The sequence below is a fragment of the Methylobacterium sp. JK268 genome, assembly GCF_054052225.1.
Genome location: NZ_JBSVZN010000026.1, coordinates 1 through 112455, shown reverse-complemented (window position 1 = coordinate 112455; position 112455 = coordinate 1). Strand labels below are relative to the sequence as shown.

At 71.6% G+C, this 112455-nt stretch carries 104 protein-coding genes; 60 read left to right on the top strand and 44 right to left on the bottom strand.

The window, feature by feature from the left end; translation table 11 throughout:
• Positions 1 to 772: 772 nt before the first annotated feature.
• Entirely contained in the window at positions 773 to 2869 is a 2097-nt protein-coding gene (locus ACW9J6_RS24250) for a hypothetical protein (protein ID WP_457119007.1), read from the top strand.
• Between the two features lie 237 nt (positions 2870 to 3106).
• Here the strand turns inward: ACW9J6_RS24250 and ACW9J6_RS24245 are convergent, their stop codons facing one another.
• Together ACW9J6_RS24245 and ACW9J6_RS24240 are read right to left on the bottom strand one after the other, a co-directional pair.
• The gene (locus ACW9J6_RS24245; RefSeq protein ID WP_457119006.1) at positions 3107 to 4060 is read right to left on the bottom strand and encodes a DUF1775 domain-containing protein; all 954 of its coding nucleotides are present in this window, start codon (positions 4058 to 4060) and stop codon (positions 3107 to 3109) included.
• Positions 4061 to 4118: 58 nt separating this feature from the next.
• Positions 4119 to 4475: a hypothetical protein gene (locus tag ACW9J6_RS24240; protein WP_457119005.1), complete on the bottom strand. Its 357-nt coding sequence runs from the start codon at positions 4473 to 4475 to the stop codon at positions 4119 to 4121.
• 243 nt (positions 4476 to 4718) lie between these two features.
• On the opposite strand from ACW9J6_RS24240, the gene ACW9J6_RS24235 reads away from it, so the two are divergent.
• The 9 genes from ACW9J6_RS24235 (at position 4719) to ACW9J6_RS24195 (ending at position 15016) form a co-directional block, all read left to right on the top strand.
• The gene (locus ACW9J6_RS24235; protein WP_457119004.1) at positions 4719 to 6002 is read left to right on the top strand and encodes a L,D-transpeptidase family protein; all 1284 of its coding nucleotides are present in this window, start codon (positions 4719 to 4721) and stop codon (positions 6000 to 6002) included.
• Positions 6003 to 7309: 1307 nt separating this feature from the next.
• Positions 7310 to 8044: a class I SAM-dependent methyltransferase gene (locus ACW9J6_RS24230; protein WP_457119003.1), complete on the top strand. Its 735-nt coding sequence runs from the start codon at positions 7310 to 7312 to the stop codon at positions 8042 to 8044.
• Positions 8045 to 8120: 76 nt separating this feature from the next.
• Complete coding sequence (locus ACW9J6_RS24225) at positions 8121 to 9257, top strand: FAD-dependent oxidoreductase (RefSeq protein WP_457119002.1); 1137 nt, start codon at positions 8121 to 8123, stop codon at positions 9255 to 9257.
• Positions 9258 to 9287: 30 nt separating this feature from the next.
• Positions 9288 to 10571 (top strand): hypothetical protein, encoded by a 1284-nt coding sequence (locus ACW9J6_RS24220; protein WP_457119001.1) that lies wholly within the window; start codon positions 9288 to 9290, stop codon positions 10569 to 10571.
• Positions 10572 to 10746: 175 nt separating this feature from the next.
• Positions 10747 to 10956, top strand: a complete 210-nt coding sequence (locus ACW9J6_RS24215; RefSeq protein WP_457119000.1) for a SlyX family protein — start codon at positions 10747 to 10749, stop codon at positions 10954 to 10956.
• Positions 10957 to 11267: 311 nt separating this feature from the next.
• Positions 11268 to 12569, top strand: coding sequence for a serine hydroxymethyltransferase (gene glyA, locus ACW9J6_RS24210; RefSeq protein ID WP_457118999.1), 1302 nt, complete (start codon positions 11268 to 11270; stop codon positions 12567 to 12569).
• A gap of 109 nt (positions 12570 to 12678) precedes the next feature.
• On the top strand, positions 12679 to 13242 hold the full coding sequence (gene nrdR, locus ACW9J6_RS24205) for a transcriptional regulator NrdR (protein ID WP_457118998.1): 564 nt from the start codon (positions 12679 to 12681) through the stop codon (positions 13240 to 13242).
• A 50-nt stretch (positions 13243 to 13292) separates the two neighbouring features.
• Positions 13293 to 14408 carry a bifunctional diaminohydroxyphosphoribosylaminopyrimidine deaminase/5-amino-6-(5-phosphoribosylamino)uracil reductase RibD gene (gene ribD, locus ACW9J6_RS24200; protein WP_457119034.1) on the top strand — a complete coding sequence of 372 codons (1116 nt, stop codon included), beginning with the start codon at positions 13293 to 13295 and terminating at the stop codon, positions 14406 to 14408.
• On the top strand, positions 14372 to 15016 hold the full coding sequence (locus ACW9J6_RS24195) for a riboflavin synthase (RefSeq protein ID WP_457118997.1): 645 nt from the start codon (positions 14372 to 14374) through the stop codon (positions 15014 to 15016). Before ribD ends, ACW9J6_RS24195 begins: the two co-directional genes overlap by 37 nt.
• 123 nt (positions 15017 to 15139) lie before the next feature.
• On the opposite strand, the gene ACW9J6_RS24190 is transcribed toward ACW9J6_RS24195, so the two are convergent.
• Positions 15140 to 15568, bottom strand: coding sequence for a MerR family transcriptional regulator (locus ACW9J6_RS24190; protein WP_457119033.1), 429 nt, complete (start codon positions 15566 to 15568; stop codon positions 15140 to 15142).
• A gap of 533 nt (positions 15569 to 16101) precedes the next feature.
• Between ACW9J6_RS24190 and ACW9J6_RS24185 the strand changes: the two genes are divergently transcribed.
• The 4 genes from ACW9J6_RS24185 to ACW9J6_RS24170 all read left to right on the top strand — a co-directional run bounded on the left by ACW9J6_RS24185 (position 16102) and on the right by ACW9J6_RS24170 (position 21936).
• Entirely contained in the window at positions 16102 to 19551 is a 3450-nt protein-coding gene (locus ACW9J6_RS24185) for an SEL1-like repeat protein (RefSeq protein ID WP_457118996.1), read from the top strand.
• A 226-nt stretch (positions 19552 to 19777) separates the two neighbouring features.
• The gene (locus ACW9J6_RS24180) at positions 19778 to 20701 is read left to right on the top strand and encodes a sulfite exporter TauE/SafE family protein (RefSeq protein ID WP_457118995.1); all 924 of its coding nucleotides are present in this window, start codon (positions 19778 to 19780) and stop codon (positions 20699 to 20701) included.
• Positions 20701 to 21498: a TIGR02186 family protein gene (locus tag ACW9J6_RS24175; RefSeq protein WP_457118994.1), complete on the top strand. Its 798-nt coding sequence runs from the start codon at positions 20701 to 20703 to the stop codon at positions 21496 to 21498. Before ACW9J6_RS24180 ends, ACW9J6_RS24175 begins: the two co-directional genes overlap by 1 nt.
• A complete protein-coding gene (locus tag ACW9J6_RS24170; RefSeq protein ID WP_457118993.1) occupies positions 21499 to 21936 on the top strand; it encodes a DUF3429 domain-containing protein in 438 nt (145 codons plus the stop codon). It abuts the gene before it with no gap.
• Between the two features lie 2 nt (positions 21937 to 21938).
• Here ACW9J6_RS24170 and ACW9J6_RS24165 read toward each other — a convergent pair whose 3' ends face one another.
• Positions 21939 to 22844 (bottom strand): LysR family transcriptional regulator, encoded by a 906-nt coding sequence (locus ACW9J6_RS24165; RefSeq protein WP_457118992.1) that lies wholly within the window; start codon positions 22842 to 22844, stop codon positions 21939 to 21941.
• 115 nt (positions 22845 to 22959) lie between these two features.
• On the opposite strand from ACW9J6_RS24165, the gene ACW9J6_RS24160 reads away from it, so the two are divergent.
• The 3 genes from ACW9J6_RS24160 to ACW9J6_RS24150 all read left to right on the top strand — a co-directional run bounded on the left by ACW9J6_RS24160 (position 22960) and on the right by ACW9J6_RS24150 (position 25889).
• Positions 22960 to 23886 carry a ring-cleaving dioxygenase gene (locus ACW9J6_RS24160; protein ID WP_457118991.1) on the top strand — a complete coding sequence of 309 codons (927 nt, stop codon included), beginning with the start codon at positions 22960 to 22962 and terminating at the stop codon, positions 23884 to 23886.
• 663 nt (positions 23887 to 24549) lie between these two features.
• On the top strand, positions 24550 to 25185 hold the full coding sequence (locus ACW9J6_RS24155; RefSeq protein WP_457115205.1) for an alpha/beta hydrolase: 636 nt from the start codon (positions 24550 to 24552) through the stop codon (positions 25183 to 25185).
• Between the two features lie 101 nt (positions 25186 to 25286).
• Positions 25287 to 25889, top strand: a complete 603-nt coding sequence (locus tag ACW9J6_RS24150) for a pyridoxamine 5'-phosphate oxidase family protein (RefSeq protein ID WP_457115204.1) — start codon at positions 25287 to 25289, stop codon at positions 25887 to 25889.
• A gap of 51 nt (positions 25890 to 25940) precedes the next feature.
• Here the strand turns inward: ACW9J6_RS24150 and ACW9J6_RS24145 are convergent, their stop codons facing one another.
• From ACW9J6_RS24145 to ACW9J6_RS24115, 7 genes are all read right to left on the bottom strand, one after another.
• Entirely contained in the window at positions 25941 to 26549 is a 609-nt protein-coding gene (locus ACW9J6_RS24145; protein WP_457115203.1) for a hypothetical protein, read from the bottom strand.
• Between the two features lie 19 nt (positions 26550 to 26568).
• A complete protein-coding gene (locus ACW9J6_RS24140; RefSeq protein ID WP_457115202.1) occupies positions 26569 to 27444 on the bottom strand; it encodes an ABC transporter permease in 876 nt (291 codons plus the stop codon).
• The gene (locus ACW9J6_RS24135) at positions 27441 to 28196 is read right to left on the bottom strand and encodes an ABC transporter ATP-binding protein (RefSeq protein WP_457115201.1); all 756 of its coding nucleotides are present in this window, start codon (positions 28194 to 28196) and stop codon (positions 27441 to 27443) included. Before ACW9J6_RS24135 ends, ACW9J6_RS24140 begins: the two co-directional genes overlap by 4 nt.
• On the bottom strand, positions 28193 to 28444 hold the full coding sequence (locus ACW9J6_RS24130) for a hypothetical protein (RefSeq protein WP_457115200.1): 252 nt from the start codon (positions 28442 to 28444) through the stop codon (positions 28193 to 28195). The genes ACW9J6_RS24135 and ACW9J6_RS24130 overlap by 4 nt, the downstream gene beginning before the upstream one ends.
• Before the next feature lie 68 nt (positions 28445 to 28512).
• A complete protein-coding gene (locus tag ACW9J6_RS24125; RefSeq protein ID WP_457115199.1) occupies positions 28513 to 28947 on the bottom strand; it encodes a hypothetical protein in 435 nt (144 codons plus the stop codon).
• A 239-nt stretch (positions 28948 to 29186) separates the two neighbouring features.
• Positions 29187 to 30170 (bottom strand): YVTN family beta-propeller repeat protein, encoded by a 984-nt coding sequence (locus tag ACW9J6_RS24120; RefSeq protein ID WP_457115198.1) that lies wholly within the window; start codon positions 30168 to 30170, stop codon positions 29187 to 29189.
• Positions 30171 to 30263: 93 nt separating this feature from the next.
• Positions 30264 to 31523 (bottom strand): ABC transporter substrate-binding protein, encoded by a 1260-nt coding sequence (locus ACW9J6_RS24115; RefSeq protein WP_457115197.1) that lies wholly within the window; start codon positions 31521 to 31523, stop codon positions 30264 to 30266.
• A gap of 170 nt (positions 31524 to 31693) precedes the next feature.
• On the opposite strand from ACW9J6_RS24115, the gene ACW9J6_RS24110 reads away from it, so the two are divergent.
• The 7 genes from ACW9J6_RS24110 (at position 31694) to ACW9J6_RS24080 (ending at position 37238) form a co-directional block, all read left to right on the top strand.
• Positions 31694 to 32206: a DUF3280 domain-containing protein gene (locus ACW9J6_RS24110; RefSeq protein WP_457115196.1), complete on the top strand. Its 513-nt coding sequence runs from the start codon at positions 31694 to 31696 to the stop codon at positions 32204 to 32206.
• A 5-nt stretch (positions 32207 to 32211) separates the two neighbouring features.
• Positions 32212 to 32916: a (5-formylfuran-3-yl)methyl phosphate synthase gene (locus ACW9J6_RS24105; protein WP_457115195.1), complete on the top strand. Its 705-nt coding sequence runs from the start codon at positions 32212 to 32214 to the stop codon at positions 32914 to 32916.
• Between the two features lie 9 nt (positions 32917 to 32925).
• On the top strand, positions 32926 to 33501 hold the full coding sequence (locus tag ACW9J6_RS24100; RefSeq protein WP_457115194.1) for an amino acid kinase family protein: 576 nt from the start codon (positions 32926 to 32928) through the stop codon (positions 33499 to 33501).
• A 237-nt stretch (positions 33502 to 33738) separates the two neighbouring features.
• Positions 33739 to 35151: a DUF6513 domain-containing protein gene (locus tag ACW9J6_RS24095; RefSeq protein ID WP_457115193.1), complete on the top strand. Its 1413-nt coding sequence runs from the start codon at positions 33739 to 33741 to the stop codon at positions 35149 to 35151.
• Between the two features lie 4 nt (positions 35152 to 35155).
• Positions 35156 to 35755 (top strand): DUF447 domain-containing protein, encoded by a 600-nt coding sequence (locus ACW9J6_RS24090; RefSeq protein WP_457115192.1) that lies wholly within the window; start codon positions 35156 to 35158, stop codon positions 35753 to 35755.
• An 11-nt stretch (positions 35756 to 35766) separates the two neighbouring features.
• The gene (locus ACW9J6_RS24085) at positions 35767 to 36306 is read left to right on the top strand and encodes an SRPBCC family protein (protein ID WP_457115191.1); all 540 of its coding nucleotides are present in this window, start codon (positions 35767 to 35769) and stop codon (positions 36304 to 36306) included.
• Entirely contained in the window at positions 36303 to 37238 is a 936-nt protein-coding gene (locus ACW9J6_RS24080; RefSeq protein WP_457115190.1) for a YncE family protein, read from the top strand. Before ACW9J6_RS24085 ends, ACW9J6_RS24080 begins: the two co-directional genes overlap by 4 nt.
• 53 nt (positions 37239 to 37291) lie before the next feature.
• Here ACW9J6_RS24080 and ACW9J6_RS24075 read toward each other — a convergent pair whose 3' ends face one another.
• From ACW9J6_RS24075 to argC, 10 genes are all read right to left on the bottom strand, one after another.
• Positions 37292 to 37855 (bottom strand): hypothetical protein, encoded by a 564-nt coding sequence (locus ACW9J6_RS24075; RefSeq protein ID WP_457115189.1) that lies wholly within the window; start codon positions 37853 to 37855, stop codon positions 37292 to 37294.
• Positions 37856 to 38023: 168 nt separating this feature from the next.
• Positions 38024 to 38353: a hypothetical protein gene (locus ACW9J6_RS24070; protein ID WP_457115188.1), complete on the bottom strand. Its 330-nt coding sequence runs from the start codon at positions 38351 to 38353 to the stop codon at positions 38024 to 38026.
• 69 nt (positions 38354 to 38422) lie between these two features.
• A complete protein-coding gene (gene ssuD, locus ACW9J6_RS24065; RefSeq protein ID WP_457115187.1) occupies positions 38423 to 39586 on the bottom strand; it encodes an FMNH2-dependent alkanesulfonate monooxygenase in 1164 nt (387 codons plus the stop codon).
• A 364-nt stretch (positions 39587 to 39950) separates the two neighbouring features.
• Entirely contained in the window at positions 39951 to 40226 is a 276-nt protein-coding gene (locus ACW9J6_RS24060; protein WP_457115186.1) for a hypothetical protein, read from the bottom strand.
• A gap of 316 nt (positions 40227 to 40542) precedes the next feature.
• Positions 40543 to 40842: an AzlD family protein gene (locus ACW9J6_RS24055; protein ID WP_457115185.1), complete on the bottom strand. Its 300-nt coding sequence runs from the start codon at positions 40840 to 40842 to the stop codon at positions 40543 to 40545.
• Entirely contained in the window at positions 40839 to 41558 is a 720-nt protein-coding gene (locus ACW9J6_RS24050) for an AzlC family ABC transporter permease (RefSeq protein ID WP_457115184.1), read from the bottom strand. Before ACW9J6_RS24050 ends, ACW9J6_RS24055 begins: the two co-directional genes overlap by 4 nt.
• 82 nt (positions 41559 to 41640) lie before the next feature.
• Entirely contained in the window at positions 41641 to 42510 is an 870-nt protein-coding gene (locus tag ACW9J6_RS24045) for an AraC family transcriptional regulator (RefSeq protein WP_457115183.1), read from the bottom strand.
• 46 nt (positions 42511 to 42556) lie between these two features.
• Positions 42557 to 43060, bottom strand: a complete 504-nt coding sequence (locus ACW9J6_RS24040; protein ID WP_457115182.1) for a glutathione peroxidase — start codon at positions 43058 to 43060, stop codon at positions 42557 to 42559.
• Between the two features lie 72 nt (positions 43061 to 43132).
• The gene (locus ACW9J6_RS24035) at positions 43133 to 43615 is read right to left on the bottom strand and encodes a nuclear transport factor 2 family protein (protein ID WP_457115181.1); all 483 of its coding nucleotides are present in this window, start codon (positions 43613 to 43615) and stop codon (positions 43133 to 43135) included.
• A gap of 11 nt (positions 43616 to 43626) precedes the next feature.
• Positions 43627 to 44574, bottom strand: coding sequence for an N-acetyl-gamma-glutamyl-phosphate reductase (argC, locus tag ACW9J6_RS24030; protein ID WP_457115180.1), 948 nt, complete (start codon positions 44572 to 44574; stop codon positions 43627 to 43629).
• Positions 44575 to 44758: 184 nt separating this feature from the next.
• Between argC and ACW9J6_RS24025 the strand changes: the two genes are divergently transcribed.
• Positions 44759 to 45268, top strand: a complete 510-nt coding sequence (locus tag ACW9J6_RS24025) for a DUF5872 domain-containing protein (RefSeq protein WP_457115179.1) — start codon at positions 44759 to 44761, stop codon at positions 45266 to 45268.
• Between the two features lie 631 nt (positions 45269 to 45899).
• On the opposite strand, the gene ACW9J6_RS24020 is transcribed toward ACW9J6_RS24025, so the two are convergent.
• The 3 genes from ACW9J6_RS24020 to ACW9J6_RS24010 all read right to left on the bottom strand — a co-directional run bounded on the left by ACW9J6_RS24020 (position 45900) and on the right by ACW9J6_RS24010 (position 48645).
• Entirely contained in the window at positions 45900 to 47315 is a 1416-nt protein-coding gene (locus ACW9J6_RS24020) for a caspase family protein (protein ID WP_457115178.1), read from the bottom strand.
• A gap of 120 nt (positions 47316 to 47435) precedes the next feature.
• Positions 47436 to 47561, bottom strand: coding sequence for a hypothetical protein (locus ACW9J6_RS24015; protein WP_457115177.1), 126 nt, complete (start codon positions 47559 to 47561; stop codon positions 47436 to 47438).
• A 76-nt stretch (positions 47562 to 47637) separates the two neighbouring features.
• The gene (locus ACW9J6_RS24010; RefSeq protein WP_457115176.1) at positions 47638 to 48645 is read right to left on the bottom strand and encodes a DUF4399 domain-containing protein; all 1008 of its coding nucleotides are present in this window, start codon (positions 48643 to 48645) and stop codon (positions 47638 to 47640) included.
• Positions 48646 to 48861: 216 nt separating this feature from the next.
• Here ACW9J6_RS24010 and ACW9J6_RS24005 point away from each other — a divergent pair, with 216 nt between their 5' ends.
• The 12 genes from ACW9J6_RS24005 (at position 48862) to ACW9J6_RS23950 (ending at position 63973) form a co-directional block, all read left to right on the top strand.
• Positions 48862 to 50493: an SUMF1/EgtB/PvdO family nonheme iron enzyme gene (locus ACW9J6_RS24005; RefSeq protein WP_457115175.1), complete on the top strand. Its 1632-nt coding sequence runs from the start codon at positions 48862 to 48864 to the stop codon at positions 50491 to 50493.
• A 237-nt stretch (positions 50494 to 50730) separates the two neighbouring features.
• Complete coding sequence (locus ACW9J6_RS24000; protein WP_457115174.1) at positions 50731 to 52059, top strand: S1C family serine protease; 1329 nt, start codon at positions 50731 to 50733, stop codon at positions 52057 to 52059.
• Positions 52060 to 52149: 90 nt separating this feature from the next.
• Positions 52150 to 53283, top strand: coding sequence for a M20 family metallopeptidase (locus ACW9J6_RS23995; RefSeq protein WP_457115173.1), 1134 nt, complete (start codon positions 52150 to 52152; stop codon positions 53281 to 53283).
• Between the two features lie 113 nt (positions 53284 to 53396).
• Complete coding sequence (locus tag ACW9J6_RS23990) at positions 53397 to 54227, top strand: DeoR/GlpR family DNA-binding transcription regulator (protein WP_457115172.1); 831 nt, start codon at positions 53397 to 53399, stop codon at positions 54225 to 54227.
• Positions 54228 to 54376: 149 nt separating this feature from the next.
• Positions 54377 to 56020 (top strand): ABC transporter substrate-binding protein, encoded by a 1644-nt coding sequence (locus ACW9J6_RS23985; RefSeq protein WP_457115171.1) that lies wholly within the window; start codon positions 54377 to 54379, stop codon positions 56018 to 56020.
• A 111-nt stretch (positions 56021 to 56131) separates the two neighbouring features.
• Entirely contained in the window at positions 56132 to 57679 is a 1548-nt protein-coding gene (locus ACW9J6_RS23980) for an ABC transporter substrate-binding protein (RefSeq protein ID WP_457115170.1), read from the top strand.
• Positions 57680 to 57683: 4 nt separating this feature from the next.
• Positions 57684 to 58682 (top strand): ABC transporter ATP-binding protein, encoded by a 999-nt coding sequence (locus tag ACW9J6_RS23975; protein ID WP_457115169.1) that lies wholly within the window; start codon positions 57684 to 57686, stop codon positions 58680 to 58682.
• Positions 58679 to 59671 (top strand): ABC transporter ATP-binding protein, encoded by a 993-nt coding sequence (locus ACW9J6_RS23970; protein WP_457115168.1) that lies wholly within the window; start codon positions 58679 to 58681, stop codon positions 59669 to 59671. The genes ACW9J6_RS23975 and ACW9J6_RS23970 overlap by 4 nt, the downstream gene beginning before the upstream one ends.
• Entirely contained in the window at positions 59671 to 60606 is a 936-nt protein-coding gene (locus ACW9J6_RS23965) for an ABC transporter permease (protein WP_457115167.1), read from the top strand. Before ACW9J6_RS23970 ends, ACW9J6_RS23965 begins: the two co-directional genes overlap by 1 nt.
• 1 nt (position 60607) lies before the next feature.
• Positions 60608 to 61477: an ABC transporter permease gene (locus ACW9J6_RS23960; protein WP_457115166.1), complete on the top strand. Its 870-nt coding sequence runs from the start codon at positions 60608 to 60610 to the stop codon at positions 61475 to 61477.
• Positions 61478 to 61572: 95 nt separating this feature from the next.
• Positions 61573 to 62481, top strand: coding sequence for a sugar phosphate isomerase/epimerase family protein (locus ACW9J6_RS23955; RefSeq protein WP_457115165.1), 909 nt, complete (start codon positions 61573 to 61575; stop codon positions 62479 to 62481).
• 28 nt (positions 62482 to 62509) lie between these two features.
• A complete protein-coding gene (locus tag ACW9J6_RS23950) occupies positions 62510 to 63973 on the top strand; it encodes an alkaline phosphatase family protein (protein WP_457115164.1) in 1464 nt (487 codons plus the stop codon).
• Positions 63974 to 64006: 33 nt separating this feature from the next.
• Here the strand turns inward: ACW9J6_RS23950 and ACW9J6_RS23945 are convergent, their stop codons facing one another.
• The 4 genes from ACW9J6_RS23945 to ACW9J6_RS23930 form a co-directional block, all read right to left on the bottom strand.
• Positions 64007 to 65047 (bottom strand): HD-GYP domain-containing protein, encoded by a 1041-nt coding sequence (locus tag ACW9J6_RS23945; RefSeq protein ID WP_457115163.1) that lies wholly within the window; start codon positions 65045 to 65047, stop codon positions 64007 to 64009.
• Between the two features lie 197 nt (positions 65048 to 65244).
• The gene (locus ACW9J6_RS23940; protein WP_457115162.1) at positions 65245 to 65739 is read right to left on the bottom strand and encodes an RrF2 family transcriptional regulator; all 495 of its coding nucleotides are present in this window, start codon (positions 65737 to 65739) and stop codon (positions 65245 to 65247) included.
• An 8-nt stretch (positions 65740 to 65747) separates the two neighbouring features.
• Positions 65748 to 66233, bottom strand: a complete 486-nt coding sequence (gene dut / locus ACW9J6_RS23935) for a dUTP diphosphatase (RefSeq protein WP_457115161.1) — start codon at positions 66231 to 66233, stop codon at positions 65748 to 65750.
• A 189-nt stretch (positions 66234 to 66422) separates the two neighbouring features.
• On the bottom strand, positions 66423 to 67085 hold the full coding sequence (locus ACW9J6_RS23930; protein ID WP_457115160.1) for a GntR family transcriptional regulator: 663 nt from the start codon (positions 67083 to 67085) through the stop codon (positions 66423 to 66425).
• 102 nt (positions 67086 to 67187) lie between these two features.
• Here ACW9J6_RS23930 and ACW9J6_RS23925 point away from each other — a divergent pair, with 102 nt between their 5' ends.
• From ACW9J6_RS23925 to ACW9J6_RS23895, 7 genes are all read left to right on the top strand, one after another.
• Complete coding sequence (locus ACW9J6_RS23925; RefSeq protein WP_457115159.1) at positions 67188 to 68507, top strand: MFS transporter; 1320 nt, start codon at positions 67188 to 67190, stop codon at positions 68505 to 68507.
• A gap of 11 nt (positions 68508 to 68518) precedes the next feature.
• Entirely contained in the window at positions 68519 to 69199 is a 681-nt protein-coding gene (locus tag ACW9J6_RS23920) for a DUF2848 domain-containing protein (protein WP_457115158.1), read from the top strand.
• Between the two features lie 4 nt (positions 69200 to 69203).
• Positions 69204 to 70001, top strand: a complete 798-nt coding sequence (locus tag ACW9J6_RS23915) for a hypothetical protein (RefSeq protein ID WP_457115157.1) — start codon at positions 69204 to 69206, stop codon at positions 69999 to 70001.
• Positions 69998 to 71290 carry an amidase gene (locus tag ACW9J6_RS23910; protein ID WP_457115156.1) on the top strand — a complete coding sequence of 431 codons (1293 nt, stop codon included), beginning with the start codon at positions 69998 to 70000 and terminating at the stop codon, positions 71288 to 71290. Before ACW9J6_RS23915 ends, ACW9J6_RS23910 begins: the two co-directional genes overlap by 4 nt.
• An 87-nt stretch (positions 71291 to 71377) precedes the next feature.
• Positions 71378 to 72484, top strand: a complete 1107-nt coding sequence (locus tag ACW9J6_RS23905; RefSeq protein WP_457115155.1) for an asparaginase — start codon at positions 71378 to 71380, stop codon at positions 72482 to 72484.
• 243 nt (positions 72485 to 72727) lie between these two features.
• On the top strand, positions 72728 to 73630 hold the full coding sequence (locus ACW9J6_RS23900) for a GGDEF domain-containing response regulator (protein WP_457115154.1): 903 nt from the start codon (positions 72728 to 72730) through the stop codon (positions 73628 to 73630).
• 318 nt (positions 73631 to 73948) lie between these two features.
• Positions 73949 to 74644, top strand: coding sequence for a response regulator transcription factor (locus ACW9J6_RS23895; protein WP_457115153.1), 696 nt, complete (start codon positions 73949 to 73951; stop codon positions 74642 to 74644).
• 39 nt (positions 74645 to 74683) lie between these two features.
• On the opposite strand, the gene ACW9J6_RS23890 is transcribed toward ACW9J6_RS23895, so the two are convergent.
• Positions 74684 to 75871, bottom strand: a complete 1188-nt coding sequence (locus ACW9J6_RS23890; protein ID WP_457115152.1) for a DNA topoisomerase IB — start codon at positions 75869 to 75871, stop codon at positions 74684 to 74686.
• 140 nt (positions 75872 to 76011) lie between these two features.
• Between ACW9J6_RS23890 and ACW9J6_RS23885 the strand changes: the two genes are divergently transcribed.
• Together ACW9J6_RS23885 and ACW9J6_RS23880 are read left to right on the top strand one after the other, a co-directional pair.
• The gene (locus ACW9J6_RS23885) at positions 76012 to 77154 is read left to right on the top strand and encodes a glycosyltransferase (RefSeq protein ID WP_457115151.1); all 1143 of its coding nucleotides are present in this window, start codon (positions 76012 to 76014) and stop codon (positions 77152 to 77154) included.
• Entirely contained in the window at positions 77151 to 77816 is a 666-nt protein-coding gene (locus ACW9J6_RS23880; protein WP_457115150.1) for a class I SAM-dependent methyltransferase, read from the top strand. Before ACW9J6_RS23885 ends, ACW9J6_RS23880 begins: the two co-directional genes overlap by 4 nt.
• 587 nt (positions 77817 to 78403) lie before the next feature.
• On the opposite strand, the gene ACW9J6_RS23875 is transcribed toward ACW9J6_RS23880, so the two are convergent.
• Complete coding sequence (locus ACW9J6_RS23875; RefSeq protein WP_457115149.1) at positions 78404 to 79519, bottom strand: patatin-like phospholipase family protein; 1116 nt, start codon at positions 79517 to 79519, stop codon at positions 78404 to 78406.
• 244 nt (positions 79520 to 79763) lie between these two features.
• Here ACW9J6_RS23875 and ispG point away from each other — a divergent pair, with 244 nt between their 5' ends.
• Complete coding sequence (gene ispG, locus ACW9J6_RS23870; protein WP_457115148.1) at positions 79764 to 81077, top strand: flavodoxin-dependent (E)-4-hydroxy-3-methylbut-2-enyl-diphosphate synthase; 1314 nt, start codon at positions 79764 to 79766, stop codon at positions 81075 to 81077.
• Between the two features lie 195 nt (positions 81078 to 81272).
• Positions 81273 to 83246 carry a potassium transporter Kup gene (locus ACW9J6_RS23865; protein WP_457115147.1) on the top strand — a complete coding sequence of 658 codons (1974 nt, stop codon included), beginning with the start codon at positions 81273 to 81275 and terminating at the stop codon, positions 83244 to 83246.
• A gap of 26 nt (positions 83247 to 83272) precedes the next feature.
• Here the strand turns inward: ACW9J6_RS23865 and ACW9J6_RS23860 are convergent, their stop codons facing one another.
• The 7 genes from ACW9J6_RS23860 to ACW9J6_RS23830 all read right to left on the bottom strand — a co-directional run bounded on the left by ACW9J6_RS23860 (position 83273) and on the right by ACW9J6_RS23830 (position 88535).
• Entirely contained in the window at positions 83273 to 83761 is a 489-nt protein-coding gene (locus tag ACW9J6_RS23860; protein ID WP_457115146.1) for a hypothetical protein, read from the bottom strand.
• On the bottom strand, positions 83758 to 84336 hold the full coding sequence (locus ACW9J6_RS23855; protein WP_457115145.1) for a restriction endonuclease: 579 nt from the start codon (positions 84334 to 84336) through the stop codon (positions 83758 to 83760). The genes ACW9J6_RS23860 and ACW9J6_RS23855 overlap by 4 nt, the downstream gene beginning before the upstream one ends.
• A 199-nt stretch (positions 84337 to 84535) precedes the next feature.
• Positions 84536 to 85804 (bottom strand): glycosyltransferase, encoded by a 1269-nt coding sequence (locus ACW9J6_RS23850; RefSeq protein ID WP_457115144.1) that lies wholly within the window; start codon positions 85802 to 85804, stop codon positions 84536 to 84538.
• 69 nt (positions 85805 to 85873) lie between these two features.
• The gene (locus ACW9J6_RS23845; protein WP_457115143.1) at positions 85874 to 86527 is read right to left on the bottom strand and encodes an NrsF family protein; all 654 of its coding nucleotides are present in this window, start codon (positions 86525 to 86527) and stop codon (positions 85874 to 85876) included.
• Complete coding sequence (locus ACW9J6_RS23840; protein WP_457115142.1) at positions 86520 to 87089, bottom strand: sigma-70 family RNA polymerase sigma factor; 570 nt, start codon at positions 87087 to 87089, stop codon at positions 86520 to 86522. Before ACW9J6_RS23840 ends, ACW9J6_RS23845 begins: the two co-directional genes overlap by 8 nt.
• 16 nt (positions 87090 to 87105) lie before the next feature.
• Positions 87106 to 87831: an NrsF family protein gene (locus tag ACW9J6_RS23835; RefSeq protein WP_457115141.1), complete on the bottom strand. Its 726-nt coding sequence runs from the start codon at positions 87829 to 87831 to the stop codon at positions 87106 to 87108.
• The gene (locus ACW9J6_RS23830) at positions 87828 to 88535 is read right to left on the bottom strand and encodes a DUF1223 domain-containing protein (RefSeq protein WP_457115140.1); all 708 of its coding nucleotides are present in this window, start codon (positions 88533 to 88535) and stop codon (positions 87828 to 87830) included. The genes ACW9J6_RS23835 and ACW9J6_RS23830 overlap by 4 nt, the downstream gene beginning before the upstream one ends.
• Before the next feature lie 263 nt (positions 88536 to 88798).
• Between ACW9J6_RS23830 and ACW9J6_RS23825 the strand changes: the two genes are divergently transcribed.
• The 6 genes from ACW9J6_RS23825 to ACW9J6_RS23800 are packed head-to-tail and all read left to right on the top strand — an operon-like array spanning position 88799 to position 96373.
• Positions 88799 to 89899 carry an LLM class flavin-dependent oxidoreductase gene (locus ACW9J6_RS23825; protein WP_457115139.1) on the top strand — a complete coding sequence of 367 codons (1101 nt, stop codon included), beginning with the start codon at positions 88799 to 88801 and terminating at the stop codon, positions 89897 to 89899.
• Positions 89892 to 91151, top strand: a complete 1260-nt coding sequence (locus tag ACW9J6_RS23820; protein ID WP_457115138.1) for an acyl-CoA dehydrogenase family protein — start codon at positions 89892 to 89894, stop codon at positions 91149 to 91151. The genes ACW9J6_RS23825 and ACW9J6_RS23820 overlap by 8 nt, the downstream gene beginning before the upstream one ends.
• Positions 91148 to 92836 carry an ABC transporter substrate-binding protein gene (locus tag ACW9J6_RS23815; protein ID WP_457115137.1) on the top strand — a complete coding sequence of 563 codons (1689 nt, stop codon included), beginning with the start codon at positions 91148 to 91150 and terminating at the stop codon, positions 92834 to 92836. Before ACW9J6_RS23820 ends, ACW9J6_RS23815 begins: the two co-directional genes overlap by 4 nt.
• 5 nt (positions 92837 to 92841) lie before the next feature.
• Positions 92842 to 93840: an ABC transporter permease gene (locus ACW9J6_RS23810; protein ID WP_457115136.1), complete on the top strand. Its 999-nt coding sequence runs from the start codon at positions 92842 to 92844 to the stop codon at positions 93838 to 93840.
• On the top strand, positions 93837 to 94682 hold the full coding sequence (locus ACW9J6_RS23805; protein WP_457115135.1) for an ABC transporter permease: 846 nt from the start codon (positions 93837 to 93839) through the stop codon (positions 94680 to 94682). Before ACW9J6_RS23810 ends, ACW9J6_RS23805 begins: the two co-directional genes overlap by 4 nt.
• Positions 94661 to 96373 (top strand): dipeptide ABC transporter ATP-binding protein, encoded by a 1713-nt coding sequence (locus ACW9J6_RS23800; protein ID WP_457115134.1) that lies wholly within the window; start codon positions 94661 to 94663, stop codon positions 96371 to 96373. Before ACW9J6_RS23805 ends, ACW9J6_RS23800 begins: the two co-directional genes overlap by 22 nt.
• 185 nt (positions 96374 to 96558) lie before the next feature.
• On the opposite strand, the gene ACW9J6_RS23795 is transcribed toward ACW9J6_RS23800, so the two are convergent.
• From ACW9J6_RS23795 to ACW9J6_RS23780, 4 genes are all read right to left on the bottom strand, one after another.
• On the bottom strand, positions 96559 to 99747 hold the full coding sequence (locus ACW9J6_RS23795; protein WP_457115133.1) for an efflux RND transporter permease subunit: 3189 nt from the start codon (positions 99745 to 99747) through the stop codon (positions 96559 to 96561).
• 94 nt (positions 99748 to 99841) lie between these two features.
• Positions 99842 to 100975, bottom strand: coding sequence for an efflux RND transporter periplasmic adaptor subunit (locus ACW9J6_RS23790; RefSeq protein ID WP_457115132.1), 1134 nt, complete (start codon positions 100973 to 100975; stop codon positions 99842 to 99844).
• A 172-nt stretch (positions 100976 to 101147) separates the two neighbouring features.
• Positions 101148 to 101468, bottom strand: coding sequence for a rhodanese-like domain-containing protein (locus tag ACW9J6_RS23785; protein WP_457115131.1), 321 nt, complete (start codon positions 101466 to 101468; stop codon positions 101148 to 101150).
• A 192-nt stretch (positions 101469 to 101660) separates the two neighbouring features.
• The gene (locus ACW9J6_RS23780) at positions 101661 to 101939 is read right to left on the bottom strand and encodes a hypothetical protein (protein WP_457115130.1); all 279 of its coding nucleotides are present in this window, start codon (positions 101937 to 101939) and stop codon (positions 101661 to 101663) included.
• Between ACW9J6_RS23780 and ACW9J6_RS23775 the strand changes: the two genes are divergently transcribed.
• The 6 genes from ACW9J6_RS23775 to ACW9J6_RS23750 all read left to right on the top strand — a co-directional run bounded on the left by ACW9J6_RS23775 (position 101938) and on the right by ACW9J6_RS23750 (position 108173).
• The gene (locus ACW9J6_RS23775; protein WP_457115129.1) at positions 101938 to 103212 is read left to right on the top strand and encodes a glycosyltransferase family 4 protein; all 1275 of its coding nucleotides are present in this window, start codon (positions 101938 to 101940) and stop codon (positions 103210 to 103212) included. The two genes, ACW9J6_RS23780 and ACW9J6_RS23775, sit on opposite strands and share 2 nt — an antisense overlap.
• A 228-nt stretch (positions 103213 to 103440) precedes the next feature.
• The gene (locus tag ACW9J6_RS23770) at positions 103441 to 103965 is read left to right on the top strand and encodes a GlcG/HbpS family heme-binding protein (RefSeq protein WP_457115128.1); all 525 of its coding nucleotides are present in this window, start codon (positions 103441 to 103443) and stop codon (positions 103963 to 103965) included.
• Positions 103966 to 104187: 222 nt separating this feature from the next.
• Positions 104188 to 104553, top strand: a complete 366-nt coding sequence (locus ACW9J6_RS23765) for a hypothetical protein (protein WP_457115127.1) — start codon at positions 104188 to 104190, stop codon at positions 104551 to 104553.
• A gap of 42 nt (positions 104554 to 104595) precedes the next feature.
• A complete protein-coding gene (locus ACW9J6_RS23760) occupies positions 104596 to 105963 on the top strand; it encodes a PepSY-associated TM helix domain-containing protein (protein WP_457115126.1) in 1368 nt (455 codons plus the stop codon).
• 79 nt (positions 105964 to 106042) lie between these two features.
• Positions 106043 to 107479 (top strand): allantoinase PuuE, encoded by a 1437-nt coding sequence (puuE, locus tag ACW9J6_RS23755; protein WP_457115125.1) that lies wholly within the window; start codon positions 106043 to 106045, stop codon positions 107477 to 107479.
• Between the two features lie 70 nt (positions 107480 to 107549).
• Complete coding sequence (locus tag ACW9J6_RS23750) at positions 107550 to 108173, top strand: glutathione S-transferase family protein (protein ID WP_457115124.1); 624 nt, start codon at positions 107550 to 107552, stop codon at positions 108171 to 108173.
• Between the two features lie 417 nt (positions 108174 to 108590).
• Here the strand turns inward: ACW9J6_RS23750 and ACW9J6_RS23745 are convergent, their stop codons facing one another.
• The 3 genes from ACW9J6_RS23745 to ilvD form a co-directional block, all read right to left on the bottom strand.
• Positions 108591 to 108965, bottom strand: a complete 375-nt coding sequence (locus tag ACW9J6_RS23745; protein ID WP_457115123.1) for a helix-turn-helix domain-containing protein — start codon at positions 108963 to 108965, stop codon at positions 108591 to 108593.
• 125 nt (positions 108966 to 109090) lie between these two features.
• Positions 109091 to 109951, bottom strand: a complete 861-nt coding sequence (locus ACW9J6_RS23740) for a tetratricopeptide repeat protein (protein WP_457115122.1) — start codon at positions 109949 to 109951, stop codon at positions 109091 to 109093.
• Positions 109938 to 111671, bottom strand: coding sequence for a dihydroxy-acid dehydratase (gene ilvD / locus ACW9J6_RS23735; RefSeq protein WP_457115121.1), 1734 nt, complete (start codon positions 111669 to 111671; stop codon positions 109938 to 109940). Before ilvD ends, ACW9J6_RS23740 begins: the two co-directional genes overlap by 14 nt.
• Positions 111672 to 112455: the final 784 nt, after the last annotated feature.

Sequence of the window (112455 nt, the reverse complement as noted above, 5' to 3'; positions counted from 1 at the left end):
TCAGGCCGACGCGGCGCGACCCGGGCAGTGCCCCGACGATCGGGGAGCGCGACGCAGAGCGGCGCCTGTCGCCGCGCCGTCGAGAATCGGCCAGCCGCGAGGCGAGGTGGGGCGCTTGCGCGAGCGCGCGGGCCGCTCGGCTGCTGCGCCTTCCCGCCCCCTCGGCCACGGACGCCGGCAAACCGGCCACTCTGTCGCAACAGGATGCGCGGGAACGCAACGCGCACCGCATCCCGCGCCGGGCGAATCACCGTGCAGCAAGGATCATTCTTCGGCACGCGCGGCGTGTGCAAAATCAGCGAGCGTGAACGGCGCCTGCCGAGCAGATCTGTCGCGAATGCATTGCCCTGCGCGAAGATTTCCGGACGCATTTTTGATATTTTTACATTCCGATACTAAACTCAACCTTTGATTGCGCAGTCCAGTTGATCTGGCGCTGGTTTTCTCCTAAAGATCCAGTTACGTTAGGGTCACGGTGGGGACGTGGATGCTCGACCTTCTCGGTGCCGGACCCGACCCAAGGCGTTTTCGGGCATCGATCCCGTGACACCAGCGGTCATGTCCGCTGACCGGTCGTTCCGCACTCGAATCTTCGCCGTGCCCAGGTTCCAGAACGTCGGGCTTGGCCTCGAAAATTCGAGATGCTCAACGGTCCGGTCGAGCTCGGGCCTGCCCGAGACCGAATCCATGCGTCAGCATCCTGGGCCGCCGGTATGAGACGGTCGGCGCTCCATCCACTTTCGCGCACCGCCCAGAGGCATCGGGGAAACCAATGGACGCTAAGATTCAGAGTCATCTGAACAGCTTTTACTCTGAACTTGCGCGCGGCGAGATCGACTCCGCGGCGAAAACTTTACAGCATCTCTCGCGTTTGGCCTCGGATCACCGGTCGATAAATATTGCGTTCGTCAATTTTTATATGCGGAATTGTCGGTGGAATGAAGCAGTATCGGAGCTATTTTATCTTTATAATAGTTACCAAGATGATATAGAGATTCTGTCACTGCTTTCAGCATGCCTCTCACGATCCGGTAATCTGACTTCCTCGATTGAATTATTGAAGAGATGCGATGAGATCAGTACTGATAGCGTGTACGCTAAAGAGGTAAGCGCAAACGTACTTCTGAAGCTTGGGCGACTGGAAGATGCTGTGAAGAAACTTTCCGCCCTCGCGAGCGAAGACAATCATCCCTGGGCCGCCGATCTCGCGGTTGATTCCCTGATCGCGCTCAGAGATTTCGAGTCGGCGCGATCGTTCCTGCAACACTCTGCGCTCGAAACGGACAGAAAAGAGCTGCTGATTGCCTGCGTCGACTATGAGGAACAAGCGTTCGAAGAGGCTTTGGCGCGTTACCGCCTGGGGCGCGTCGGTGACGACCTCACCATTCAGGATGAGATCCGGCACGTTTGGGCCCTCATGGCGACCGACATCCGGGCGTCGGACGCCGGATGCTGGGATCTCCACAGGCGCTTTCCGGACGACGAGGACGTCCGGAAGCTGATGGCGCAACCACCGCTGAACGAGGTCTCGGCCAAGCGCGAACGATATTTCGCCATGAATTCCATCCGCGCTTTTCCCGACAGCGCCGAGCTTGCTTTCGTGTATTATAAACAGATGTTCGACGATCTAAGATATGAGGAGATCATCGATCAACTCGGCAGCAAGTTGCAATACTATCATTTCGACCAAATACTACAACTGATGTTCGCCTCGGCGGTGTCCTCGATACCGGGCGCATCATTGAAAGCCGTTTATCGTATGATCGTTTCGGCAGAGTCGAGCGCGGTCAAACCCTGTCCCGCCGTGAAGCAACACCTCGCGGGCGCGATGCGTCAGGAGAGGCGGCAGAGAACACGCCCGTCCGCGATCGCGGCGCGGCCGTCGAAATCGGACATCCGGATCGCCTTGTGCATCTCCGGCCAGATGAGAGGCTACACGACGGCTTCCCGAGCCATCAGGAGGCACATCACGGACAAGTACGATTGCGACGTCTTCGTCCATACCTGGGATAGTTCCGGCAATGCCGTCGGAGCGCACGGAGCGAGACTTCACCGCGCACTCCCTCCCGCATTCGCCGCACATATCCCGAACAGTATGTCGAACGAGGACTTTAGCCAAGCTTATCCCCGCGCAGCCGCGTTCCTTAAGCAACAGGCACCTCTCGAAGCCGAATGCATCGAAAGCTATTACGCAAACTCGATTTGCCGCATCGAGAGCGAGTCAGAGTTTGAAAGCGCCTATCTCGGTCGTATCAACGACCGATCTCTACAGAATCAATATAAAATGTTCTACAAAATGAAGCGGGTTTTTGAATTTCTGCAAACTCAATCAGATATTCGTTGTTATGATCTGGTCGTTTGGATCAGACCGGATCTTGAGATCAGCAGTTTCGTCATTGAGGACGCTTTAGATAAGTGTATCGATAAAAACTTTATGATATCTTCATTTACATCAACGTTTGCGTTCGGCGATTTCGCGATCGCAGGACGGGGCGAGACGATGCTTCATCTTTCGCAGATCTGGGATCAGATCCTGGATCATGGCGATTGCAACTTTGGAGATTTTGTGCGGCCGGGCTGGGGCCCGATGCTGTTGTTCAATTATCTGTTTTCGCAAGGTATTCGCACGACGATGACAGAGATGTTTGGCGCGAACGGGATTCAGCTCATCGGTCAGCGCCCGGATGAAATTCAGTTCCTGATCAACTTCGTACAGGATGTCGCGGACAAACAGGATGTCACGTCGATCGAGCGTGCGGCGGCCCGCACCCTCTCCGAGGCGATCTGCCGGGACAGCGTCGAGGGGAAGCGGCTCCACGACGGTCTGCGCGGGAGAGGCCTCGATCTGAGCATGTTGGACCGCGCCTGAGTCGGGCCGGCAACGGCAAGCGATCAATCGGATGTCGTGCGCGAGCGGACACAGCCGGCCTTGGCGAGGCCGGCGGCGGCGCGAGGATCATCAGGGTAACCGCGACCTCGCATCGGTGACCCCGGCCGGCGGCTCGATCCCTGGATCGGGACGCCACCGGCGCGCGCCCTGTTTGGGCCATGCGGCCGGGAGCGCGGCGCCCCGTTCCCCCGTCGGCGGCAGGCGGACGCGCGCCCTTCAGTGCTGGTGCTCGTGCCCGCCCGGACCGGATGCCCCGATGGCTCCGACCTGGAAGCTCACCGGTACGGTCCCGGCCCGTTCGAAGGTGAGCGTGCCGGAGACCGGCTCGCCCGCCCGGACCGGGGCGCTCAGGTCCATGAACATCAGGTGGTAGCCACCCGGCTTCAGCTCCACCGTCTCGCCGGGCTTGATCGCGAGTCCGCCCTCGACGGGTGCCATCCGCATCACGCCGTTCGCCGTCGACATCTCGTGGACCTCGCCGCGGGCCGCGAGCGGGATCGAGGCGCCGACCAGCCGGTCCGGCGCGCTACCGGTATTGGTCACCCGCAGGTAGCCGCCCGCCACCTTGGCGCCGCCCGGCGTCGCGCGCAGCCAGGGCCCCTCGATGGTGAGGTCCCCGGCCTTGATCGGGGGCGCCGCGGCGGCCTGCCCCGGCGTGGCGACGATCCGAACCCCCGGGGCCGGTGTCTCCAGCGCGTGCGCGTCCTGCCCGGCGGCGGGGATCTGCGTCCAGGCGTAGCTGCCTTCGCTGCAGTCCTGGCGGATCGGGAAGTAGACCGTGTCGCCCGGCTTGAACGCGTCGGAGATCCGCGCCTGAAAGGTGAACTCGTCGAACTGGTCGTCGGGCAGGCTGCCGCCGCTCCAGGTGATCTCCTTCACGCCCTCCCGGATCTCACCGTGATAATGCGGATAGGCGCGGGCATAGGGGCCGGTCACGGTGCTGAGCGTCCAGCCGGGCTTGGGCATCGGCTTGGCGCCGACGACGCCCTCCGGCACCGTCACGGTGACGCGGGTGGTCGGCTTGCCGTTGCAGCCGTGGCCGATCTGGACGACGGCCCGGTAGGGCTGGTTGGGGCTGGCTTGCCGTCGCTCCAGGACGGCGTGGGCGAGGGCGGGCACGGAGGCGGCGACGAGTAGGACGGACAAGCCGCCGCGGAGAAGGCACGACATGGATGAGGGTTCTTTCGCGTGAGGGATCGGGGGCGGCCATCCGGCCGCCCGTCGTGGCTCACACGGGCGGTGGCCCCCGGGCGGTCGCCGGATGCGCCCTCACCGGGTGGGACGCGGGCGCAACCGGAGTCGTCCAGGCGACGGGAACGGGGTCCGGGCGCGGCCGGAGGACGGGCACCGCGCCCGGTGGAACCGACGAGGCCGATCCCGGGCAGGAGGCGGCGCAGCAGGGATGGGGTGCGGGCGGCGCGGGGTCGCTGCGCTCCGGGGCGTGCACGCCGCAGAGCAAGCCCGGCGCGGAGGCCCCCGGCACCATTCCGGCGAGCAGGGCCTGGAGCACGAGCCCGTACAGGGCGAGCACGCCGACGGCGGCCCTGAGGCGCCACCCGAGATGCTGCTGCCGCGCCGTCACCATGATGCTCCTGTAGCGCGCCGCAGGCCTCGGCGCCACCGGCGAGGCGGTCGCAGGATCGTGATCGCTGCGTCAGCCTGTTGCCCCAGGGACGCAGTCCATCGTGAACGATCGGGCAATGCCGCACCGCCACAATCTGGCCCGCTCCTCATGGAGACTTAACCGCAGCCCGACACGGTCCGGTCGAGCGGCAACGATCGCCCGATCCGAACCGCCCTCCCCCACAGGTTCACGAGCTTACGATCCATGCTGACACGCGCTTCCATCGGCGGTTCGCTCGGCTTGGCGCTGCTGACCGCCGCCGCCCTCCCGGCCCGGTCCGAGGAGAGGAGTCTCGCCCAGGCCGAATGGGCGCAGAACTACGACTCCGCCTCCACCATGCGGGTGCAGCGCTCCAATACCCCGATCCTGTCGCCCCAGACGCTCGCCGCCACCGAGCAGATGGTCGAGCGCTACCGCGACATCGTCGCCCGCGGCGGCTGGCAGCCCGTCGCCGGCGCCGAGCGCCTGCGCGTCGGCGTCCGGAGCCCGGCGGTCGCCGCCCTGCGCCAGCGCCTGATCGTCTCCGGGGACCTCGACCCGGCCGCCGGGTCCTCGCCGGTCTACGATTCCTACGTCGAGGCCGGCGTCCGCCGGTTCCAGGCCCGTCACGGCCTGAACCAGACCGGCGCCATGAACATCACGACCGTCCAGGCCATGAACGTGCCGGCGGACGTGCGGCTGCGGCAGCTCGAACTCAACGCCGTGCGGCTGCGCTCCTACTCCGGCAACCTCGGCGAGCGCTACGTCATCGTCAACCTGCCGGCGGCGCTCGTCGAGACCGTCGAGGGCGACCACGTTGCGACCCGCCACGCCGCCGGCGTCGGCAAGATCGATCGTCAGTCGCCGATCATGAACGCCAAGATCCAGGAGGTGAACTTCAACCCCTACTGGACCGTCCCGGCTTCGATCATCAAGAAGGACTTGATCCCGAAGATGCAGAAGGAGCCGAACTACCTCACCGACAACAGGATCCGGATCTTCAACGGCGATCGCGAGATCCAGCCCAGCCAGGTGAACTGGCACTCCGACGAGGCGACCCACTATCGGTTCCGCCAGGATCCCGGCGTCGACCTCAACTCGATGGGCTTCGTGCGGATCAACATCCCGAACCCCTACGGCGTGTACATGCACGACACGCCCGCCAAGGGCATCTTCGGCGACGACTTCCGCTTCGTGTCGTCGGGCTGCGTGCGCGTGCAGAACGTGCGCGACTACGTCGCCTGGATCCTGCAGGGGACGCCCAACGGCAACCCGGACACGATCGAGGCGATCATCCAGGGCGGCCAGCGCGTCGACGCCAAGCCGGTGGCGCCGATTCCGGTCTACTGGACCTACATCACGGCGTGGTCGACGCCGGACGGCCTCGTGCAGTTCCGCGACGACATCTACAAGCGCGACGGGACCGGCGCGCCGACCGCCGCGATGACCGCCGCCGCCCAGGGTCCGCGCAACTTCAACCCCGACGCGGACGACGACCAGACGAACTGAGGCGATCGACGCCGCCCCCGCCCGGGCCGTGATCGGGTGGGGGGGGCGGATCGTGGAGCCGCCTCCGGGTCCTTCCGGAAACGGGCGGCCCGAGCCGGCTCGGGCCGGAGCAGACGTCGCAGCTCGCCTCGGCCGGTCCAGCCCCGCCGAGGCGTCGCCTTTTTGCGTGACGAAACTGCCGACTGGCGAGACGACGCGTCACGCGATGATGACACCGTTACTTGTCGATGACCTGCAAATACATGCGGGAGAAACATGATGTCCCGCTCGCTACTTACGTGGGGCGCCGGCGCGAGGCAGGGCCCTGCTTCGCGCGGATCCTTCGGCGGACGGTCGCCGGTGAATCGCTCCCCCGTCTGCATTCTCTCTCAGAACGATGTGAGGGTCGGGTGATCTCACCGGATGACGGTCGGGCGAGCACCTGATCCACCGACTATCGCCGTCCAACGCTTGCGGAGCATCGAGCCTAAGCTCCCGCCGGACCACGCACGATCCGGCCGCGGAAAGCGATCCGGTCGACGATCGCGACACTGCGCGCGTGTTCACGGCGCCACACGCTGCGAGGGAGCGCCCCTCACCTGCGCGCACGTCTCCGTCCCGGCGCACCGGCCTCGGGTCGCAACTGTGCCGACCATCGACGATCACGGCGCCGCAGCCATCATGCCCGCGCGCAGACAGAGCGATGGCGATGCGTCCGCTGCTCTGCGCCTCGAGTCCGACCCGGCCGATGGGCTCGCCAGGGCCGTCCGGTTGCCCCGCCGATCCGATGTTGCCGCGCGGCCTGCGACCCGCCACACTCTCACAGGACCGACGCTGCAGCCTCGGTCTACGCGAATGTAGTAACCTATCGACCCACAAAGTCGACATTGTTCTTTTTATAAATTTAAACTTGCCAAACATAATGACTTATCACTGCAATTTGGTTCATGACAGGACTCTCTAAGGGTCGCATTGTTGTACACGTTCACCTAAATTTACGGGATGGATGCCTTTTCCGCTGGACACCCCGGCTTCGGTCGAGTTCATATATTCACATTCGACGTGCGTATATTGAGTTTTAAGTCATATATCTGAAAAATATTGGTAAATTTAAGGCACTGTCAGGCACAGAAACGTTATTCACTTTTAGGAACCCGCAGAGTTAGTTCTGCTATTGTATCAGCAATTTGCGGAGTGTTACACAAACCGACCTGGGCGTTTGGGTCCGATGTACACAATGGATTGGCTTGCCGAACGCCTCGCACCTGCGTTATGGACCATCGTAAACGCAGTTGCGTCTGACGCATCGCCCCTAGGAATCACTGATCATGTCTAACGAATTTGAGGCCATGCTGAATAACGAAAATGGAAGAGAAACGCTCCATAGAGAGGTCGAGCGCTTTGTTCTTAATGCGCTCTTCGGCCGCGTCACCGACTCGTTCAACGTCGATAATCTCGCATTCCTTGCTGCGGCGATCGACTCGAGCCAGTATGCAGCAGATCACTTAAGCAATGCGAAGAGATTCGCGGGCGCACATGATCTTATCACTTACGGTCTATCACGCCGAGAGCTGGATGGCTTGAACTTGGAGTTCGGCGTGTTCTCCGGCTCGTCCATCAATCATATGGCACGATCGTTCCGCGATCAAACCTTCCACGGGTTCGATTCGTTCGAAGGACTTCCTGAAGACTGGCGCCAAGGATTCGCACGCGGAGCGTTTGCAACAGGAGGGCTTCCAGCTGTTGAGAACAACGTGAACTTGATAAAGGGCTGGTTCGATCACACCATTCCAGGATTTTTGGATAGTTTCAAAGATATACCAGTCTCGTTCCTGCACGTAGACTGCGATCTTTACTCCTCAACAAAAACAATATTCCACTTATTGCGAGACCGGATTGTACCTGGAACTGTCATCGTCTTTGACGAATACTTCAATTATCCCTCTTGGCGAATTCATGAATATCGCGCGTTCAAGGAGTTTGTTGATTACTACAAGCGGTCATACGAGTATATCGGCCTTGTCCCGCACCACCAGCAGGTCGCAGTGCGCATTATCCGGTAGGTGGGTTGATCACCGCAGCGGCTAAACACGATCAGCCTGCCATCCTGGAAGTGACGTTGTTCGTCGGAGTTGCCCGATGCAGGACATTTTGGTCGTCGGGGCGGGCTTTGCCGGCGCCGTCCACGCGCGAGAACTCGCCGAGCGGGGTTGTCGCGTGCACGTCATCGATAAGCGAGAACACATTGCCGGAAACGCGTATGATTACGTCGATCAGAACGGCATCAGGGTGCATCGATACGGCCCGCACCTGTTTCACACGAAGATGGATCGGGTCATCGATTGGCTGAGGCAGTTCGGTGATTTCGAGCCCTACACTCATCGCGTCCGTGCTCTGCTTCCGTCTGGAGTGACGGTACCGCTGCCCATCAACATAAATACGATCAATACCGTCTTCGCCAAGAACCTCACCGACCCAGCCGATGTTAAGGAATTCCTGTCTTCGCTATCGGTCCCGATCCAATCTCCGAGAAATGCCGCAGAATACCTTTATTCGAGGATCGGGCGCGATTTAACCGAACTTTTTTTCAGACCCTACACCAAGAAAATGTGGCAACTTGATTTGGAAGACATGGCTTCATCGGTGGTCAAGCGCATTCCTATACACTTCAATACTAATGATAGCTATTTCAACGCAGAAGACAAACAAATCATGCCTAAACTTGGCTACACAAATTTGTTTGCAAATATCCTGAATCATCAAAACATCCGCTACGATACTAATGTCGAATTCGAAAAATCGATGGAGAAAAGTTACGATTTTTGCTTCAACTCTATGCCGATTGATGAATATTTTGAGTTCACCGACGGTGAGCTTCCGTACCGGTCCATCAAGTTTCATCACCGCACCTCGCGCGACGTCGACACCGAGCAATCCTGGGCGACGACCAATTTCACCGACGCGGGCCCGTTCACCCGCGAAACCGCCTGGCATGTCATTCCTCATCACGTCGTCGCGGACACGGGAAGACGCACGCACACCAAGGAAGAGCCATGCGACTACCGAGACAATGATTTCGAACGCTACTATCCTGTCAAAACAGCCGACGATCGGAATCAGGTAATCTACGACAAATACAAGGCGCGTGCGGCGGAAAACTCGCGCCTCTCGTTCATTGGCCGGTGCGGAACTTATCAGTACCTTGACATGGATCAGGTCATCAATCAGTCACTCACGAATGTCTCGGCCTGGATTGCGCGGCATCTGCCATCGTAGCCGAACCACTGCGCGTTCGGACCCATACGCGTGCGTCTCACGCGAGGTCCGGCGGCAGACGGCACCGCCCCTTGGAGATCCCCAGTGATAAGCATTTCGCGGTTTGAGAAGCGGTCCCTGATCGAGACGACGTGGAACCTGACCGGGCGCGGGGGAGAGGTCCTGGCAGCCAACTTGGCTCTCATGAACGACGGCACGATCCGGAACGCGGGTCACCCGAACGAGAGCCGGTGGGAATGGGAATACGATCGTTTGTTGTTCATCGGAAAGGACGGTTCGGTCACGTCCGTCTTCGATCGGTGGAACGTGGACGAGACGCTCCGGCGGCAAGCCGTCGGCGTCTACACGGGCGATGGAAGACCTCATATCTTGGAAGAAAACGTAGCTCCGAGATTGAGAAAGCCTCCGCATTCCGACGTTGCCGTGCTGGTGCGCGCACATTCGATCAATGATAAACTTATAAATCTCATCAATTTGATTGATGACAGTGAGTATTATGATGTTTATCTCGTATTTGATGAGACAAATAAGTCGTCCGGTCTCGATCGAAGCGATAGCATCCTGCATCACCGCGTCGATGATTTCAAGGCGTTGGATTTGTGCAAGGCGAACGTCAGCAACTATCTGTGGTTCTTAGGAGACTATCCATTCTATTTGGCGTCTCGTCATCTTAAAAACCACAACTATTTCGTACTATTCGAATTCGATATCGATATTCAGCACAGAAACAGGGCGTCTTTAGAAATTCTGTCCGACCAAATAAGGAAGAAGAAGATCGACTTTGCTGGACCTCATTTCGGCAATGCCGGGCCTGATTGGGCATGGGCAGCGACGGCATCGAAGAAATTCTCCTCTGTTCACACGTGCCTATTTCCTCTCATCTGCTTGTCACGGCCGGCCATCGATTTTCTCTATAAACTGCGGGTCGAGGAAGCCTCCGCCATCGGCGAGATCGACACCCAGTTCCTTGATCCGTCGTCGCCATTCGTCTTTTGCGAAGCGTTCGTCGCCTCAGCGATGGCGAACTCGTCGTTCTCCCACGTCGACCTGAATCGAATTCTGAAGAGAGCGTACGATCATGACACCTTCCATGTCCGCCTGCCGCATCGGCTCGGCGCCAAGAACACCACGCCCGATGTCGCCTTCCTTCATCCGGTCATCCCGTACGATGATTTCTTGACGAAGCACATCGCGCACGCCGTTGCGCACAAGGATGATACCTTCATCAGGCAAGTCCTCGACGACCCTGATTGTCCTCCTCCGGTACGAAGGAGGCTCGAGGCCACGATCATCGAGATCAGGAACAACCGATGAGCGCCCGACAGGGACGAGGCGTTGGCAGCCGTCCGGTCGCGTGACAGGATGCCGGCGACCAGAATGCCGGCATCGGCCAACGCGGCGGGACGCGCCGGATTGGGGGGCGTCGGTAGCCCGCATCGTCCCGGCGCGCCGTCGGCCCGGGCGAGCCGCTGAGCCGCGCGAGGATTCTTTGCCCGATCCCACCCCTCGCCTCGACGACCTGGAGGTGCGCCTCGCCCACCACGAGCGCACCGTCGAGGATCTCAGCCGCGTGGTCGCGGAGCAGTGGGCGCGGATCGACCTCCTGACGCGGCAGGTCGCCGCGCTCGGCGAGCGCCTGCGCGACATGGCCGAGCGGCCCGGCTCGCCCGGTGAGGAGCCGCCCCCGCCCCACTACTGAGAGGGCCCCTGACGCAAGTTTTTCCTGCCGGGGCGTTCAGTTTTTCTAAGTCCGCGTTTTCTTGACTTAAATCGGCTTGAGAGGTTACCACGAAGCGACACGCCGGAGGCCCGGCCGGGCCCGCGGCCGCGCGGCCCGGCCGACTCCGCGCAGGGGCGAGATCCCGCGCCGGCGGGCCGCAGCCCGGTCCGCGGCGGCGGAGCGGCGCCGGCCTTGGCCGCGATGTCGGCCCCGTATAGACACCGGCTGACGGGCTTCACGCAGTCCGGACCAGCCCCCCGGGACGCAACACGCCAACCGTCGAGGTCATCATGAGCGCGGGCACCGCCACCACACCCCTGTCGAACTCCTTCTTCTCGGCCTCCCTGGCCGATGTCGATCCGGAGCTGTCCCGCGCGGTGCAACAGGAACTCGGTCGGCAGCAGCACGAGATCGAGCTGATCGCCTCCGAGAACATCGTGTCGCGGGCGGTGCTGGAGGCGCAGGGCTCGGTCCTGACCAACAAGTACGCGGAGGGCTATCCGGGCCGGCGCTACTACGGCGGCTGCGAGTTCGTCGACGTCGCCGAGACCCTGGCCATCGAGCGGGCCAAGCGCCTGTTCGGCTGCGCCTTCGCCAACGTGCAGCCGAATTCCGGCAGCCAGGCGAACCAGGCCGTGTTCATGGCCACCATGCAGCCCGGCGACACCTTCCTCGGGCTCGACCTCGCGGCGGGCGGCCACCTCACCCATGGCGCGCCCCCGAACGTGTCGGGCAAGTGGTTCAAGCCGGTCTCCTACACGGTGCGCCGTGAGGATCAGCGCATCGACATGGAGCAGGTCGCCCAACTCGCCGAGGAGCACCGGCCGAAGGTCATCATCGCGGGCGGCTCGGGCTATCCGCGCCACTGGGACTTCGCGCGCTTCCGCGAGATCGCCGACAGCGTGGGCGCGGTGTTCTTCGTCGACATGGCCCATTTCGCCGGTCTCGTGGCGGGCGGCGCCCATCCCTCGCCCTTCCCGCACGCCCACGTCGTCACCACCACCACGCACAAGACCCTGCGCGGCCCGCGCGGCGGCATGGTCCTGACCAACGACGAGGCGATCGCCAAGAAGATCAACTCGGCGGTGTTCCCGGGCCTCCAGGGCGGTCCCCTGATGCACGTCATCGCCGCCAAGGCGGTGGCCTTCGGGGAGGCCCTGTCGCCGGACTTCAAGCTCTACGCCAAGCAGGTGGTCGAGAACGCGCGGGCGCTGGCCGACACCATCATCTCGGGCGGCTTCGACATCACCACCGGCGGCACCGACAACCACCTGATGCTGGTGGACCTGCGGCCCAAGCGCCTCACCGGCAAGGCGGCCGAGGCGGCGCTCTCGCGGGCCGGCATCACCTGCAACAAGAACGGCGTGCCGTTCGACCCGGAGAAGCCGACGGTGACGTCGGGCATCCGCCTCGGCACGCCGGCCGCCACCTCCCGCGGCTTCGGCGTCGCCGAGTTCAAGAAGGTCGGCGAATTGATCGTCACCGTGCTCGACGGGCTCGCCCGGGCGGGCGAGGCGGGCGACGCCGCGGCGGAGAAGTCGGTGCTGGAGGAGGTCCACGCGCTGACGGACCGCTTCCCCATCTACGGCTGATCGATTACACGCGATTCGGGGGCCGGGCCCGTGGCAGCGGGCCCGGCCCTCGTCGTTTCACGCGCCGCCGCCCCGCCGGGCGGGGCGCCTCACGGAGGGTCGGCGGTCGATGCGGTGCCCCTATTGCGGCGGCCTCGACACGCAAGTGAAGGATTCGCGCCCGAGCGACGATTCCTCGGCCATCCGCCGCCGCCGCGTCTGCCCGGATTGCGGCGGACGCTTCACCACCTTCGAGCGGGTGCAGCTGCGCGAGGTGACGGTGGTCAAGCGGTCCGGCCGCAAGGTGCCGTTCGAGCGCGACAAGCTCCAGCGCTCGATCGACGTCGCCCTGCGCAAGCGCGCCGTCGACCCGGACCGGGTCGAGCGCCTCGTCAGCGGCATCGCCCGCCAGATCGAAAGCAGCGGCGAGGCCGAGGTGACGAGCGAGGCGATCGGCGAGCTCGTCATGGAGGGCCTCAAGGCCCTCGACGACGTCGCCTACGTGCGCTTCGCCTCGGTCTACAAGAATTTCCGCGAGGCGCGCGACTTCGAGGAGCTGCTCGGACGGCTCAAGCCCGACCAGCGCCTCGGCGCCGGCCTGCCGCTGGCGGCCGAAGGCACGGACGGGGCGTCGCCGCCCGCGCGAGACGAGGGCGGGGAGGCGCCGGCGCGCCGCGCCCGGTCGCGGGCGTGAGCGCCGCCGCACCCGCCGGGGATCCGCAGGTCGCCCGCGACCGGCACTACATGCGCCTCGCCCTGGCGCTGGGCCGCCGCCACCTCGGGCTGACCTGGCCGAACCCCTCGGTGGGCGCGGTCTTGGTCGCCGGTCCGCCGGGGGCCGAGCGGATCCTCGCCCAGGGCGTCACGCAGCCGGGCGGGCGCCCCCACGCGGAGCGCGTCGCCCTGGCGGCGGCCGGTGCGGCGGCGCGGGGCGCCACGCTCTACGTCACGCTGGAGCCCTGCTCGCATCATGGACGCACCCCGCCCTGCGCCGACGCGCTGGTGGAGGCCGGGGTCGCGCGGGTGGTGAGCGCCATGGACGATCCCGATCCGCGCGTGGCGGGGCACGGCCATGCCCGCCTGCGCGCGGCCGGCGTCGCCGTGACGGTGGGAATCCTCGAGGCGGACGCGGCCCGCGACCACGAGGGTCATGTCCGGCGGGTGACGGAGGGCCGGCCCGCCGTCCTGCTCAAGCTGGCCCGGACCCGAGACGGCTACGCGGCCTCCGGGCCGGGCCGGCTCCTGATCACCGGCCCGCTGGCGAATGCCCGGGTCCACCTCGCGCGGGCGCATGCCGACGCGATCCTGGTCGGAAGCGGCACGGTGCTGGCGGACGACCCCGCCCTGACGGTGCGCCTGCCGGGCCTCGCGGAGCGCTCGCCCTGGCGAATCGTCCTGGACGGCCGTCTGCGCACGCCCGTGACCGCGGACCTCGTGCGCGGCGCGCACCGGGTTCCGACCCTGATCATCGCGGGGCCAACGGCTCCGGCGGCCGCCGAGGAGGCCCTGCGGCAGGCGGGAGCCGAGACCCTGCGCGGACCGGCGGGCCCGGACGGGCGCCTCGACCTCACCGCCGCCCTGCGCCTCCTGGGGGAGCGCGGCGTCACCCGGATCCTCTGCGAGGGCGGCCCGACCCTCGGCGACGCCCTCGCGCGGGCCGACCTCGTCGATTCGGCCCTGATTCTCACCGGTGCGCGGGAGGTGGGGGCCGGGCTCCCGGCCATCGGCCCGGCGCTGGCCGACCGCCTCGGCGGATCCCTGTGCCGGATCGCCGAGGGGCGCCTCGGCGCCGACCAGTTCACCAGCTACGCGCGGAGTTCCCCATGTTCACCGGACTCGTCTCCGACGTCGGCGAGGTGACCGCCGTCGAGGGCGGCAACGCCCTCCTGCGGCGCATCACCATCCGGTCCTCCTACGAGCCGGCGACGATCGCCCTGGGGGCGTCGATCGCCTGCGGCGGTCCCTGCCTCACCGCGGTCGAGATCGTGCCGGAGGGGGCCGGCTGCCGCTTCACGGTCGATGCCGCCGCCGAGACGCTGGCCCGGACCACGGTCGGGAGCTGGAGGCCGGGCACGCGCGTCAATCTCGAGCGCTCCCTGCGCCTGGGCGACGAACTCGGCGGCCACCTCGTCACCGGACACGTGGACGGGCTCGCCGAGATCGTTGCGCGCGAATCGGTGACCGGCTCCGCGGACGACGCCTGGGCCCCCAGCGACCGCTTCGTGCTGCGGGCGCCCACCGCCCTCGCCCGGTTCATCGCCGAGAAGGGCTCCGTCTGCCTGGACGGCACCTCGCTCACCGTGAACGGCGTCGAGGGCGACACCTTCACGGTGCTGCTGATCCCGCACACGCTGGCGGTCACGACCTGGGGCGAGCGCCGCGCGGGCGACCGCGTCAACCTGGAGATCGACCTCATCGCCCGCTACGCCGCCCGGCTCACGGAGGCACGGAGCGCCCTCGGCGGCTGAGGAGGGCCGGCTCCTCGCGTCGTCGCGGGGCTGCATCCTCGACGCGAATACCCGCCATCGGCGCTCCGCCGGGCGGGTCGGGAAGGGCGGGCCGGACGCCGCGACGGCGTCCGGACGTCGGTGTCAGGCGCTCGCCTTGGGCTTGCCGTAGCTGCGCAGGGCATCGAGGGCGCGCTCGATCTCGGCCTTCTGGTTCTCCAGATGCGCGATCTGCTCCTCGACCTGGGCGGGGGACAGCGACAGGGACGGCGTCGCGCCGGCCTCCCCGATCTCCTCGCCATCCACCATCGCGGCGATCTCGCGGAGGGTGAACCCGAGTTCCTTGCCCCGCAGGATCGTGGCGAGGCGGCTGCGGTCGTCCTCGGTGTAGAGGCGGGTCGTGCCGCGCCGCTGCGGGTGCAGCAGGCCCTTCGCCTCGTAGAAGCGCAGCGCCCGCAGCGTGACGCCGAACTCTTCCGCGAGGTCGCCGATCGTCAGCGTGGCGGGTGCGGCGTGGCGGCTGGCGGCGCCCCGACCCATCCGCGTGGCGGGGGTGGTCCGCCCGGAACCCATCCGCATCGTCTCGCCCTGTCGTTCCTGAGCCATCCATCAACCCCGAATTCTGCCTTCATCGGCGACCTGCCGGACGACGCACCCCGCCGCATCCGACCTCACCATGACACAAAGAAGGTCACCTGACCTCCCTTAGGGAAAGGTAACGTCAACTTGAACGTGTGTTACTTACGGTAAAAAGCGCGTCGGATCAATATGTTATTTCGGATTAGAGCTTACCGTTTCGGTGCCTCAGAGCCAGTTCCGACCGTGGCCGCGGCGGCCTCCGGGCCCGTTTATTCAGCCACAAGTTGTGAACAAAAATATTTCGTTGCGCCCTGCGGGTGTCCGCCGACGCGGGGCGGATTCGCGACGCGGCTTTGTCCCGGGCCGCGGCTTTAACTGCTTGTTTACCCTACCGAACAGAAAATCGGGGCCAGGGCGTCGAATCTGAAGAGCGTTGACTACGCTTTCATCGTCGCCTCCGTCGGGGCTGAATGCCCCCCCGCGGGTCGACAACTCCGCGCCGACTCTCTCGAGGTTTCGAGCCGCCCATGAGACGGAACGTCACTCCCACCCTGGACGCCTTCGATCACGACGTGCGCGAGGCCGCCCGGGAAGCCGCCCGGCGGGCAGGGCTCTCCGTCGACGAGTGGCTCGCCGCGACGATCTCGCAGGAGCCCGCCCGTCCGGGTGCTCGGACGCGCCAGCGCCCCGCCCGACCGGCTCCCCGCCCGCAGACACAGGATCATCGGCCCGCCGCCGAGGCGGCCCGGGCGCGACCGGCCGCCCCCGAGATGGGCGAGGCGGTGCACGCGCTCACGCGGCGCCTGGACGAGATCGACCGGCGCCTGGAGGAGGCTCTGCCGCTGGCCGAGCCGGCGGGCATCGTCGCGGCCGACCCGCAGGCCGCCTTCCACGAGGCGCTGCCGGACTCGGTCCGGGCCGAGCTCAACCACCGCCTCGCCCAGAGCCGGGAGGCCCTCGATCGGACGGTCTCGCGCGCCGTCGAGGGGTTGGAGAGCCCCCTCGGGCAGCCGCCGGCGGATGCGTCCGGCGCGGCCGATCCCTCCGGCCTCCACAGCATGCTGCGGGCGGTCGAGGAGCGGATCACGCGGCTCGGCGAGCGCGTGGAGGCGAGCGATCAGCGCCCGATCGGCCGGCGCGGTCTGCCCGTCCAGGAGGAACTCAACGCGGCCGTGGCCGAGATCCGGCAGCGCCAGCAGCAGATCGACATCGGGACGGCGGCCGGCCCCACGCTCTCGCCCGCCCTCGCGGGTCTCCAGGAAGAGACGACGCGCCTGCGGGAGGCGCTGTCGGGCCTCGCCACCGGCCGCGACCTGGGGGCGATGGAGCAGGCGGTGCGCTCGCTCACCGACGAGGTCCAGCGGGCGCGCCAGCCCGAGGATCTCGCCGCGGTGGTCGGGCCGATCGATCTCATCCGCGTCCAGGTGAGCCGGCTCGCCGACGAGGTGGCGGCGGACGTCCACGGGCGCCTCGCGGCGGATGTGGAGCGCCTGTCGCGCAAGATCGACGGAGTGGTCGGGTCCGCCGATGCGGGAAGCCTCGCCAACCGGGACGCGATCGAGAGCCTGTTCGGCGAGCTGGACGCGATCCGCCGTCAGATCGCCGGCCTGGCGACCCCGGACCGGATCCAGAGCCTCGCCCGCTCCGTCGACGGGCTCAGCGAGCGCGTGGCGGCCCTCGTCAGCGACGTGGCCGAGCAGCGGCCCGTCGTGGCCGAGCTGCGGCCGCTCCTGGAGGAGATCCGCACCGGCCTGCAGAGCCCGGCCGCGGACTCGCCCGCGATCACCCGCGGCCTCGCGGATCTGGACCGCAAGCTCGACGACCTGCGGGCGCAGTCCGCCGCGAGCGAGGCCCCGCATTCCGACGCCGCGGAGGCGATCATCGGACGGATCGACGCGCTCGCCGCCAAGGTCGACCGGGTCGCCGCCGCCAGTCCGGGCGCCGAGGTGATCGAGCGCCTGGAGCAGCTCGGCGAGACGCTGCGCCGGCCCGCCATGGCCGGGGGCGACCTCGCCTCGATCCACGGCATGCTGCGCTCGCTCGCTGACAAGGTGGACCGGGTGGCGGCCGGGGCGAGCGGCGAGGCGCTGGACGTCCTCGAGAAGCAGGTTCTGGCCCTCGCCGGCCGGATCGAGACCCGGGGCAGCGACCCGGCCCTCGCCAGCCTGGAGCGCACCATGGGCGACCTCCTCGCCCAGGTGGCCCTGATGCGCGACGAGGCGCCGATCCAGGCCGCCGCGGAGCGGGCCGCCCGCCACGCCGTGGCCGACAGCATGGGGGGCGGCGGCAAGACGGCCGCCCCGGCCGCGGACCAGTTCCAGGCCCTGCAGGCGACGCTGTCGGACCTGCGCGCGCAGCAGGAGATCTCGGAGCGACGGGTCCAGGCGGCGATGCACGGCGTCCACACGGCGCTGGAGCATCTCGTCACGCGGCTCACCCATATGGAGAGCGACCGGACCGGTGCCGGTCCGATTGCCCCGTCGCGCCGTCGCGAGGCGCCGGTGCGGGAGACGCTGAAGGAGAGCGTCGCGCTGCCGCCCCGCGCGCCCCGGGCGCCGACCCCCGCGGCGCCCGCGCCGGAGGCCCGCTCCCCGGCGCCGGAGGCCCGGCCGCCCGCGCCCGAGGTCCGTCCGGCCGCGCGGGACGCCCGGCCGGCCGACGAGATGCTGGAGCCCGGCACCAGCCGTCCGCGCCCCGGCCAGGAGCTGGAGACCCCCGAGCCCCTGCCCGCGGGGCCGGCCAGCGACATCAAGGCGAGCTTCATCGCGGCCGCCCGACGCGCAGCCCAGGCCGCGGCCGCCGAGGCATCGGTCGGCAAGGCTGCCGCCCGCCCCGCCCGCCCGGCACCCGCCGAGGCGTCCGTCCGCCCCGAGGGCGCCGGCCCGCAGGGGCTCGTCGGCCAGCTCCGCGCGACGATCGAGCGGCGGCGGCGGCCGCTGCTGCTCGGCCTGGCCGCGGTGATCCTGGCCCTCGGGACGCTGCAGGCGCTGAACGGCCTCCTGGCGCCGTCGCCGGAGCGGGCCGCGGCCGTCCCGGTCGTCGCGGCCCCGGCGACCCCCGCGGCCGCCCCGATCGAAGCCGCGGTGCCCGCGCCTGCGGCCGATCCGGCCACCACGCAGGCGCTTCCGGCCGAGGCGGCCCCGTCCCGCGCCGCGGCCACCCGGCCGCCGGACGCGTCTGCCGACAAGGCCTCGCCGGTGCCGCGGGTCGCGGCCGCCGCGCTCGCGCCCGACCTCGCGGGGCTGCCGCCCTCCCTCGCCAGCCTCCGGCAGGCGGCGCTCGAGGGCGACGGCGCGGCCCTCTACGAGATCGCCAGCCGCGAGGCGGATGGCCGCGGGATCGGCCGCGATCTCGCCGTCTCGGCCAAGCTCTTCGAGAAGCTGGCCCAATCCGGCTACGCCCCGGCCCAGTACCGGCTCGGCAGCCAGTACGAGAAGGGCATGGGCGTCACCCGCGACCCGGCCCAGGCCCGCACGTGGTACGGCAAGGCCGCCGAGCAGGGCCACGTCCGCGCCATGCACAATCTCGCGGTGCTGATGGCGGAATCCGGCGGCGCGGGCGGCAAGCCCGACTACGCCGCCGCCGCCACCTGGTTCCGGCGCGCCGCCGAGTTCGGGGTGCGGGACAGCCAGTACAATCTCGCCGTCCTGGTGGCGCGCGGGCTCGGCGTCCCGCAGGATCTCGGCCAGTCCTACGTCTGGTTCGCCGCCGCCGCCGCCCAGGGCGACGAGGATGCCGGGCGCAAGCGGGACGAGGTCGCCGGGAAGCTCGCGCCCAAGGACCTCGCGACCGCCAAGACGCTCGCGGCGGCCTGGAAGCCGAAGGTGGCCGACCCGGCGGTGAACGACGCCCCGGCCCCGCGGGCCGAGCCGGCCGCCCAGGCCGCGGCGCCGATGTCGCTGATCGGCGCCCCGCCCCCGATCACCGGGCGCCGGCCGGAGGTCAGGGCGAGCGGCAAGCAGGCGGCGGGCGTGTAGAGCATCGTCCGCTGAAGGGGATTCCTGCTCAGCGCCGACAATGAGGCGGTATCGAACACCCGGAGCAGCCCCCGCTCGCGGCCCGAGCGGGGGCTGCTCCGGGTGCACCGCCTGACTGCCCGGGGGGCCGTCCCCTGGATCCAGACTCTTTTTCCGGCCCGGGGCGGGTTTCCGCCCAGGGCCGGAATGCACTACCGTCGGGCGAGTCGCTGCGGATCCTCCCCCCTTGCAGGTCTATCTTCCGATCGCCGAGATGCCGGTGAGCGTGCTGCTGCTCCTCGGGCTCGGCGCGGCCGTGGGCTTCGTCTCGGGGGTGTTCGGGATCGGCGGCGGCTTCCTGATGACCCCGATCCTGATCGTGCTCGGCATCCCGCCCGCGATCGCCGTGGGGACGCAGGCGGCGCCGATCGTCGCCTCCTCGACCACGAGCGTCCTCGCCGCCCTGCGCCGCCGGGCGATCGACCTGCGCCTCGGCCTCGTCCTCGTCGGCGGGGGCGTCGCCGGCACCGCGCTCGGCGTGTGGTTCTTCGCCGCGATGCGGCGGGCCGGCCAACTCGACCTCGTCATCGCGCTCGCCTACGTCACCCTGTTCACGGTGGTGGGCGGGCTGATGCTGCGCGAATCCCTGCGCGACCTCTGGGCGCGGCGGGGCGGGCGGGCAGGCCCGGCGCGGAGCGGCCGCGAGCACCCCGCCTACATGGCCTGGCCCCTGCGGATGCGCTTCCCGCGCTCCCGGCTCTACGCCAGCGTGCTGCCGATCCTCGGCCTCGCGCTCTTCGTCGGGTTCGCGGGCGCCGTGCTCGGCATCGGGGGCGGCTTCATCCTGGTCCCCGCCCTCCTCTACCTCCTGCGCGTGCCCACCGCCGTCGTGGTCGGCACCTCGCAGTTCCAGATCCTCTGGACCACCCTGGTGGCGCTGGTGCTGCACGCGGTGCAGAATCAGGCCGTCGACATCGTGCTGGCGGTGATCCTGATCGCCGGCAGCGTCTTCGGCGCCCAATTCGGGGCGCGGCTCGGCCGGAACCTTCGGTCCGAGACCTTCCGGCTCCTGCTCGCGGTCCTGGTCCTGTCGGTGGATCTGCGCTTCGTGATCGAGCTCGCGGTCCGGCCGGCGGAACCCTTCTCGATCGCCGCCGCCGAGACGCGCTGATGCGGCGCCCCGCGCCGCTCCTCCCGCTCGCGCGCGCGGCGACCCTCGCCGGTCTCGGCCTCGCCGGCAGCCTCCTCGCCCGGCCGGCCGCGGCCGAGGCCCTGGTGGTGAGCCTCTCCTTCACGCGGCTCGCCGTCACCTCGACCTATGCGGGGGCCTCGCTCGCGGTCTTCGGCGCCGTCGAGCGGGACGGGCAGGCGGCGGCCCGACAGGGCCCCTACGATGCGGTGATCACGGTCCGCGGCCCGCGCCAGTCGCTCACATTGCGCGAGAAGCAGGCGCTGGGGCCGCTCTGGGTCAACCGCGCGCAGCAGAAATTCGCCGAGGTGCCGGCCTTCCTGGCGGTCCTGTCCTCGGCGCCGCTGGCGCGGCTCGCGGACGCGTCCACCCGACGGCGGCTGCGCCTGGGGCTGCGCGCCATCGTCGACTCGGGGGATCTCACCGCCGCTCCGGAGGGGGACGACCCGTTCCGCGAGGCGCTGCTGCGCCTGCGCCGGAGCCAGCGCCTGTTCGTCGAGGCGGAGACCGGCGTGCGCTTCCTCTCGGCCTCGGTCTTCCGGGCCAATGTGGCGCTCCCGGCCGCCGCGCCGGTGGGCGCCTACGACGTGGAGGTCACGCTCCTCGCCGGCACGGTGCCGGTCGCGCGCGAGACGGCGCGGTTCGACCTCGTGAAGACCGGCGCGGAGGCCGGCCTCGCGGCCTTCGCCCGGGACTGGTCCCTGCTCTACGGTGTGGGGACGGGAGCCCTGGCGCTTCTCTCGGGCCTGCTCGCCAGCCTGATCTTCCGGAGGGACTGAATGGACCGCGATGCACCCGCCCCGGCCGGGGCCCTGCTCCTCGGCGCCGCCGGGCTGATCCCGTTCGTCGGGCTCGCCCTGCTGCTCTGTCTCGGCCGCGCGGAGATCGCCGGGCTCGCGGCGCGGCCAGCGCTGGCGACCTACGGGGCCGTGATCGCCTCCTTCCTGGGCGGAATCCGCTGGGGCGCGGCGGCGCGGAGCGGCCGCACCGCCGACTACGCGATCGCGGTGCTGCCCTCGCTCCTCGCCTGGGCGGCGCTGGCGGCGCCCGCGCCCTGGGAGCTGCGCCTGCTCGGAGCCCTGGTGCTGGCCTGGGGCGTCGTCGACCAGGACATGCCGCGCCGCGGCCTCGTCCCGCACTGGCTCGGGCGGCTGCGCTTCGCGCTCTCGGGCGTGGCCGGGCTCGCGCTCCTCGCGGCGGGCTACGTCGCGGCCTGACCTCACGCCGACCAGGGCGCCGCCGCGAGATGCCGCTCCAGAAAGGCGATCAGCGCCGTGACCCGGGCCGGCCGCAGGGGGCCGGGCGGCATGACGAGGTTGAGCGCGATCGGGGGCGGCGACCAGTCCGGCAGCAGCCGCTCCAGCCGCCCCGCCGCGATCTCCTCCCAGACCAGGAAATCGGGCTGCACGGCGATCCCGAGCCCGGCGAGGAGCGCGGGCGCGAGGGCGTCGGCGTTGTTGGCCCGCAGCCGTCCCGCCGGCACTACCGAGACCGCACCCTCGGGCCCGGTGAAGTGCCAGCGGTCGGGATCGGGCAGGTAGGCGTAGCCCAGGCAGGCGTGATGCGCGAGGTCGCGCGGATGCGCCGGCCGCCCGGCCCGGGCGAGGTAGGCCGGCGCCGCGACGAGGGAGCGGCGCACGCCGCAGAGCCGGCGCGCCCGCAGGGAGGAATCCGCGAGGACCGCGATGCGCAAGCCCAGATCGAAGCCGCCGCCGACGAGGTCGATCAGCGCGTCGCTGAGGTGGAGGTCGACCGCCACCTCCGGGTAGGCGTCGAGGAAGTCCGGCAGCAGCGGCGCGAGGTGCCGCAGGCCGAAGGACATCGGGGCGGCGACCCGCACCAGCCCCCGCGGCTCGCGCGCGCCCGACTGCGCCTCCGCTTCCGCCGCTTCGCCCGCCGCGACGATCCGGGCCGCGTTCTCCGCCGCCGTCCGGCCGACCTCGGTGAGTGCGATGCGCCGGGACGTGCGGTGGAAGAGGCTCGCGCCGAGCCGCGCCTCCAGCCGGCTCACGGCCTTCGAGACCGTGGCGGTCGAGACGCCGAGATCCGTCGCCGCGCGCGAGAAGGAGCCCGCCTGGGCCACGCGGGCGAAGATCGCCCAGGCCTCGAAATCGGGAAGCGCCATCCATCGAATTCCGAAACGATGCCTTTCGATCGTTTCCGTATCAGGGCGGGCGGGCCGTGCCTACCTTCGCCTCATCCCGATCGGCCCCGCGCCGACAGCCCCCGAGGAGGTGACCATGACCCACGGCCTTCACCACGTCACCGCGATCTCCGGCCCCGCCCGGCGCAACCTCGACTTCTACACCCGCGTGCTCGGCCTGCGGCTCGTGAAGAAGACGGTGAACTTCGACGATCCGGGCACCTACCACCTCTATTACGGCGACGAGACCGGGCAGCCCGGCACGATCCTGACCTTCTTCCCCTGGGAGCACGTCGCGCCGGGCCGGGTCGGCATCGGCGAGACGCAGGAGACGGCCTTCCGGGTCCCGCAGGGCGCGATCGGCTACTGGACGCACCGCTTCATCGCGGAGGGCGTGGCCCACGAGGCCCCCGCCCGGGTGTTCGGCGAGACGGTGCTGCCCTTCCGCGATCCGGACGGGATGGCGCTCGCCCTCGTCGGCGTGGCGGGCGCGGAGGACGAGCCCGCTTGGACGGGCGGCGAGGTGCCGGCCGAGCACGCGGTCCGCGGCTTCCACGGCGTCACCCTGCTGCTGCGCGAGGAGGGACCGACGGCGCGGATCCTCACCGACGTGTTCGGCCTGACGGAGACCGGCCGCGAGGGGGCGCTGGCGCGGTTCAGCGGCGATGCCGGGATCGGCGGTCACGTGACGATCCGGGCGGTCGGGGACTTCCTGCGCGGCCGGCCGGGCGGCGGCTCGGTGCACCACATCGCCTTCCGGGCGGCCGACGACGCCGCGCAGGAGGCCATGGTGCGCCGCCTCACGGACGCGCACGGCGTGAACGTGACGGAGCAGCGCGACCGCAACTACTTCCGCTCGGTCTATTTCCGCGAGCCGGGCGGGGTGCTGTTCGAGATCGCCACGGACATCCCGGGCTTTTCCGCCGACGAGCCCGTCGCGACGCTCGGCCAGGCGCTGAAGCTGCCGGACTTCCTGGAGCCGCACCGGGCCGAGATCGAGCGCGTGCTCCCGAAGGTGGCGTGACATTAGGAAAATCTCCTCCCGTCGAGGACACGCTGTCCGGTAAAATAGGAGGCCCCTCTTCCCTCTCCCGAGTGGGCTAGCGTGTTCACACTTCGCCTTCCGGCATCAAGAAAGTGCTTCTTTCGCAGTCGCTTGAACGGAACCGAGGAGACCCGCGGGATCCCCTCTCCCGTGCGGGAGAGGGGTAGGGGTGAGGGCCCCGGACCGTGCCGTCATCAAGCGAAGACGGTCGTGCTGGCAGCGGGACACTCCAGAATACTTGCTGAACCACCTGGACCCTCACCCCTGCCCCTCTCCCGCACGGGAGAGGGGTTCCCCGCGCCACACCCGAAACCATCGTGTGTCGACGTAAGCATCTGCCAGGTCTTTATTTTTCGCGTTCTGTGAATCCGCTAGCCCGAGTGGGAGAGGGGCCGGGGGTGTGGGTGGCTCGGGTCCAGCAAGGAGACGCACCCGGGCCGCTGGCAGCTGAACGGTTCAGAGTCATCCTGAACCCGAGCCACCCTCACCCCTACCCCTCTCCCACCCGGGAGACGGGATCCCGCGCCAGCTGAATGAGCGCAAAGCACTGCGAATACAGCCTCTTCCGAGGCCTGCCCGCCGCCGAACGGGCAAAGGCTCGCACCCGCCCGTCCCGCCCAGCCAACACTCGGAGGCAATCCCATGTCCGCCCACCCCTCCCCCCTTCCCGCCCCGCCCACCACCTTCGTCCACCGCTTCGAGCCGGCCACCACCGAGGGCGTGCCGCCGCTCCTCCTCCTGCACGGCACCGGCGGCGACGAGGACGACCTGATCCCGCTCGGCCGGACGCTGTCGCCGGGGGCCGCGCTGCTCTCGCCCCGCGGCCCCGTGCTGGAGAACGGCATGCCGCGCTTCTTCCGGCGCCTCGCCGAGGGCGTGTTCGACGAGGCGGATCTCCGCCGCCGCGCCGACGACCTCGCGGCTTTCGTCCGCGAGGCCCGGGACGCCTACGGGATCGCCGCGCCGGTCGCGGTCGGGTTCTCGAACGGCGCCAACGTCGCGGCGGCCCTGCTGCTGCGGCACCCCGGCCTCCTCGCCGGCGCCGCGCTGCTCCGCGCAATGGTGCCCCTCACGGATCCGCCCGCGGGCGATCTCGGCGGCGCGCCGGTGCTGATCCTGTCCGGCGCCATGGACCCGATCGTCCCGGCCGCGAACGCGGCCGACCTCGCCCGGAGGCTGCGGGCGGCGGGGGCCACGGTGAGCCACACCGTCCTGCCGGCGGGTCACGGCCTGACGCAGGGCGACATGGTGCACCTGCGCGCGTGGCTCGCCCAATAGGCGGATTATTGCGCCGCGCGGAATGATCCCGTGCGCGGCGCGGCCGTTCTCCGCGGCGGAGAGGTCCATTATCTCGGGACCATCGAGCGGAGGTCCCCGCCATGAGACGGTTCCACGAGACGCTGTTCACCCCCGCGGTCCGGGCCGAGCAGGCCCGCCGCAACTCTCCCTACGCGCGGGAGGGCCGGCCGGATTCCGCCCCGACCGACGCGCATCTCACGGAGGCCGAGGCGGCCTTCCTGGAGAGCCGCGACAGCTTCTACCTCGCCAGCACCACCGAGGACGGCTGGCCCTACATCCAGCACCGGGGCGGCCCGGCAGGCTTCGTGCGGGTGATCGACCCCGACACCCTGGCCTGGGCGGAGTTCGCCGGGAACCGCCAGTACATCTCCCGCGGCAACGTCGCGGCGGACGACCGGGTCTCCCTGTTCTTCATGGACTATCCGTCCCGCAGCCGCCTGAAGCTGCTGGGTCACCTCACCTTCCACGACGCGGCGGCGCGGCCGGACTTGGCGGAGGCGGTGGCGCTCGGCCCCTACCGGGCGCGGATCGAGGGCATCGCCGAGGTGAAGGTCGCCGGCTTCGACTGGAACTGCCCGCAGCACATCACCCCGCGCTTCACCGGCGCGGAGATCGAGGCGGCAATGGAGCGGCGGCGGCGGGAGCTGGGGGGCGGGGCGGAGCCTGCGACGGGCCGGGAGTGAGGCGGGCGGCGGCGGTCACCCTGTCCCCTCTGCGGGGGAGGGTTCGAGCCCTCACAGCTTCGCCTGAATCTTCCGCGCCACCTCCCCCAGCCGCTGCTCCAGAAGGGTCGGCACCTCGCAGACATAGGTCAGCGACTGGCTGCGCTCCTGGAAGATCCGCTTGTCCCAGTTGAAGCGGGTCTCCAGGTCGGTCAGCTCCTTCGTCTCCTTCACGTCCGGAGAGGTCTTGATCTCGCTGATCTGGCCACCCTCGTCGCGGATGCGCTCGGCCATGACCCGCTGGCCGCGGGCGTAGCGGCCGATCCCGGCCACGACCTTGTTGCGCTCCTCGTTCAGGACGTCGAACACGCCCGCGAAGACCCGGGTCAGGCGCACATCCTTCTCGGCTCCCGCCTTCTCGACGAAATCGGCGAGCAGCGGGTCGACCTCCTCCAGGGGCGTCTTGCGCGAGGCGAGCTTCTGGGCGAGCTGCGCCGCCTCGCGGTCCCGCCCCCAGTCCTGGAGCGCCGCGGCCGGGTCGGGGCCGGTCCAGACCGAGCCGTAGCCCAGGGTCGGGACCTTGCGCTGCGCGCACGGCCAGTCCGGATCGGGACGGGGCTGTGCCGCGGCGGCGGTCGACAGGGCGGCGGCGAGGAGGGCGAGGAAGAGGGGACGCAGCATCGAAGCACCTTCGGGTCAGTCAGGCGGCGTCGCCCGCCGGGCCGCCGCGCCGTGCCAGAAGGCCGCGGCCGGGGTCGTAGGCGATCACCGCGAGGATGAAGAACAGGAGGCCGGTGCCGAGCACCACCGCGCAGGCCACGGGCTCGAAGGCGCCGTAGAGGGCGAAGCGCACCAGCTCGACCGCGTGCGTGAACGGGTTGATCTCGCAGATCCAGTAGAGTGTCGCGCTCGACTCGTTGATCCGCCAGAGCGGGTAGAGGGCCGAGGAGGCGAAGAACATCGGGAAGATCACGAAGTTCATCACGCTCGCGAAGTTCTCCAGCTGCCGCACCAGCGAGGACAGGAACAGCCCGATGGCCCCGAGCATCAGCCCGGAGGCGATGAAGGCCGGCAGCGCCGCGAGGTAGCCGATCCACGGGATGTCGGTCTCCCAGAAGGCCGCGACCGCCAGGAAGACGTAGGCCTGGATGATCGAGACCGCGACGCCCGCCGCCAGCTTGGCGAAGAGCAGGCTCCAGCGCGGATAGGGGCTGGTCAGCAGCACCCGCATCGACCCGACCTCGCGGTCGTAGACCATCGACAGCGACGATTGCATGCCGTTGAAGAGCTGGATCATCGTCGCCAGCCCCGGCACCACGTAGACCTCGTAGAGCACGTAGGTCTCGTAGGGCGGCGTGATCGACAGGCCGAGCGTGTTGCGGAAGCCCGCCGCGAAGATGAACAGCCAGACCAGCGGCCGCACCAGCGCCGAGAAGAACCGCTCTTTCTGATTGAAGAAGCGCAGGAGCTCGCGGCGCGTGATGCCGAGGAAGCAGATCAGGTAGCCTGTCGCGTCGAGGCGGCCGCGCACGGCGTGCGCGTCGGCGGCGGGCAGGGCGGCGGGTCCGGAACTCATGCGACCTGCCTCCGGGCGGGCTCCGCCACGATCTGGCGGAAGGAGGTTTCGAGGGATCCCGACGGCTCGGCGAGCGCCCCGGCGAGCCCCCGGGCAACGATCTTGCCCTTGTGCAGGACGACGACGCGGTCCTGCGGCTCGACCTCGTCGAAGATGTGGGTCGCCCAGAGCACCGAGAGCCCCTCCTCGCGCACCAGCGCCCGCACGATGGCGACGATGTCCGAGCGCGCCTCCAGGTCGAGGCCGACGGTGGGCTCGTCGAGGAGCAGCAGGTCGGGCCCGTGGATCAGCGCGCGGGCGATCTCGATGCGCCGCGACTGGCCGCCCGAGAGGGTGCGGATCTTGTCGTCGCGCCGCTCGATCAGGCCGACGCGGGCGAGGAGCGCGCCGATGCGCGCCTCGGCGGCTCTGCGAGCGATGCCGTGCAGGGCCGCGTGGTAGAGGAGGTTCTGGCGCACCGTCAGGTCGGTGTCGAGGGTGCGCGCCTGGAAGACGACGCCGAGCCGGGCCAGCGCCCGCGAGGGCTCGCGGCGCAGATCGTGCCCGAAGATCGCGACCTTCCCGTCCTGGTTGTTGTAGAGCCGCGTCACGACCGAGAACAACGTCGTCTTGCCCGCGCCGTTCGGCCCGAGCAGGGCGACGAACTGGCCGCGCGGCACCTGCAGCGAGACGGCGTCGAGGGCCGTGCGGCTGCCGAAGCGGTGGCTGACGCCCTCGACCGCCAGCGCCGGCGCCGTCTCGGGCGCGGTCATTGCCCGAGCGCCTTGCGGGCGTCCTTGACCGCGTCCATGCACTCGTCGAACTCGCCCTCGCCCTGCTCGCGCTCGGCGTTGCGCAGGGCCTTCTTGAGGCTGCGCTGGAGCGGTTCGGCGGGGGACTTGGCGAGTTCGGCCTTGATCATCGTGATCCCGTCGCGGCACGCCGCGGCGTCGTCGGCGCGGGCGGCGCCGGCCGCGAGGGTGCCGGCGAGGCAGGCCAGCAGGCAGAGAATCGGACGCATGGGGTCTCGGTTTCCTCCTCGGGATTTGCCGGTGATGTAGGGGAGCGGCCCGAACGGCGGAACCACCCTCATTTGACGATGAAGCGGCCGGTCATGCCCCGGCTCTCCAGCCCCTGCACGAACCACGGGAACTCGCCGGCCCGCACGGTGACGAACTCGACCTCCATCGTGCCCTGGTCGTCGAATTCGAGGTGGTGCGGCGCGCCGGCCATGTGCACCTCCAGGTGGTTGACGACGATCTGGTTCATCCAGACGCCGCGGAAGAACTCGGTGGCGAAGAACTTGTACTCCTTCTGGCCCTTGGCGGTGATGCGCAGGCGATAGGACTTGCCCGCCTCCATCTCGATGTCCTTGGTCGAGACCGCGTAGTCGTTGCCCTCGCCGTCGCCCAGCACGAGGTCGGGCAGGTCGGTGCGGCCCTTGGCGAGATCGCGGGCCGAGGCCGGGAGCGCGGCGCTGAGGAGGGCCGCGGCGAGGGCGGCCGAGCGGAGGAGCGGGGGCATGGGGAGGGTCCGTGAGGAGGTGAGAGGGTTTCAGAACTGCGCGCGATCAACCCTCCCCCCTCTGCGGGGGAGGGTGCCCCACGGAGTGGGGCGGGAGAGGGGAACCACGGTGCCGGAGAAGCCTGAAGCGTGGTGAAGAGCGCCACCTGGATCAGCGTCGCGCCGGCCCCTCTCCCGGCCTGCTCCGCAGGCCACCCTCCCCCGCAGAGGGGGGGAGGGTTCAGGGCGCGCGCGGCACCCTATTGCGGCGAGACCGCCACCCCCCAGGGCAGCAGCCCGACCGGGATGCTCTTGACCACCTTCAGGCTCTCCACATCGATCACCGAGACGTCGTTGGAGGAGCCGTTGGTGGTGAAGAGCTGCTTCTGGTCCGGCGTGAAGGCGAGCTGCCAGACGCGCTGACCCACCGGCAAGTACTTCTCGACCTCGTAGGTCTTGGTGTCGATCACCGCGACGCGGTTCGCCGGGCCGAGGGCCACGAAGGCGCGGGCGCCGTCGCGGGTCACGCGCACGCCCACCGGCTGGATCTGCTCGTCGGTGACGCCCGGGATCTTGAACGCGATCTTCTTGACCACCTTGCGGGCCGCCACGTCGATGACCGAGACGGTGCCGCCCACCTCCGCCGAGACCCACAGCCACTTGCCGTCGCCCGAGAACTCCGCGAAGCGGGGCCGCGCGTCCACCAGCACGTTGTCGATCACCTGGTACGTCCTGGTGTCGATGAAGTGGGCCATGTTGGTGGTCTCGGAGGTGTTGACCAGCATGGTCCCGTCCGGGCTGATGCCCATCCCCTCCGGCTCGACGCCCACCGGCACCTCGGCCACGACCTTGTTCTTCTCGATGTCCAGCACCGTGACCTGGCTGTCGTCCTCGTTGGCGATGTAGAGCGGGTTTCCGCCCGGCGCGAGGATGAACAGCTCCGGGTCCGGCCCCGAGCGCAGGGAGCGGGCGATCTTGCCGGTGGCGGTGTCGATGACATCGATGCGGTCGTCGTCGCTGGCGCAGACGTAGAGGTCCTTGCCGTCGTGGCTGATCGTGATGCCGCGGGGGCGTCGCCCCACCGGCCAGGTCGCCTTCACCTGCATCGTCGTCGAGTCGATGACGCTGACCGAGTTGCCCTTCTCGTTCGTCACGTAGACCGTGTAGGCGCGCGCCGGCGGCGCGGCCGTCAGGCCAAGGCCGAGCGCCGCGGCGGCGAGCGCGTCCCGGATCCGGTGGCGCATGCGGTGTCTCTCCCTTCGATCGGTTCTCGCCCCACCGCCTCGCGGCACAGAGGCGTTTTCGTCCCTATGCCGCGGGGCGCACCGTCCTGTCCCTCACGATTTCGCCAGCTTGCACTGGGTCTCCGGCAGGTCGATGCCCAGCGTGTCGAGGGGCGTGCGCTGGTGCAGGTAGCCCTGCTCGGGCGCCACCGCCACCAGCGCGCTCGGCTGCACGAGCAGGATCGGCTGGCGCAGCTGCCGGTCCCAGAGACGGAAGCTGAGCGACACGCCCTTGTAGGCCGGCAGCGTGAAGGCGGGATCGGCGAGGAAGCCCGCGATCACCGCCGGATCGGCGCTCTTCGTCTGCATCGCCGCTTCCCCGACCGCCCGGATCCCCGTCCAGGCCTGGTAATCGAGGGGCCGCATCAGCCGCCCGGTCAGGCGCCGGAAGCGGTTCTGCGCCTGGGCGGCGCCCCAGACCTCCAGGGTCGGGTGCCAGGTCGCCGGGAACAGGCCCTGCGTGCCGACCACGGGCCGCGGATCCACCGTGTGGAAGGGCACGTAGTCGCCGAAATCCCCCGCCTCGTCCGCCACCACGGCGACGTCGTAGTCGAGGCCGCGGGTGAAGACGAGCGCCTCCGCCCGGGTCGGCGTGTCGCCCCGCGCCCTCGCCAACGGCCCGAAGGTCCAGGGCTTCTCGGCGCTGATGACGAGCCCGAACTTCTTGGCCGAACGCTTCAGCGCCTCGGCCCAGAGCCGGTCGCCCTCCTGCGGCCCGACGATCAGGAACAGCTTGCGCCAGCGCATGAAGGCCAGGAACTGCACCAGCGCGTCCGTCTGCATGGCCCGGCTCGGGGCGATGTGGAAGACGTTGGCGCGGCACTCCGCCCCGCGGAGGCGGTCGTCGGGGGCCGCGGCGTTGAACAGCGTCACGCCCGATTCCCTGAGCGCGTCCGCCACCGCCAGCACCTCGGGCCCGGTCAGGGCCAGCACGATGAAGCGGTCGCCCTTCTCGACCAGCGCCCGCGCGGCCGCGACCGGATCCTCCGGCGGCGGCGCGCCCGGCTCCGGGTTGGCGAGCGCCACCGCATCGAGGACGTAGAACTGCTTGGTGAAGCGGCCGGTGGCGTTGTTGTCCCGCACCGCCATGCGCGCGCCCGCCACGCCTTCATCCTCGGGCACGGCCTGGGCGTCGTAGGAGGCGGGCGCCGGCGCCGGACGGTAGATCAGGCCGATGCGGATCTCGGCCGCGCCCGGCGGCGCGACTTCGGGCGCGGGGGACGGACTGGTCTGGGCGAGGCCCGGCCCACCCGCGAGCAGGCAGGCGGCGAGAAGGCAGGCCAGACGGGACGACAGGCGGGGAGGGACAACCATGCGGGCCGCACGCTAACAAGAATTCCGACGCGGGCTCAACGCCTTATCGCTAAGGAGAGTCTAAGACGGGCCTGGGGCGCGGGGCCGCAGCCCAAAGTCCAAGGCGGGGCGGCGGGCGGCTGGGCTCCGCCGCGTTGCGCCCTCCGCCCGCGCCGTGGCATCGTCCGGCGATGCTGTCCGCCCGCCTTCTTCCCGCCCTCGCGCTCGTCCTCCTGCCCGGCGCCGGGCGGGCGGCACCCCAGACGGCGGCGGTGTTCGGGATCGAACTCGCCGAGCCCGGGGTGATCGGCGCGCGCCCACCCCGGCCGGAGGAGCAGCGGCGCCTCACGCTCGCCTCCGACGCATTGCGCCGGGAGGTGGCGGCGCAGGGTCAGGTCGAGTCCGTCGACCTCGCGCCGCAGGCGGGCGAGATCCGCAAGGACGCGCCGCTCTACAAGTGCGAGGGCTGCGCCGAGCGCATCGCCAAGGCGGCGGGCGCGGGCCTCGCCGTCTACGGCTATGTGCAGCGCACCACCAACCAGATCCTGAACCTCAGCATCACCATCTCGGACAGCGAGACCGGCAAGGTCCTGCGCGGCGGGCAGGTGGTGATCCGCGGGGACACGGACGAGACGTGGCTTCACAGCGTGCGCTGGCTGGTGAAGAACCGCCTCTTCGCGGAACCCCTTCCGAGCCGGTCCTGAACCCCTTGCCCCACGCCCCCTCCTCCCCCGCCCCGCGGGTGCGCCTGCTCGCGAGCGTGCGCGACGCCGCCGAGGCGGCGCTCGCCCGCGCCCAGGGCGCCGACCTCGTCGACGCCAAGGACCCGGAGCGCGGCGCGCTCGGCGGGCTGCCCCCCGAGACCGTGCGGGCGATCGTGGCCGCGGCTTCGGGCGGGCTCACCAGCGCGGTGGCGGGCGAGCCGACGGGCGAGGCGGAGGCCCACCGGATGCTGGCGGCCCTGCGCGATTGCGGCGCCGATTACCTGAAGATCGCGGTCCCTCCAGGCGGGATCCCGGACCTCGCGTCGAGGGCCGGGCCGCCGGTGATCGCGGTGCTGTTCGCCGAGGATCTGGCGGACCCCGCTCCCCTGCCGGACCTGGCGGCGGCGGGTTTTCGCGGCGCCATGATCGACACCCGCGGCAAGGACGGGCGGCGCCTGACCGACCACCTGCCCGTCTCCCGGCTCGCGGCCTTCGTGGCGGGCTGCCGCCGGCACGGGCTGCTCTGCGGGCTCGCCGGCTCCCTGTCCCTCGACGACATCCCGGCGCTCGCCGCGCTCGGGCCGGATTATCTCGGCTTCCGCGGCGGGCTCTGCGCGGGCGGCGACCGGCGGACCCGGCTCGACCCGGCGCGGATCGCGGAGGCCGCGCGACGCCTCGCCGCGGCTGCGGACCGACCGGCGGCGGCGTAAGGACCGCCCATGACGCGCCCCCTCAGCGTGGTGAAGCTCGGCGGGAGCCTCGTGGCCGATGGCGAGCGGCTGCGCGCGATCCTGCGCGGGCTGGCGGACGGCGCGGAGGGGCCCTGCGTCATCGTGCCGGGCGGCGGCGGCCTCGCGGAGGCGGTGCGCGAGGCGCAGGCCGCGCTCGGCTTCGACGACGCGCTGGCGCACCGGCTCGCCCTCGACGCGATGAGCGGCATGGCCCGCATCCTCCGATCGCTGGAGCCGCGGCTCGTGGTGTCGCGTGAGCCGGCCGCCGAGATCGCCCGGGGCCAAGTTCCGGTCTGGGATCCGGCAGCGCTGAAGGACGGGCACCCGGACATCCCCGAGAGCTGGGACGTCACCTCGGACAGCCTCGCGCTGTGGCTGGCGGCGGAGCTCGGCGCGGCGCGCTGCGTGCTGGTGAAGTCGGCCGAGGCCGAGGATCCTGTGGCGGCGGAAATCGTGGACAGGGCCTTCCCGCACTTTGCACAGCGCTTCCGCGGCGAGATCCGGCTGCGGGGACCGCAGGGCGAGCGGGTCTACGCGCCCGGCGCGGCGCTGGTGGAGGCCTGAGATGGGACGGGCCGTCACCGTCGCATTCGAGAGCCACCGCGGGATCCCCTCTCCCGTGCGGGAGAGGGGTAAGGGTGAGGGTCCAGGTGGTTCAGCAAGGAGTCTGAACCGTCCCGCTGCCAGCACGACGATCTCAGCATTCTTGCGGGACGGTCCGGGACCCTCACCCCTACCCCTCTCCCGCACGGGAGAGGGGTTCCCCGCGCCCTTCACGGCTCCCACCTCCGAGAGGCCCCGATGACGGAGCGCATCGTCTTCGTCACCGGCCGCCTCGCCCGGCCGCGCCTGGAGACAATCGTCGCCGCACTGCCCCCCGAGCGCTTCGCCGCCACCATCGCGGATGCGGGCGTGAAGGTCGCCGCGCTGATGACCGAGGAGATCATCCGCCGCCGCGTCAGCGTGCCGGAGGGGAGCGACCGCATCGTCCTGCCGGGCCGCTGCCGGGCCGACACCGCGGTGCTCGCGGCCCATTTCGGCGTGCCCGTCGAGCGCGGCCCCGACGAGATCGTCGATCTGCCGGCCTTCCTCGGGCTCGCCGGCCGCAAACCCGACCTGTCCCGGCACGACCTCAGGATCTTCTCGGAGATCGTCGACGCCTCGAAGCTGACGCCCGGGCAGATCCTCGCCCGCGCGCAGGACCTCGCCCGGCGCGGCGCCGACGTGATCGACCTCGGCGGCCTGCCCGACACGCCCTTCCCGCACCTGGAGGAGACGGTCCGGCTCCTGAAGGGCGCGGGCCTTCGGGTGAGCGTCGATTCCTTCGACCGCGACGAAATCGCCCGCGGGGCGAGGGCCGGCGCCGATTTTCTCCTCAGCCTCAACGAGGAGACACTCGACCTCGCCTTCGAGACCGACGCCGTGCCGGTGCTGGTGCCGGTGCGGCCCGACGACCTCGAGTCCCTCGACCGCGCCATCGCGCGGATGCGGGAGGCCGGAAAACCCTTCCTGGCCGACCCGATCCTGGAGCCGATCCATTTCGGCTTCGCGGCCTCCATCGTGCGCTACCACGAGACCCGCCGCCGCCACCCGGACATCGAGATGATGATGGGGACCGGCAACCTGACCGAACTCACCGAGGCCGACAGCCTCGGCGTGACGGCGCTTCTCGTCGGCCTGTGCTCGGAACTGGCGATCCGCAACGTGCTGATCGTGCAGGTCTCGAACCACACCCGCCGCACGGTCGAGGAGCACGACGCCGCCCGGCGGGTGATGTACGCGGCGCGCGCCGACGGCGCCCTGCCGAAGGGCTACGGGCGCCAGCTCCTGAGCCTCCACGACAAGCGCCCCTACACGCAGACGCCCGAGGAGATCGCGGCGCTCGCCGCGGAGGTGCGCGACCCCAATTACCGGGTGGCGGTCGCGGAGGACGGCGTGCACGTCTACAACCGGGCGATCCACGAGGTCGGCACCGACGCGATGGCGTTCTTCCCCGCCCTCGACGTGGCGGAGGATGGCGGCCACGCCTTCTACCTCGGCGGCGAATTGACCAAAGCCGAACTCGCCTGGCGGCTCGGCAAGCGCTACGTGCAGGACGAACCCTTGGACTGGGGCTGCGCGCTCGACGCGGTGGTGCAGGACACCACCACCTTCAAGGAGGTCGGCCACACCCTGCACGGGCGGAAACCGGCACGCGAATCCGAGGCGGAGTGAGGCCTTGCCCCTGATCCTGGAGACCATCGTCACCACGCAAGGGTCCGGGGGCAGCCTGCACCTCGTGCCCTTCGGCCTGATCCAGGACGGCCCCGACTTCATCCTCGCCCCGTTCCGCCCCTCCCCCACCATCGCGAATCTGGAGGCGAACCCGGTCTTTGCCGCGGCGGCGCCCGCCGACCTGCGGGTGATCGCCGGCTGCGTCACGGGGCGGCGGGACTGGGCCACCCTCCCCTGCGCCCGCATCCCGGGCCGGCGCCTCGCCGAGGCCTTCGGCCACCGGGAATTCGAGGTCGTGGCGGTCGAGGACGATCCGGTCCGGCCGCGCTTCCGCGGGCGGATCGTGCACGAGGAGGCCCACCGCCCCTTCGCGGGCTTCAACCGCGCGCAAGCGGCCGTGCTGGAGGCCGCGATCCTGTCGACGCGGCTCGACCGGCTGCCGCGCGAGAAAGTGCTCTCGGAGCTGCGATACCTGTTCATCGCGGTCTCCAAGACGGCCGGCCCCGCCGAGCGCGAGGCCTGGTCCTGGATCGAGGAGAAGGTCGCCGCCGCCCTCAGCCTGCGGGCGGAGGACCGGCTCCTCGTCGACGACACCGAGGCTTAGGAGGACGTCTGATGAAGCTGTTGCTCGGGAGCGCCGTCGCGGCGCTGGTCGCGCTGGCGCCGCTCGCCGCCGAGGCGCACGGCCCGACCCGCAAGAAGGTCGAGGAGAAGGTCGAGATCAACGCCCCGCCCGCCAAGGTCTGGGCCGTGGTCGGCAACTTCCAGGACATGAGCTGGCTGCCGCCGGTCGAGAAGACCGAGGGCAAGGGCGGCAACGAGGTCAAGGCCACCCGCACCCTCACCCTGAAGGGAGGCGCCACCGTCGAGGAGGAGCTCTACAAGTACAACGCCGAGCAGATGAGCCTGTCGTACCGCATCAACAAGGTCGACGTGAAAGTGCTGCCGGTCAACAACTACTCCTCCACGATCAAGGTCGAGCCGGCCGGCGACGGCAAGTCGACCGTGAGCTGGGACGGCGCGTTCTACCGCGGCTTCATGAACAACGATCCGCCGCCCGAGCTGAGCGACGAGGCGGCCGTGAAGGCGGTGACCGACCTGTACAAGGCGGGCCTGGAGAACCTGAAGGCGAAGATCGAGAAGAGCGGTTCGTGAGGCAACTCCTCGCGGGGCTCCTCCTCGGCGCCGGGCTGGCTCTGCCGGCCGGCGCCGAGGAGGCGGTGGTCACGGCGCAGAACGCGAACGCGGTCGACATCGTCGATCTCGACGCCGCCCAGGTCGTGGCGCGGCTCGCGGTGCCGGGCGCCCCGGCCGGAATCGCGCTCTCGCCCGACCGGGCGCGGGCCTACGTCACCGCACCGGAGGGCAAGGCGCTCGTGGTCATCGACCTCGCGGCGCGCGCGGTCGTCGGCCGGGTCGCCCTGGAGGGCGGCCCCCTCGGCGTCGGGGTGAACCCGGCGGACGGCACGGTCTACGTGGCGGATTGGTACGCCAAGCGCCTCTGGGTGGTGGATCCGGGGAGCCTCGCGGTGACGGGCGAGATCGCGGTCGGCACCTCGCCCTCCGGCCTCGCGGTGACGCCGGACGGCGGGACGATCCTGGTCACCGACCGGGACGACGACGCGGTCTCGGTCATCGACGCGCGCACCCGCCAGCGGGTCGGCGTGGTGAAGGTCGGGACGCGGCCCTTCGGCGTGACGATCGACCGGGAGGGCAAGCGGGCCTACACGGCGAATGTCGGCTCGAACGACGTCTCGGTGATCGACATCGCGTCGCGGCGCGCGGTCGGCCAGGTCGGGGTGGGCGAGCGGCCCTACGTGGTGGCGCTGACCGGCGGGCGGGCCTTCGTGACGGACCAGTACGGCGGCACAGTCAGCACCTTCGACCTCGCCACCCTGGCGCCGGGGCCCCGGATCGAGGTCGGCGAGTACCCGGAGGGCATCGCGGCGAGCCGGGACGGGCGGCGGGTCTACGTGGCGAACTGGGAGTCGAACACGGTCAGCGTGATCGACACCGGAAGCCTGCGCGTGACCGGCGCGATCAAGACCTCGGACGGACCGCGGGCCTTTGGGGATTTCCTCCGGTAGGACCCGAGCCTCCGCGGAGGCACACGCGGTTCGTGGCCCCGGGACGCCCCGCGTCAGGCCGTCTTGTCGCGACGAAAGAAGCTGAATGCCGACGTGACAGCCGCGCCCGCGGCATCGGCAGCCTGTGCGGCCGCGCCGAACGCCTGACTCGCCAGCCCGGTCCCCGTCTCCGGAATCGCCGCGGCCTCCTCGGACGGAGCCGCCATCGCGGCCGCGCGCGCGACCGCCGCCTGGGCGACATCGCGGTCGTTCCGGATCAGGGCCGCGAGGCCCGCATCCGCCATGGCGACGATCGTGCCCCCGTCGAGAAAAGTCGCCTCGACCACGGCCAGTGATCGCGGTTCGTCACTCACGGCACCCAGACCTGCGCCGAGGGCGCCCGCGGCAAGCGCCAGCGGGGCCGATAGTTCGAGCGACGAGGCGACGGCCAGTCCGCCCTTGATCCCGTTCAGCAATTGCCCCGACCAGCGGGGCGCAGATCTCACATCGCCGTGGACCTCGACAGCGATGATGGATTCGACACCGTGCTCCCGCCCGTCCGGTGTCTTGAGCAGCCCGGCGGTATAGTGACCGGTTCCCTTTCCGCAAGACCCTGCGATGATCTGGAGAGATGTCATGGGGCAGCCGCAACGTTCATGACGTTAGGTCAATTTTGCACAGCGCACGAACTTTCTCAAGCGCGTAACGGATAACGACTCTCAAAGCCACCCCGGCGGCATGCCTGCGGCACCGCCGTCCAGGGTGCATGAGCGGGTCGGACAATGGCCAGATCCGGTTGAAACCTTCTACCGCCCCATCCGCCGCACCCGCATCGCCCGGTAGATCGCCGGATGCGCGCCGGCCATCCTCTCGGGCGGTGGGAGGATCACCTCGATCACCGGCGGCTCCGTCGCGGGCTGCGCAGGCGCCGCCTCGGTCGCCGCGCGGCGCGGAACCGGCCGTATCGCACGCTCCGCGCGCCGCGCGATCAGCGACAGGGTCGCGAAGGCGACGAGGGCCGCGAGGCCGGTGAACACCGTGCCCCAGGACGGCGCCGGCGCCACCATCATCGCGATGAGGCCGGCGACCGCGCAGAGAGCGGCGAGGGTTCTCGCGATGGTCACGGCGGTGGGCATGCCGCAGCGTCACATGGCCGTCTCGCCGCCCGGTGAAAGCGATCGCTCGAATGCGCGCGATCGCCCGGATCAGTGCGCGCCGACGCGGCGGTTCGGCACGATGTCGTTGGCGATCACCTCGCCGAACGGGCCGTCGTTGCGGGCGTGGCGCGGCCCCGTCCCGGTCGTCGCCCTCAGGGGCAGCTTCGGGAAGACCAGCTCGGCGAAGCGGTAGGCCTCCTCCAGGTGCGGGTAGCCCGACAGGATGAAGCGGTCGATGCCGAGATCGATATACTCCTTCATCCGGTCCGCGACCTGATCGGCCGAGCCGACGAGGGCGGTGCCGGCGCCGCCGCGCACCAGCCCGACGCCGGCCCAGAGATTCGGCGAGACCAGGAGCTTGCCGCGGTCGCCCCCGTGGAGCGCCATCATGCGGCTCTGGCCGACCGAATCCTGGCGCTTCAGCGTGGCCTGGGCCCGCGCGATGGTGTCGTCGTCGAGCCGGGAGATCAGGCTCTCGGCGGCCTCCCAGGCCTCGCCCTCGGTCTCGCGCACGATCACGTGCAAGCGGATCCCGTACGAGAAGGTCTTGCCCTTCGCAGCGGCGGCCTCGCGGGCGCGGGCTATCTTCTCGGCCACCTGCGCGGGCGGCTCGCCCCAGGTCAGGTAGACGTCGCAATGCTCGGCCGCGACCGCGATCCCGGCCTCCGAGGAGCCGCCGAAATAGAGCGGCGGGCCGGAGGGCTGCACCGGCTGGTAGATCAGGCGGCCGGCCTCGGCGCGCAGATGGGTGCCGGTGTAGGTGACGGTCTCGCCCGCCATCAGGCCGCGCCAGATGTGCAGGAACTCGTCCGTGACGACGTAGCGCGCGTCGTGGTCGAGGAAGACGCCGTCGCCGCGCAGTTCCACCGGGTCGCCGCCCGTCACCACGTTGATGAGGAGGCGCCCGTCCGAGATCCGGTCGAGGGTCGCGGCCATGCGGGCCGCCACCGACGGTTCCTGCAGGCCGGGCCGCACGGCGACGAGGAAGCGCAGGCGCTTGGTGGCAGGCGCCAGCGCCGAGGCGACGATCCAGGAGTCCTCGCAGGAGCGCCCGGTGGGCAGCAGCACGCCGTAATAGCCGAGATCGTCGGCCGCCTGGGCGATCTGGCGCAGGTAATTGAGCGAGACCTCGCGCGCGCCCTCGCTGGCGCCGAGGTAGCGGCCGTCGCCGTGGGTCGGCAGGAACCAGAGAACGTCGGTCTGTGCGGTCATCGGGGTCGTCCTGGGCCTCGTCCGGACGATGCGCGAAGCCGGTCCGCCCTCCCGGCGAACCGACCCCTGTCCTGCGATCGTCGTTGAACCGCGAGGGTAGCCCGCGAGACCTCGACGTCAATTTCGGATTTCAGCCAGAACAGAGATGAAAATTCTCGTATTCTGCTAAGATACAAAAGTTTCCTACTGTCGCGAGGATGGCTCGACACGAACGAGAAAGAGCCGCACGCGGCGGCCCCTTCCATCACGGTGTCAGAAACCCGCCAGCGCCGTCACGGTGCCGAACGCCGTCAGAACGAGCGTCCCGGCGAACACGCCGATCATCGCGTCGGAGAAGCCCTTCAGGAGCATTCCCGCCCCCGGATCAGCACAGGTTCCCGCCGGCGGTCTGGCCGTACTGCTTCACCGGGCGGGTCTGCTGGTTGGCATTGCTCTCGGCGGCCGAGCTCATCGGGCAGGACTCGTAGAACGGCCCGTCATGGACGCCCAGCGGCGCCGTACGCCCAAGCGCGCCGGTGGCGTCGACGTCGGAGGGACCATAGGCCTGGTGGCGGGCCGGCGGGTCGAAGGCCAGGGCGGTGGAGACCGGGGCGGCACCGATCGCGAGGGCGGCGAGGGTGGCGGCGATCAGGGTCTTCATCTGTGTCTCGTCTCCGTGATGCGGCGCATCCCGTAAGGATCGACGTCCGCGGTGTGAGATGGATGTAGCCCGGGAACGGCTTTCGCGACGTGCGGTTCCGCACGCCGCGAAGAGGATGAAAAGACTAATAACTGGACTGACGCAGAATTCCCGGGGCTCTGCCGCCATTTGGCGGGATATTTCGCCGCATGCAGGATTAAACACTTACGTCATTAGGGAGCGCGGCGCGACGAGGAGAGGAACCGGACGCGCGTTGCTTCGTTGCTTCGCACTGCAACGCAGTCTGTTGTACAATGTGTCGCAGTGCACCCGGGCATCAGGGAATCGCGCGCAGCGCCACGACGGCCGCGACCCCGATCGCCACGGTGGCGAGCAGCGGCAGGCGGGTCGCCGCGAGCGCCGCGAGGGCGGCCGCGCAGGTCTCGCGCCAGCCGGTGGCGAGGGCCGAGGGAGCGATGAGGGCCGTGAGCACCGCGGCCGGGATCGCCTCGAACGCGGCCCGCGCGCGTCCGGTCGGGGCGAGGCGTCCGGCCAGGAAGAGGCCGGCGATCCGGGTCGCGTAGGTGATCGCCGCCATGGCCAGGATGGCGGCGAGCGCGCCGGGATCGGGGATCATCGCGGCGCCTCCCCGGGCGCGGCCAGGGCGGCGGCGAGGATCCCGGCGCCGGCACCCGCGGCGACGTGCCAGGGCGGCCCGAGGAGGAGAGCGGTCCCGGCCGCCGCCAGGCCGCTGGCGGCGATCGCCGCGGCGCCCGCGCGGGTCCGCCCGAACCCCGCGACGAGCCCGATGAACAGGGCCGTGAAGGCGAAGTCCGCCCCGACCCGGCGCGGATCGCCGAGCATGGAGCCGGCGCAGGCGCCGAGGAGGGACCAGACCAGCCAGGAGATCCAGTAGACCGCACCCATCGTCCCGAAATAGGCCGGGGTGAGGGGCCGCCGGACGGCCCGGCGCTCCGCGAAGGCCCAGGTCTCGTCGACCATGACGGCGAGCCAGAGGAGTTTCTGGCGGCGCGAGAAGCGGCCGAGGCGGGGCGCGAGCGAGGCCCCCATCAGCACGTGGCGCAGGTTGATCAGGAGCGTCGAGAAGACGAGCGCCCCGACCGGGACCGGGTGCGACCAGATCTCGACCGCCGCGAACTGGGCGCCGCCCGCGAAGACGAGCGCGGACATCGCGCCGACATCGAGGACGGTGAGGCCCTTGGCGGCCGCGAGGGCGCCGAACAGGAGCCCGATCGGCACCGCGGCGACGGCCGGCGCCGCGATGTCGCGCAGACCCGCCGCCACCTCGGCGCGAAACCCCTCCCCGTCCTCCCGGGCCACGATCCCGTGCATCGACCATCCTCCCGGCACCCCTCGGCGGGCGCGTCGCCGCCTCATGACGGAAGGGCGCGGGACGGGTCTTGGACGAAAGTGCTCAGGGCGCGGCGGTGCGGAACGCCCCGGGGGTGACGCCGAGCCGGGCCTTGAAGGCCCGCGTGAGGTGGCTCTGGTCGAAGAAGCCGCAGGCGAGCGCGACCTCGGCCGGACCTTCCCCCGTCGCCAGGCGGCGGCAGGCGAGGCGGATCCGGCGGTCGATCAGGTAGGCGTGCGGCGCGAGGCCGGTCTCCGCCCGGAAGGCGCGGATGAGATGGCTGCGCGAGAGGCCCGCCACGCGCGACAGCGTCGCGAGGTCGACCTCCTCCTGCACGCAGGCGTCGAGGAAGTCGCGGGCCCGCGCCACCCCGGCGCGGGCGGGCGCGCGGGGCGGCGGCGTGCCGACGGCGAAGCGGGCGATCAGGGCCGAGAGGAATTCGACCAGCGCCTCGTCGGCCGCCAGCACGCCGCCGTCGCCGGGGCCGGGCCGGAGCCGCCCGAGGATCTCCGCCAGGGCGCGGGCGAGGCCGGGGGCGCGCATCACGGAATCGGGGAAGTGGGGCGGCCCCGGCAGGGGCCGGCCCGCCACCTCCTCGGCGACTTCCTGCATCAGGGCGGCGGAGGGGTAGAAGGTCCGGTAGACGAAGCCCGCCCCGTGCGGCGCCCCGTCGTGGAGCTCCTCCGGGCCGACGATGGCGATCGTGCCGGCATCGGCATAGTGCTGGACGCCGCGGTGGAAGAAGGTCTCGCAGCCCGCCTGGATCGACGCGATGGCGTAGGTCTCGTGGGTGTGCCGGACATAGGCGTAGCGCCGGAAGGTGGCGGCGAGGCAGCCGAGATCCCCGTAGCGCGCTACGCGCCAGAAGCGGGTGACGTCGCCCTTCCCGGCGAGGGCGGGGTCGAGGTCGGGCTGGGGATCGGGCGTGGTCATGGGCCGAAGGCTATCCCGGCGTCACGGACCGCGCGAGCGGCCCGCCTCAGGCCGGTACCGGCGCCGGCTCCCGCAGGGCCGCCACGATCGCCGCTTCCAGGGAGGCGGGCCGCGTGAGCGGCGGGTAGCGGCCGATCACCCGCCCGTCGCGGCCGACCAGGAACTTCGTGAAGTTCCACTTGATCGCTCGGGTCCCCAGCAGGCCCGGCCGGGCGCGGGTGAGGTGCGCGAAGAGCGGGTCCGCCTCCGGCCCGTTCACCGCCACCTTGGCGAGGACCGGGAAGGTGACATCGTAGCTCAGGCGGCAGAACCTGGCGATCTCCTCGGCGTCGCCGGGCTCCTGGGCGCCGAACTGGTTGCAGGGGAAGCCGAGGACGACGAGGCCCGCGTCGCGATGCCGGCGCCAGAGCGCCTCCAGCCCCTCGTATTGCGGGGTGAAGCCGCAGCGCGACGCGGTGTTGACGATCAGCAGCACCTGGCCGCGGTAGCGGGCGAGCGGATGCGCCGCGCCGTCGGCCGCGGCGGGCGCGAAGTCGTGGATCCCTGTCATGGGCGGATCATGTCGGCCCGGCGGCGGACTCGGCAAGGGGGAACGGACACGCCGTCCGCAGGCCCCGCCCGGTCAGAGCCCGAGATCGCTCAGGCCCGGGTGATCCTCCGGCCGCGGCCCGAGCGGCCAGTGGAAGCGGCGGTCCTCGGCGGAGATCGGGACGTCGTTGATGGAGGCCTCGCGCCGGCGCATCAGGCCGGTCTCGGTGAACTCCCACTGCTCGTTGCCGTGGGAGCGGTACCAGTGCCCCGAATCGTCGTGCCACTCGTAGGCGAACCGCACCGCGATGCGGTTCTCGTGGAAAGCCCAGACCTCCTTGATCAGCCGGTAATCGAGCTCCCGCGCCCATTTGCGGGTCAGGAACGCGACGATGGCGGGCCGCCCGGAGAAGAACTCCGCGCGGTTCCGCCAGCGGCTGTCGGGCGTGTAGGCGAGCGAGACCCGCACCGGATCGCGGTGGTTCCAGGCATCCTCCGCGGCGCGCGCCTTGCGCGCCGCGCTCTCCGCCGTGAAGGGCGGAAGGGGCGGGCGGCTCTCGGGATTCGCTTCCGTCACATCCGCCTCCCTCAGGCGAGGTCGAGCATCAGGTGCAGGTTCTGCACCGCCGCCCCGGACGCGCCCTTGCCGAGATTGTCGAGGCGCGCGACCAGCACCGCCTGCCCGTGCGCCTCGGACCCAAACACCCGCAATTCGAGCGCGTCCGTGTCGTTGAGGGCCTCGGGCTCCAGGCGCTCGCGATGGGCGCCCTCCTCGGCCCCGGTGACCACGCGCACGAGGGTCTCGCCCGCGTAGCGCGCCACGAGGGCCCGTTCGAGGTCGCCCGGGGTCGGCCGGCCCGGCAGGGTGTCGAGGTGGAGCGGGATCGACACCAGCATCCCCTGCCGGAAATTGCCGACCGAGGGCACGAAGATCGGGCGCCGGGTCAGGCCGCTATAGGCCTGCGTCTCCGCCAGGTGCTTGTGCGCGAAGCCGAGGCCGTAGAGTTCGAAGGCCGGGGCGGCGCCAGCCTCGTAGGCCTCGATCATCTTGCGCCCGCCGCCGCTGTAGCCGCTGACCGCGTTGATGCTGATGGGGAAATCCGCCGGGATCAGCCCCGCATCGACGAGGGGGCGCAGGAGCGCGATGGCGCCGGTCGGGTAGCAGCCCGGATTGGCGACGCGCCGCGCGGCGCGCAGCTTCGCCCGCTGCTCGGGGGCCAGTTCGGCGAAGCCGTAGGTCCAGCCGGGCGCCACCCGGTGGGCGGTGCTGGCGTCGAGGATGCGCGGGCCGCCGCCCGGCAGCCCGTCGGCCATCGCCACGGTCTCCTTGGCGGCATCGTCCGGCAGGCACAGCACCACGAGGTCGACCTCGGCCATGAGCGCGCGCTTGGCCTGAGGGTCCTTGCGTTGCTCGTGGGGGAGCGAGCGCAGGGTGATGGCCTGGGATGTCTCCAATCGCTCGCGGATGCCGAGGCCGGTCGTGCCGGCCTCGCCGTCGATGAAGACGCTGGGGCGGTTCTGGACTGTCGGGCTCATGGCAGGCTCCGCGCGGCGCCGTGACCGGGCGCCGGGACACCAGGTGGATGGGGTCGACGCTCCGCTAAGTCAACCGGCGATCGCCGCGAGCGCGCGCAGGCGTGATCCGCCGCCGCGGAACCGCCGCCACCGCGTCCGGTTGCGGAGTCCGAGATCACCGTGATTCAGCAGGATGAGGACGATTATGGCCGGGACAGCCAAGAAGAGCGATCCGAAGCTCTGGGATCGCGTGAAGGACAAGGTCACGCGGTCGAGCAAGGGCGGCAAGCCCGGGCAATGGTCGGCCCGCAAGGCGCAGCTCGCCGTCCACGACTACAAGGAGGCGGGCGGCGGCTACGAGGGCAAGAAGACCTCCGACAACCACCTGACGCAGTGGACCGAGGAGGAGTGGGGCACGAAGTCGGGCGAGAAGAGCGGCGAGACCGGCGAGCGCTACCTGCCGAAGGCGGCGCGGGAGGGTCTGAGCGGCAAGGACTACGCCCGCACGACGGCCAAGAAGCGGTCGGACACCGCGAAGGGGAAGCAGTTCTCCCGTCAGCCGAAGGACGTCGCGGAGAAGGCCGCCCCAGCCCGGCGCCATCCGGCCACCGGCCGGACCAAGGCGGATCTGCTGAAGGCCGCCCGCGCGAAGAACATTCCGGGCCGCTCGTCGATGTCGAAGAGCGAGCTGGAGCGGGCGCTCGGCGGGCGGTGACCGGCGGATGGGTGCGGCGCAGGTGACCCGTCTCCCCAATGCGGGATACCTGTGCACACATCGTTGTAGCCGGCTCATCAGCTGAACGCGCCTGGAAGACACAACACTCCTCATGCTGAGGTGCTGCGCAGCAGCCTCGAAGCACCCTCGCCCGTCAATCCACGATAGGAGCGCCTTGGATCCGCTGTTCTGGGGTGCTTCGAGGCTCCCTTCGGTCGCACCTCAGCATGAGGGGGTGGATTTGTTGCCATGAGCGGGATTTGAAGCTCTGACTCACCATCACCTGACTGGGTGAAATCGACCGGTCTTCCGATCCATCCGCTCGAAGTGTGATCGATCGGGCCGATCATCCTTTCGATACGGAACGTGTTTTCCGATGCGGCGTGCGCCCGTCGCCCCTCTTCGCAGGACGGCGGCCTTCGGAGCAGGCGCGGCGGGACGAAGTCCCGCCGAGAGGGGCCGGCACGACGCTGATCCCGCTGGCGCTCTCCACCGCGCTCCCGATCGATCCTGAAGCGTGATTCCCCTCTTGCAGGATTGCGTCCTGACCCGCCCCTGTCCGTGCGGCGCCCTCCCCCGCGGAGGCGGGAGGGCCGCACCGGACCCAGGGCGTTAAGGTTAACGGCGCACCCTATTCCTCACCGACGCTTTCCCGCAGGCGCTGCACCTGCGGGCGCAGGTCTTGGCAGGTCAGATCGCGGGCGAAGCGGTCGATGGCCTGGGGGTCGCGGGTGGTGCGCAGCTGCGCGAGGAGCCGCGCCTCCTGCTCGCAGCCGCCGGCGAGCGTCCCCCGCGCGGCGACCATCGGCACCGGCGCCGGCTCGGGCACGGCCGGCGGCGACGCCGGGCCGGAGCTTTCGAGAAGACGGGCGACCTGGGGCCGCAGGGCGTCGCAGGTCATCTCCTGCGCGAAGCGCGCCAGACCGTCCCGGTCGCGGGCCGTGCGCAGGCGGGCCAGCCGCTCGGCCTCCCGGTGGCAGGCGCCGGCCGGGCCGGGCGGGGCCGCGGGAGCCACCGCCGCCGTCGCCGGATCGCGGTCCGCCGGACGGGTCGGGGGCAGCGGCCGCCGCTCGGGGCCGATCGCGGAGGTCTCGGTCGGCCCGTTCCGGCTCCCGAGGGACAATTTGGCGACCTGCGCGCGGGCGAGGTCGGCGTAGAAGCCCGTCCCGTGGGTCGACAGGAACGAGGTCCAGGCCTCCCGGGTGCCGACCCGCTCGGCGAGTTCGTAGTCGCGCCGCGCCTCCCGCCCGCCCGCACCCGCGTCGGCGGGCGGCGCGTCGGGCACCAGCGCGGTGGTGGCGCCCCCCAGCGACCCGTACACGAAGGGCTCCTGCTTGCCGCCGGTGAGGTGCAGCACCTCGTCGCGCACCCGCCCGAAGGCGACCCGCACGTCGAGGCCCGGCACCGCGAGGTGCTTGAGGAGCGCGGTGGTGAAGGGGCTGTGCTCGCCGGCGCCGTCCTCCGCCACCGAGCCCGCCTTGGCCGCGAAGGCCACCAGGGTGTCGCTGGCCGCCGGCTCGACCTTGGCGAGCCCGCTCGCCGCGGCGCGCAGGCTGACCATGCGCTGCATGCCGGCGCCGAAAGGGTTGTTGCGGCAGGCGTCGAGGATGACGAGGCGCAGGCGCCGGGCGGGCTCGATCGCCCGCGTCACCCGCTCGAGGGCGAGGCCCTCGTCCTCGACGTCGAAGTCGCTGCGCAGCCGGGCATCGGTCGGGATCAGGTAGTTGACGCCCGAGACCTCGATCCCGTGCCCGGCGAAGTAGACCAGCGCGATGTCGGCGTCGCGGGCCACCAGCATGAACTCGCGCACCGCGCGCTTCAGCTCGACCGTGCCGAGGTCCTGCCGCAGATCGACGGAATCGAAGCCCGCGCGGCGCAGCATCTCGGCCACGGCGGCCGCGTCGCGGCCCGGATTGGACAGGGCCGGCACGGTGCGGTAGGCGGCGTTGCCGATCACCAGCGCCACGCGCCGGTCGGCCGCCCACCCCTCCGCCGGCCCGACCAGGCAACCCGCCAGGATCAGGATCGTCCCGAGCTTCCAGCGCATCGCCGCCTCCCGGCGCCGCTCCCGGCGGCGCCCTCGTCTCCCGAAACATCCCGCCGAGCCGCGGCGCAGCATGCGCCGGTCGCGGGGATGGACGCAATGGCCGCCCGGTCGCGGGCGGGATCAGGCGCGGCGCGCGCCCGGGTGGCGGATCACCCGCGCGGGGGTTGCCTGGGGCTGCGCGGGCTTGTCGGGGAACCACACCTTGACGGATTCGCCGGTGCGGGGGTCCAGGATCGTGAGGGTCATCGACGCCTCCCAGTGAGCGATGCCCGCACCATTCCACGCCTCGGCCGGCCCGGATGTGACGGGACGCACCCGTGCCTCAGCGCCAGCGGCGCGGCGGCCCCATCGGCGGCCGCTCCTGCACCAGGCGCGCCCGCTGCGGCGGGACCCGGCGCCGCTGCGCCACCCGCGCCCGCGGCGGCCGCCCCGTCAGGGTGACGAGGATCCGGACCGGCTGCGAGAAGACCGGCGGGTCGTGGGGGACGTGCTCCTCGTCCGCCAGGAGGAGCTGGAGCGTATGCCGGCCGGGCGGGAGCGTCACCCGGGCCTCGGTCTGCCCCGCCCCGAAATGCAGGTGGTTGAAGTCGTTGGGGATCGGCCGGTCGAGGGGCGGCAGCGGCGTGTCGATCAGCAGGTGGTGGTGGCCGGTATTCGCCTTCACCACGCCCGCCGGCGCCACGCCCATGTTGTTCAGGCCGAACCGCACCAGGAAGCTGCGCGGCACGGTGGCGCCGGGTGCCGGATTGGCGATGTAGACCCGGGCGCCCTTCGGCGAGGGCCGCCGCTGGCCCGCGGGCTTGGGTCCCGCCGGGGCGCCGGCTGCCGCCGCGGCGGCGGCCATCCCGGCCGGCGCGCCCTCCCGCACCACGACCCGGATCCGCTCCGACAGGACCGGCGGCGAGTGGGGGACGTGCTTGTGGTCGCCGAGGAGGAGCTGGAGCGTGTGCTCGCCGGGGGTCAGGTCGAGCTCGGCCTCGGTCTGCCCCGCCCCGAAATGCAGGTGGTTGAAGTCGTTGGGGATCGGCTGGTCGAGGGGCGGCAGGTCGGCGTCGATCAGCAGGTGGTGGTGGCCGGCATGCTCGCGCGGCACGCCCGCGGGCGCGATCCCCATGCCGTGCAGGCCGAAATGGATGACGCTCTTCGGCGGGATCACGGCCCCGTCCCTGACATCCACGAAGTAGACGCCGGCCCCGGCCGGGGCCGGCGAGGGGCCGCCCCGCGGCGCCTCCTGCGCGCAGGCGGGACCCGGGAGGAGCCCCACCGTGAGACCCTCGGCGAGACTCGGCCCGATCAGCAGCAGAGCCGGCAAAAGCCTGTTCCCACGCATCGCCCTCTCCCCTCGTGCCGTCACCGGTCGCGCGTATTCCCTCGACAACTTACCACATCCGCCGCACTGTTCTGTCTTTTACTGCGCAAAGACCAGTCGAAGCGCGTCTTCGAAAGCGACAAAATGCCGCAAAAGGAGAATTCCGCTATCGTGACGGGGCGATTCGTTGTTGCCTGTGCTGCGGGTTGCGCGATGACGTGGGTGCACGAGTCGGCCATGAGAGGGTCCGGAGCGGTCGCGCGCGGGATGGTCCTCGCGTGGCTCGTCCTCCTGGGATCGCTGCCGGGTCTCGGCGCCGGCGCGGCCCGGACGCGCGCGGTGGTCGTCGAGTCGAGCCCGCGGCTCGCCCTGGTGCTGAGCAACTCCGCCTATTCCGGGAGCGGCGACCCGCTAGGCACGAACCGCACGGCCCGGCTCGTCGCGGACGAGCTGGCGCGCCTGGGCTTCGCGGTGGAGCTGGGCGAGAACCTGACACGGGCGCAGATGCAGCAGCGGGTCGGCGAGGCCGCCGCCCGCCTCGGGCGCGGCTCGGTGGCGGTGCTGTTCTACAACGGCTACGCGATCCGCTCCGGCCAGCAGAACTTCCTGATCCCGGTCGGGGCCGCCGTGCGGTCCGAGATCCAGGTGCGCCAGGAGGGTCTCGACCTCGATTCGGTCCTCGCCGAGTTCGGTCGCCGCGGCGCGGCGACCCGCATCGCGATCGTGGACGCGGCGCGGCGGAACCCCTTCGAGGAGAGCTTCCGGCGTCCGCCCGAGGGCCTCGCGGCCCTGGAGATGCGCGACGGCATGCTGGCGATCTTCAGCGCCGCCCTCGACCGGCCGCCGGCCGAGGCGGATGACGGCGGCCTGTTCACCCGCGAGCTCGTCCGCCAGATCGGGACGCCGGGCCTGAGCGCCGAGCAGGCCTTCGCCCGGACCCGGATGGCGGTCGCCCGGGCGACGGGGGCGCAGCGGGTGCCCTGGGTGTCCTCCTCGCTCCTCGACGACGTCTACTTCGTGCAGCCGGACGCCGCCCCGCAGGCGCCGCCCCGGCAGGCGCCGCCGCGCGCGGCCCCGCCGGCCGACGCCGAGGCGGCACCGCCCGCCCCCGCCCCGGCACCGCCCCCGCCCGCCCCGGCGGAGGGCGGCCTGCGCCCCGGCGAGACCTTCCGCGACTGCCCGACCTGTCCCGAGTTGGTGGTCGTTCCGCCGGGCGACTTCGTGATGGGCGGCGAGGCCGAGTACGAGAAGCCGGCCCACCGGGTGACGATCCGGCGCTCCTTCGCGATCGGCCGGCACGAGGTGACCTTCGCGCAGTGGGACGCCTGCGTGGCCGCCGGCGGCTGCAAGGGCGACGTGGATGACCACGGCTTCGGCCGCGGCGACCGCCCGGTGATCGATGTGAGCTTCGACGACGCGCAGGGCTACCTGCGCTGGCTCTCGGCCCAGACCCGCCAGCCTTACAGGCTGCCGAGCGAGGCGGAGTGGGAATACGCCGCCCGTGCGGGGACGGTGTCGCCGTTCTGGTGGGGCGCGGCGGCGGGCCGCGACCGGGCGAATTGCGAGGATTGCGGGCCGGCCCCCGCCCGCCGGACGCTCCCGGTCGGCTCCTACCGGCCGAACGCCTTCGGGCTCTACGACACGGCCGGCAACGCCGCCGAGTGGGTGGAGGATTGCTGGAACGCGAGCTACCGCGGCGCGCCCACGGACGGCGCGGCGTGGCGCGGGGGCACCTGCGACCTGCGCGTGCTGCGCGGCGGCTCCTTCGTGGGCCGCGCCGGCCTCGCCCGATCGGGCGCCCGCTTCCGCTACGACCACGACATCCGCTACTACGCCAACGGCTTCCGGGTCGTGCGCGAGATGCCGTGACGCTCTTTCCAGCAACACAACACTGTTGACTTGCGCGAGATTGTCTCCAGTTTCATTGCAACCGGGGAGGCATCGATGTGCAGACCTCTCGTCCTCATTCTTTTGATGTTCCTCCCTCTTGCCGCGCAGGCCAGGTCCGGACCGCCCGGCTACGACCAGGCCGAAGTCAACATCGAGCGCTCGTTCTCACCGGATGAACGTCTGATCTTACAAACCCTGCTGATCTCGGCAGGTTATATGAATTCGGTTCCAAATATCGATTTTTCTCCGCGACAATTCGAGTTCATCCAGAGATTTCAGAGCGAGAATGGCTTCGTTCCGAACGGGATCATCTCCCGAGCGCAGATCGAGACCCTGAAGCAGCTGGCCTTCCCGGCTCTGCGGCTGTGGGGGTTCCGCAAGGTCGGACACCCGGTCATGGGCGCTCCGATCTGGATCCCGATCGGACTGGCCTCGCAGGTGACCCGCACCGAGGCGGGCGTGACCTACGCGGATCCGAAGGGACGCCTGAAGGTGGTGCACGGCGCCTTCCGGTCCGACATCCGCGCCGCCTTCGCGGACCTCCTCGACAAGTACGCCCGCGAGGGCACGACGGTGCATTACCGCGTCATGAAGGACGGCTGGTTCGTCCTGTCGATCACCACCGCCAAGGGCGTCGACGGCTACCTGCGCTATCATCAGGTCGGCGGGATGATGCTCGGCTTCACGCTCACCTGGGACAACGCGCTGGGCGACGTCTCGGGCGAGCGGGCGGCGATCCTGATGTCGTCGTCCCTGGTCTCGGCCCTGGCCGGCGCGCCTTTCGTCGATCCGCCGGATCCCTCGACCCTCGCGCCCCCGTCCCCGCCCCCGTCCCCGCCGCCGGTCGCGGCCGCGCCGCCCCCCGCCCCGCCGCTGCAGGAGGCCGCCGTGACCCCCGTCCCGCCGCGGGAGCGCCGCTTCTCCTCGGGGACCGGTTTCTTCGTGGCCGAGGACGGGCGCCTCGTGACGAACCATCACGTCATTCGGGAATGCGGCGCGATCGCTGTGCGTCTCGCCGACGGCAGCACGGCCCAAGCCCGGCTCCTCGCCGCCGACGCCACGAACGACCTCGCGCTCGTGAAGACCGACCTGCGTCCGCGCCGCGTCGCGACCCTGCGGATCGGCGCGCGGCTCGGGGAGGGCGTGGCGGCCTTCGGCTACCCGCACGCCGACATCCTCGCCTCGACGGGAAACTTCACCCTCGGCAACGTGACGGCGCTCGCCGGGGTGGGCGACGACAGCCGCCACTACCAGATCTCGGCGCCGGTCCAGAGCGGCAATTCCGGCGGCCCGCTCCTCGATGCGGGCGGCAACGTCGTCGGCGTCGTGGTGGCCAAGCTCGACGCGCTGAAGCTGGTGGTGGCGAACGGCGACCTGCCGCAGAACGTGAACTTCGCCGTCAAGGGCGCGCTCCTGGCGACGTTCCTCGACACCTACCAGGTGCCGCTGCGGGTCGGGACGCTGGGGGAGACGCCCCTCCCCCCGGCGGATCTCGCGGAGATCGCCAAGAGCCTGAGCGCCTTCGTGGTCTGCGAGATGCGGTGAGGATGCAGGGCAGGGCCGCGCGCCCGGCGCCTTGCGCCCGCCGCCTTCGCGGGGGATGGGCGGGGATCCGTCCCCGTGGAGGCTCCGACCATGTCCCGTGATCCCGCCGCCCTCTCGTCCGACGAGGCCGTCGCCGCCATCGGCCGCTGGCTCGCGGTCGAGAGCCCGACCCACGATGCGGGCGGGGTCAACCGGATGATGGACCTCGTCGCCGCCGAGGCGGAGGCGGCCGACATCCCGTGGGAGCGGGTCGGCGGCAAGGACGGGCTCGGCGACAGCCTGATCCTGCGGGCGGGTCCGCAGACCGGCGAGCCGGCGCTCCTGGTCCTGTCGCACCTCGACACGGTGCACCCGGTCGGGACCCTGGCGGCGGACCTGCCGGTGCGGGTCGAGGGCGACCGGCTCTACGGGCCGGGCGTCTACGACATGAAGGGCGGCGCGTGGCTCGCCCTGCAGGGCTTCCTGGCGGCCGCGAAGGGCGGCGCGGCGCGGCGCCCGCTGGTGTTCCTGTTCACCGGCGACGAGGAGATCGGCTCGCCCACGACGCGGGGCCTGATCGAGGATCTGGGCCGGCGGGCGGCGGCGGTGCTCGTCACCGAGCCGTGCCGGGACGACGGCAAGGTGGTGACCGGCCGCAAGGGCGTCGGGCGCTTCGATCTCCACGTCGAGGGCCGCCCCGCCCATGCGGGCAGCCGACACCCCGACGGCCGCAACGCCATCCGGGAGGCCGCGCGGCTCATCCTCGCGATCGAGGCCATGACCGACTACGACAGGGGCATCACCACCACGGTGGGGCTGATCCAGGGCGGCACGGCGGAGAACGTGATCCCGCAGCATTGCCGCTTCACGGCGGACCTGCGCGTGGTCACGGAGGCGGACGGGCGCGCCTGCGTGGCGCGAATCCTCGGCCTCGCCGCGGCCCCGGACTTCGCCCTGACGGTGACCGGCGGCATGAACCGGCCGCCCTATCCGCGCTCGGAAACGACGGGCGGGCTCTACGCCCATGCGAGGCGGATCGCCGAGGAGGAGTTGGGCTTTCCCCTCGGCGAGGTGCCGCTCACCGGGGGCGGGTCGGACGGCAATTTCACGGCGGCGCTCGGCGTGCCGACCCTCGACGGCCTCGGCATCGACGGCGACGGCGCCCACACGCTCCGCGAATACGGGCTGATCTCCTCGATCGCGCCGCGCAGCCGGCTGATGCGGCGGATGCTGGAGACGCTTTAGGGGCGTCGGGCGGCTCCGCTCCCGGATTCGGGCCGCGGGCGGGCCCGCTTCATCGACGGGGTCCGCCATGCGATCATGGCCTCCCCCTTCGAAGCGCCCCGCATCGCGAGCCCATGGCCGGTCGAGACGACACCAGCATCGAGAGCCGCAGCAACCCCGTCCTCGGCGCCGAGCGCCAGCGCGACATCCTGACGATGATCGGCCGCGGCGAGATCATCTCCGTCAGCGGCCTCGCGGAGCGGTTCGGCGTCTCCCACGAGACCATCCGCCGCGACATCCGCGGCCTGCAGGAGGCGGGTCGCCTGCGCCGGATCCGCGGCGGCGCCGCGCCGGCCCTCCACCTGGACCGCACGGCCCGGCGGCCGGTCGCCGAACGGCTGAGCGTCGATGCGGATGCCAAGCTGGCGGCGGCCCGCGCGGCGCTGCCGCTCTTCGCGCCGGACATGAACGTCTATCTCGGCGGCAGTTCGACGATGCTCCTGCTCGCGGGCGAACTGGCGCGCAGCGGCCGGAAGCTGACCGTCACCACCAACATGCTCGACATCGCCACGGTGCTCTCGGAAGCCGGACCAGTCACCGTCACGCTGCTCGGCGGCGTGCTCGATCCCCGCACGCGCACCACCGGCGGGCCCGATCTGATGAAGGCCCTGGAATGCCGGCTGTTCGACCTCGCCGTCATGGGCGCGAGCGCCATCCACCCGGAATTCGGCGTCCTCGGCCCGACGCGCGCGCACGGCATCCTCGGCGACCTGCTCGCCTCGCGCGCGGCCCGCAGCGCCTTCGTGGCCCATGCGGGGAAGTTCGGCCGGCGCGACGCCTACACGGTGCGCCCGCCGGCGCAGATCGGGGCGGTGGCGACCGACCGGCGGCCGCCCGAACCTGTCGTGGCGCCGTTGGAATCGGTCGGCATGATCCTGCTGCTGCCCAACCGGGACGTCCCGTAGGGCGCCGCTTCCGGTCACGCCCCGGCCTCCGCGCGGGCGTCCGAACGGGCATGCTCGGGCAATATCCCACATCAACGCACAGAAGCGGTCACATCACCTTCATGCTGCCACCGTAACGGACGGATCCGTCAGCGGTGACGGAGGGGCGGATGGCGGGTTTCTCGATCACGCGTCGGCAGGCGCTCACGGCGGGCGTGGCCGCCCCCTTCGTGATGCGGCACGCCGCCCTCGCCGAAGCCGATCCCCGGCCGTCGATCACCGTGGCGGTCCAGAAGGTGTCGAACACCAACACGCTCGACGTGCTGCGCGAGCAGTCCAACGTGGGCGAGCGCGTGTTCTTCTCCTCCCTGTGGGAGGGCCTGATCGGCCGCAACTGGACCGGCCAGCTGGAGACCGTGCCCGGCCTCGCCACGGCGTGGCGGCGCATCGACGACCGCACCGTCGAACTCACGCTGCGGCAGGGCGTCCGGTTCCACAACGGCGACGAGATGACCGTCGAGGACGTCGCCTTCTCGTTCGGCCGCGCGCGCATGTTCGGCAACACCGAGCCGAGCGCGGGCAAGACCATCGCGGCCGATTACTCGATCGGCGGCGGACGCGCGTCGAAGGAACTGCCCCTCGAAGTGACGGCGGTGGCGCGGCGCAACTGGCCGGCGCTGCTCGGCGTCGAGATCGTCGACCGCGACACGGTCCGCTTCGTCAACGGCACGCCGGACGTGACGCTGGAGGGCCGCATCTCGCGCCAAGGCAGCGAGATCATGAACCGGCGCGCCTTCGACGAGGCGAAGACCTACGCGGACTGGGCGACGAAGCCGGTCACCACCGGGCCCTACCGGGTCGCCGAGTACCGCCCCGACGTCTCGCTGCTCCTCGAATCGCACGACGCCTATTGGGGCGGGCGCCCGCCGCTGAAGGCGATCCGCTTCGTGGAGGTGCCCGAGACCGCCGCGCGCATCGCGGGCCTCCTCTCCGGCCAGTACCACTTCGCCTGCGACATCCCGCCGGACCAGATCGCCCAGATCGAGACCAATCCCGCCTTTGAGGTCCAGGGCGGCACGATCCTCAACCACCGCCTGACGGTGTTCGACAAGTTCCACACGCAGCTCGCCGATCCCCGAGTCCGGCGCGCGATGACCCACGCCATCGACCGGCAGGCGATCGTGGAGTCGCTCTGGGCCGGCCGCACCGTCGTGCCGAAGGGCCTGCAATGGCCCTATTACGGCGACATGTTCATCGAGGATTGGTCGGTGCCGGCCTACGATCCCGGCCTGGCGAAGGACCTCGTGAAGCAGTCGGGCTACAAGGGCGATCCGATCCCCTATCGGCTCCTCAACAACTACTACACCAACCAGGTCCCGACGGCGCAGATCCTGGTCGAGATGTGGCGGGAGGCCGGTCTCAACGTCGAGATCCAGGTCAAGGAGAACTGGCAGCAGATCCTGGAGCGCACGCCGACCCGCGCCGTGCGCGACTGGTCGAATTCCGCGCCCTTCAACGATCCGGTGTCCTCGCTCGTCAACCAGCACGGTCCGAACGGCCAGCAGCAGCAGGTCGGCGAGTGGACCAACGAGGAACTCAACCGCCTGTCGGTCGAGCTCGAAACCTCGACGGACCGCGCCCGCCGCAAGCAGGTCTTCCGCCGCATGCTGGAGATCGCCGAGCACGAGGACCCCGCCTACACGGTGCTCCACCAGAACGCGACCTTCACGGCCAAGCCCAAGGCGCTCGCCTGGAAGGCCTCACCCGCCTTCGCGATGGATTTCCGCGCCGGGAACTGGGGCGGGCGCAGCTGAGGCGCGCGGAACCGGATGGCGCCGGAGCCGGGCTCGGGCGGCCGCCATGATCCTCGCGGGCCGCCGGTCGCGGCGGCCCCGGTCGACTCTTGCACGACGGGACGACCCACCATGACGCATCCGATCACCCGCCGCAGCGTCCTCGCCGGCGCCGGCGCCCTGGCGGCCCTCACCGCCACCCGCGCCGAGGCCGAGGGCCCGAGGCGGATCGTCGTGGCCATGCCGACCTCGCCCGGCACCGCGACCCTCGAACCCTCGCGGGATTACGGGAACGTCACGTTCCGCATGGGCTACAATCTCTACGACAATCTGCTGGGCATCGATTACCGCGACGGCGCCAAGCTCGTCCCGGCCCTGGCGACGGAGTGGCACCGGGTCTCGCCCACCGCGATGGAATTCACCCTGCGCGAGGGCGTGCGCTTCCACGACGGCGGCACCATGACGGAGGAGGACGTCGCCTTCACCTTCGGCCCGGAGCGCATGTCGGACCCGAAGGCGCCGGGCTACGCGCAGACGCGGCCGTTCCTGCCGACGATCGAGGCGGTCGAGTCGATCGGCCCGGGGCGCGTGCGCGTCACCACCCGCGGACCCGACCCGCTGCTCGAACGCCGCCTCGCCGGATGGGGGGCGCAGATCATCTCGAAGCGCGCCTTCCTGGCCGCCCCCAGCTTCGCCGTCTGGGAGAAGGCGCCGGTGGGCACCGGCCCGTTCAAGGTCAAGGAATTCTCCTACGACCGGCGCTTCGTGTTCTCCGCGCATGACGGCTACTGGGGCGGGCGCCCGGCCATCGACGAGTTGGAATTCCGGATCGTTCCGGAACTGGCGAGCCGCCTGAACCAGCTCGCGACCGGCGAAGCCCAGTTCATCACCGAGGTCTCCCCCGACCAGCTGCCGACCATCGAGGCCATGGCCGGGCGCGAGACGGCGGGCGGCGCGATCCAGAACCTGCGCGCCATCGTGTACAACAAGTTCGACCCCGCGCTGGCCGATCCGCGGGTGCGCCGGGCGCTGTCCTGCGCCATCGACCGGCAGGCGATCGTCGACGGGCTGTATGGCGGCCGCACCTGGGTGCCGAACGGCCATCAGGACAGGAGCTACGGCGACCTCTACCTCGCCGATTATGCCGGCCCGGGCTTCGCGCCGGAGACCGCGAGGGCGCTCCTGAAGGAGGCGGGCTACGACGGCCGCCCCATCGCCTACCGGGTGCTGAACAACTACTACACGCTGCAGATCCAGACGGCCCAGATCCTGCAGGAGATGTGGCGCAGCGTCGGCCTCAACGTCGGGATCGAGGTCAAGGAGAGCTGGTCCCAGGTCTATCAGCCGGGCCTGGGCATCTGCGGCACCTCCGACACGATCTTCTGGCAGGACCCGGTCGGCGCGATGGTGCGCCGCTACGGTCCGGCCGGCAACGTCCAGGCGGTCGCCAAGACCTGGCGGAACGACGAGTTCAACGCCCTGTGCCCGGTGCTGCAGAGTTCGCTCGACCCGCAGGAGCGCAAGCGCGTCTTCCGCCGCATGCTGGAGATCTACGACGAGGTCGACCCGCCGGGCACCGCCCTGCACGACCTGACCATGTTCTACGGCAAGAGCAAGGAGATCGCCTGGCGGGCCTATCCGGTCGAGGTCATGGATTTCCGTGCCGCCAACATGGTCTGAGCCGATGAGACCGCAGCCAGACACGCTCGTCGCGATCAGCGACCTCGCGGTCTCCTTCGACGGGGCCCGCGTCCTGCACGGAATCGACCTCGCGGTCGCGCGGGGCGAGGCGCTCGGGCTCGTCGGCGAATCCGGCTGCGGCAAGTCCGTGACCTGGCTCGCCGCGCTGGGGCTGCTGCCCAGGAAGGCGACGGTCACGGGCAGCGTCCGCCTCGACGGGCAGGAGCTGCTCGGGGCGCCGCCCGCAAGGCTGGAGCGGGTCCGCGGCGGGCGCGTCGCCATGATCTTCCAGGACCCGGCGAGCGCGCTCAACCCGGTGCTCCGGCTGGGCCGGCAGGTCGGCGAGGCGCTGGCGCTGCATCGCGGGCTGTCGGGCGCCGCGATCCGGGCCGAGGCGAGGCGCCTGTTCGACCTCGTGGGCATCCCCGACGCCGCCCGGCGCCTCGACGCCTTCCCGCACGAACTCTCGGGCGGCCAGAACCAGCGGGTCATGATCGCGATGGCGCTGGCCGGCCGCCCCGACCTCCTGATCGCCGACGAGCCGACCACCGCCCTCGACGCCACCATCCAGGCCCAGATCCTGGAGCTTCTCGCGGCCATCCGGCGCGAGACCGGCATGGCGCTGGTGCTGATCAGCCACGACCTCGGCGTGATCGCGCAGACCTGCGAGCGCGTCTGCGTGATGTATGCCGGGCGCATCGTCGAGAGCGCGCCGGCCGATCGCCTGTTCGAGCGCCCGCTGCATCCCTACGCGCAGGGGCTCCTCGCGGCCCTGCCGCCGCTGGAAGGGATCCGCCGCCGCCTGTCGCCGATCGACGGCAATGTCCCCGAGCCGTGGAACCTGCCGCCGGGCTGCGCCTTCGCGCCGCGCTGCCCGCTTGCCGAGGCGGCCTGCGACGCGGCGGTGCCGCCGCTCGCCGCGGAGGCGCCGGAGCATCGGGCGGCCTGCCTGCGGGTCGCGCCCGCCGCGAGGCCGGCCCTGGCGGAGCGCGTGCCCGCATGAGCGAGAGCCTGCTCGAGCTGCGCGGCGTCGGGCGGCGCTACACCATGCGCCGCGGGCTGCTCGGCCGGCCGGTCGCCGTGCAGGCGGTCGACGATGTCTCGCTCACGGTCGAGCGCGGCCGGACCCTCGGGCTGGTCGGAGAATCCGGCTCCGGCAAGTCGACGACCGGCCGGCTCGCCCTCGGTCTGGAGCCGCCGGATGCCGGGACGGTGCTGTTCCGGGACGCGCCGTTGCCCCGGGCGGGCACGCCGGATTGGCGCCGTCTCCGGGCGCGCATGCAGATGGTCTACCAGGATCCGCTGGGTGCCCTCGACCGGCGGCTGCCAATCCTGGAGCAGGTGCGCGAGCCGCTCGCCGTGCACGGGCTCGGCGCCCCGAAGGCGCGGGGCGAGCGGGCGCTGGCCCTGCTCCGGGCGGTGGGCCTGCGCGCCGACCAGGGCTCCCGCTACCCGCACGAACTCTCCGGCGGCCAGCGCCAGCGCGCCGTGATCGCCCGGGCCCTCGCCACAGAGCCCGACCTCCTCGTCTGCGACGAGCCCGTCTCGGCCCTCGACGTCTCGATCCAGGCGCAGGTGATCAACCTGCTGGTCGATCTCCAGCAGGAGCTCGGCCTCGGCCTGCTCTTCATCAGCCACGACCTCAAGGTGGTCCGCCAGGTGAGCCACCGGGTCGCCGTGATGTATCTCGGCCGCATCGTCGAGGAGGGCGACGCGGACCTGCTGCTGCACGGCCCGGCGCATCCCTACACCGAGGCGCTGGTCTCGGCCGCGCCGGTGCCGGGGCGACGGGCCCGGCCGCGGATCGTGCTCCAGGGCGATCCGCCGGATCCCGCCGCGCGGCCGTCCGGCTGCGCCTTCCACCCGCGCTGCCCCTCCGTCCGCGAGCGCTGCCGCGTCGAGGCGCCGGCCCTGCGGCCGCTGCCGGACCGACGCCGCGTCGCCTGCCACGTCGCGCAGGGCGGGGACGCCATCCTGAAGGCCGCGAGCTGATGCTGCGCTTCCTCCTCATCCGCCTCGCGCGCGCATTGCTGACGGTCGCGCTCCTCGTGACCTTCGCCTTCGTGGTGCTGCGGCTGTCGGGCGACCCCGCCCTCATCATCATGAGCGTCGACGCCCCGCCGGAGGCGATCGCCGCCTTCCGCAAGGCCTGGGGCCTCGACGACCCGATCTGGCTGCAATACCTGCATTATTTCGGAGCGATCGGGCAGGGCGAGCTCGGCCGGTCGATGCGCGACGGCCGACCGGCCCTCGCCCTGGTGGCGGAGCGGATCCCCGCGACGCTGACGCTGACCCTGCCGGCGCTGGCGCTGAAGCTCGGCATCGGCCTTCCGGCCGGCATCCACGCGGCGCTCTACCGCGACAGCCCGATCGACCGCCTCGTCATGGTGACGGCGGTGGCGGGCTTCACGGTCCCGAGCTTCGTCCTCGGGCTCGTGCTGGTGCTGATCTTCTCGGTGCAGCTCGGCTGGCTGCCCTCCGGCGGTGAGGACACCTGGCGCCACGCCATCCTGCCCGTGCTGACCCTCGGCATCGGCGGCGCGGCGATCCTCGCCCGCTTCACCCGCTCGGCGATGCTGGAGGTGCTGGGCCAGCCCTATATCCGCACGGCGAGCGCCAAGGGCGTGCCCTGGGCCGCCGTCGTGCGCGGCCACGCCCTGCCGAACGCCGCGATCCCGGTCATCACCATCGTCGGCTTCATGGTCGGCAACCTGATCGCCGGGGCTGTGGTGGTGGAGAGCGTGTTCTCCTGGCCGGGCGTCGGACGGCTCCTGGTCGTCGCCGTCGCCAACCGCGATCTCGCGGTCGTGCAATGCATCCTGCTGCTGGTCGCCCTCACCATGGTCTCGTCGAACCTGATCGTCGACCTCCTCTACGGCGTCATGGACCCGCGCCTGCGCGGCGCCGGCAAGCCCGGAGCGCAGTGAGATGGCCGGCGCCGCCGCTTCCACCGTCGCCCGGACCGGGGCGGAACGCCCTGCCCGCTCGGGCCGGGTGCCGCCCTTCGTCTGGATCGCCCTCGCCTGGCTCGCGCTGATGCTCGCCGTCGCGCTGGCGGCCGATTGGATCACCCCCTACCGCTTCACGACCTACGACCTGCGCAACCGGCTGAGCGCCCCCTTCCACGCGGCGCATTGGCTCGGCACGGACGAGCTCGGCCGCGACGTGCTCTCGCGCCTGATCGTCTCGATCCGCATCTCGCTCCTCGTCGCCTTCGGAGCGACGCTGATCTCGGCGGTGCTCGGCACGGCGATGGGCTTCCTGGCGGCGCATGTCCGGGGCGCCGTGGAGCAGGTCGTCCTGATGCTCGCCGACTTCCAGGCGGCGATGCCCTTCCTGATCCTGGCGCTCTCGGTGCTCGCCTTCTTCGGCAACGCCCTGCCGCTGTTCATCGGCCTGATGGGGCTCTACGGCTGGGAACGCTACGCCCGCATCGCGCGGGGTCTCGCCATCTCGGCCGGCGCGCAGGGCTACGCGGCGGCGATCCGCCAGATCGGCGCCCCGCCGTCGCGGATCTACCTGCGCCACATCCTGCCCAACATCGCCTCGACGCTGATCGTCTCGATGACGCTGACCTTCCCGGAGGTGATCCTGCTGGAGAGCGGGCTCTCCTTCCTCGGGCTCGGCGTGCAGCCGCCGATGACCTCCCTCGGCAACATGGTCGGGTACGGGCGCGAGTATCTCGCCCGCGCGCCCTGGATCATGCTGGCCCCGGCCGGATCCATCGTGGTCACCACGCTCGCCGTCAGCCTCGTCGGGGATTGGCTGCGCGACCGGCTCGATCCCACCCTGCGCTGACGGGGCGAGCGTCGGTCGCGCCGACCGATCCCACGCCATCCCGCGACGGGCCGACCGCCGCCGCGTCGGACGAACCCCTTGCCCGGAGCTCCCTCATGCAGTCCAACGGCGTCCTCGGCACAGGCATCTCCGCTCCCCACCCCAAGGGAGACCTCTCGGACCTGCCCGCCATCCTCGACCGCGTCCAGGCGCTCGGCGTCGACACGATCGAACTGCCGACCTTCGCGATGGACCTCGTCGTGGGCGGCCGCATCCGCCGGCCGCACCTGGACGCGCTGAGGCGGGCCTGCGCCGGCCGCCCGGTGCGCTACTCGGTGCACGGCCCGCTCTCGATCAACTTCTTCGACGATCCGGCCCGCCTGCCGCGGCATTTCGAGGTGCTGAAGGCCTCGCTGGAGGTCGCGGCCGAGATCGGCGCGCTGCACTACGTCCTGCATTCGGGCCTCGCCGCAATCGCCGAGGAGTCGGTCCTCGACGGCGCCTATGCGCGTCAGCGCGAGTGGCTGGCGCGGGCCGGCGAAGTGGCCGGCAAGCTCGGCCCGCTGATCTGCGTCGAAACGATGTTCGGCGGCCACGAGGGCAAGGTCCATTGCGCGTCGCCGCAGCGGCTGGCGGCGGAACTCGCCGCGATCGACCACCCGCATGTGCGCGCGACCCTCGACTTCAGCCATTCCTTCCTGCGGAACGGCTACCACGGCGGCGACTACGTCGCCGAGGTGGCGGCGCTCGCGCCCTTCGCGAGCCACCTCCACATGCACGATTCCTTCGGCCGGGCCGACGCGGTTTGGATGTACCACGAGAGCGAGAAGCTCGCCTTCGGGCACGGCGACCTGCACCTGCCGGTCGGCTGGGGCGCGATCCCCTGGGACGACCTGATCGCGGCCTGCACCTTCCCGAGGGGCGTGATGTTCAACATCGAACTCAACCCCCGCTACTGGTACGCCGTCGAGGAGGGCATCGCGGCGACCCGGGCGCTCGCCGCCCGGGCGCGCACGCAGTCCTGAGGGCCGGCTCATGACCGCTCCGCAATCCATGGCAGACCGCGTCGTCGTCTGCGTGTTCGACGGGCTGCGGCCCGACGTCGTCACGCCCGACCGGATGCCGCATCTCACCGGTTTCGCCAGGCAGGGCACGTGGTTCCGCGAGGCGCGCAGCGTCTTCCCCTCGATGACGCGCGTCGCGACCACCTCCATCGCCACCGGCGCGCCTCCGCGCGTCCACGGGATCGTCGGCAATGCCTTCTACTTCCCGCAGGCGACCACCCGGCACGCGCTCGATCTGAGCCGCCGCGACGATATCGCCCTCGCCCGCGACGCCACGGGCGGGCGCTTCGTGACCGCCGCGACGCTGGGCGATGCCCTGGCGCGTGCCGGCAAGCGCATGGCCGTGGTCCATACCGGCTCGGCCGGCTCCGCCTACCTGATCAATCCCGGTGCGCACGAGGAGGGCCACTGGACCGTCTCCCTCCTGGATCACGCGCACAGCCTCACGCCCGACACCCTCGCCGCGGTGACGGCGCGCTTCGGCCCGCTCCCGCCGCTCCGGCTGCCGCGGCTGGAGCAGGTCGATTACGCCGAGCGGGTCTTCCGTGAGCACGTGCTCGAAGAGCTGAGGCCCGACGTGGCGCTGATCTGGTTCAACGAGCCGGACATGGCCTTCCACTACTGCACCCTCGGCGCGCCCGAGACCGGCGACGCCCTGCGCGCCGTCGACGACGCGTTCGGCCGCCTGCTCGCCTGGATCGATTCCAGGCCGGATGCCCAGCGCTACGCGGTGGTTGCCGCCTCCGACCACGGCCAGATCACCATGCGGGGCGCGCTGCCGCTCTGCGACCTGCTGGCGGGCGCCGGGCATGCGGCCCGCCGGGCCGCCGAGCGGACGCTCGAGGGCGCGAGCCTGGCGATGACCGGCGGCAACATGGGCGAGATCCGGATCCTCGACGGCGGCGCGGCCCGCCTCCACGCGGTCGCGCAATGGCTGATGGAACAGGATTTCACCGGCATGGTGTTCACCCGCGGGGGCGGTGACGGTGAGGGTGAGGTGCCGGGCACCTTCCCGCTGTCGGCCGTCGACCTCGATCACGCGCGGGCGCCGGACCTCGTCTTCGTGCTGCGATCGGACGACGGGCCCGACCGGTTCGGGCTTCCCGGAAACGGAGTGATGGCCGATTGCGACGTGCCGGTCGGCGGCGGCATGCATGGCGGCCTCAACCGGCACGAACTCACCACCACGCTGATCCTGCGCGGTGCCGGCCTGCCGCCGGGAAGGGTCGACCGGCGCGCGGCCGGCATCATCGACATCGCCCCGACGGTTCTGGCCGCCCTCGGCCTGCCTCCCGCCGCGACCATGACCGGCCGCTCGCTCCTCGGCCCGGCGCCTGGGGCCGAGGCGCCGCAGATCCTGGAGGCCGGGCGGGGCAGTTTCCGCCAGCGCCTCGCCAGCGTGGCGCGGGGCGGGTCGCGGATCCTACTGGAGGGAGGGCGCCTCGATCCTTGAGTGCCCGCACCGCGCGGGCGGGCGCGGCGCGCCTCAGGCCGCCCGGGTCGCCGGCCGGTCCTCGACCAGGCCCACCACGTCGTCCCACCGGGACAGGAAGGCGCGCACGCAGGCCGGGTCGAAGTGGCGGCCCGACTGCTCCTCCAGGAAGGCCCGGGCGCGGTCGAGCGGCCAGCCGGGCTTGTAGACCCGCTCGGAGATCAGCGCGTCGAACACGTCCGCCACCGCGGTGATCCGGCCCGGCAGGGGGATCGCCTCGCCCGCGAGCCCGCGCGGATAGCCGGTCCCGTCCCAGCGCTCGTGATGCGTCAGCGCGATCTCGGCCGCGAGCCGCAGCAGCCGCGAGGGGCTGTCGCTGAGCATCCGGTAGCCGCGAAGCGCGTGCTCCATCATCTCGGCCTTCTCCGCCTCGTCGAGGGGGCCGGCCTTGCGCAGGACCGCGTCGGCGACGCCGATCTTGCCGATGTCGTGCATGGTCGAGGCCAGCGCGATGTCGTTCGCCTCCTCGTCCGGCAGGCCGAGCCCGTCCGCGATGGCGAGCACGCAGCCGGCGACCCGCGTGAGATGGTCGCCGGTCTGGTCGTCGCGCACCTCCGCGGCCAGCATCAGCCGGTGGATGATCTCGCGCTCGCGCTGCTTGGCCTCGGCGCCCATACGCTCCATCGCCTGGGCGAGCCCGTCGGCCCGCGCGGCAGCATCCTGGGCCCGGGACAGGGCCACGAGGTTGCGGGCGCGGATCTGCAGGTCGAGGCCGTCGACCGGCGGCACCACGACGTCGGTGGCGCCCGCCTCAAGGGCACGCCGCCGCGCGGCCAAGTCGCCGTCGGCGAGGAGCATCAGGGAGGTGGCGCGCAGGTGCGGCAGGGCGCGCAGGGCGTGCACCAGCCCGATCCCGTCCAGGCCCTCTCCGTCCTCGATCACCACGAGGTCGGCGCCGCGCTGCGCCAACACGCGACCGGCCGCGGCCCCGTCCAGGACCAGCGGCGCGCAGGCGGGCGCGAACAGGTCCGCGATCCGCGCCGGGTCCGGCCGGTCCGTGACGATCACGACGGAGGGATCGGCGGCGGAGGTCATGCGCGTCTGCGGTTCCGAGCTCGCCGCGGCGGGCCGCGGCGCGAGCGGAGTCTGGCCGACTTTGCTGAAGCGTTCTTTAAAGGATGTGGCATCGCCTCGAGCATTGTCCGATGAAGGGGATGCCGGTTCGACGCAGACCATGCGGCACAAACAGAGACGGAGAGCGGTCCCCGATTGCAGCGCGATCGGGCACCGCTCTAGATCGCGAAGTCGTCCCCGCGGGGGCGGTCCGGGAGCAGTCCGGCGGCCTCCGCCCGGCCGCACAGGTCCTCCACGCTCACGCGGTCGAGGGTGTCGAGGAAGGCCTGCCAGGCGGCACCGAGCAGGGGATCGATCACCGCGCCGGTCAGCGGTGGCCGGGCACCCGCCTCGTCGCCCGCGTCGAGCACCGCGCGGGCGATGTCGCCCGCGCTGATGCGGCGGCGCTCGCGGGCGAGTTCGTAGCCCCCGTGCGGTCCCCGCAACCCCTTCAGCAGCCCGTGCCGGACGAGGAGCTGCAGGACGGGCTCCAGGTGGCGGGGCGGCAGGCCGTGCCGGGCCGCCAGCGCCTTGGCGCTGACCGCCTGAGGCCGGGCGTGGAGCGCGATGTCGATGACCGCCGCCACCGCGAGGGCGAGGCGCGGCGGCGCCAGCGCGGGCGGCGCGGCCGCCTCCCCCGACGGCGCCGGCCTCAGGGTCGAGGTCTGCCCCATGCGCGGCCTCAGCGCCGGCCCGTCGAGCCGAACCCGTCGGCGCCGCGCGCCGCCGCCTCGCCCGAGAAGCGCTCGACCAGGGTCAGGCTCGGCCGGGTCACGCGGGTGAAGACGAGCTGCGCGACGCGCTCGCCCGGCGCGATCGTCAGCGGGTCCGACCCCGGAGGATTGCGGTTCCAGGCCGACAGCATCAGGGGGCCCTCGTAATCGGCGTCGATCACCCCGACGGTGTTGCCGAGCACCAGCCCCTCGCGGTGGCCGAGGCCGGAGCGCGGGAAGACGAGGCCGCACCAGTCGGGGTCCCGGATCGCCGCGGCGAAGCCCGCCGGGATCAGCGCCGGGGGCGCCTGCGGCGGAAGCGCGAGGGGCGCGTCGAGGCAGGCGTGGAGGTCGAGCCCGGCCGCCAGCGCAGAGCCCCAGCGCGGGAAGCCCCAGCCGGGCAGGCGGGGATCGAGGATGCGGATCTCGACGCCGAGCGCCCCGGGCCCGCTCATCGGCCGCGGCCTCCGGTCGGCATCGCGCGGCGTACGCAGGAGGTCGGTTCGGGCATCGGACGGTCTCGCGGGTGGCCATCGCCCGGCGAGGGGCGGCGCGGGCCGGACGGGGCGAGCCCTTATGCCCCGGCGGGGGGCGCGGGGCTACCCGGGTCGTGGCCCGACATCTGGGCGGCGGCAATCCTCGCCTCACCCGAGCCGCGCCGCCAGCGTCCGCGCGAAGGACTCGATGTGGGCTGTCATCGCGGCGGCGGCCGCCTCCGGGTCGCGGCGGGCGAGCGCGTCGCGGATCGCCGCGTGCTCCAGCGCCACCTCGGCGAGGTGCTGGCCCGTCCCGAGCGACAGCGCCCAGAACCGCACCGAGCGCCCGTGCAGCCCGTCGAGCACCTCGGCCAGCACCCGGTTGCCGCTCGCCGCGGCGATGAGTGCGTGGAAGCGCCGGTCCGCCTCCAGGATCGGGTCGAGGTCCTCCGCCGGCCCGGCGGGCGCCTCCGCCAGCACCGCGTCGAGCCGCGCGAGGTCCTCCGCGCCGATCCGCGTCGCCGCCCGCGCCGCGCAGGGCGGCTCCGTCAGGCGGCGCACCTCGACGAGCTGGGCGAACTCGTCGAGGGAGAGCGGCTGCACCAGGACACCCTTGCGGGGCAGGATCCGCACCAGCCCCTCGTGCATCAGGCGGTGCAGCGCCTTGTTCACCGGCGTGCGCCCGATGCCGAACTCGGCGCAGAGCGCCGCCTCGTTGAGCGTGTCCCCCGGCTTGAGCCGCAGCGCCAGGATGTCGGCCTTCAGGCGCCGGTAGGCCCGCTCGTTCTCCGACAAAGCCGCGCGCCCGTCCGCCCCCATGACCCCCGTCACCTCCGATCTCCGGGTGCCTTAGCATGGCTTGTGAAATTTCACAGGCATGGTACTTGCCAGGGAAAGCGCCGATCGGCCCGGGCGGGCCGCGGGAGAAGAGCGATGCCGAGGGTGGAACACGCGGTGAGCGCCAGCGAGCGCGAGGAGGGTTATCGCCGGGCGACGGTCCGGCTGATCCCGTTCCTGGTCATCCTGTTCATCCTGGCCTGGATCGACCGGGTGAACGTGGGTTTCGCCAAGCTCCAGATGCTGTCCGACCTGCGCTTCAACGAGGCGGTCTACGGCTTCGGCGCCGGCATCTTCTTCATCGGCTACTTCCTGTTCGAGGTGCCGAGCAACCTGCTGCTGGAGCGGATCGGCGCGCGGCGGACCCTGGCGCGGATCACCATCCTGTGGGGGCTCGCCTCGATGGCGCTGGCCTTCGTCCGCAGCGAATGGGCCTTCTACGCCGTGCGCTTCCTGCTCGGGGTGTTCGAGGCCGGCTTCTTCCCGGGCGTCGTGCTCTACCTGACCTACTTCTTCCCGAGCGCCCGCCGCTCGCGGATCAACGGGCTGTTCATGACCTCCTTCGCCATCGCGGGGATCGTGGGCGGCCCGGTGGCGGGGGTGATCATGGGCACAATGGGGGGCGTCGCCGGCCTCGCCAACTGGCAGTGGCTGTTCATCCTGGAGGGCATCCCCTCGCTCCTCGCCGGCATCGCCGTCCTCGCCCTGCTGCCGGACCGGCCCGAGGAGGCGCGCTGGCTCGACCCGCGCGTGGCCGCCGCCATGAGCGCCGAGATCGCGGCCGAGGGCCGGGCCGCCGGCAAGGAGGCGCAGTTCGGCGCCGCCCTGCGGGACGGCCGGGTCTGGCTCTGCGCGCTGATCTATTTCTGCATCGTCAGCGGCAACGCCACCATCGCGTTCTGGACACCCTCGATCATCAAGGAGATCGGCGTGCGCGACCCGATCGCCATCGGCTTCCTGGCGGCCATCCCGTTCGTCGCCGGCACGGTCGCGATGGTCTGGAACGGCGCCCATTCCGACCGCCACCGGGAGCGGCGCCTGCATTGCGCCGCGGCGAGCCTCGTGGCCGCCGCGGGGCTCGCCGCGACGGGCGCCCTGATCGGCCAGGCCGTGCTCGCCCTCGCCGCCCTGACCGTGGCGGCGGTCGGCATCCTCGCCGCCTTCCCGGTCTTCTGGGCGCTGCCGCAGACCTTCCTCGCCGGCACCGCCGCCGCGGGCGCCATCGCGGCGATCAACGCGATCGGCAACCTCGCGGGGTTCGTCGCCCCCTACCTGGTCGGCGTGTCGACCTCGCTCACGGGTTCCTCGACCAGCGGCCTCGCCTTCGTGGCGGGCCTCGAATTGCTCGCCGCCATCCTGGTCTTCGGCTTCGCCCGCTGGCACGACAAAGCCGCGGCCGCCCCCTCCGCCGCCTGAGGACGCACGCCATGCTCACCTTCCACCGCACGGCCGGCGGGCGCCGGGACACCATCGCGTTCGATCCCGACGCGGTGGTGATCGCCGGCTGGGCGGGTCGCGACGAGGCGGCGATCCGCCACCACATCGAGGAACTCGCGGCCATCGGCGTGCCGCGCCCCTCGGCGGTGCCGGTCTACTACCGGGTCGCCGCCGCCACCCTCACCCAGGCGCCCCGCCTCACCGTGCTCGGGCCCGACACCTCCGGCGAGGCCGAGCCGGTCGTCGTCGGGCTGGCCGATGGACTCTGGCTCGGGATCGGCTCCGACCACACCGACCGCAAGGCCGAGACGATCGGCATCGCCCTGTCGAAGCAGCTCTGCGGCAAGCCGGTCGGGGCGGAGCTGTGGCGCCTCGACGAGGTCGAACCGCACTGGGACGCGCTGGTGATGCGCTCCTACGCGACGATCGACGGCACGCGGGTGCTCTACCAGGAGGGCGCGCTCGCGGCGTTGCGCAGACCGGGCGACCTGCTGGCGCGGCGGCCCGGCGGACCGGGGCTGGCGCCCGGCACCGTGATGTTCGGCGGGACGCTGGGGACGATCGGGGGCATCCGGCCGGCGACGCGGTTCGAGATGGAGATCGAGGACCCGGTGCTCGGGCGGCGCCTCGCCCACGCCTACGACGTCGAGACCCTGCCGGTCGTGTCCTGACGCCATGGCCGACCTCGCCTGGGCTCCTCTCCTCGCCAAGATGCTGGCGAGCGCCGCGGTGGTGGTGATCGCCGCACGGGCTGTGGAGCGGACCGGGCCCCTCGTCGGCGCGATGATCGCCACCCTGCCCCTCTCGGCGGGCCCGGCCTACCTGTTCCTCTCCCTGGAGCACGGGCCTGACTTCCTGCGCGCCAGCGCGGTGGCGAGCCTGCCGGCGATCGCCGGCACGGGCGTCCTCGTGGTCGTCTACGCCGCGCTGGCGCCGCGGCGCGGCCTCCCCGCGGCCCTCGGGGCGGGGCTCCTCGCCTGGGCGGCGACGGCGGTGCTGCTGCGGCGCGTCGCGCCGGACCTCGCGCCAGCCGCCGCCCTGTCCGTCCTCACGCTCCTTGCCTGCGCGCTCGCCGGGCGGCGCATCTGCCCCCCGGCGCCGGTGCCCCGACGGCCCGGCCGCCCCCGCGACGTCGCGGTCCGGGCCGGGATCGTCATGGCGCTGGTCGCCCTGGTGCTGCTCGCGGGCCGCGTCGCGGGACCCGGCCTCGCCGGCATCCTGGCGCTGGCCCCGGTCGTCATGGTGAGCCTGGCGGTGATCCTGCATCCGCGGCTCGGCGGCGAGGCCGCCGCGACGGTGCTGGTCCTCGGCCTGCCCGGGCTCGTCGGCTTCGGCGCCGCGCTGACGGTGCTCGCCGTCGCGGTCGTGCCGCTCGGGGCCGCCGCGGCCCTGTCCCTCGCCCTCCTGGTGACCCTCGCCTGGAACGGCGCCATCCTGCTCGCCAGCCGCCCTCCCCCGGAGACCCCGCGATGACCTCTACGCCCGTTCGCGACGACCTGGAGCGCCGCCTCGCCGCCATCGCCGAGCCGGCGGGCCGCCACGTCTTCACCCGTCTCTACGAGGAGACCGCCCGGGCCGAGGCCGAGGCGGCCGACGCCCGCCGCCGGGCCGGCCTCTCGCTCGGACCGCTCGACGGCGTCATCGTCTCGATCAAGGACCTGTTCGACGTCGCGGGCGAGCCGACCACGGCCGGGTCCACGATCCGGCGCGAGAGCCCGCCCGCCCCCGCCGACGCGCCGGTCGTCGCCCGCCTGCGCCGGGCGGGCGCGGTGATCGTCGGCAAGACCAACATGTCGGAATTCGCCTTCTCCGGCCTCGGCCTCAACCCGCATTACGGCACGCCCGGCAACGCCGCCGATCCGGCCCGCCTGCCGGGCGGCTCCTCCTCGGGCGCTGGCGTCTCGGCGGCGCTGGGCACCAGCGACGTGGCGATCGGGACCGATACCGGCGGCTCCGTGCGCATCCCGGCCTCCCTCAACGGGGTCGTCGGGTTCAAGCCCACCGCCCGGCGCGTGCCCCTCGCGGGCGCTTTCCCGCTCAGCCCCTCCCTCGACTCGATCGGACCCCTCGCCCGCACGGTCGCGGCCTGCGCGGCGGCGGACGCCGTGATGGCGGGCGAGGAGCCCCTCCCCCTCGCACCCGCCGCGCTGGCGGACCTGCGCATCGGCGTGCCTCGCGGGCTCCTGTTCACCGAGACCGACCCGGGCGTCGCCGCCTCTTTCGAGGAGGCGCTCGGGACGCTCGGCCGGGCCGGTGCCCGGATCCTCGACATGGCCCTCGACGACCTGCTCGCGGATTTCGCCGCCGCGACGGCGGCCGCGCCGCTGGCCTCGATCGAGGCCTACGAGGTCCATGCCGACTGGCTCGACCGAGACGGGCCGGCCATGGATCCCCGGGTCCGGGTGCGCATCGAGCGCGGCCGGCCGGTGGGCGCGGCGGCCTATATCCGGATGATGCGCGCCCGCGCGGCCCTGGTCCGGGCCTGCGACGCGCGCCTGATGCCCTACGACGCCATCGCCCTGCCGGCGACGGCGATCCCGGCCCCGGCCATCGCCGCGGTGGAGACCGACGACGAGGCCTTCGCGCGCACCAACGTCCTGATGCTGCGCAACACCATGGTGGGCAACCTCTTCGACCTCACCGGCCTGTCGCTGCCGATGCCCGGCCGGGCGCAGCCGGCCGGACTGATGCTGCTCGCCCGCCACGGCCACGACCGGCGCCTGCTGGAAATCGGCGCGGCGGTGGAGACCTGCCTGCGCTGAGATCGCGTGGGCTTCCCTGGCGCGATCCGCGACGTATCGTGGCGCGCGCCGCAAGGCCGCGCCCGATTCCTCCACCGAGGTCGCCCGATGTCCCTCTCTCCCTCCCGCCGCCTGCTCGCCGCCCTGCTGCTCGGCGCCGCCCTCCCGCTCGCCGGCCCGGCCGCCGCCCTCGAGGCGCCGCAGCCCTCGACCGCCGCGACCACGGGCAAGCCTCGGGTCGTGATCCTGGCCACCGGCGGCACCATCGCGGGGGCGGGGGCGGATGCCAGCAACAGCGCCACCTACCAGGCCGCCAAGGTCCCGGTCGACAAGCTCATCGCGGCGGTGCCGGGTCTGTCCCAGGTGGCGGAGGTCCGCGGCGAGCAGGTCTTCCAGATCGCCTCGGAGAGCTTCACCAACGCGCAGCTCGTCACCCTGGCCAAGCGGGTCTCCGACCTCCTGAAGCAGGACGACGTCGACGGCGTGGTGATCACCCACGGCACCGACACGCTGGAGGAGACCGCCTTCTTCCTCAACCTCGTGGTGCACAGCGACAAGCCGATCGTCGTGGTGGGCTCGATGCGGCCCTCGACCGCCCTCTCGGCGGACGGCGCCCTCAACCTGATGGACGCGGTCGCCACGGCGGGCAGCCCGGACTCGCGGGGCAAGGGCGTCCTCGTGACCATGAACGACGAGATCCAGTCCGGGCGCGACGTCACCAAGCGCGTGAACATCAAGCCCAGCGCCTTCTTCAGCCAGTGGGGGCCGCTCGGCATGGTGGTCGAGGGCAAGACCTACTATTTCCGCGCGCCGGTGAAGCGGCACGGCACCGGGTCGGAATTCGACATCGCGGGCATCGATACGCTGCCCGACGTGGCGATCGTCTACGGCTCGGGCAACATGAGCCCGGTTCCCTACCAAGCGGCGGTGCAGGCCGGCGCCAAGGCGATCATCCACGCGGGCACCGGCAACGGCTCGGTGGCGGGCTACCTCGTCGACACCCTGAAGGACCTGCGCCAGAAGGGCACGCTGATCATCCGTTCCTCGCGGGTCGGCGACGGCTTCGTCCTGCGCAACGCCGAGCAGCCGGACGACAGCTTCGACTGGGTCGTCGCCCACGACCTCAACCCGCAGAAGGCCAAGATCCTGGCGGCGGTCGCCCTCACCAAGACCAGCGACACCAAGGAGCTGCAGCGCATCTTCTGGGAGTATTGATCGGGCCGCGCGGTCCCGGCGCCGGATCCGTCGGCGGTCGGAACCAAGTCTTCCCCCCGCCCTGCCGTCGCGCATCGCGTCCGACGGCAGGGCCGCATGACAGCGAAGCTTTCGCGGCGAGACGACGGTCGGCGGCTCGCCTTCGGCGTGTCCTCTTGAGACGGCGTTAAGCGGCATGCGCGACTGTCGCGGAATGAGGACAGCCCGCCCGCGCGGGCCTCCGGGAAACGCGCAGGGGGCGTCATGCACATCGTCGTGGTCGATCCGAGCCGGGTCGTGCTGAAGGTGATCAGCGCGCTGCTCGACCCCCGGGGCTACACCGTGAACACGTTCACGGATTCGCGCGAGGCGCTCGACTTCGTCACCGCGAACGATACCGTCACGGCCCTGATCACCAGCCTCGAAGTGCGTCCGCTCAGCGGCCTCGAACTGTGCTGGTCGGCGCGCCTGCTCGCCGAGAACCACCGTCCCCTCTCGATCATCACGATGTCCTCGGCCCGCAATGCCCGCAACCTCGCCGAGGCGCTGGACAGCGGCGCGGACGACTTCATCGACAAGCCCCCGGGCGCCGAGGAGCTCTACGCGCGCCTGCGGGCCGCCGAGCGCATGACGACCATGCAGCGCGAGCTGATCCGCCTCGCGGCGACCGATTCGCTCACCGAACTCCTCAACCGCCGCGCCTTCCTGCAACGCCTCGGCGACCTCGCCGACCGCGCCGGCAATCACGGCCGCATCGGCTTCGTGCTCGCGGACATCGACACCTTCAAGACGATCAACGACGAGCACGGCCACGACGTCGGCGACCTCGCCATCCAGGGCGTCGCGCGGGCGCTGGGCGAGATCCCCGACACGATCGTGGGGCGCCTGGGCGGCGAGGAATTCGGGATCGTGCTGCCGGGCCGCACCCTGGAGGAGGCCGAGGCCGCCGCCAACCGGCTGCGCCTGCGCTGCACGCAGCTGCGCTTCAAGGGCAAGCGCGGCCCGGTCCAGCTCACCTGCAGCTTCGGCGTGAGCGCGTGGTCGGAGGGCGAGACGCCCGCGAGCCTGCACAAGCGCGCCGACATCGCCCTCTACGAGGCCAAGTCGACTGGGCGCAACCGCGTCGTCTCGGCCTTCGCCGACCTCGTCCTCGCCCGCGCCGGCTGATCCTGCGCCACCTCGGCAGACTGCATCAATGGCGCCCGGCGACGGGCGCGCCCGGGAGTCCCGCCCGACGCCCGCATGCGTCCCGTTCCGGGACATCGGCGCCGGCCCGCTGGGCCCGGACGGCGGCTCCGTCCCCCATCCCTGCCCCGCGCCGCGGGTCCGGGACGGCCGCGGCCGCGGCGCGTCAACCTTAACGAGAGGTGATTCCGCTGGATTCCCGGTGCCGGGCCCGCCGGGACGCCCGCGCTGGAACGGCCCTTGATCCGTACAGCCCGTCAACCAGGCGCGTGTGCCGCGCCGAGACGGAGGCTGAACGGCATGAGTGACGCCGTGAGAGTGCTGATCATCGATGAGCCGCCGGATCTCGGGGCCGTCTTCCGCGCGACGCTGGAGCATCATCCCGCGCTCGTGACCGTGGACGAGGCGGACCTGCACGCCGCCTCGACGGGGGCGCCCCTCGACGGGGTCGCCCTGGTCTTCCTGCCGGAGCGGCACGCCGGCGCGATCGCGGCCCTGCGCGAGCGGCATCCCCGCGTGAAGGTGCTGGTCGCCTTCCAGGCGGCGGAGGCGGCGACGCTCGCCCAGCTCGCGGCGGCGGGCGCGGACGCCTTCGTGGCCCGCACGGCCGCGCCGCGCGACATCTGCGCGACCATCGTCGCCCTCGCCCGCGGCCTCCCGCTCGCGGACAGCGCGCCGGACCAGGCGGCCCCGCAGGACGCGGCCGCGGCCCTCGGCCTCACGCCGCGCGAGGCGGAGGTGCTGCGCTTCCTCAGCGCGGGCTTCAGCAACAAGGAGGTCGCCCGCCGCCTCACGGTGAGCGTGCGCACGGTCGAGACCCACCGCCTGAACCTGCGCCGCAAGACCAAGACCGGACGGCTCAAGGACCTCGTGCAGCTCGCCCGCCAGATGGGCCTCGCGCCGGTGATCGACAGCGAGCCGGCCGGCTACCGGCCGGGCGCCGCCAGCCGCGCCCCCCGCCTGCGGAGCGCGCACGAGGCGGCGGCCTCCTTCTGAGGAGGTCGCCGCCGGATCACGGGCGCCCCCGGCTTCCCCTCAGGCCGCCCGCCGGGCCGCCGAGCGGCCGCGGGGTTTGGAGCCCCCCTTGCGGCTGCGCCCGCCGGCCGCCGGCGTGGCCTCCGGGCGAGCCTGCGCCGCCGCGCCGAGGCGGGCCTGCAGCAGGGCGAGGACGGCGGTCTCCTCCGGCCGCAGCCGGTGGATCTCCTCCCGGAGCTGCTCCTGCACCTCGTCGCGCACCTGCAGCAGGAACGCGCCCTCCAGGTAGCAGCCCAGGACCTCGGGGTGCACGTAGCACTTGCGGCAGATGGTCGGCGTGTTGCCGAGCCGCTCCGCCACCCGCTCGATCGCCTGCCGGACATTGCGCTTCGCCACCGCCTGGGTGTCGAAGGCCTCGAACTCGCGCAGGGCGAGCGCGGCCAGCACGGTGCCGGACCACGTGCGGAAATCCTTGGCGGTGATGTCGCGCCCGGAGATCTCGCGCAGGTAGGCGTTGACGTCCGCCGAGGTCACGTCCCGCTGCACGCCGTCCGCGTCGATGTACTGGAACAGGTCCTGGCCGGGCAGGTCCTGGCAGTCCTTCACGATCTTCGCCACCCGGCGGTCGCGCACCGAGAGCTGCCAGACCTTGCCGCTCTTGCCCTTGAAGCGGAACTTCAGCTCCGCGCCCTCGATGCTCACGTGGGGATCGCGCAGGGTGGTGAGCCCGTAGGAGCGGTTGGCGCGGGCGTAATCGTCGTTCCCGACCCGGATCAGCGTCGTCTCCAGCAGGTACACGACCGTGGCGAGCACCTTCTCGCGCGGCAGGCCGCGCAGGGCCATGTGCTCCCGCACCTTGGCCCGCAGGCCCGGGAGCGCCTCGGCGAAGGCCATCATGTGGGCGAACTTGGTCGATTCCCGCGCCTCCCGGAATTGCGGGTGGTAGCGGTACTGCTTGCGGCCGCGGTCGTCGCGCCCGGTCGCCTGGATGTGGCCGTTGGCGTGGCGGCAGATCCACACATCCGTGTAGGCGGGCGGGATCGCCAGGCCCCTGATCCGCTTCAGCACCGCCGCCTCGCGCACGGGCCGGCCCTGCGGGTCGATGTAGCGGAAGCCGCGCCCGTTGCGCTTGCGCCGGTAGCCCGGCTCCTCGTCGCTCACGTAGCGCAGGCCGACCTCGCGGGCGGCATCGCGGGCGTCGATGCGATCCTCGGGCGCGGGGGGCGTCGTCTCGGGATCCGACAGCATGCAGGGTCTCTTCTCGGCGGGACGCCGCGTTGAGGTACTTCAACCGGAGCGTGCCGCTCCGGGTTCCTCCCGGGCGCTTCCCGGGGAGTTTCGCCCGCCCCCGGCGCGCGTTAGGAGGGTCCAGCGACAGGGAGACCCGCGTGACCCAGCAGGACGGCAGCAGGACCATCGCCTTCGTGGTCACGGAGGACTGGTTCTTCGCCTCGCACTTCCTGCCGATGGCCCGCGCGGCGGTGGCGGCCGGCCACCGGGTCGCGGTGGTGACCCGGGTGCGGGACCACCGCGCGCCGATCGAGGCCACCGGCGCCCGGGTCGTCGCCCTCGACGCGGAGCGCTCCAGCCTCAACCCGATGGCGGCCGGTTACGCGGCCGGCCAGCTCGCGGCGATCCTGCGCGCCCTGCGGGCCGACCTCGTCCACTGCATCGCGCTGCGCGGCATCCTGGTCGGCGGCGCGGCCGCCACCCTGGCGGGCATCCCGCGGCGGGTCTACGCGCTCACCGGCCTCGGCCTGATCGGCGCGCGGCGCGATCGGGCCGGGCGGCTCGCCCGCGGCGCCCTGCGCCGCCTGATCCGCGGCGGCCTGGAGACCCGGGCCACCCGCTACCTGTTCGAGAACCCCGACGACGCCGCGCTTCTCGGCCTCGATCCGGCCGATCCCCGCGTCACCATCGTGGGGGGCGCCGGCATCGATCCGGCGGCCTGGAGTCCGGCGCCGCTGCCGCCCATGCCGCCCCTGCGGGTCGCGCTGGTCGCCCGGATGCTGTGGTCGAAGGGGATCGACACCGCCGTGGAGGCGGTCCGCCTCGCGCGCGGCCAGGGCGCGGCCGTCGAACTCGTCCTCCACGGCGCGCCGGACCCGTCGAACCGGCGCGCGATCCCGGAGGCGACCCTGCGCGGCTGGTCGCGGGACGGGGTCGCGTGGCACGGCGCCACCGCCGACGTGGCGGGGGCGCTGGCCGCCGCGCAGGTGGCCTGCCTGCCCAGCCGCGGCGGCGAGGGGCTCCCCCGCGCCCTTCTCGAAGCCGCCGCGAGCGGCCGCGCCATCGTCACCACCGACGTGCCGGGCTGCCGCGCGCTCGTCCGCGACGGGATCGAGGGCCTGCTCGTCCCGCCGGACGATCCGGGAGCGCTGGCGGCGGCGCTCGCGGGACTCGCCGCCGACCCGGACCGCCTCGCCGCCATGGGCGCCGCCGCGCGGCGGCGGATCCTCGACGGGGGCTTCACCGAGGCGGCCGTGGCCGGCGCCGTGGCCCGGCTCCACGCGGAGATGCTGGCCTCATGACCGCGCCCGCGCTCGATCCCCTGCGCTTCATCCGCGACAACACCCGCCTGCGCCCGGTGCCGCACGCCCCCGAGATCCGCCTCCACGTCGCCGACGAGGCCACGGACCTGTGGGGCCGCACCGAGGAGGAACTCGGCGAGATCGGCCTGCCCCCACCCTTCTGGGCCTTCGCCTGGGCCGGCGGCCAGGGCCTCGCGCGCTACGTCCTCGACCATCCGGAGAGCGTGGCCGGGGGGCGCCTCCTCGATTTCGCCTCGGGCTCCGGGCTCGTCGCCATCGCGGCGGCGAGGGCCGGGGCCGCGTCGGTGGAGGCGAGCGACCTCGATCCCTTCGCGATCGCGGCGATCGGCCTCAACGCCGCCGAGAACGGCATCGGGGAACGCGTCCGCGCGGTGGCGGGCGACCTGATCGGCCGCGACCACGGCTGGGACTGCGTGCTCGCGGCGGACATCTTCTACGAGCGCGACCTCGCCGCCCGAGTGAGCGACTGGCTCTCGCGCCTCCAGGCCCGCGGCGCCCGCGTGCTGCTGGGCGATCCAGGGCGGGCCTACCTGCCGCAGGACCGCCTGGAGCGCCTCGCCACCTACGAGGTCCCGGTCACCCGGGCGCTGGAGGATGCGGAGATCAAGCGCACCGGCGTCTGGCGGTTCAAGGCGGGCTGACGGCGCCTGGTCGAGGGTCCCCCGTCCCGCACGAGATCAGCATCGGCGGAACGAGAGCCGGGATCCCGCGCAAGGACGGGCCGCGGTGGCTCGCGACGGTCTGCGGGCCGCATCCGGCTCAGGCGGTCGGGGCGTGGGCTCGGACCGAGCCGGAAAAGCAGAGGACGATCTGCGACGTCCCAGGCAGAAACCGACTCGCGGGGCTGTCCGATTGGGTCGCAGGTTCACACCACCCTCTCCGCCCTTTTCCGGGCGCATGGAGCGCCAGCGGAATGCGAGCCGGAAACCAGTGCAAGACTCCGCGAATCGACTGCTTTTCAACACTGGTCTTGGCATTCGGAGCCGCTTCGCGGCAGAGTCCCGTGCTGGATTCCGGATCTCCTTCCGCTGACGCCACAGCATCCGGAAAAGAGGAGGCTGTCATCAAGCGTCCCGGGTTTTATCCGCCAGGGTCCGCTATGCTGGTGACGAACTTATACGATGTGCGATCGATTGCTCGGCGATGCTGCGCCTCGCACGCCAATGCGGACATCGGTTTGCTCAGGCGTGCGGAGCAAAGCTCCGCCGCGCGGGCTTGGTGAGACGGATCACCCGTACATCGCCCGCAGGTCCAGCGTGCTCTCACGCCCGACCGCGTCGAAATGCTGCGCCAGCCACGCCTTCGCCGCCTCCCGTCCGGCGTCGCGCAGCTGGAGCAGGAACGGCCACTGCGCCTTGAGCTTCGTCGAGGCCGCGTAATCGTCGAGCGCGCCGCTGCCGTCGATCCGATGCAGGCGCACCGGCCGATAGCCCTCCGGCGCCAGCGCCCCCTCGTCGATCAACTGCTGCACGAAGTCGATCCCCCGCAATTCGCGCAGCAGGTTGCCGTTGAAGGTGATCTCGTTGAGGCGGTCTCGGATCTCCTGAGGCGTGCGCGGCGTCTCGCGCCGCTCCACGGGATTGATCTGGACGAGGAGGAAGTCGCGGGTCTCGGCACCGTGGTAGAGTGGGTAGAGCGGCGGGTTGCCGAGGTAGCCCCCGTCCCAGTAGGGCACGCCGTCGATCTCCACCGCCTGGAACACTGTCGGCAGGCAGGCCGAGGCCATGACGTGGTCGGCCGTGAGGTCGCGGCCCTCGAACACCGCGATCTTCCCGGTCCAGACATTGGTGGCCGAGATGAAGAGCGGCGTCTCGTTCCCGCTGCGCAGGGCATCGAAATCCACCGTGTCGGTCAGCGCCCGCTTGAGCGGGTTGAGGTTCAGGGGATTGGCCTCGTAGGGGCTGGCGAGGCTGGTCCAGACCTCGGCCAGGGGGCTGCGCCGCCACAGGCGCATCATCCCCTCGACCAGATTCTGCTGCGAGCGCGGGAGGTCGCCGTCGAGGCTCACCTCCTTCCAGAAGGCTTCGAGTTGCGCCCGCGCCCCGTCGGGGCCGCCCTTGAGCCAGCCGTGGGTCATCACCACCGCGTTCATCGCTCCGGCGCTCGCCCCGGTGATCGCCTCGAAGGCGAGCCGCCCGTCCTCGATCAGCGCGTCGAGCACGCCCCAGGTGAAGGCGCCGTGGGCGCCGCCGCCCTGGAGCGCGAGCGCGATCCCCTTCTCGGCCCGCGGCCCGGCCAGGGGGTGGGCGCCGCCCCCGGGCGCGGGCGCCTTGCCGCCGTGCACCGCCTCCACGCCAAGGGGATCGGCCGGAGGGGGGCGGGTTCTGTCGAGCGAGTCGGTCATGGCCTGCCGGAGCGTTGTTGCACTGCGATATAATTTGGTGCGTCGCACAGGCCATGCAACCCTGCCCGGCGCGGGCCGCCTCGACAGGGGCGGCCCGATGGGCCATGAAGCGGTGAACCTCCCGGGTCGGTCGTCCGGTGCGGAGCCGGGGGCGTGCGCGGCGTCACAGACTTGACGCCGGCCGCGCGCAGGATCAGCTAAACGCTTGACGCCGGAGCGCGAAAAGCCCGGCACGAGGGATCCGATGCAAGCCCACACCCAAGCCCAGGACGCCCGCGCCGTCGACGCGTCCGCCGCGCCCGAGATCGCTGGCCCCGCGCCCCGGCACGGCACCGTCGGCGTACGGATCGGCGAGGGCGAGGGCGCCGTGACGATCGGTGGCGGCGCCCCGATCGTGGTCCAGTCCATGACCAACACCGACACGGCGGACATCGACGCCACCGTGGCGCAGGTCGCCGCCCTGAACCGGGCCGGTTCCGAGATCGTGCGCATCACGGTCGACCGCGACGAGGCGGCGGCGGCGGTGCCGAAGATCCGCGAGCGGCTGGATCGCATCGGCGTCCACGTGCCGCTGGTCGGGGACTTCCACTACATCGGGCACAAGCTGCTCGCCGACCACCCGGCCTGCGCCGAGGCGCTGGCGAAGTACCGGATCAACCCGGGCAATGTCGGCTTCAAGGAGAAGAAGGACCTGCAGTTCTCGACCATCGTCGAGACGGCGGCTCGCTACGGCAAGGCGGTGCGGATCGGCGCCAACTGGGGCTCCCTCGACGAGGCCCTCCTGACCTCGCTGATGGACGCCAACGCCAAGAGCGAGAAGCCCCTCGACGCCCGCGCGGTGATGCGCGAGGCGATGGTGCAGTCGGCCCTGCTCTCGGCGGACCGCGCCGTCGAGATCGGCCTGCCGAAGGACCGGATCGTGCTCTCCGCCAAGGTCTCGGCGGTGCAGGACCTGATCGCCGTCTACCGGGAGGTCGCCCGCCGCGGCGACTACGCCATCCATCTCGGCCTCACCGAGGCCGGCATGGGCACGAAGGGCGTCGTGGCGGCCTCGGCCGCCATGGGCGTGCTGCTCCAGGAGGGGATCGGCGACACGATCCGCTACTCCCTGACGCCGGAGCCGGGCGGCGACCGCACCGTGGAGGTGAAGGCCGCGCAGGAACTCCTGCAGACCATGGGTTTCCGCACCTTCGTGCCGCTCGTCGCGGCCTGCCCCGGCTGCGGGCGCACCACCTCGACGGTGTTCCAGGAACTCGCCCGCGACATCCAGAACTGGATCGCCGCCTCGATGCCGGAATGGCGCAAGACCTATCCGGGCGTCGAGACCCTGAACGTGGCGGTGATGGGCTGCATCGTGAATGGGCCGGGCGAATCGAAGCACGCCGATATCGGCATCTCGCTGCCCGGCACCGGCGAGACCCCCACCGCCCCGGTCTTCATCGACGGCAAGAAGGCGATGACGCTGCGCGGCGCCACCCTGGCCAAGGATTTCGAGACCATCGTGATCGACTACATCGAGCGGCGCTTCGGCCAGGGCCGGCGCACCGCCGCGGAGTAAGGTGGCCCGCCCCGCCCGGCACCTGCCGGTGCGGCGGGGGCGAAAGCTAGGCACGCGGGTGGGCGCGTGCTATGAACGCGTCAAATTCGAGGCGGGCGCGCGCCGCGCGTCCGGCCTCCAAGGCTTCGTGCCGCCGAATGGCCCATTAGCATGCCCGGCGGCCCGCGCCGCTCGCGGGCGCATTCCCGATCAGCCATGACCCAGTCAGCCGTGCCCGCGGGTGGTTCTCCGAGCGCCCCGCCCGAAACTCTCACGCCCCCGAGCGGCGGCCCGCCGAGTCCGGCCGGCAGCGTCGACGAGCCGGAGGGCCATTCCGGGACGCATGCCAAGTTCTGGACGCTGTTCATCGGCTCGATCGGGGTCGTCTACGGCGACATCGGCACCAGCCCGCTCTACGCCTTCCGCGAGGCGCTGGGGCCCGGCCGCTCGGACGGAATCGTCCCGCCGGAGGAGGTGCTGGGCACGGTCTCGCTGCTGCTCTGGGCGCTGATCCTGATCGTCACCGTGAAGTACGTCCTGCTGCTCCTGCACATGGACAACCGGGGCGAGGGCGGCATCCTCTCGCTGATGGCGCTCGCCCGCAAGGCGCTGGGCGGATCGCGCACTGTGTTCATGCTGGGGCTGCTCGGCGCCGCCCTGTTCTACGGGGACGCGATCATCACCCCGGCGATCTCGGTGCTCTCGGCCGTGGAGGGCCTGAAGCTCGTCACCCCGGCCTTCGACAACTCCGTCCTGCCGATCACGATCGCGATCATCGTGCCGCTGTTCCTGGTCCAGAGCCGGGGCACCGGCCGGATGGCGACCTTCTTCGGTCCCATCATGCTGGTCTGGTTCGCCGCCCTGGCGGTCGCGGCGCTGCCGCACATCTGGCGGCGGCCCGACGTGCTGCTCGCGCTCAATCCCTGGCACGCGGCGACCTATCTCGTCGGCCACGGCACCGGCGCCCTCGTGGTGCTCGGCGCGGTCTTCCTCGCGGTGACCGGCGCTGAGGCGCTGTTCGCGGATCTCGGCCATTTCGGCCGCCGGCCCATCCAGGCCGCCTGGAGCGCCATCGTCGGCCCCTCGCTCGCCCTCAACTACCTGGGCCAGGCGGCGCTCGTGCTCGCCCACCCGGACGCGACGGACCCGTTCTTCCAGCTCGTGCCCGAGTGGGCGCTGCTGCCGATGGTGATCCTCGCCACCCTGGCGACGGTGATCGCCAGCCAGGCGGTGATCACCGGCGCCTTCTCCTTGTCGCGGCAGGCCGTGCAGCTCGGTCTGCTGCCGCGGCTGGAGATCCGCCACACCTCCGAGTCGCATTCCGGCCAGATCTTCCTGCCGCAGATCAACACGCTGCTGCTGCTGGGCGTCGTCGTGCTGGTCTTCCTGTTCCGCACCTCCAGCGGCCTCGCCTCGGCCTACGGCATCGCCGTCACCGGCACGATGCTGATCACGGCCTGCCTCGCCTTCCTGGTCCTGTGGCGGTTCTGGCACTGGTCGCCGCTGGCGGCCGGCGCCGCGATGGTGCCCTTCATCGCCATCGAGATCATGTTCCTGGTCTCGAACCTGCTGAAGGTCTTCGAGGGCGGCTACGTCCCGCTGATGATCGCGGGCGTGCTGGTCCTGATCATGTGGACCTGGGTGCGGGGCGTCACCATCCTGTTCAACAAGACCCGCAAGACCGACGTGCCCCTGACTGAGCTCGTCGGCATGCTGGAGAAGAGCCCGCCCCACCACGTCAAGGGCACGGCGGTGTTCCTGACCAGCGATCCCGAGACGGCGCCGGCCGCGCTGCTCCACAACCTGAAGCACAACAAGGTGCTGCACGAGAAGAACGTCGTGCTCACGGTCAAGACCATCGACCTGCCGCGCCTGAACGACGCCGACCGGATCCGGATCGAGCCGATGGGGCCGCATTTCTGGAAGGTGGTGATGAAGTTCGGCTACATGGAATCGCCGAACATCCCGAAGGGGCTGGCGCTGCTGCGCAAGCAGGGCTTCAAGTTCGACATCATGGCGACGTCGTTCTTCCTGTCCCGGCGCTCGATCCGGCCGGCCGCGCAATCGGGCATGCCGCTCTGGCAGGACCGGATCTTCATCGGGCTCGCCCGCAACGCCAACGACGCCACGGACTTCTTCCAGATCCCGACTGGGCGCGTGGTCGAGGTCGGCACCCAGGTGACGGTGTAGGGAGCACGGCCTCCGCGAGGGCGCGCTCAGGCGTCGAGCCTGCCGTTCGGGGCGGATGAGGCACCCTGTAGGAACGCCACGAGGTCGTCCAGCAGCGGAGGGCTGGCCGTCGCCGAGGACCCGTTCGCAGGCGGGAGACCGGGCGCGGCCCGCTCCCGAAACGGCTCGCGATCGCCGTCGAGCGCGGCCGGGACGGGCGCGGCCGTCGGGAGCAGTTGACCCTCGACGGTTGGTACGGCCAGGAACAATCGACACCGGTCTTCGCCGGCGCGCGGAGGCACGAGGTCGCGGAAGATCATCTGCTGCTTCCTGATCCGCCCGTCATCGGTCGTATCGGCGTCGACGATCACCGCGACTCGGGCCTGATCCTTGAGCGCCAGCGACGTGCCGAGGGAGATCGCGGAGGACTTGCCGCCCGCCTCCACGACCTGAACGCCGCCGACGCCCAATTCCGCGAGGAATGCGCGCAGGATCGCCGCCTCGGCCGCCCCCTCGGTGATGACGTAAGTGCTCATCCCAGGTGTCGGGCGCGCGAGTCGAAATCGGGCTTCCCGTCCTGCATCAGGACCCGGTACGTGAGCTTCAGGGCACGCCCGAAATCTCGCTTGGCGAGGAGATACGCGATCTCGGGACCCTGCCACAGGAGGATGGCATGCGGCGCCATGAAGTGCGCCAGCGTGACGGCCGGCTCCGTGAAACCGCCGCGGCTGAACACGCTGCCGACCACGCCCGCTGGTCTCCGGAGCAACTGGTTGCGCACCTTCGCCAGCGGCTCCACGTTGACGCGGTCCGCTTGGTCCTTGACCTCGACCATGCACGTGAGGCCGTCGCTGACGATCATGCCGTCGATCTGCTCGACGACCGCGCCGTGCAGCCTGACCGCGTAGGGCGAGACCACCTCCGCACCGCCGAGTTCGAAGGCGCGCAGGATCAGGTACTCAAGGGCCCTCCCGCGCGGCCAATCCGACGCGTCGGGTCCCGGTCCGCCCGCGATCTGCTCCCAGAGCGCGTCCAGTCGAGGGCCCGAGCCCTGTCTCCGTGATCGATGTCCGGAGGGTTCGGCCCGAACGGGCTCCTTTACGGCATGCATCCCCCGCGCCCATCCGACGGGCCGACGCGCCATCCTGGGCCGCGCCGGGCGCCGCGATCTACGGGCCGAAGGTTGAGGGATTCACGCGGCAATCAATCGGACCGCGCAACGGCGCGTTCAGGCACCGCGACGGAGGCGCGTGTCCGGCGTTTCGCGGTCCAACGGCGCAGCTCCGCGCCGTTCCGACAGATCCGGCCGGTCAATGCCTCGCGCCGACCACCCCGTCGATCACCGCCAGGATCTCCCGCGGCGTGTCGTGCCGCGCGAAGCTCGTCGCCAGCTCGCGCGCCCGGGCGCGATAACCGGGTTCGTCGAGCACGGCATCGACCGCCCGCCGCAGGGCCGCTGGGTCGGACGCATCTTCGCGCAGGAAGATCCCGGTCCCGGACCAGCCGACCCGTGCGCCGACCTCCGCCTTGTCCTCCGTCATCCCGGCCGAGACGATCGGAACGCCGGCCTGCAGGGCCGAGAGCACCGTGCCGTAGCCCCCGTTCGTGACCAGGGCGGCGACCCGCGGCATCAGGTCGGCGAAGGGCAGGAAGGACGCGACCCGAGCATTGGCCGGGATCGGGATCCCGATCGCCTCGACGGGCCGGCCCCCGGTCGTCGCCACCGCGAGCACGTCGGTCCGGTCGGCGAGCGCCCGCAGGGTCGGCGCCACGACCTCGCCGAAATCCGCGTTGGCCAAGGTCCCCTGCGTGACGAGCACGATGCGCCGGCTCGAACCGAGGTCCGGCCACCAATCCGGGTTCGGGCCCGCGACGGCGGGCGGCGGCAGCGCGCCGACGAAGCGGATCCCGGGCGGGAGCGGCGCGAAATCGTACTCGAAATCCGGGATCGTCAGCTGGATCACCGCGTCCGGCAGGGTGAGGATGGACTGGGTGAGCGAGGCCGGCAGGCCCGGCAGGCCCATCCGGGCGAGCGCCGCGTCCGCGGCGGCGCGGACCGGCTGGGTGAAGGCGACGTCGACCTGCTGGCGGATCGCCGCGTAGCGCGCCCGCTCCGCCGCGTCCCGGGCCGGCGGGAAGCCGGGGCCCAGCGGCGCCCCGTCCGGCCGGTCGAGGAACAGGAAGCTCACGTTGCAGAGGATCACCGGGGGCCGCGGCGCCGGGTCGAGGAGGAGCGGCAGCACGCCGAGGAACAGGCTCCCCGCCACGATCGCGTCGGGGCGCTCGGCCGCGACCACCGCGCGCAGAACCTCCGCCTGCCGCGGCATGATGGCGATGAAGCGCTGCTCGAATTCCCGCCGTCCCCGCTCCGGGCCGACCGGCAGGGAGGTCTCCCGATACTCCGCCGAGTGGTCGTTGGCGTAGGCCACGCAGCGGAATCCCGCCGCCTCGACCTTGGGGCGCGCGTCCTCCGAGGTGACGACCACGACCTCGTCGCCGCGGCCGGCCGCCACCCGCGCCACCGCGAGGAGCGGATTGAGGTGCCCGGTCAGGGGCGTTGCCGCCAGAAGCAGTTTCATCGCACTCTCCCGCTCGCCGGGCCGCCGCCCCGCACCCGCCGCGGTTGTTCGCGGATCATTCCGCCGCGGTTACGCCCGACTGCCGCCGATCAGACGGCCCCCCGCCCGCGCGTTGAGCCCGACGATCGCCGACACGACGACCCCGTGCAGGGCGAGGTCCGTGGCGGTGGCGTCGTGCGGATGCACCAGGACCAGGATCGAGGCCGCCGCCGCCGCCACCGCGAGGCCGCCCAAAGCCGCCGTCAGGCCGGGCCGCAGCGGGCAGGCCCGCCGCAGCATCCGCATCAGCAGCACGGAGAGGGGCAGCGACGCGGCGATCAGGAGGACGGCGCAGCCCCCCATCTCGCGTCCATCGGGCAGGTCGGTGCCGGGCGCCACCCAGTCCCGCAGGCATCCGAGCCCGCTTGCCCCGATCCACAGCGCCGCAGGGGCGAGCGGCAGCAGCGCCCAGCGCGGCGACCGCCCCGGCACGCTGGTGACGAAGGCCGCCACCGACGCCGTCGCGGCGGTGAGGATGGCCCCGAGCGCCGCGAGCCGCAGATCCATCACCGTCATGCGCAGGCGCAGGCTCGCGAGGTCGCTGAAGGGTAGCACCAGCAGCCCCAGGGCGAGGGCCGCGGCGCACCAGAGGAAGCCCCGCCACAGGGGCGAGCGCAGGGGACGGACGGGCCGCAGGTCGCCGACGAGGCGCTCCACCAGCAGGTCGTGGGCGGCCTCAGACACGACCGTCCTCCCGGTCGGGCGCGAGGGCGGTGCGCAGGGCCTTCAGGGCCCGGTGGAGGTTCACCTTCAATGCTCCCTTGGTCCGCCCGGTCGCGGCGGAGGCCTCGTCGAGAGAACGCTCGTGCAGCGACAGCTGCTCCACGGCCTGCCGCTGGCCCTCCGGCAGGGCCGCGACGGCGCGGGCGAGGCGCGCGTCGCGCTGGCTGGCCTCGACGGAGGCACCGGGGAGCGGGCCCTCGTCGCGCTCGGCCTCGTAGGCGAGCGGATCGTGCACCTCCTGCGGCCGGCGGCCCGCCCGGCGCATCAGGTCGACGGCGCGGCGCTGGGCGATGGCGCGCAGCCAGGGCAGGAAGGGCCGGGCCGGATCGTAGGTCGCCCGGGCCCGGTGCACGGTGAGGAGGGTGTCCTGCACCACGTCGTCGATCGCGTCCGGCCGCACGCCCTGCGCCCGCGCCACGGCGGCGATCACCGGCACGCAGTCGCGCAGCAGGGTCCGATAGGCGGCGGCATCGCCGGCCTGCGCCGCCGCCATCGCGGCCGAGAGCTTGGCTTCACGCTCCATGATCGGGTCCCGGCCCTCAGCTTAGCCCGCGCCGGTCCGCCGCGGGAAGGGGCGGCATCGGCTCGCCCGCGCGCGGCTCGACGAGGAGGCGGCGGCCGAGGCCCGCTCCGGCGCCGATCGAGGCCGCGAGAGCCGCGACCTGGGCGGCGAAGTCGCGGGGGGACGGGCGGTAGGGATGGAACAGGGCGACGAGGGTCGCGGCCGCGGCCGCCGCCGCGAGGCCGATCAGCCCACCGGTGAGGCGGGGGCGCAGGGTGTGGCCGCGCCGGACGACCTCCCCGAGCAGGAGGGCGACCGGCACCGCCATCCCGACGATGAACAGGAGGCCCGCGCCGGTCGCCGCGAGCGATGCCGTCGCATGGTCCATGGGCCGCTCGCTCAGGGCCGCGGCGAGGCCGGTGCCGAGCCACAGGAGTGCCGGCCCGACTGCCAGCGCCGCCCAGCCCCGCCCGCGATCGGGCAGGGCCGTCAGCACCGCCGCCGCCGCCGCCCCGGCCGCCGTGGCGGCGGAGCCGGCCAGCATCACGCCGATCTCCGGCATCGCGAGGATTCGCCCCCCGAGGTCGCGCAGGTCCGAGACGGCCGCGAGCCCGAGACCCATCGCGGCGACGACGGTGCCCCAGGCGGCAATCCGCCGGCCGGGCGAGGCGAGGCGGCGCATCGGCTCCAGGCGCCGCGCCAGCAGGTCGATGGTCGCCCGGTGGCGGCCCTCGGCGCCGCGCGCCCCTCCGTCCCGGGTCACGAGGCGGGGTCGAGGCGCGCTGCAGCCAGGATCCGTCCGTCGGGTGCCTGGAGGAGCAGGGCCGCGTCCTCGCCGGGCGGCGCGGCGTGGAGACCCTCCACGCGGGCGCCGGTCCAGGCGCCGATCTCCCGGATGCCGCGCACGACGTTGGCTTCCACGAGGGTGCGCCCGCCATTCTCGCCGCGGCGGACCGCGGTGCGGTGCGCGTGGTCGAAGCCGACGAGGAGCAGCCGGCCCCGGCCCGCCCCCTCCCCGACCGCCACGGCGAGGTCGCCGCCGCGCCGCCGCAGGCTCGCGGCGGGCGAGGCCGGCAGGGCGGCGCGGGCCTGGGCGATCGCCCCGGCCGCCGCCTCGCGGTCGGAGCCGACGACGCTGAGGGCGCCGTCGACCACGAGCTGCGGCGTGAAGGAGACCCCGTCGAACCGGGTCGCGTAGGCGGCCTGCCGGTCGGTCGCCTCCGGCAGGGAGAACGGGTCCTGCCAGCCGAGCCCGTTCCAGTAGGTGACGTGGAAGGTGAGCGGCAGCAGGTCGGGGCGGCTCGCGGCGAGCTCGCCCAGATAGGCGTCGGCCGGCGGGCAGGAGGAGCAGCCCTGCGAGGTGAAGAGTTCGAGCACGAGCGGCCGATCGGCGGCGGCGGCGGGCGCGATGGCCCATCCGACGGCGAAGGCGGCGAGAACCGGGAGATGGCGGAGCCGGAGGAGCATCAGGGCCGATCCTGGGCGGAGAGGTCGTCGAGGTGTTCGCCGGACCCGAGGCGGCGGTTACGTCGCACCCGCCGCGCCGCCTGATGGCGATTCGGCCCCGGCCATCCGGCACAATGAAAATAAAACTGGGGCGCTCGCGCCGCAGCATGGAAGCAATCGCTCCAAACAACCTCAACAAAGAAAAACCATTTTATTTCCAGTAGCGCAGATCCGCCCTAGGCTGAACCTCGCCATCTCATCGCGTGTCGAGGCAGAGACGCCGCATGGCCGTCGAATTCATCAGTGCCAGTTTCGCGAACAGCTCGTCCGATCTCGACCCGAAACCCGGAGCGCCGCTCGATCCGGCCTATCTGGCGCGCTACGCCCGTACCCTGGACGATGCCGGGTTCAACTACACGCTCCTTCCCTACCATTCCTCATCGTTCGACCCGTTCACGCTGGCCGCGACGGTGATCGCCCATACGAAGTCGGTGGCACCGATCGTGGCGCTGCGCCCCAACACCGTCTACCCGACCGTCGCCGCCAAGGCGCTGGCCACGCTCGACCAGCTGAGCGGCGGCCGCGTCATGGTCCACTTCATCGCCGGGGGCGACGCGGCCGAGCAGGCGCGGGAGGGCGACTTCCTGTCGAAGGAGCAGCGCTACGCGCGGACCGACGAGTACATCCGCATCCTGCGCCGGGCCTGGCAATCCTCGGAGCCGTTCGATTTCGACGGCACCTACTACCAGTTCAAGGGCTTCAGCAACGCGGTCCTGCCGGTGAACGGATCGATCCCGGTCTCGCTCGGCGGCTCGTCCGACGACGCCTACCGGGTCGGCGGCTCGCTCGCGGACGTCTTCGGCCTATGGGGCGAGCCGCTGAAGGAGACGAAGGAGCAGATCGACCGCATCCACGCAGAGGCCGAGAAGGCCGGCCGCGCGGACCGGCCGCGGATCTGGGTGACCTTCCGGCCGATCATCGCCGAGACCGACGACCTGGCCTGGGCCAAGGCGCACCGGATCCTGGAGCGGCTCGAGGCGAATTACGCCAAGGGCGCGCCGACGCGGCCGCTCTCCGGCGGCCCGCCGCAGAATGTCGGCTCCCAGCGCCTCCTCGCGATCGCCGCGCGCGGCGACGTGCAGGACCGGGCGCTGTGGTATCCGACCGTGACGGCCACCAACGCACGCGGGGCCTCCACGGCCCTGGTCGGGTCCCCCCGGACGATCGCGGATTCCATCCTCGACTACGTCGATCTCGGCGCGGACCTGATCTCGATCCGCGGCTACGACAACCTCAACGACGCGATCGATTACGGCCGCTACGTGCTGCCCCTGGTCCGCGCGGAACTCGCCCGCCGGGGCGCCGAGACGCGCCTCCATGCGTGAGGGCGGGGCGGGTCCGGACGTCGCCGGAATCGACCTCGCGCAGGTCGTGGCGACGCTCTCCGCGGCGGCACCGGCGGCGGACGCGGACGCGTCCTTCCCGCACGAGGGCATCCGGGCGGTCCACGCGGCGGGACTGCTCGACCTCACGGTTGCGGAGCGCTACGGGGGTCGCGCCCTCGGCCTCAGCGGCGTCGCGCGCCTCATGGCCGCGCTCGGGCGCGGCGACCCCTCGGTGGCGCTCATCACCCTGATGACGCTCCTGAGCCACCATCACCAGGCGCAGCGGCCGCAATGGCCCGAGGCGGTCTACGCCCGCGTCCTGGCCGAGGGGCGGCGCCGGCCGGTGCTCCTCAACGCGGCGCGGGCGGAGCCGGACCTCGGCTCCCCGGCGCGGGGCGGCCTCCCGCAGACGCGCGCGCGCCGCACCGCCGAGGGCTGGTCGATCAGCGGCACCAAGCGCTTCGTCACCGGCTGCGAGGGCCTGTCCTACGTCCTGGTCTGGGCCAGCACCGACGAGACGCCCGCGCGCGTCGGCACCTTCATCGTGCCGGCCGATGCGCCGGGCCTGCGCATCGAGCGGACCTGGAGCAGCCTCGGGCTGCGGGCGACCGGCTCCCACGACATCGTCCTCGACGCGGTCGCGGTCGGCCCCGACGAGGTGATCGGGCTGACGGAGGCCGGCGCCGCCGTGCAGGACAACCGCGCCCAGGCGGCGACCGCGCTCGTGATCACCGCCCTCTATCTCGGCGTCGCCGAGGCGGCGCAGGACGCCTTCCTGGCCTTCGCGGAGGGCCGCGTTCCCGCCAATCTCGGATATCCGGTCGCCCGGACCGAGCGCTTCGTCGCCCTCGCCGGCGAGATCGACCTGCGGGTCGGAAGCGCGCGCCAGCTCATCCTCGGCGCGATCGACCATGCCGCCGATGCGCCGGAGGCGCTCCTGCGCGCCCGGCTCCTCGCCGGACGGCAGCTCCGGGAGGCGGTGCAGATCGCCGCCGGCGCCCTCGGCAATCCGGGCCTGAGCGGCGACGGCGACCTCCAGCGGCACTTCCGCGACATCCAATCCGTGCTGGTCCACGCCCCGCAGGACGACACGGTGATCACCCTCCTCGGCCGAGCGGCCTTCGCGGCCCGCACCGGCGGCCCTTCGCGGCCGGACGGGAGGGAGCGCCCCTCCCACGCGGACGCGGAGCGCACACGCCTCGAGCGTCCCCCGCGCGACGGCGCCCTGCGCGCAATCAGGATCCCGTCATGACCCATCGTCCTCCCCGTCCCGCCCCGTCGCGCCGCCGGGTGATGAGCGGCGCCGCCGCGCTCGTCGCGGCCGGCGCGCTGCGCCAGCCGGTCGCGGCGGCGGCCGGGCCGGGCTCCGGCAATCCGCGCGAGGGGGGCGACATCGTCTTCCTGATCGATTCCCTCGGGCCGACCTGGATCCCGAACAACAGTGCGATCTCCAGCTTCCAGGGCCACGTCTGGGGCCACGTCACCGACAAGCTCGTCTACGTCGACGCCGAAGGCAGGGTCAGTCCCTGGATCGCCGCGCGCTGGGAGCAGAACGACGACGCCACCGCCTTCACCCTCCACCTGCGGGACGGCGTGACCTTCTCGGACGGCACCCCGCTCGACGCGGCAGCCGTCGTCGCCAATCTCGACATCTGGTCCGCGGGCCGCATCCGGGAGGGCATCAACCCGATCGGCCTGTTCCCGAAGACCTACGACCGCGCCGAGGCGGTTGACCCCACCACCGTGAGGGTGTTCTTCAAGGCGCCGGCCCTCGGCTTCATCCCGACGCTCGGCTATCACGGCTCGATCCTGATCTCCCCAAAGACCCTCGCGCGGCCGGCTGCCGAGCAGGCCGACCTCGCGAGGACCTCCGGCAGCGGCCCCTTCCTGGTCGCGGCCTGGAAGGAGGGCGACTTCGTCAGGCTGGTCAAGCGCAAGGACTACGCGTGGGGTCCCGCGGCGGTCGGCCATACCGGCCCGGCCCATCTCGATTCGATCACCTACAAGGTGGTGGCCGAGCCCTCCCTGCGGGTCTCCGCCGTCCAGTCGGGCCAGGCCGACGTCGCCTACAACGCCTCGCCTCAGGAATTGCGGTCCCTCAAGGAGGCCGGCTTCACGGTCGCGACGCCGCGCTACCTCGGCTTCGTCAACGGCTGGGCGATCAACACGAAGCTCGCCCCCTACAACGACCTCAGGATCCGCCAAGCGCTCCAGGCCGGCATCGACCGGCAGGAGATCATCGACACCGTCTACACGCCCGACTGGAAGCTCGCGACGTCGTTCATCCAGAGCAACGTGCCCGGCGCGAGCGATCACGGCGCCCTGCTCGCCTACGATCCCGCCCGGGCCGGCAGGCTCCTCGACGAGGCGGGCTGGGTCCGGGGCCGCGGCGGCATCCGGACCAAGGACGGCAGGCCGCTGACGCTGACGCTCTACCCTACCCCCTACCTCGCGACCGCGAAGGCCGTGGACGAACTCATCGCCCAGCAGCTCGGCAAGCTCGGCTGGAAGGTCGACATCCGGAGCTACGATGTCGCGACCTTCGGCCAGAAGGTCCAGTTCGGCGGGCCGGCCGTCCCGGCCTACGAGGTGACGCGCAGCTTCATCGACGCCGGCACCGTGGCGGGCATCCTCACCGACGCCAATCAGGGCGAGAACTGGTTCGCCCTCGGCGAGAGCGACGCGACGCTCAACGCCCTGCGCGACGGCATCGCCGGCGCCCGCTCCCTCGCCAGCCGCGACCGGCTCCTCGACGATCTCCAGAGATACGTCCTCGAACAGGGCTACTTCATTCCACGCACGCAGATCGTCCAGCGCATCTACGTGCAATCCCCGACCCTCACGGGCGAGACCTACAACGGCATCGCCTATGCCAGCTACTACGCGGCCAGCAAGAGCGATGGACCCGCGGCGCGTCCGGACCGGGCGGCGCGGTGACCGGCATGGGACGCCCCTACGCGACCTATGCGGGCAGACGCCTCGTCCAGGGCGTGGCGGTCATCCTGCTCGCCTACCTGTTCACCTTCGTGGTCGTCAGCGTCCTGCCCGGCGACCCGATCACCACCGTGCTGCGCGATCCCCAGAACGGGTTCACCGAGGAGCAGATCCGGGCGATCGTCGCCGCCCAGGGCCTGGATCAGCCGCTCCCGGTCCAGCTCTGGAGATCGCTGTCCCACTTCGTCGTCGGCGATTTCGGCCTGTCGATGCGGTCCACCCGGCCCGTCGCGACCCTGATCGCCGAGGTGCTGCCCTCGACGCTGGTGCTGGCCTCCGGCGGCCTCGCGGTGGCGCTGCTGCTGGCCGCCGCGATCGCCTGCGGAACCCAGATCCTGCCGCTTCGGTACGGCCAAGGCGCCCTGCGGACCCTGCCGTCGCTGTTCCTCTCGGTCCCGAACTTCGTGATCGGGCTCGTCCTGATCCACGTCTTCGGGTTCCAGCTCGGCCTGTTCCGGGTGATCGAGCCGGACGGAGCCTGGGCGACCGCCTTCGCGGCGGTGGCGCTCGGCATCCCGATCTCGGCGCAGATCGCCGAGGTGCTCATCGCCAACCTCGACGGGGAGGCGGGTCAGGACTACGCCACCGTCGCGCGCAGCCGCGGCCTCGGCCCGGTGCGGCTCCTCGTCCGGCACCTCCTCAAGCCGTCCGCGCTCCCGGTCGTCACCGTCATCGCGCTCGCGGTCGGCGAGGTGCTGGGCGGCTCGCTGATCACCGAGACGGTGTTCGGACGCACGGGCATCGGGAGCCTCGTGCAGCGCTCGGCGGCGGCGCAGGACCTGCCCGTCCTGCAGGCGGTCGTCTCGCTGGCGGCGCTGGTCTTCGTGGTCGTCAACCTGTTCGCCGACCTCGTCTCCCCCCTGCTCGACCCGCGCCTGCCGGCGGCCGGCGGCGTCGGGACCCGGCCCGTCGCCAGCGAGCCCGCGCTGCGGACGGTGGCACGATGAGCGTCGCGTCCCTCTCCCCGGCCCGGTCCGCAGGAGCCGCCCACCCGGCCCTCCTCCGGCTGCCCCCGACCGTCGCCCTGTCCCTCGCCGTCGTCGCGCTGGTGATCGGCTGGTCGCTCGCGCCGGGCCTGTTCACGGGCCAGGACCCCGTCAACGGCGTGCCGGCCCAGAAGCTTCTGGGCCCGAGTGCGGCGCACTGGTTCGGCACCGATCACCTCGGTCGCGACCTCTACACCCGCGTGGTCTACGGGGCGGCCTCGTCGGTGACGAGCGCGCTCATCGCCGTCGTCATGAGCGTCGTGATCGGCGGCCTGATCGGACTCCTTGCCGGATTCCTGGGCGGCTGGACCGACGTCGTGCTCGCGCGCTTCGTCGATATCCTCCTGGCCATCCCGCGATTCCTCCTCGCCGTCATCGTCGTCACGGCGCTCGGCTTCGACACCACGAACACCGCCCTGGCGACCGGACTCTCGGCGGTGGCGGTGTTCGCCCGGGTGATGCGGGCGGAGGTCATCAAGACCTGCCGGGCGACCTTCGTCGAGGCGGCGTTCCTCCAGGGCGGATCGCGCTGGTCCATCCTGATGCAGCACGTGCTGCCGAACGCCTCCCGCTCGGTGCTGGCGCTGGCGGTCCTGCAATTCGGGCTGTCGATCCTGGTGATCGCCAGCCTCGCCTTCCTCGGATACGGCGACCCGCCGCCCGCCTCCGACTGGGGCCTGCTGATCGCGACCGGCAGGGACTACCTGCGATGGCCGTGGCTGGTCTACGCCCCGGCCCTCGTCACGATCGCGACCGTCCTCTCCGTCAACAGGATCAGCCGATGGCTGCGCAAGACCGCCTGACCGCGACGGCCCTGCATGCCGTGCCGTCCCGGGCGCCGTCGACGGACGCCCTGCTGCGCGTCGACGGCCTCTCGGTCTCCTACGGGCCGCACGAGGTCGTCCGCGGGGTCGGGTTCACCCTCGACCGCGGCGCGAGCCTCGCCCTGATCGGGGAATCCGGCTCGGGCAAGTCGAGCATCGCCCGCGCGGTGCTGCGGCTCCTCCCGGACGGCGCCCGCGCCGCGGGGCGGGTCGCGTTCGACGGGCGCGAGGTGCTGGGCCTCCCCGAGCGCCGGTTCCGGCCGCTGCGCGGGCGCGCGATCGGCTTCGTTCCCCAGGACCCCGGCACCGCGCTCAACCCCGTCCGCACGATCGGCGCCCAGGCCGAGGAGGCAGCCGCCCTCCTGGACGAACCCGACCGGCGGCGGCGTCGGCAGCGCATCCTGGACACCTTCGCCGAGGTCGGGCTCGACGATCCCCGGCGCGTCTGCGACTCCTACCCCCACCATCTGTCCGGCGGCATGCTGCAGCGCGTGCTGATCGGGCTGGCGATCCTCCCGCAGCCGGCGCTTCTGGTCGCGGACGAGCCGACCTCCGCACTCGACGTCACGATCCAGAAGCGGATCCTCGACCTGCTCTCGCGGCTGCGGCGGGAGCGCGGCATCGGCCTGCTCCTGATCACCCACGATCTCGCGATCGCCACCGAGCGCGCCGACGCGCTGGTGGTGCTCAAGGACGGCACCATCCAGGAGGCGGGCGCGACGGCGGCGGTCTTCGCCGCGCCGCGATCGGCCTACGCGCGCAAGCTACAGGCCGACGTGCCCGTCCTCAACCCCGACCGCTACGCCGCCCTGCGCGGGGTGGGCGCGCGCCGCCTCGCGGAGAGCGCGGCGCCCGAGAGCGCGGCGCCCAAGATCGCGGTCGACGGCGTGTCCAAGACCTTCACGGTCGACGGCAGGGCGGTGGCCGCCGTGGACGGCCTGTCCTTCACCGTCCCGGCCGGCACCACCCACGCCTTGGTGGGCGAGTCCGGCTCGGGCAAGACGACGACGATCCGGCTGCTGCTCGGGCTCGAGCAGCCCGATGCGGGCGAGATCCTGGTCGCCGGCGAGCGGGTGGACGGGCGCTCGCACGAGGCCCTGCGCGTCCTGCGCCGCCACCTCCAGCTCGTCTACCAGAACCCCTTCACCTCCCTCGACCCGACCTGGACGATCGAGCGGCTGGTGCGCGAGCCCCTGGACCGCTTCGGGATCGGAACCCGCGGGGAGCGGACAGAGCGGGTGCGCGCGGCGCTCGCCGATGTCGGGCTCGGCGCACCCCTGCTCTCCCGCCGCCCGGACGCCCTCTCGGGCGGTCAGCGCCAGCGCGTCGCCATTGCCCGGGCGCTGGTCCTCCGGCCGGACGTGATCCTGCTCGACGAGCCGACCTCGGCGCTCGACGTCGGCGTGCAGGCCGAGATCGTCGAGGTGCTGCTCTCCCTGCAGGCGCAGTTGGGGCTGACCTACGTCTTCGTCTCCCACGACCTCGCCCTGGTGCGCCAACTGGCGCACACGGTCTCGGTCATGCACCGCGGGCGCATCGTCGAGCACGGGACCGTCTCCGCCATCTTCGACGCCCCACGGCACGCCTACACCGCGTCGCTGCTGGACTCGCTCCCCGCGGGGTTCGCCCGCGTGCCGCAGCCGGTCGGCCCCGTGGCGCGGATCGCCTGAGCCGCTTCCGTCGGCCCGAAACCGGCGCCGAGGCCGGCCGCCAGGGCGGCGCGCCGCGTGATCGTCAGGTGCTGCTCCGTCGCCGGCCGGGCTCAGTCGCCCCGGTCTCCGACCGAGCGAGACCTGCGGCAACAGCAATCACCCGCTCACGGGTTCCGGCGAGGCGGCCGCCGCGCCGGAACCCGTCATTGCGCCGCGGCAGCCCCCGCGGGCGGCCCGTCCTTGCCCCGCCAGCGGTTGATCCGGATCAGCCCGTGGCGGATCACCACGTAGAAGACCGGCGTCAGGAACAGGCCGAACACCGTGGCGCCGAGCATGCCGAACAGCACGGCGGTGCCGAGCGCCTGGCGCATCTCGGCGCCGGGGCCGGTGGCGATGGCGAGCGGCACCACGCCGAGGATGAAGGCGAAGGCCGTCATCAGGATCGGGCGCAGGCGCAGGCGGCACGCCTCGACCGCGGCGGCGACCGGGCCGCGATGCTCGCTCTCCTCGATCTGGTGGGCGAACTCGACGATCAGGATCGCGTTCTTGGCCGCCAGACCGATCAGCACGATGAGGCCGATCTGGGTCAGGATGTTGTTGTCCTGCGCCCTCAGCTGCACGCCCGCGAAGGCCGCCAGCACCCCGGTCGGCACCACGAGCAGGATCGCGAGCGGCAGCGCCCAGGATTCGTACTGCGCGGCGAGCACCAGGAAGACCAGCAGCACGCCGAGCGCGAAGACGTAGATCGCCGTGTTGCCGACCGCCTTCTGCTGGTAGGCGATCTCGGTCCACTCGAAGCTCATGCCCTCCGGCAGCACCTTCTTGGCGAGCGCCTCCATGGCGTTGAGCGCCTGGCCCGTGGACACGCCGGGCCGCGTGTCGCCCTGCACCGGGATCGAGTAGAACAGGTTGTAGCGCTGCACGATCTGCGGCCCCGCGATGTCGCGGATCCCGGCGAGCGAGCCCATCGGCACCAGGGCGCCTGTGGAGGAGCGCACCTTGAGCTGGGCGATGTCGGTTTTCTCCAGGCGGAACTTGGCGTCGGCCTGGGCGCGGACCTGGTAGATGCGGCCAAAGGTGTTGAAATCGTTGACGTAGGCGCCGCCGAGATTGACCTGGAGCGTCGAGAACACGTTGGCGAGCGGCACGTTCAGCATCCGCGCCTTGGTGCGATCGATGTCGAGGTAGATCTGCGGCGTGTCGTTCCCGAAGGTGGTGAAGACGCGGGTCAGGTTGGGGTCCTGGTTGGCCTGGGCGATCAGGTCGCCCGAGGCCTGGAGCAGGCTCGCGATGTCCGATCCCGTCCGGTTCTGGACCTGCATCTTGTAGCCGCCCGCGTTGCCGAGGCCGCGCACGGGCGGGGGCGGGATGGCGATGATGCGCGCCTCCGTGATCGAGGCGGTCTTTCCGAAGACGTCGCCCAGGATCGCGCCCGCGTTGCGCCCGCGCGCCAGCCGCTCCTGGAACGGCTTGAGCGTCAGGAACATCACGGCGCCGTTGGTGGTGTTGGTGAAGGTCGCGCCGTCGAAGCCGGAGATCACCACCGCGTTGGCGACGCCGTCGATGGTGAGCGCGCGCTTCGCCGCCTCCGTGACCACGGCGGTGCTGCGCTCGAGCGCCGATCCCGGCGGGAGCTGCACGACCACGATCAGGTAACCCTGGTCCTGGAGCGGGATGAAGCCGGTCGGGGTGGTCTGGGCGAGGTGGAGCGTGCCCGCGATCACGCCCCCGTAGAGGACGAGCATGACGAGGAGCGGGACCGTGCGCCCGGTGAGGAAGCGGATCGTCGCGGCGTAGCCGTTCGCCGTCGCGTCGAAGCCGCGGTTGAAGGTGTTGGCCGCGAAGGCCCCGAGCCGCGCCAGGACGAAGCGCGGCCGCGCGTGGGCGTGGTGGGGCTTGAGCAGGAGCTTGCAGAGCGCCGGCGACAGCGTCAGCGAGTTGAACATCGAGATGATGGTCGAGGCCGCGATCGTCAGCGCGAACTGCCGGTAGAACTGGCCCGAGATGCCCGGGATGAAGGCCGTCGGGATGAACACCGCCGAGAGCACCAGCGCGATGGCGACGACGGCGCCGCCGACCTCATCCATGGTCTTGTGGGCGGCCTCGCCGGGCGTGAGCCCGTCCGCGATGTTGCGCTCCACGTTCTCCACCACCACGATCGCGTCGTCGACCACGATGCCGATGGCGAGCACCAGCCCGAACAGGGTGAGGTTGTTGAGCGAGAAGCCGAGCAGCGCCATCACCGCGAAGGTGCCGACGAGCGACACCGGGATCGCGATGATCGGCACGAGCGCCGTGCGCCAGCTCTGCAGGAAGACGAGGATCACGACCACCACGAGGACCACCGCCTCGCCGAGGGTCTTGTAGACCTCGTGCACCGATTCCGCGATGAACTCCGTCGGGTTGTAGGCGATGCGGTACTCCAGGCCCGGCGGAAAGTTCTTGGCCAGGTCCTTCATCAGGCTCTGCACCTGCTCGGCCGCTTCGAGCGCGTTGGTACCGGGCCGCTGGAAGACGCCGACGCCGATCGCCGGCTGGCCGTTCAGGAAGGACTGGGTGACGTAGTCCTTCTGGCCCATCTCGACGCGGCCGATATCCGAGACGCGGACGAGGCGGCCCTCGGACGCCTTGACGATGACCTTGCGGAACTCGTTCGGATCCTGGAACCGGCCCTGCGTCTGCACCACGAGCTGGAACGCCTGCTCGGTGGGCGCGGGCGGCGCGCCGAGCGCGCCCGAGGCGACCTGGACGTTCTGCTCCTGCAGGGCGTTGACCACGTCGGTGGCCGAGAGCTGGTAGGCCGCGAGCTTGTTCGGGTCGAGCCACAGGCGCAGCGCGTACTCGCTGCCGCCGAACACCGTGATGTCGCCGACGCCGTTCAGGCGCAGCATCTGGTCGCGGATGTTCAGGTAGATGTAGTTGGCGATGTAGTTCTGGTCGTAGGTGTTGTCGGGCGACAGCAGGTGCACGACCATCATCAGGTCGGGCGAGGACTTGCGGACCGTGACGCCGAGGTTGCGCACGTCGGGCGGCAGCCGCGGCGTCGCCACCGAGAGCCGGTTCTGGACCAGCACGTTGGCGATGTCGAGGTTGGTGCCGAGCGCGAAGGTGACGGTCAGCTGCATGTTGCCGTCGTTGGTCGACAGCGACGACATGTAGAGCATGTTGTCGACGCCGTTGATCTCCTGCTCGATCGGCGTCGCGATGGTGGCGGCCACGGTCTCGGCGTTGGCGCCCGGGTAGGAGGCGCGCACCACCACGGTCGGCGGCACGATCTCGGGATACTGTGAGACCGGCAGCGAGGCGTATGAGACGTAGCCGATGATCAGGATGACGATCGACGTCACCGAGGCGAAGATCGGCCGGTCGACGAAGAAGTGGGCAAACCGCATCGGAGACCTCCGGCCCTGAACCCGCCCGGGGGGCGGCCGGCCGCTGTGTCGTGAGGGGTGAGCGCCGCGCGCGCCTCTCGGGCGCGCCGCGCCCTCAGGTCCGGGTCGGGGGCAGGTCCTTGCGGTCCGGCGTCACCTTGGCGCCCGAGCGCACGCGGGTGAGCCCGCTGACCACGATCGACTCGTCCCCCTTCAGGCCGTCGCGGACGATCCGGTAGCCGTCGATCTTCGGGCCGAGCCGGACGTTGCGGGTCGAAACGGTGTTGTCGTCGCCGACCACGTAGACGATGCGCTTGTCCTGGTTGGCCGCCACCGCCTCGTCGGGGATCAGGATGCCCTTGTAGGGCTGCGAGGCCGGCATGCTGACGATCCCGAACAGGCCGGGCTTGATGAAATTGTCCGGGTTCTCGACGGTGGCGCGCAGCAGCACGGTGCCGGTCGATTCGTCGACGCGGTTGTCGACGAAGTTGAGCTGGCCCTTGCGGGTCGGCTTGTCCTCGCCGGTGAGCGCCACCAGGATCGGCACCGTGTGCTCCTTCTGGGTGGCGCCCATGCCGATCTTGAGCGTGCCCTGGTAGGTCAGGAAGCTGCGCTCGTCGACCGTGAAGGAGAAGTAGATCGGGTCGAGCGAGACGATGTTGGTGAGCAGCGTCTGGTCGGTGATGACGATGTTGCCCTCTGTGACGTTGCGCTGCGAGATCCGGCCGGTGATCGGCGAGCGCACCTCGGTGAAGTCGTAGTTGAGCTGCGCCTGGCGCAGGGCCGCCGTGGCGTTGTCGACGTCGGCTTGCGCGGTGAGCGAGGCCTGCCGGCGCTGATCGGTGACCTGCTCGGAGATGTTGCCCGAGCGGCTGAGCGTGGTGGCCCGCTCCAGGTCGGTCTGGGCGAAGTTCAGCCGGGCCTGGGCCGAGGCGAGGGAGGCCTGGGCTTGGTCGAGGGCCGCCTTGTAGGGCCGCCGGTCGATGGTGAAGAGCAGGTCGCCCTTCTTGACCACGGCGCCGTCCTGGAAGTGGATCTTCTCGAGGTAGCCGGTGACGCGGGCGCGCACGTCGACGTTCTCCACCGCGTTGAAGCGGCCCGTGTAGTCGTCGCGCTCGACCACGTCCTTCACCACGGGCTTGGCCACCACCACGGTTGGCGGCGGCCCGCCCGGGGCCTGGGCGAGCGCCGGCCCGGCCGCCGCCGTGAGGAGCATCGAGACCATCGCTGACAGCCAGCGCCTGCGCATACGCACTCTCCCGTGCCTCGGGGGTTTCGCCACCGGCCGCATCCCGGATCCCGCCCTCGGAGCCGCGCCGGATCGGGCCGCTGCGGGAACCGCCGCCCGAGACGCGGGCGCGGCCCTCCCGGGACCCTCGCGGTTGAGACAGTTCCGGGCCACCGGCCCGGAGACCACTTTCCTACTCGATCGCCTCGCCGGCGCCGAGCCAATCCTTGAAGCCGCCCGCGTAGTGCTCCGTGAGCGGGACGCCCTGGCTCTGCGCGTAGGCGAGCGCACGGGCCGAGCGCACCCCCGCCGCACAGGACAGCACCGGCCGGCGCCCATCAGCCGCGATCAGCGCCTGCAGGGCGTCGAGGTCGAAGGCCGAGAGCGGGTGCGAGACCGACCCCGGAATGTGGCCCCGCGCGAACTCGTCCGGCTCACGCACGTCGACGAGCAGCACCGTCCCCTCGGCCAAGCCGCGCTTCACCGCCTCGCGATCCCAGTCCACGATCGTCATGCCGTCCACCTGAACCGCGGGGCGCGGGCGATGTGGCCCGATCCGCGTATCCGGACCCGTGCCCGATCCGTGCGACCGGGTCATGATCCGGGTCTATGATCCTGACCGAGAAGGGTGACGCGCCGGTCCGCGCCCGTTGCCGCGCGTCGCCTCGGGCGGATCCCGCCGCCCGGGATCCGCTGACGATTGGGATTAATCATCAGCGCTTAAGCTGGCAAGACCGGCCATGTGCGGCATCGCACCGACGCGGGCTCGCGCGGCCGGCTCGCGGATGTCGGCACCGCCGCCCTTTTCGCCACCGAGCGGGCTCCGCTGCGTCGGAAAATGCTCGAGAGCAGGATCCGATCGCGCCGCCATCGGCTCCTGCTCTCGATCTTTGTCTTTGCCGCATTTTCTTCGACGAACCGGGAGCCACTTCGTCGGAAAATGCTCTAAGGGCCGGCACCGCTCGCCCTCGGCCCGGATGCGCATGACCGACCGTCCCCTCGCCCTCGACCTCACCCGCCTGATCACGCGCCTCGCCCACGCGCATCCGACCGGCATCGACCGGGTCGACCTCGCCTATGCGCGCCACGTCCTCGCGCGGCCCGGCCCTGTGCACGGGCTGGTCTCGACGCCCCTCGGGCCACGGGTGCTCGGGCGGGACGAGACCGCCGCCATCGCGTCGGCCGCGGCCGCGGCCTGGGCCGAGGACGGGGTCGCCGAGGCAGACCCGGCCTATCGCGCCCTCGCGGCACGGCTGGGGGCGGGCGCCGTCGCGGCCGCGGCGCCCTTCTCCCCTGCGCCCGACCGGCGCCGGGTGCAGGCCGCGATCCGCCTTCGCCTCGCGCGGGCGCCCGGCATTGCGGCGCTGCCGCCCGGCACCCTCTATCTCCACACCTCGCACCTGCGCCTCGACCGGCCCGGCCGCTTCGACTGGCTCTACGACCGGCGCGACGTGCGGCCGGTCTTCTTCGTCCATGACCTGATCCCGATCGACTTCCCGGAATACGGCCGCGCCGGCGAGGCCGAGCGCCACGCCGTGCGGATGCGGACCGTCTCCCGCCACGCCGCCGCCGTGGTGGTCAACTCCGCGGATGTGGGGGCGCGGTTCAGCGCCTACCTGGCGGGCCGGCACCTGCGGGTGCCGCCGGTGACGGTTGGTCCGCTGGGCGGCGAGCCCGCCTTCTCCGACCGCAGCGGCGCCGCGCTCGTGCCGGACCGCCCGACCTTCCTCGCCTGCGGGACCATCGAGCCGCGCAAGAACTACATCGGGCTCCTGACCCTGTGGCGCGACCTCGACGCGCGGCTCGGCCCGCGGACGCCGCGCCTCGTCATCGCCGGGCGGCGGGGCTGGGAGAGCGAGAACCTGATCGACCTCCTCGACCGTTGCCCGGCCGTGCGCCGCCACGTGGTCGAGGTCGCGGGGCTCTCGACCGCCGGCCTCGTGCGCCTGATGCGCGGCGCGACCGCCCTGCTGATGCCCTCCTTCGCGGAGGGCTACGGCCTGCCGCTGATCGAGGCCGCCGCCGCCGGCCTGCCGGTCGTGGCCTCGGACCTTCCCGTGCACCGGGAGGTAGCGGGCACCTTCGCGGAATTCCTCCACCCGCTCGACGGACTGGGCTGGGGCCGAGCCGTGGAGGCACTCGCCGCACCGGGCTCTCCGGAGCGCCGGGCGCTCGCGGCGCGCCTGGACGGCTACGTGCCGCCGAGCTGGGAGGCCCATTTCGCGCGGGTCGATCCGCTGCTCGACGGCCTGGCGTGAGCGGCGCCGGGCCAGTCGCGCAGAGGCGAATCGTCCCCGGGATCCCGATACGCACCGACGCGGCCCCGCGGCGGGCCCGACGGCGTCGCCGGCCGCGCTCCTCGCGCCTGACCGGAACGGCGATTCGACAGTCGAGACAACAATCTATCAGTCTTCCCACTGACTGAACATCCTTCTAGACTTGTTCAGCACGAGGAGATCACGCCTCGATGCGGGGAGGACATCATCATGCGACTTCGCGCGGCGATCATTCTCGTTGCCCTGACGGGCATGACATCGGCGGGCCCGACCCTTGCCCAGCCGTCGCCCGCTCCGGCCGGAGCGCCGCAGCAAGCGATCCCGCCCTACGGACCGCCGCTGAACCTCGAGACGGCGAGGAAGGTCGCGGAGGGTGCGGAAACGGAGGCCAGGAAGAACGGCTGGCCGGTCGCCATCGCGATCGTGGACAGCACGGGCCACCTCGTGCTGTTCGAGAAGCTCGACAACACGCAGTACGGCAGCATCGAGGTCGCCACGCAGAAAGCCGTGACGTCGATCAACTATCGGCGTCCGGGGAAAGGCTTCCAGGACGCCCTGGCCGGGGGCGGCGTGGCCCTGCGCATCCTCACCCTTCCCGGGGTGAGCGCCTACGAGGGCGGCTACCCCCTGGAGGTCGACGGCAAGCTCGTCGGTGCGATTGGCGTGTCGGGGGTCCTGCCGTCCCAGGATGATCAGGTGGCGAGAGCCGGGGCCGCGGTGCTGGCGGGGCGCTAGAGCAGCATCCGATCGCGTTGCAATCGGATGCTGCTCTAGGTCTCTGATTTTTACGCATTTTCTACGACGAACCAGCATCCACTTCGTCGGAAAATGCTCTAGCGCGACGGGCCGAAAGCGGGGCGATCGCCGTACCGGCCCCGATCCCGGACGGAGCGCGGTGCGGTCGTGGTTGCGCCGGGACGGGTTGACGAAGGCCGCGCTCTCTCCTTACGTCAGACCATGCGCGCACGCCCGCCGGGATGGTCGATCGGCCGCGCGGCCATCGCCGTGGCCGCGCTCTACGCGCTGTGCCTGCAGATCATGATCGGCGGCCTCGCGCCGCCGACGCGCGTCGGGACGGCACCCGCGCTGCTCTGCGGGCACCAGGACGGCGCCGGCGCGCCCGACGCCGCCCTGCCCTGTCCGCATCCGTGCTGCGCGGCCGGACAGGCGACGCCCTTCGCCGTCCCGGCGTCGCTCGCCTACGAGACGATCGCCTGGACCCTCGCCGCCCCGCCCCGCCCCGGACGGCGCGGCCGCGACGAACCCGGCCCTCGCCCACCACCCCGTCGCGCCGTGAGCCCGCGAGGTCCCCCGCAGGCCTGATCGATCCGCCCCGTCGATCTCCTGCCACCGGATCTCCCAGCCATGCCGTCCTCCCTCCCCTCGACCGCCGCCGCGCGCCGCACCGGCGACGCCCTGTATCGCGCTGTCTGGCGCTGGCACTTCTACGCGGGCCTCGTCTGCCTGCCCGTCCTGTTCAGTCTCGCCCTGACGGGGTCGCTCTACCTGTTCAAGGACGAGATCAACCGCTCGGTCTTCGCGGCCCGGACGCTGGTCGCGCCGCGGGAGGGCCCGACGCTCTCGCCCGAGCGCCTGGTCTTCATCGCCTCGGAGGCCGTGCCCGACGCGGTGCCGGAGGCCTATACCAGCCCCGAGGCTCCGGACCGGTCGGCCCTGGTGGTGATGGCCGGCCCCGCGGCCAAGACCCACGTCTACCTCGATCCCTACGACGGCAGGGTGCTCGACCGGGTCAACCGCGACGCGGAGGCGATGCGGGTGGTGCGCGGGCTGCACAGCCTCGCCTCTCTCGGCCCGGGGCCGAACGCGCTCGTGGAGATCGTGGCCGGCTTCGCCCTGATCCTGGTCGTCACCGGGACCTATCTCTGGTGGCCGCGCGGCCGTCGGGGCGGCGTTGTGTCGGTGCGCGGCCGGCCGCGCCAGCGGCTGTGGTGGCGCGACCTGCACGCGGTAACGGGCTTCGTGGCGGGCGGCGGCCTGTTCTTCCTCGCCCTCACGGGCCTGCCCTGGTCGATCGTCTGGGGGGACCAGTTGCGCGCGATCGCGAACCAGGCGGGCCTCAACCTGCCGACCGGGATGTGGAAGGACCTGCCGGTCTCCCGGGTGCCCCTCGGCGAGGTACTCGATTCCGCGGGCTGGGCCCTCGAAGCCGCCCCTCTGCCGCGCTCGCGCGACCGCGGCCCGGCGCCGATCGGCATCGACCGGGCCGTCGCGATCCTCGGCCAGCACGGCATGCCGGCGGGCTACGAACTGGCGCTTCCCCGCGGCGCGGCCGGAGTCTACGCCGCCACGATCTACCCGCGCGATCCCGCCCGCCAGCGCATGATCTCCCTCGACCAGTATAGCGGCCGGGTGCTGCTCGACGTGCGCTTCTCCGACATCGGCCTCGTCGGGCAGGCCATCCAGTACGCCATCGTGCTGCACAAGGGCGAGTACGGGGGCCGGATCAACCAGTTCGCCATGCTGGCCTTCTGCCTCGCCACGATGCTGCTCGCGGTGACGGGCGCTGCGGCGTGGTGGAAGCGCCGCCCGGCCGGGCGGCTCGGCATCCCGCCCTGGCCGGAGGACCGACGGGCCGTCGCCACGGTCACCGGGATCGTGGCGGGGTTCGGCCTCGCCTTCCCGCTGACCGGGCTCGCGATCCTGGCCATGCTGGCCCTCGACCTCGCCGGCCAGGCGATCGGACGCGCCAGGCGGCGGGCGGTCCCGGCCTGAGGCGGCAGGACGCGGCCCGGACTTTGGCATCCCGCCGCCGGGCCGCTAAACGTTGCGGTTTCTCTGCCGGACCGCTGCCATGCCCGAGACCTCCTACCCGCGCGACCTGATCGGCTACGGCCGCACGCCGCCCCACGCCGACTGGCCGAACGGCGCCCGCCTCGCCGTGCAATTCGTGATCAACTACGAGGAGGGCGGCGAGAACTGCCTCCTGCACGGGGACCGCGCCTCCGAGGCCTTCCTGTCGGAGATCGTCGGCGCCGCGCCCTGGCTGGGCCAGCGCCACATGAACATGGAGTCGATCTACGAGTACGGCTCTCGGGTGGGCTTCTGGCGGCTGTGGCGGCTCTTCACCGAGCGGCGGATGCCGGTGACGGTCTACGGGGTCGCCACCGCAATGGCCCGCAACCCCGAGGCGGTCGCGGCCATGAAGGAGGCGGGCTGGGAGATCGCCTCGCACGGGCTCAAGTGGATCGACTACAAGGACTTCGCCGCCGAGGAGGAGCGCGCCCATCTCGGCGAGGCGATCCGGATCCACCAGGAGGTCACCGGCGAGCGGCCCCTCGGCTTCTATCTCGGCCGCACCTCCGAGCACACCCTCCGCCTCGTCATGGAGGAGGGCGGCTTCCTCTACAGCGCCGATTCCTACGCGGACGAGCTGCCGTACTGGGTGGACGGTCCGAAGGGCAAGCAGCTTGTCGTGCCCTACACCCTCGACGCCAACGACATGCGCTTCGCCACCGCGCAGGGCTTCAACAGCGGAGACCAGTTCTTCGCCTACCTGAAGGATACGTTCGACCTGCTCTACGCCGAGGGGGAGCGGGCGCCGAGGATGATGTCGGTGGGCCTCCACTGCCGCCTGGTCGGGCGGCCGGGCCGGGCGGCGGCGCTGGCGCGCTTCCTCGACTACGTGGCGGGGCATGGCGACGTCTGGGTGGCGACGCGGCTCGACATCGCGCGGCACTGGATCCGTCGCCACGCCCCCCGCGACCTCAAGCCCAGCACGATGAGCCCGGCCCTGTTCCGGGAGCGCTTCGGCGACGTGTTCGAGCACTCGCCCTGGGTGGCGGAGCGGGTCCTGGCGCAGGGGCTCGGGCCGGCGCAGGACGATGCCGATGGGCTCCATGCCGCCATGGTCGCGGCGATGCGAGGCGCCGATCCGGAGCGGCTGACCGCCCTCATCCGCAGCCACCCCGACCTCGGGGAGCGGGTCGGGACGCTGACCCCCGATTCGGCGGCCGAGCAGGCGAGCGCCGGCCTCGACGCCCTCTCGGAGGAGGACCGCGCCCGCTTCCTCGACCTCAACGCCCGCTACCGGGAGCGCTTCGGCTTCCCCTTCGTGATGGCGGCGCGGGACCGGCGGCCCGACGAGATCCTGTCGGCCCTGGAGACCCGCCTGGAGAACGATCCCGAGACCGAGCGGGAGGCGGCGCTCGCCGAGATCGAGACGATCGCGCGGCTGCGCCTCGGCCAGCGGCTGCCGTCGCGGCCCGACCTCTTCGCGACGACCGGGTGAGGCCGGGCGACTTCGCATCGGGCCGCGGCCGTTCTACAAGGCTCCGCAAGCTGGAGGGGAGAGGAACGCCGTGAAACTGTATGGCAGCAGCGTGTCGCCGTTCGTGCGCAAGGTGCTGGTCGGGCTGTTCGAGAAGGGCCTCGATTTCGAGCACATTCCGGTCGGGTTCCACGACCCGGACCAGGATTTCCAGGCGTCGAGCCCGCTCGGCAAGATCCCGGCGCTCTGCGACGGCGACTTCCGCCTCGCCGATTCGACGGCGATCCTGCACTACCTCGACGCCGCGCACCCGGCGACGCCGCTGCTGCCGGCCGATCCGCGGGCCCGGGGGCGCGCGATCTGGTTCGACAAGTTCGGCGACACGGAGCTGATGGGCCCGCTCCTGCGGCCCTTCATCCACCGGGTGCTGCGGCCGAAGGTGCTGAAGCTCCCGGGCGACGAGGCGGTAGCCCGCAAGGCGATCGACGAGGAGCAGCCGAAGCTGTTCGGCTATCTCGAGACGCAGATCGACGGGCCCTACCTGGTCGGCGGCGCGTTCAGCGTCGCGGACATCACCGTGGCGACTGGGTTCGTGAACCTGCGCATGGCCGGCGAGGAGGTCGATGCGGGCCGCTTCCCGAAGCTCGCCGGCTGGCTCGCCGGAATCCTGGAGCGGGAGTCGTTCCGGGCGGCGCAGGCGGCGCGCAAGCGCTGAGGCGGAGAGTTCGTCGATCCGCGACTGGGATTTCGATCCGCAGCCTCGCGGGCCGGCACCACTCACGCGCACGCCATCGGCCGCATCATGGGCGAGATGGCGGTGCGCCGCGGGGGGTTCGGCGTGATGGGGGCGGACACGGCTGGGTGAACCCCGGACGCGTTCGTCCACGACACCCTCCCCTTTTCCGGACGACTGAAGCGGCAGCGGAAGGAGATCCGGAAACCAGATGATGAAGTGCCGCGAAGCGGCTCCGGATGCCAGCACCGTTGCAGGCATAAGGACGCTGCGCGTCTTCTTGTGCTGGTTTCCGGGTCGCATTCCGCTGACGCTGCATGCGCCCGGAAAAGAGGGTTAGGAGACGAGGCTTGACCCATCCTCATGGGACGCAGCGGCCGACTCGCTCTTTCGCGCGGCTCAGCCGAGCAGATCATCGAGCGTCAGGTTCAGCGCCCCTGCGATCGCGCGGTCGATCTCGACGGTCCCGTCACGCTTCCCGGCCTCGACCTGCGACAGGGTGGCTTGCGACAGGCCGGCCAGTTCGGCGAGCGCGGCGACGCTGAGGCCCCGGTGCTCCCGCCAGACACGGATCCGGCTCTCGCCCGAAAGCAGGCGGCCGACGACCTCGTCCGGGATCACCTCCTCCTCACCGGCGGCGAGCCTGCGGCGGAACTCGGCGATCGCCGCGCGGTCCGCGGTGTCCTCGGCCGCCTCGACGAGTGCCCGGTCCTCGGCCTCGGACAGAACCACGACCGTCTCACCGGACGGCGTTGTGATGACCTGCGTCCTCATGGGTCGGTCCCCATACCGTCGCCGATCTGGATCTCACCCTCGGGGCGCTGCCGCGGGCCGCTCTCCCGCGACGATCAGGACGGCATGCGCTCCGGCGACGCGACGGTAGCAGGGGCGCACCCGCCTCACCGCGCGCGGGCGCTCCGGCGGTAGAACCCGTCCACTTGCGACTGCGCCTCGGCCCTGTCGCGGTCGTTGGCGGTGGCCAGGGCCTGCTCCTGCAGGGTGACGATCCACTGGTCCTTCGGGCCCTCGGCGGCGTCGCGGGCCAGCGTCAGCCAGGCGAGGCCGCGGGCGCGCTGCACCGGCACCCCTTGCCCGTTCATCAGCATCTGGCCGAGCAGGGCCTGCGCGGCCGGGTGGCCCTTCTCGGCCGCGAGGTTGAACCAGCGCGCCGCCTGCCGCGTATCCTGGGCGACGCCCGTTCCGTCGAGGTAGAGCCGGGCGAGGTTGTACTGCGCGTTCGGATCCCCGTAGTACGAGGCCGCGTAGTTGAACATCTCGTAGGCGCGCTCGACGTTCGGCTGAACGTAGGAGTCCTTGATCCCTTCCAGGAAGTAGCGGCCGATCGCCGTGAAGGCGCTCGCCACCACGGTGGCATTGGCCGAATCCGGGCCCTCGTCGGCGTTCTCGTCGGCGATCTTCGAGAAGAACTCGAACGCCTTCAGGTCGTCGTGCGGGACGCCGTCGCCCTCCGCGTACATCCGGCCGAGCTTCCAGAGCGCCAGTGCGTGGCCCTGGCCGGCCGCGTATTCGAGGGCGCGCGCCGCCCCCTCCTTGTCGCCCGCATTGTAGTCGCGCACGCCCGAGCGCACCGCCTCGCGGGCGCTGCGGTAGCCGCCGGCCGGGACCGGCAGGCGCGCGGTCGCGTCGAGCGCCGCGGCCGGGCCGCCGCTCGCCAGCGCGGCGGCGACCAGGGCCGCCGCCAGGATCCTGCGGCCGCCGGACCCGAGTCCGTCGTGGCGGCCGTCCTCAAACATCCGCATAGGCGAGCGTCTCCTGGGCCCCGCCCGGATGAGTCACGGCGCCGGTCACCGCCGGGCCGACGGTCTGCGCGTATTTCCAGAGGTAGCCGGAGGTCGCCTCGTTGGTGCGGGGCGCCCAGGCCTTGCGGCGCTCGGCCAGTTCCTCGTCCGAGAGGTCGACGCTGAGCGTGCCCTGGATCGCGTCGAGGCGGACCATGTCCCCGTCCTTGAGGAGCCCGATTGGGCCGCCCACCGCCGCCTCCGGCCCGACATGGCCGACGCAGAAGCCGCGGGTGGCGCCCGAGAAGCGCCCGTCGGTGATCAGCGCGACCTTGTCCCCCATCCCCTGCCCGTAGAGGGCCGCGGTGGTCGCCAGCATCTCGCGCATGCCGGGGCCGCCCTTCGGACCTTCGTAGCGGATCACCAGGACGTCGCCCTCCTGGTAGCGGCGGTTGGTGACGGCGTCGAAGCAGGCCTCCTCGGTGTCGAAGACCCGGGCCGGGCCGGCGAAGACCTGCTTCTCCGGCGGCATGCCGGCGACCTTCACGATCGCGCCCTCGGGAGCCAGGTTGCCCTTGAGCCCGACGACGCCGCCGGTCGGGGTGATCGGCGTGTTGGCCGGACGGACCACGTCCTGCTGGTCGTTCCAGGCCACCTTGGCGAGGTTCTCCGCGATGGTGCGGCCCGTCACGGTCAGGCAGTCCCCGTGCAGGAAGCCGTGGTCGAGGAGGGTCTTCATCAGGAGCGGGATGCCGCCGACCTCGAACAGGTCCTTGGCGACGTAGCGCCCGCCCGGCTTCAGGTCGGCCACGTAGGGCGTGCGCCGGAAGATCTCCGCCACGTCGAAGAGGTCGAAGCTGATCCCGGCCTCGTGGGCGATCGCCGGCAGGTGCAGGGCCGCGTTGGTCGAGCCGCCCGAGGCCGCCACCACGGTGGCGGCGTTCTCGAGGGCGCGACGGGTGACGATGTCGCGCGGGCGGATGTTCTTGGCGAGCAGGTCCATCACCATCTCGCCCGCCGCCGCGCAGAACTTGTCGCGGATCTCGTAGGGCGCCGGCGCGCCGGCCGAGTAGGGCAGCGCGAGGCCGATCGCCTCGGAGACCGTCGCCATGGTGTTGGCGGTGAACTGCGCGCCGCAGGCGCCCGCCGACGGGCAGGCGACCTGCTCCAATTCGTCGAGGTCGTCGTCGGTCATGGCGCCGACCGAGTGCTTGCCCACCGCCTCGAACAGGTCCTGGACGGTGACCGGGCGGCCCCGGAAGGTGCCGGGCAGGATCGAGCCGCCGTAGATGAAGATCGACGGCACGTTGAGGCGCACCATGGCCATCATCATGCCGGGCAGGGACTTGTCGCAGCCGGCGAGGCCCACGAGGGCGTCGTAGGCGTGGCCGCGCATGGTCAGCTCGACGGAATCGGCGATGACCTCCCGGGAGGGCAGCGAGGCGCGCATGCCCCGGTGGCCCATGGCGATGCCGTCCGTGACCGTGATGGTGCAGAACTCGCGCGGCGTGCCGGCGGCGGCGGCGACGCCCTTCTTCACCGCCTGCGCCTGCCGCATCAGCGAGATGTTGCAGGGGGCGGCCTCGTTCCAGCACGAGGCGACGCCCACGAGCGGCTGGTGGATCTGCTCGCGGGTGAGACCCATCGCGTAGAGGTACGAGCGGTGCGGCGCCCGGGCCGGCCCCTCGGTGACGTGGCGGCTGGGGAGCTTCGACTTGTCGATGGTGTGACGCGCGTCCATGGCCTGTCCCGTACTCTGTTCCTCGCCGGATCGGTCGGTCTTTCCCGCTGCCTGATCCTCCCGCCATGCGTCCTTTTGGAGGCCGGACGACGGCGCTGAACGACACCCCCGAGGGAAACTCCGCCAGCGCCGCCTGCGATCCGCCGGTGTGCCCGGTTTGCCGCAGTAAATCGTTGTGGGGACAGCCGTTTAACGTGGCCGTTGAGGTGCCGCCGGTTTATGGCGGGAACGCGGCGGCAGAGGGGGCGGTTGAGGGCAAAGCTGGGATGCTTTCGGGGTGTTGCGACCTCGCCACAGCTAAGCTTGCGGGGCCGGGTCGCACGACCAGTCGAGGGGGCGGGATGGCGGTTCCGTGGGCGGCGCGCCCCGGGTGGTTTTCGACGCCGTGAGACGGGTCGGGCAGGGCCGGCTCCGACCCCGGGGTCGCGGGGACCGCGCATCGGTGGTCCGGGTGAATCCTCCCCCGCCTGCGCACGGCTGTGCAGACGAAGCGAGAGGGCCTTCTCCCGAAAGCGCTACTGTGTGCACACGCCGATCGAAAAACGGCCTCACGACAATCGCTTGTTCGAGCGTATGCCTCGGTGAGTCCGGGGCGGGGAACCCCTCTCCCGTGCGGGCTAACTCATTCACACTTCGCCGGATGAGGCGCGGGTTTCCCCTCTCCCCGCACGCGGGGAGAGGGCTGCGTCCCCCTTGTCGGGTCCGCAGCGAGCCCGAAGGGCGAGGGTGAGCGACTGTCTGGCGTGTCAAGTCTGGGCGGCGAGTTGGGCGCGGACATCACGGG

Coding starts and splice junctions, on each gene's coding strand:
- ACW9J6_RS23985 (WP_457115171.1), top strand. CDS start 54,377: ATGGCGGGTTTCTCGATCACGCGTCGGCAGGCGCTCACGGCGGGCGTG.
- ACW9J6_RS24115 (WP_457115197.1), bottom strand. CDS start 31,523: ATGGTTGTCCCTCCCCGCCTGTCGTCCCGTCTGGCCTGCCTTCTCGCC.
- ACW9J6_RS24070 (WP_457115188.1), bottom strand. CDS start 38,353: ATGCCCACCGCCGTGACCATCGCGAGAACCCTCGCCGCTCTCTGCGCG.
- ACW9J6_RS23980 (WP_457115170.1), top strand. CDS start 56,132: ATGACGCATCCGATCACCCGCCGCAGCGTCCTCGCCGGCGCCGGCGCC.
- ACW9J6_RS23915 (WP_457115157.1), top strand. CDS start 69,204: ATGGCCGACCTCGCCTGGGCTCCTCTCCTCGCCAAGATGCTGGCGAGC.
- ACW9J6_RS23960 (WP_457115166.1), top strand. CDS start 60,608: ATGGCCGGCGCCGCCGCTTCCACCGTCGCCCGGACCGGGGCGGAACGC.
- ACW9J6_RS24160 (WP_457118991.1), top strand. CDS start 22,960: ATGACCCACGGCCTTCACCACGTCACCGCGATCTCCGGCCCCGCCCGG.
- ACW9J6_RS23910 (WP_457115156.1), top strand. CDS start 69,998: ATGACCTCTACGCCCGTTCGCGACGACCTGGAGCGCCGCCTCGCCGCC.
- ACW9J6_RS24190 (WP_457119033.1), bottom strand. CDS start 15,568: ATGGGTTCCGGGCGGACCACCCCCGCCACGCGGATGGGTCGGGGCGCC.
- ACW9J6_RS23880 (WP_457115150.1), top strand. CDS start 77,151: ATGACCGCGCCCGCGCTCGATCCCCTGCGCTTCATCCGCGACAACACC.
- ACW9J6_RS24040 (WP_457115182.1), bottom strand. CDS start 43,060: ATGACAGGGATCCACGACTTCGCGCCCGCCGCGGCCGACGGCGCGGCG.
- ACW9J6_RS23865 (WP_457115147.1), top strand. CDS start 81,273: ATGACCCAGTCAGCCGTGCCCGCGGGTGGTTCTCCGAGCGCCCCGCCC.
- ACW9J6_RS23800 (WP_457115134.1), top strand. CDS start 94,661: ATGGCTGCGCAAGACCGCCTGACCGCGACGGCCCTGCATGCCGTGCCG.
- ACW9J6_RS24110 (WP_457115196.1), top strand. CDS start 31,694: ATGCTGTCCGCCCGCCTTCTTCCCGCCCTCGCGCTCGTCCTCCTGCCC.
- ACW9J6_RS23945 (WP_457115163.1), bottom strand. CDS start 65,047: ATGACCTCCGCCGCCGATCCCTCCGTCGTGATCGTCACGGACCGGCCG.
- ACW9J6_RS23795 (WP_457115133.1), bottom strand. CDS start 99,747: ATGCGGTTTGCCCACTTCTTCGTCGACCGGCCGATCTTCGCCTCGGTG.
- ACW9J6_RS24020 (WP_457115178.1), bottom strand. CDS start 47,315: ATGCGCTGGAAGCTCGGGACGATCCTGATCCTGGCGGGTTGCCTGGTC.
- ACW9J6_RS24250 (WP_457119007.1), top strand. CDS start 773: ATGGACGCTAAGATTCAGAGTCATCTGAACAGCTTTTACTCTGAACTT.
- ssuD (WP_457115187.1), bottom strand. CDS start 39,586: ATGACCGCACAGACCGACGTTCTCTGGTTCCTGCCGACCCACGGCGAC.
- ACW9J6_RS24060 (WP_457115186.1), bottom strand. CDS start 40,226: ATGAAGACCCTGATCGCCGCCACCCTCGCCGCCCTCGCGATCGGTGCC.
- ACW9J6_RS24175 (WP_457118994.1), top strand. CDS start 20,701: ATGCGGCGCCCCGCGCCGCTCCTCCCGCTCGCGCGCGCGGCGACCCTC.
- ACW9J6_RS24100 (WP_457115194.1), top strand. CDS start 32,926: ATGACGCGCCCCCTCAGCGTGGTGAAGCTCGGCGGGAGCCTCGTGGCC.
- ACW9J6_RS23840 (WP_457115142.1), bottom strand. CDS start 87,089: ATGGAGCGTGAAGCCAAGCTCTCGGCCGCGATGGCGGCGGCGCAGGCC.
- ACW9J6_RS23785 (WP_457115131.1), bottom strand. CDS start 101,468: ATGACGATCGTGGACTGGGATCGCGAGGCGGTGAAGCGCGGCTTGGCC.
- ribD (WP_457119034.1), top strand. CDS start 13,293: ATGCGCCTCGCCCTGGCGCTGGGCCGCCGCCACCTCGGGCTGACCTGG.
- ACW9J6_RS23820 (WP_457115138.1), top strand. CDS start 89,892: ATGCGTGAGGGCGGGGCGGGTCCGGACGTCGCCGGAATCGACCTCGCG.
- puuE (WP_457115125.1), top strand. CDS start 106,043: ATGCCCGAGACCTCCTACCCGCGCGACCTGATCGGCTACGGCCGCACG.
- ACW9J6_RS24165 (WP_457118992.1), bottom strand. CDS start 22,844: ATGGCGCTTCCCGATTTCGAGGCCTGGGCGATCTTCGCCCGCGTGGCC.
- argC (WP_457115180.1), bottom strand. CDS start 44,574: ATGAGCCCGACAGTCCAGAACCGCCCCAGCGTCTTCATCGACGGCGAG.
- ACW9J6_RS24000 (WP_457115174.1), top strand. CDS start 50,731: ATGAATTCGGTTCCAAATATCGATTTTTCTCCGCGACAATTCGAGTTC.
- ACW9J6_RS24055 (WP_457115185.1), bottom strand. CDS start 40,842: ATGATCCCCGATCCCGGCGCGCTCGCCGCCATCCTGGCCATGGCGGCG.
- ACW9J6_RS24240 (WP_457119005.1), bottom strand. CDS start 4,475: ATGGTGACGGCGCGGCAGCAGCATCTCGGGTGGCGCCTCAGGGCCGCC.
- ACW9J6_RS23825 (WP_457115139.1), top strand. CDS start 88,799: ATGGCCGTCGAATTCATCAGTGCCAGTTTCGCGAACAGCTCGTCCGAT.
- ACW9J6_RS23760 (WP_457115126.1), top strand. CDS start 104,596: ATGCCGTCCTCCCTCCCCTCGACCGCCGCCGCGCGCCGCACCGGCGAC.
- ACW9J6_RS23920 (WP_457115158.1), top strand. CDS start 68,519: ATGCTCACCTTCCACCGCACGGCCGGCGGGCGCCGGGACACCATCGCG.
- ACW9J6_RS23860 (WP_457115146.1), bottom strand. CDS start 83,761: ATGAGCACTTACGTCATCACCGAGGGGGCGGCCGAGGCGGCGATCCTG.
- ACW9J6_RS24170 (WP_457118993.1), top strand. CDS start 21,499: ATGGACCGCGATGCACCCGCCCCGGCCGGGGCCCTGCTCCTCGGCGCC.
- ACW9J6_RS24025 (WP_457115179.1), top strand. CDS start 44,759: ATGGCCGGGACAGCCAAGAAGAGCGATCCGAAGCTCTGGGATCGCGTG.
- ACW9J6_RS23940 (WP_457115162.1), bottom strand. CDS start 65,739: ATGGGGCAGACCTCGACCCTGAGGCCGGCGCCGTCGGGGGAGGCGGCC.
- nrdR (WP_457118998.1), top strand. CDS start 12,679: ATGCGGTGCCCCTATTGCGGCGGCCTCGACACGCAAGTGAAGGATTCG.
- ACW9J6_RS23770 (WP_457115128.1), top strand. CDS start 103,441: ATGCGACTTCGCGCGGCGATCATTCTCGTTGCCCTGACGGGCATGACA.
- dut (WP_457115161.1), bottom strand. CDS start 66,233: ATGAGCGGGCCCGGGGCGCTCGGCGTCGAGATCCGCATCCTCGATCCC.
- ACW9J6_RS23895 (WP_457115153.1), top strand. CDS start 73,949: ATGAGTGACGCCGTGAGAGTGCTGATCATCGATGAGCCGCCGGATCTC.
- ACW9J6_RS24095 (WP_457115193.1), top strand. CDS start 33,739: ATGACGGAGCGCATCGTCTTCGTCACCGGCCGCCTCGCCCGGCCGCGC.
- ACW9J6_RS23850 (WP_457115144.1), bottom strand. CDS start 85,804: ATGAAACTGCTTCTGGCGGCAACGCCCCTGACCGGGCACCTCAATCCG.
- ACW9J6_RS23765 (WP_457115127.1), top strand. CDS start 104,188: ATGCGCGCACGCCCGCCGGGATGGTCGATCGGCCGCGCGGCCATCGCC.
- ACW9J6_RS23900 (WP_457115154.1), top strand. CDS start 72,728: ATGCACATCGTCGTGGTCGATCCGAGCCGGGTCGTGCTGAAGGTGATC.
- ACW9J6_RS23855 (WP_457115145.1), bottom strand. CDS start 84,336: ATGCATGCCGTAAAGGAGCCCGTTCGGGCCGAACCCTCCGGACATCGA.
- ACW9J6_RS23875 (WP_457115149.1), bottom strand. CDS start 79,519: ATGACCGACTCGCTCGACAGAACCCGCCCCCCTCCGGCCGATCCCCTT.
- ACW9J6_RS23815 (WP_457115137.1), top strand. CDS start 91,148: ATGACCCATCGTCCTCCCCGTCCCGCCCCGTCGCGCCGCCGGGTGATG.
- ACW9J6_RS23990 (WP_457115172.1), top strand. CDS start 53,397: ATGGCCGGTCGAGACGACACCAGCATCGAGAGCCGCAGCAACCCCGTC.
- ACW9J6_RS24140 (WP_457115202.1), bottom strand. CDS start 27,444: ATGAGTTCCGGACCCGCCGCCCTGCCCGCCGCCGACGCGCACGCCGTG.
- ACW9J6_RS23965 (WP_457115167.1), top strand. CDS start 59,671: ATGCTGCGCTTCCTCCTCATCCGCCTCGCGCGCGCATTGCTGACGGTC.
- ACW9J6_RS24050 (WP_457115184.1), bottom strand. CDS start 41,558: ATGCACGGGATCGTGGCCCGGGAGGACGGGGAGGGGTTTCGCGCCGAG.
- ACW9J6_RS24120 (WP_457115198.1), bottom strand. CDS start 30,170: ATGCGCCACCGGATCCGGGACGCGCTCGCCGCCGCGGCGCTCGGCCTT.
- ACW9J6_RS23995 (WP_457115173.1), top strand. CDS start 52,150: ATGTCCCGTGATCCCGCCGCCCTCTCGTCCGACGAGGCCGTCGCCGCC.
- ACW9J6_RS24130 (WP_457115200.1), bottom strand. CDS start 28,444: ATGCGTCCGATTCTCTGCCTGCTGGCCTGCCTCGCCGGCACCCTCGCG.
- ACW9J6_RS23775 (WP_457115129.1), top strand. CDS start 101,938: ATGACCGACCGTCCCCTCGCCCTCGACCTCACCCGCCTGATCACGCGC.
- ACW9J6_RS24245 (WP_457119006.1), bottom strand. CDS start 4,060: ATGTCGTGCCTTCTCCGCGGCGGCTTGTCCGTCCTACTCGTCGCCGCC.
- ACW9J6_RS23905 (WP_457115155.1), top strand. CDS start 71,378: ATGTCCCTCTCTCCCTCCCGCCGCCTGCTCGCCGCCCTGCTGCTCGGC.
- ACW9J6_RS23925 (WP_457115159.1), top strand. CDS start 67,188: ATGCCGAGGGTGGAACACGCGGTGAGCGCCAGCGAGCGCGAGGAGGGT.
- ACW9J6_RS23745 (WP_457115123.1), bottom strand. CDS start 108,965: ATGAGGACGCAGGTCATCACAACGCCGTCCGGTGAGACGGTCGTGGTT.
- ACW9J6_RS24155 (WP_457115205.1), top strand. CDS start 24,550: ATGTCCGCCCACCCCTCCCCCCTTCCCGCCCCGCCCACCACCTTCGTC.
- glyA (WP_457118999.1), top strand. CDS start 11,268: ATGAGCGCGGGCACCGCCACCACACCCCTGTCGAACTCCTTCTTCTCG.
- ACW9J6_RS23890 (WP_457115152.1), bottom strand. CDS start 75,871: ATGCTGTCGGATCCCGAGACGACGCCCCCCGCGCCCGAGGATCGCATC.
- ispG (WP_457115148.1), top strand. CDS start 79,764: ATGCAAGCCCACACCCAAGCCCAGGACGCCCGCGCCGTCGACGCGTCC.
- ACW9J6_RS24015 (WP_457115177.1), bottom strand. CDS start 47,561: ATGACCCTCACGATCCTGGACCCCCGCACCGGCGAATCCGTCAAGGTG.
- ACW9J6_RS24225 (WP_457119002.1), top strand. CDS start 8,121: ATGCAGGACATTTTGGTCGTCGGGGCGGGCTTTGCCGGCGCCGTCCAC.
- ACW9J6_RS23780 (WP_457115130.1), bottom strand. CDS start 101,939: ATGCGCATCCGGGCCGAGGGCGAGCGGTGCCGGCCCTTAGAGCATTTT.
- ACW9J6_RS23810 (WP_457115136.1), top strand. CDS start 92,842: ATGGGACGCCCCTACGCGACCTATGCGGGCAGACGCCTCGTCCAGGGC.
- ACW9J6_RS23740 (WP_457115122.1), bottom strand. CDS start 109,951: ATGCGGATGTTTGAGGACGGCCGCCACGACGGACTCGGGTCCGGCGGC.
- ACW9J6_RS24005 (WP_457115175.1), top strand. CDS start 48,862: ATGAGAGGGTCCGGAGCGGTCGCGCGCGGGATGGTCCTCGCGTGGCTC.
- ACW9J6_RS23805 (WP_457115135.1), top strand. CDS start 93,837: ATGAGCGTCGCGTCCCTCTCCCCGGCCCGGTCCGCAGGAGCCGCCCAC.
- ACW9J6_RS24145 (WP_457115203.1), bottom strand. CDS start 26,549: ATGCTGCGTCCCCTCTTCCTCGCCCTCCTCGCCGCCGCCCTGTCGACC.
- ACW9J6_RS24150 (WP_457115204.1), top strand. CDS start 25,287: ATGAGACGGTTCCACGAGACGCTGTTCACCCCCGCGGTCCGGGCCGAG.
- ACW9J6_RS24125 (WP_457115199.1), bottom strand. CDS start 28,947: ATGCCCCCGCTCCTCCGCTCGGCCGCCCTCGCCGCGGCCCTCCTCAGC.
- ACW9J6_RS23790 (WP_457115132.1), bottom strand. CDS start 100,975: ATGCGCAGGCGCTGGCTGTCAGCGATGGTCTCGATGCTCCTCACGGCG.
- ACW9J6_RS24085 (WP_457115191.1), top strand. CDS start 35,767: ATGAAGCTGTTGCTCGGGAGCGCCGTCGCGGCGCTGGTCGCGCTGGCG.
- ACW9J6_RS24230 (WP_457119003.1), top strand. CDS start 7,310: ATGTCTAACGAATTTGAGGCCATGCTGAATAACGAAAATGGAAGAGAA.
- ACW9J6_RS23955 (WP_457115165.1), top strand. CDS start 61,573: ATGCAGTCCAACGGCGTCCTCGGCACAGGCATCTCCGCTCCCCACCCC.
- ACW9J6_RS23830 (WP_457115140.1), bottom strand. CDS start 88,535: ATGCTCCTCCGGCTCCGCCATCTCCCGGTTCTCGCCGCCTTCGCCGTC.
- ilvD (WP_457115121.1), bottom strand. CDS start 111,671: ATGGACGCGCGTCACACCATCGACAAGTCGAAGCTCCCCAGCCGCCAC.
- ACW9J6_RS24195 (WP_457118997.1), top strand. CDS start 14,372: ATGTTCACCGGACTCGTCTCCGACGTCGGCGAGGTGACCGCCGTCGAG.
- ACW9J6_RS23950 (WP_457115164.1), top strand. CDS start 62,510: ATGGCAGACCGCGTCGTCGTCTGCGTGTTCGACGGGCTGCGGCCCGAC.
- ACW9J6_RS24185 (WP_457118996.1), top strand. CDS start 16,102: ATGAGACGGAACGTCACTCCCACCCTGGACGCCTTCGATCACGACGTG.
- ACW9J6_RS23975 (WP_457115169.1), top strand. CDS start 57,684: ATGAGACCGCAGCCAGACACGCTCGTCGCGATCAGCGACCTCGCGGTC.
- ACW9J6_RS23970 (WP_457115168.1), top strand. CDS start 58,679: ATGAGCGAGAGCCTGCTCGAGCTGCGCGGCGTCGGGCGGCGCTACACC.
- ACW9J6_RS24135 (WP_457115201.1), bottom strand. CDS start 28,196: ATGACCGCGCCCGAGACGGCGCCGGCGCTGGCGGTCGAGGGCGTCAGC.
- ACW9J6_RS24235 (WP_457119004.1), top strand. CDS start 4,719: ATGCTGACACGCGCTTCCATCGGCGGTTCGCTCGGCTTGGCGCTGCTG.
- ACW9J6_RS24010 (WP_457115176.1), bottom strand. CDS start 48,645: ATGCGTGGGAACAGGCTTTTGCCGGCTCTGCTGCTGATCGGGCCGAGT.
- ACW9J6_RS24075 (WP_457115189.1), bottom strand. CDS start 37,855: ATGACATCTCTCCAGATCATCGCAGGGTCTTGCGGAAAGGGAACCGGT.
- ACW9J6_RS24045 (WP_457115183.1), bottom strand. CDS start 42,510: ATGACCACGCCCGATCCCCAGCCCGACCTCGACCCCGCCCTCGCCGGG.